Raw genomic sequence first — 115,343 nt, 5'->3', positions numbered from 1 at the left:
TAAATATTCTTTACAGATAGCGATATTTTCTTCTAATGGCTCTTCAGATAAATCAATCATATGAGAAGAGAATAATGGTGATCCAGTTTCAGCAAAGTGCTTTTCTGAAGCATCCAATAAACCATCAATCCAAGGCAATAATTTTTTTGCAGCGTGATCTGTATGTAAAATTACAGGCACTCCATAAGCAACAGCTAATTCATGTACGTGTTTTGCTCCAGCAACAGCTCCAGCAATAGCAGCTTTTTGATCAGTGTTATCTAATCCTTTACCAGCATTAAATACAGCTCCTCCATTAGAAAATTGAATAATAACAGGTGCATTCAATTCTTTAGCTGTTTCTAAAACAGTATTGATTGTGTTGTTACCTGTTACGTTTACAGCTGGAATTGCAAAGTTTTTTGCTTTTGCCAACTTGAAAATTTCTTGAACTGCATCTCCTGTAGCAATTCCTGGTTTAATATTGTGACTCATGGTATATATTTTTTTATAAAAATTTGACACAAAAGTAACAATTTTAAATGATAATATGTTGTCTTTAAGTTAAGATGCACTCAGAAAAAAACGAAATCGATGTAGGAAAATGTGATTTTTGATGGGGTGTTTTTGAGAATATGCTCTTTAAAAAGGGTAGTTTATCCCGATATTTATAACCGATCTGCTAAAGTTGTAATTTCTAAACCATCTATTCCCTTCTAGATAAGGTTCGTAAGTTTTAAACCCTAAGTCTGTTCTAAATACGAAAAAACTAAAGTCATAACGAATACCAAATCCGGTTCCAATGGCACTATTCTTTATAGATTCTAAACTAGTAAACTTATCACCAGGGGCTGATACTTCTGAATTTGTGATATCCCAAATATTTCCTGCATCAATAAAAAGTGCGCCTTTAAATGTTTTTGTAATACCAAATCGGTACTCTAAGTTTGTGATCAACTTCAAACTACCCACGTTATATTCTAAATTATTACTGTTAGAACCAGGTCCAAGTTCATATGTTCTGTAGGCTCTAATGTCACTAGACCCACCAATGAAATAACTACTTGTAAAAGGTATATCCTTAGAGTTGCCATATGGAACTGCTATACCCACAAAAGTTCTAGACACAAGTACTGTTGATTTGGAAGGAGTCCAATATTTAATAAATTCAAAATCAGTTTTCGCATATTGCGCGATTGGAGTATCTGCTATAGTTTTGACACCATCTGCATTGGTTGTTTTTACTAAAGCTGTGGAAAGATTTCCGGCAGCAACAAATTTAGCTTTGAAAAACATATAATTGTTATCCTTGAAATCGCTTTTAGTAGTATAGGTAAAAGAATATGTAATTGCCGGTATTACAAAATCGGTAGTAATAATTTCATTTCTTTTTTCAATATTTTTTGCAGTTTGATAAGCTTCGGGATCCACTTGTTGAAAGTCGTCGTCAATTTTTTCATCGATAAATTGTAATGCATTATCTTCTGTAAGAGGGTAGTCTGGAAAATACTCTTGCTGGATGGCTACCAAATCATTATACTGAGAGGAATAAATGTAAAAGTACTGGTCCTTGTTTAAGTTTTTTACATATTGTGCATTTATTGGCTCAAAGGTGTGTTTTACTCTTTTATTTGGAGTCCAAGAATAATCTACAAAAGAAGTTATTTTTTGTTTATCTAATCCTATGTTTTTCTGAAAACCTGTACCTATTGAAAATAAGGTTTTAGGAGCCATCCTTTTATCGATAAAGGAGTCCCAACCAAATGGCATTACTATTTTTGGAACCTCTAAAGAGGCATCAGCACTAATTTCCCATGAACTAAAAGGTCTGTCGTCATTGCTTCCTAAGTTTTTGGCTACATCAAATATGGATCCTTTAAATGATAATTTGAAAATTTCGGCATTCCTAAAAGTATTTCTATTGATAAATGAGAATCCCCCTGCAAATCCTAATTGTTTTACATTGGAATGGATTACTTCAGTATTCATACCTACAGAATACTTTTTTAAGGGACTCAATACAATAGTTGCTGATAGTTCATCTTCATTAACTTCTTGGTATTTTATTTTCACCATCTTAAAGTTCTTTAATAACTTTAGATGCTTTCGAGTCAGTGATCGAGCGCTGTCTTTATAGATATCTCCAGGTTCTATAAAAACTGCGTTTAGTAACGATTTTGGGTTGTATTTTAACTTGTCATGTGAATAAAAATGAAAACCGTTATAGATGGTAGTATCTTTAAAACTTTCGTTTTTTCGTTCATAGCTATAGTCTGTAAAAATTCCAATTTTGGTTATTTTTTGGACTTTTAATGGTTTTGTTTCAATAACCCCTTCGTTCTCTATCAACCTGTCAGTAATTTTTAAAATTACATCTGTTTTATTATCGGCCGCCAACGTGTCTATTTCATGGAAACCTATCTGGTTTTCTGCGAAATGATAAATTCCTGAATTTCTAAAGGTTCTGGTAATTCTATCTGCCTCCTTTCGGAAATTTAGATCCCTATATATTTCTCCTGATTTAATAAAGGAATTGCTTTTTGTGATTCGATAAATAGAGTCTAAAGTTTTAGAATCAATAATGGTTTTAATGGAGTCTAAACGGAAAGGTTTATTTTTTGTGATATTATATCGTACATCTGCTTTTTCAACTTTTAATCGAATATCATAGTCAACTTCCGCGTTGAAATACCCATTGTTAAAATAATAGTTTCTTAGCTTTTCTGTAGTTTTTTCGGCTTTTATCTCATCTAAAATAACGGGGGCTTGTCCTCCTTCTAAAAACCATTTGTTTCTGGAAGCATGGGATTGTTTCAAACGTTCGGTTTGTTTTTCTGAAAATATTTTCCTGAGAGCCTTAAAGGTTTTTGGGTTTCTTTCTACACGTTTTGCATAATTTTCTTCATAATCTTTATCTCCAAGATTATAAAAATATAGAGGAAACATAATTCCAAGAAAAGTGGTGTTCGGACGCTGAATTACAAAATCCTTAGCCTCATTATCAAGTTTATTTTTATCGTCTATGTAGATTTTGTTTTTAGATAGCATAAACTCTCCATCAGGAACATATTTTGTAGAGTTACAGGCATTGAAAATCAGTACGATTCCAATATAGAATATAAATGATATCTTATAATTTTTAAGCAACAATAACCTGGTTTTATGAGTTTCAAAAATAGTACTTTTGAATGGTTAATTCATATATCTTCTTGTTGTTTGGTTTAGAATTAATTTTTCCTGAGTAAAAAGTGTACTTTTGCCGTGTTAACTAGCAGATTTTGTTAAAATCAAAAATCTTGCCTTTTATCTTTACAAGATTGTTTTTTATATGGAATTATCAAAAAATAAAATAAAACTCATAAAGAGTTTGGAGCAAAAGAAACAACGCGTAAAACATCAGTTGTTTGTTGCTGAGGGTAAAAAAGTAGTAAGAGAACTTTTAGACTCTTCATTAGAATTAGAATCTTTATTTGTTACAAAAGAGGCAGCAATATTATTTGAGAATGAAGTTTATGTAGAGATATCAGAAATGGAATTAAAAAAAATTAGTTCCTTAAAGTCACCGAACGGAGTTCTTGCCTTGTTTAAAATTCCTACAGAGGATAAAGTTAAAACAGAAGGACTAATTGTTGCATTAGATGCTATTAATGACCCTGGTAATTTAGGTACAATTATTCGACTTTGTGATTGGTTTGGCGTAGATCAATTAATATGTTCTGAGAATACTGTAGATTGTTATAATACGAAAGTAGTTCAGTCTACCATGGGTTCTTTGTCTAGAGTTTCTATCGTTTATAGTTCATTAGAAGGGTATTTAGAAAAAACAAAGCTTCCTGTCTTTTGTGCTGATATGGAAGGTAAAAATGTTTATAAATCTAAGTTGCCTTCAAAGGGTGTTTTGGTGATGGGAAACGAAGCAAACGGAGTTTCCGAAACTATAGAAAACCTGTGTTCAGATAAAATTATGATTCCTAGGTTTGGGAAACTACAAGAAACAGAAAGTTTGAATGTAGCGACAGCAACGGCAATTCTTCTAAGCGAATTTCAGAGAAACACTTTGTAGTCTATTCAAATGCTAGTTTGATAAAAAGACTTCTAGATCCCATGAATTCTATTGGGTCTGTCCATGGACTTGGACCGTTTTGAGCGTTGTCATAATAAATTTCATTTGTCATTGCAAACTGTCCGCGAATGGATGGTGAAAATTTGAAATAATGGAAATAAAAATCAAAACCGAAACCTATTTCATACATGAAATTATGGGTACGTGTTCTAAATTGACCACTAAAATTGTCATCAGTACTTTTTTGATTACTTGAAAAATTATAATCGTATGAAAAACCACCTATTAGATAAGGTTTTACGTTGTTTAACCTAAAGGCGCTATACTTAATTAAAATAGGTACATGTAAATATGTTGATTCTATTTTTGCCTGAGAAAACTGGTCGTAAACACCAAGATTATTGTTGTCAATAAAATATAGGGTACTCTCGTTACTTATCAATCCTGGTTCTAATCTTAGATTAAAATGCTTGTCTATTTTCATGTCAGCAATTAAACCAACATTAAAACCTGTCTTGCTGTCAAGCTCAACACTTGTATTTGGGAAGTCATTCTCTTTGTAACTGATTTTGTAGTCACTATTGTTCCATCCTAAATAAAATCCCCAGTGCAATTCATGTTTATCAAAACTTGGTAATTGATTCACTTTTCTGTGTTGAGAAAAAACACAAGTTGACAAAGCAAATAAGGGTAAAATAACAAGTAATTTAATTTTTTTCATTGTCCAATAATTTCAAAATCAGCAACTATATTAGTTTTTAGTTGCTGAGTAAATAGAGGCTACTCCAAATGTAACAGGAATATCTATACAATTACTAAACCCATTTTTTTCTAAAATATTGTTGAAGGCCTTTCCAAAAGGAAATGCATTGGCAGATTCTGAAAGATATGAATATGCAGTTTTGTCCTTTGAAAACAATTTTCCTACAAGAGGTAAAATAAATTTTGAATGTATTTGATAGCCTTGTTTGTATGGGGTTTTAGTGGGTACAGCTGTTTCTAAAACTACAAAAGTTCCACCAGGTTTCAGTACCCTTAGAATTTCTTTTAAACCTTTGTCTAAATTTTCAAAATTTCTAACACCAAAAGAAACAGTAATGGCATCAAAATAATTATCTTCAAACGGAATGTTTTCAGAATCTCCGAGGACCATTTTTACAAGGTTGGATAATTTTTTCTCAGCAATCTTCTCTTTTCCTACTTCTAACATTCCTGCAGAAATATCCAATCCAACTACCTCATCGGGATTTAAATCAGCCATCATGATGGCTAAATCTCCTGTTCCGGTGGCAATATCTAGAATTTTCTTAGGTTGGTTTTTACCAATAATTTGAATAACTTTTTTTCTCCACTTTACATCTATTCCAAATGAAATTACTCTATTCAGGCCATCATAATTTTCTGAAATAGCGTCAAACATTTTTGCTACTTGCTCCTTTTTACCCAGTTCAGAGTCTTTGTAAGGTGTTATTTTTTTTGACATATTTATTAAAGATTAACCGTTTACGGCCATAACAGCGCTTACTTTATTAGGTAGCATTTCTTTCAACATAGTTTCAATACCATTTTTCAGTGTTACTGTAGAAGATGGACATCCACTACAAGCTCCTTGTAAAATAACATTTACTACTTGAGTTTCCTCATCATATGATTGGAAAACAATATTTCCACCATCTGCCGCAACAGCAGGTTTTACATATTCTTCAAGAATTCCAGCAATGTCAAGAGAAGTACCTTCTAGTTCTTGAATATCAACTGTTGGTATTTCAACTTTCGGCATCTGCATTGTTTCATCAATAATAAGCTTATTTTCTTCTATGTAAGTTTTTATAAACTGTCTTAAGTCATTAATGATGTCTGAATTCCATTCAACGCTATCGTTTTTTGTAATGGAAACATAATTCTCAGCAATATATACCTCTTTAACAAAAACATATTTAAAAAGTTCAGCAGCCAGAGGGGAGTTCGTTGTTTCTGATTCGTTTTTATATTCGAAGTCTTTTTCTGTCAATAAACGATTGCTTCCGAATTTCATTACTTCAGGGTTCGGAGTACTTTCTGCGTAAATTTCAATAGAGATTTTCTTAGGTTCTGCAGCGCTCGTTACAACTTCATTCCCCTGATTTAAATACATTTCAATAAGTTCTCTGATTTCATGTTCTATATCAGACCATTCAACAATGTCGAATTTTTCTATTGCAATAAAATTTGCACTGATAAAAACTTTACTTACAAATGGTAAATGAAATAATTGCTTTGATAAAGGAGATTCCTTTGTCTCATCTACATTGTTGTATTGATAGCTACCACCTTGTGTTAATAATTGGTTGCTGTTGAATTTAACAATACTCGGATTGTTGGTTGCTTCTATAGTAATTTGATGTTTGCTCATCTTGCTGAAAATATTTTATGCAAAAATAAGCTAATTACTCCAAAAATTGAGAGAGTTGTATCGAAACTTCAAATCCAAGAATAAAATGTATCTATCTGCCTAAAGGTTGACTTAAAAAGTAAAAGATAGCGTTGTTGTAATTCTGTTACTTGCATTTAAAAGAGAAATATCATTTACAGGTTCTGAACTGTGATAAATAGAATAAGTGTCATCTATTTCTGTATATTGATATGCGAAATCTAACTTCGCATGTTTGAATTTCAGACCTAGACCAGCCGAAACACCTTTTTTATAAATTGTATTTTCTTCAGATTTATAAGGGCTTTCTTCTAAAAATGAACCTCCTCGTAGGCTAATTTGGTTGAATCTAAGTTCGCCACCAGCACGAACACCTCTTGCTGTGGTCAATGTATTGCTTATTTCTTCTGATTCCGGTCCAAAATTATAGCCATCTTTTAGTCTTATCAAACCATAGTTTTTTTGATGATAATCTACACTAATCAAACCATGCTGACCAAGGGTTAATGCTGCACTTGCAGTCCATTTTTCTGGGGTGTTTAAGTTGTATCTATAAGTTAATAATTCAGGGTAACTTGAGTTGGTGTTAGAGTAGTTTTCAGTAATGTTACTACTGCTAATATCAAGATAACCTTGTTCTTTAAAATGAGTATAAGAATTGTTTGGGTCATAATCTATTGCATTTGACTCTTCAATAATTTCTGGGTGCCAAACTGGACTTTGATATGCAATACCTAAACGTAGGTTTCTAAAGGGTTTTAGAATAACTCCTATTCCTAGAGAAACCCCTGTACTTTCCTCAGAAAGGAATTGGTCATATAACGCATCTAATGTATTTCCGTTTTTATCTGAATTGAATTCAGTTAAATACGTTTCTTGGGAGAACTCTATTGTATGAAAGTTTAACGCAGCACCTACGTAAAAGAAATTTTTATAGGCAGAGGATAAGGAAAAATTATAAACTTCATGTTTTCCATGAGTAGTGTTCGTGAAAATTTGTTCGTCCGCGATGTTATAAGGCGTAAAAGTGTTGCCATATGGGTGTAAATCATATCGAACATAATTGGCATTATTGCCCCTGATAGTATAGTCTCCTCGAAAATCATTAATCATACTATAGTTGAAACCTAATGTGAATTTAGACCAATCTGAACTTTGGTATGGTGCGTCAAAAACAAGGGCCATTCCAAACTGAGGAAATCTTGCACTTGAGTTCGCGTTGTAAGAAGTTTTATCGTAATAAGTCGCATCGGTATTTAAGTTGGTGTGAGAGTATGTTAAAGATATTTCAGTTCTTGCGAATACAGCACCACCAGCTGGGTTTTGATACATAGAACTTAATTCCCCTCCAAGAGCTCCAAAGGCGCCACTCATGGCATTGTATCTAGCGGAACCGTTGTAGTTTTCTTGACTGAATAGTACACCCAGATCTGTGTAACTTATACTTTGAGACACTAAGGTACTGCTCACAACGAATAAAATTGAAAATAAATATATTTTTTTCATTATTGTGGTTTTAGGCGGTTGATAAATATAAAAGGAGATGTATTAACGTCTCCTACTGCTACTTCTTGAAGAACTAGAAGATCTTGACGAACTAGATCGGCTCGATGTGGCACTTCTACTTCTACTTGAGGAACTTGATCTTGAAGGTGAATAGCTTCTAGAAGAGTTGCTTCTTGAGGAACTGCTGCTAGAGTATCCGGAGCTTCTTGAAGAGCTACTTCTACTACTGTTTGGAATATAACTTCTGCTGTTTCTACTACTTCGATTGGAAGAGGTAGAAGTACTTCGAGAAGGACTTGTATGTCTTTTGTATGTGCTAGAAGTGGCGTAATTAGAGCTACGTCTTGAGGAAGTAGGTTTGTAGTTGCTAGAGTTTCTGTATACTGAACTTCGTCTACTTTGTGTAGTTCTACTTCTGTTGTAGTTAGAATTTTTACTATATGCGTTAGAACGCGAGGTATTGGTTGCCAAATACCTTTGGTTATAGTTGCTTCTTTTTCCGTAATAAATATTACTTGGGTATCTGTGGTAATGGTAGCTATAATACGGCGGGTAATACATCGGACTATAGAAATTTACACCATAATAGGCAGTACCGTAGAAAAAGGGATCATAAAATCCAGCCGTCCAATAAGGTTCAACCGTGTTGTTTATATAAACATTGGTAACGTTATTTTCAACGATGTCAGGTTCTAGGTAATAATCTCCTTCAGGATTTTCAAGTTGCTCATAATATAAATCTTCTTCTATATCTGCCACGCCGTTAGAAAAAGTTCTGTAAGGGTCGTTAATTTCTTGTTGCTGAGTTTTCTTTTTCTTTGGTGTAGGGTAAATTCCATCGGGGTTTTCCGCGTAATATTGCGAAGAACCACAAGATGAAAGTCCAATTAGTAAAAGTAGGATAGGAGTAAAGCCAATAATTTTATCGAAATAAGTAGTTGTTAGTTTCATAATCCTTGATTTTTTATTGTTGAACAATCTAAATTTAATTAGTTTTGCCAAACGATTTCAGCTGATATTATGTTGAAATTACAATATTTATGCCAAACTTTTATAGATGAGCGGGAAATTAACAAAACGTAGTGAGGATTACTCAAAGTGGTACAATGAATTAGTTGTCAAAGCTGACTTAGCAGAAAACTCTGCAGTTAGAGGTTGTATGGTTGTCAAGCCTTATGGTTATGCCATATGGGAGAACATGCAAAAAGTGTTAGATGAAATGTTTAAAGAAACAGGACACGAGAATGCATACTTTCCTTTATTAGTCCCGAAAAGCTTGTTTGAGGCAGAAGAGAAAAACGCTGAGGGCTTTGCAAAGGAGTGTGCTGTGGTAACACATTATAGATTAAAAAATGATCCTGATAAAGAAGGGAAATTGATTGTTGATCCTAATGCAAAATTAGAAGAAGAGTTGGTAGTAAGACCTACCAGTGAGGCGATCATTTGGAATACATATAAAGGATGGATTGAGTCCTATAGAGACCTTCCCTTGTTGGTAAATCAGTGGGCAAATGTGATGCGCTGGGAAATGAGAACACGTTTGTTCCTAAGAACTGCGGAGTTTCTTTGGCAAGAAGGTCATACAGCACATGCTACAAAAGCCGAAGCACTAGAGGAAACAACTAGAATGCAAGATGTTTATGCTGAATTTGCTGAAGAATATATGGCAATGCCGGTAATAAAAGGTGTAAAAACTGAAAGTGAACGTTTTGCCGGAGCACTAGACACCTATACTATTGAGGCATTGATGCAAGATGGAAAAGCATTACAAGCTGGAACTTCTCATTTTTTAGGTCAAAATTTTGCAGAAGCTTTTGATGTGAAGTTTACAACTAAAGAAGGGAAAAAAGAACATGTATGGGCAACTTCTTGGGGAGTGTCTACTCGTTTGATAGGTGGACTAATCATGACGCATTCTGATGATTTAGGATTGGTGTTGCCACCTAAATTAGCTCCAATACAAGTTGTGATTGTACCTATTTTTAGAAAAGATGAACAATTAGAGGCGATTTCAGAAAAAGTTTCTGGAATTGTAAAGTCTTTAAAGAAAAGAGGGGTGTCTGTTAAATTTGATAATAGAACAACGCACAAACCTGGATGGAAATTCGCTGAATACGAATTAAAAGGGGTTCCGTTAAGAATTGCGATGGGGCCGAGAGATCTTGAAAATGGAACGCTAGAATTGGCAAGACGAGATACTTTAACTAAAGAGATTGTTGAGCAAGAGGGGATTGAGGATAAAATTGTGTCTTTGTTAGAAGAGATCCAAGATAGCTTATTGGAGAAAGCAAAAACATTTAGAAATGACCATATAACAAAGGTTGATGATTTTGAAGAATTCAAAAAAGTTATTGATACTAAAGGAGGTTTTGTTCTAGCTCACTGGGACGGAACAGAAGAAACTGAGGATAAAATTAAGGAACTTACAAAAGCCACGATTCGTTGTATTGCTTTAGAGCAAGTAGAAGAGGAGGGAGTATGTGTGTTTTCAGGAAAGCCTTCCTCAAAAAGAGTACTTTTTGCAAAGGCATATTAAAAAAATATAATTTTTGTTTGCAGAAGTTGAAATCTAGTGTATCTTTGCAACCGCAAATCGAAAGAGATGCATTCGTTTTTTTACTTATTGATCGCAAAGAAAATAACTTGAAATAAAATTTAAAATTTATTTGTAGGTTTTATAAAAAGTTGTATTTTTGCATCGCTTTAAAAAAGCAAACAATTGGTCCGTTCGTCTAGGGGTTAGGACGCATGGTTTTCATCCATGTAACAGGGGTTCGATTCCCCTACGGACTACGAAAATTAAGTTTTAAGAAATTAAGTTATGGCAAATCATAAGTCAGCATTAAAGAGAATTAGAAGCGATCGCGAGAAGCAGTTGAGAAACAAGTATCAGCACAAGACTACTCGTAATGCAGTGAGAAACCTAAAAGCTCTTACTGAGAAGAAAGAAGCTGAAGAGAAGCTTCCTGCTGTTGTTGCGATGTTGCACAAACTTGCGAAGAACAATGTGATTCACAAGAACAAAGCAAGTAACTTACAAGCTAAATTAACAAAGCACGTTGCAGCGTTATAATTAGATAAAACTTACAATATAAAGCTCTAGGAGAAATCTTAGAGCTTTTTTATTTTATGTAAAAAATAAATTATTTTTTTGGTAAAAAACTTTGCAGAAACTAGAAAAAGTTATATTTTTGCCTCGCTTTAGAAAAAGCAAACAATTGGTCCGTTCGTCTAGGGGTTAGGACGCATGGTTTTCATCCATGTAACAGGGGTTCGATTCCCCTACGGACTACAAAAATTAAGTTTTAAGAAATTAAGTTATGGCAAATCATAAGTCAGCATTAAAGAGAATTAGAAGCGATCGCGAGAAGCAGTTGAGAAACAAGTATCAGCACAAGACTACTCGTAATGCAGTGAGAAACCTAAAAGCTCTTACTGAGAAGAAAGAAGCTGAAGAGAAGCTTCCTGCTGTTGTTGCGATGTTGCACAAACTTGCGAAGAACAATGTGATTCACAAGAACAAAGCAAGTAACTTACAAGCTAAATTAACAAAGCACGTTGCAGCGTTATAATTGAAATAAAGCTTAAAAAGATAAAAGTCCTAACAGAAATGTTAGGACTTTTTTTTGTCTTGTATTGATTAGGTTGTCTTAACCGAATTATTCAATGACCAATTTCTGTACATGATTTAAAGATGGAGATATTATTCTAATAAGATATAAACCTTTTAACTGAGTTGTGTTCAGGTTAAAATTATTTTCAATAGAGTCAAAATTTAATATCACGGCTCCTTTATCGTCATATATCGTTATTGTGTATTTTTCCTTTATAGAATCACTTATATTAATGTTAACATGATCTTGTGCTGGATTTGGATACACAGAAACTATTTGATTACTGCTGTTGTTTTGCTCACTAATAGTTAAGCTTTTTGAACCGGTATTTATAATATTCCAAGTGTAAGCACTGTTCGAATTTGTTGAATTTGCTGTTGCTTGTAAGTCGGCTGTATTTGAACTATTCGTCTCAATAAATAAGTCATTTATTTTGGTTTTGATCGAGGTCAGTTGATTGCCTTTATCTACCCAAGTGAATTTTTGTCGGTTAAATACTCCATTAGAACCTGCACGGATTGCCGCATTGCTCGAGTTTGAAACAGTAACGTATTTGTTGTTAAATAAATTTTGAAGCGCAAAGTATCCGTCACCAGCATCAATAACTCTATATTGTTCTTTTGTGCTTACAGTATTTGCTGTCGCCTGAAGTGCATTGCTTGATTTTGTGTTTGTGCTAATGTATTTTCCATTGTTGGCTTTGAGGCTTATTACTTGGTTAAATGGGGCACCACTGTTCTGAGTGTTGTTTTCTACTGTTACAGCAATACTTTTTGAAAAACCACCATCATTTGTTTTTACGGTAATAGTTGTTTGACCTGTTGAAAGCCCTGTAATGATACCTTGTGAATTGACTGATGCAATATTTGAATTGCTAGAGCTCCATAGAACTGTTTTGTTTGTTGCATTTTGCGGTGTTATAGTAGGAGTAATATCAATACTTTCAGATGTATTTATTGTTGCAGAATTGATTGGGAGGGAGATTCCTGTAACACTAACAGAAGCATTGGTCGCTTCGGTGAGTGAAAAATTATCTCCATATGCTTGATGTGTAGCATCACCATTCCAGAACCATAGTTTAACTGAGGTGTTTGTATTACCTGTTGTAAAGGTTACCTCCTTCTTTGTGTAATTGGTGCTTGTAAAAGAAGTGCTCACTGGATCTGAGCCATAATCTGCGACTCCTAGAAAGATGTTTTGTCCCTGTGCTTTTACTTTAGCATATGCTGCATATGTATAGGTTGTATTTGGTTTTACAGTTACAACTTGTTGGATAGAAGAGTTTCCATTGATGAATACAGCTTTGCTACCACTTTGATAGTTGTTAGAAACAATTGAAGCGGTTTGACCTATGTTTTCCCATGGTGCTAAAGAACCAGATTCAAAACCAGTGTTTGTAAATTCTATGGTTTCAGTAACGTCATTGCTTTTTTTTTCCCAAACTCTTACATAGTCTATTTCCATTGTAGTAGGAAAACCTGTTTTCGTAGTAGCTGCGGCATTTGGATAAAATTGATTACACTTGAACTCTGTAAACTGACGTCTTAAACCCATTGAAAATGTAACATTCATTTGTCTATGCCAGTAAAGATTTTGTTTTCTTCCAACTTCAACTCCATCAACAAACCAGATAATCTCGTTTTTGTTTACTTCGCATCCGTAAATATGGAAATCATCTCTCGGGTCAAATGGTGCGTTGTATAAATTTAGGTTTTCTTCTGGATAAGCTTTGGGTCTATGCCATTTTGGAGTTCCGTCTGGTTCTACAACAATTGTGTGAAGGTTGTGCTCCATTCCTTTAGGGTCGTTTCCAAATCCATGATTAGTGTCACCTTGCTGCATTTCAATAATGTCGATTTCACTATATTGAACATCGCCTGGATTGTTCTGAGTTCTATCAATTGAGCTGTATAACCAAAATGCTGGACATACTCCAGGGAATAAAGCAGCTCCTTTTATTTTAGCTTCATAATAACCGTAATTTCCAGTAGCGAAAGTTTTTAAGATTCCAGACTTGTAATACAATGGGAAATTTGCCACCTGTTTTTGGTTGCATCCATCCCAGAAAGTTCTAGTATGGTTTTCTTGTGTTACGGTTATTTTAGCTGTTCCGTTTGAAACATTGACATTTTTGTTGTCCCATGACCAAACTCCTACATTGGAGACATTTGGATTCCATTTGTTTCGGTTTACTTCGGTGCCATTAAAATCATCTGATCGATTCCATTTAATTTCCCAAGTTTCGCCAGTCTTGGCGGTTAAAGGTTGATTCTGACTTTTGCTATTCACTGAAAAGAGAAATAAACAGAGTAGTAACCAATTTAATTTTTTGTTTCTTGTAATCATTATTTTAGTTTAATGTTAGTTATTCTGTAAAATTAATTACTGTTAGATGCTACAAGTTGCTCTATATTATCTTTTTATGTGGTTAGATTACCTTTGAATTTTTCCCTTTTAATATGGATTAAATCCTAATATACTAATGTAAGAAATTGTTTTTTTGTTAATTTACTTTGAGGATTTATTTTTGATTATAGATGTATTTGGATTTAAATCTAAAGGCATTGTGTCGAATATTGAATATTTTTGTAGGGATTTAAAATTTACAAATGTTTGATGAAAATCATTAGCATTTCGAGATGTTAGTGTTTTAAGAATTGTAGCTTTTGAGTTAATATTTTGATGATAAATGAAGGCATTGAATTTCTGGAAGTTTAAGAATAAATAAATATGTGATGATAAAAGATATTTCGATATTAGGTTTAGGGTGGTTAGGGTTGCCTCTTGCAATAGAATTAGAAAAAAAAGGATATCAAGTACATGGTAGTACTAGTAGACTGAGTAATGTAAAAACATTTGATCCCTATAATCTTAAGGCATTTCACATAAAATTAGAAGCAGATGCGCTTATTGGCGATTGGGAAAGCTTTATTGAGGACGCATCGGTATTGATCCTAAATTTTCCTCCGAAACGGGTAGAGGATATTGAAAAAATTTATCCGGCACAAATTCAACAGGTTATTAATAAAACTGCTAGAACAACTAAAGTGATTTTTGTGAGTTCGACTTCGGTTTATCAAAATACAAATGGTGTTGTTGATGAATCAATAGCTTGCGTTCCAGAGAAGGCCTCTGGTATGGCCCTTGTTGCGGCAGAAAAAATGTTAAAAGAACATTTTGGAAGTAACTTAACTGTTTTACGCTTAGCTGGTTTGATTGGACCAAAACGTCATCCGGGTAGATTTCTGGCTAATAAAAGACAATTAAAAAATCCTAATGCTCCGGTCAACTTAATTCACCAAAAAGATGTAATTGGATTGATTTCTTGCATTTTGGAATTAGACTGTTTTGGGACTACTATCAATGGTTGTGCTGATGCACATCCTAATAGAAAAGAATTTTATGAAAAAGCTGCTGCAGCCGCAAAATTGCCTGCTCCTTCTTTTGAGATGACTTCTAATGAGCATTATAAAATTGTAGATAATAAAAAATCTAAAACGCTGCTAAAGTATGCTTATGAGTTTTCTAATCCTGAGTGGATTTTATAGGTAGGTTCCTCTTTGTAGAGGAAGTGCTTAAAACAAAAAACACTGTTAGTAGAAAACTAACAGTGTTTTTTTAAAAACCTATAGGGGTCTTGCGGCGTAAAAACGCGATTTTTTTTAGAAATATCCAAACCATAGCAATAAGCCATGAGTTTATGTTTTATTCAGTTCACTTATATATGATTACGAATTTCAATACGGTATAGTATTTCAATGTCTTTGTTTATACTATGTGGATTTGTTGCACGGTCGGGGTGGGCTGCCGACTCTGGCTTCTCCGCATATTTGGAAATCCTAAAATATTGAAAGTACCAAAATATTATTCCTGTTTTGGCACTTTCATATTACTGAATCTATTGTTCTAGTTCTTTTTTTCTTTCTTTCGCAAATTTCCAATTCGGTCCTTTGTAAAGCTCTTCTAAAGTTATTTTCCCGTCTTTATCCTTATCTGTTCCTAGAAACGCTAATTCATAGGGTACGGGTTCTCCTTTTTTATTTTTCTTATCTTTATAATAAGCAGTCCACTCTTCTTTGGAGAGATGATCATTTTTGTCTTTGTTTATCCATTTGAAACGCTTTTCTATGATCTCTTTATCTTGTCCGTATGATTGTACAGTAATCAACAAAACAGCTACCAACATCATTCCTTTTAGTACTTTCATAATTTATTAATTTAGAGTGCTACCTTTACTGTGGCAAATTTATTTTCTTTGGATATTCTAACAATATACACACCACTCGGTAAGTTTGTAGAATCAACTTTTTGACCAGTCATAGAATACACAGCTTCTAATTGAGCTCCTTTTACCGTAATCTCTCCATTTTTTCCTATGACATATGCTCCTTCAATTTGATTAGATTTAAGAGACAAAGTAGGGTCAGGTCCAATAGAAAACTCGTACATTCTAAAAACATCTAAAGCCGTAGATCCGTTAGCTTGAGTAAAAGAAAAGGATAGATCTCCAAGCGAAGCCCCATCTGTAAACCCTGGCGTTAACCTAAGTTCTTGCGGCGTTTCTGTTACTGCAGGCAAAGTAAAAGTTTGAGTTTCTATGCTGCCTGAGTTTTGCGTATATGAAACATGCATCTCATCAATAGCAGGATCTTTAACTTGCGGTCTTCTGATTTTCACATAAATAACATCTGTTGAAGATAAGGTCCCAGAATACGATCCTGTATAAGTGGCAACACCTACAGTGTTATCATAAGTTTGAAGTTTACCGTTATCTGCGTCACTTGTCAGCAACCATTGTCTAAACGAGCCTCCATCCGACCATTCCGCTGGGGCTTCATTAGCAGTTGAACCAAAAATGGTAGAAACGACCTGAGCCTGTAACATGTTTATAGTAAAACAAAAAGTAAATAATAAAGTAATTTTTTTCATGATTATAAATTTTAATTAATGCTGTAAATCTATAATTTGCGCTTTATTACTTGGTACTTGGCAATAAATAAACGGTATATCTTAGTAATTCCCTGAAGAAAAATAAAACAAAAAAAACTGACACAAGGAGCTGATATATAGCACCTTGGATTGATATGTGAAGATCGTATTATGATACTAGGGGAAGACTACTCGGTAATAGTAAATATTTGATAACTCAAATTATTCATCAATAATACATGTTCTTAATTAGAATACTCATCAAGTTTGCTCTTTGCATAACTACCTGGAGCAACATTATATTTGTCTTTAAAGAGTTTACTGAAATGAGGTCTACTTTTAAAGCCTGTCATCACCGAAGCTTCTTTAACGGATACTTTTTCATTAACTAAAAAATCGGCAGCTTTCTTAAGTCTATAATCTTTTAAAACTTCTAATGGTGTTAAATTTGTAAGTGCTTTTACTTTTTGGAAGAAATGAGTTCTGTTTAAATAGAGTTCTTTTGCAAAACTGTTTAAATCTAGATTCTGATTATCTAAATTTTCTTCAATCAAGTTGTATAGTTTTTCAAGGAAAGCATTGTCATTTCTGTTGTTTAAATTATTCTCTTTGGTTAAAGGAATCCCAATTTGGAAACGTTCTCTTAGTTGTTTTCTGTTTCGAAGTAATGCTTCTGTTCTTGAAATTAAATGCTGCACATTAAAAGGTTTGGTAATATACGCATCAGCACCATCTTTAATTCCCTGAATTTTATCATCTATATTTGTTAATGCCGTTAAGAGGATTACGGGAATATGACTTGTTTTAATATCAGATTTCACTGTTCTACATAAATCTATTCCATTTAGCTCTGGCATTTGGATATCACTAATAATTATATCAGGCCACTCATCTTCCATAGCATCCAAACACTCCTTACCGTTGTTAAAGGTTTTCAGCTTGAAGTATTTTGTAAGTGCATTGGATACGTAGGCTCGCATATCTGAGTTATCTTCTGCATAAAAAATAACAGCTTCAGAAAACACCGTATCAACTTCTAGGTTTTCAGGATTGTTTACAGGTGACAATTGTGATTTAAACTCAAAATCTTTTTCGGCTATCAATATTTTTTCTTCTGCCAAAGTTTGTTCGCTTTCTGTTTCCTTTTTAACAACAGGAATTCTAATGTTTATAGTTGTACCCGTCCCTAATTCACTATCTACATCTATATATCCATAATGCATCTCAACCAACAACTTAGCGAAGGAGAGCCCAATTCCAGAACCAGATGTGTGAATATTTTGAAAATTATGAGATTGATAAAATCGTTCAAAAATATGTGATAAATCTTCTGGATCAATTCCTTTTCCAGTGTCTGATACGGAAATTATTAAATTTTTATCCTCACTTTTATAATTAATAGTAATGGTGTCTTTTTCCTGTGTATATTTAAAAGCGTTGCTAAGTACATTATTAAAAATTTTCTCAAGTTTATCTTTGTCAGCAGAAATTATAATGTTCTCATGAGGGTTGTTAACAATAAAATCTTTCAGGTCGTTTTGAGCCATGAACTCAAAATCTTGTGAAAACCCTAGAATAAATTCGTTAAATGAAAATCGGGAATAATTCATTTTTAAGGCCTGAGCTTCTGCTTTTTGAAAATCATGAGCCTGACTAATTAATTGCGATATTCTTTTTGATTGTCTCTCAATAATTTGGAGTTTTTCTTTAACATCTACCCTATGGACGAACTCACCTAGCAAATTACTTACAGGACCCTTAATCAATGTTAATGGAGTTTTTAACTCATGAGAGATATTAGAGAAGAATTTCAGTTTTGCAGAATTAATTTGTTTTACTTGATCTTTTTCTAAATGCTCTATTTCTAAATTGTGATTTAATGCCTGAATTCTTAAAAACATTCTGGTAATTCCATAAATGAATAAGATTGTTAGAATAACATATAAGATATACGCATATGTTGTTTTCCAATAAGGTGGAGTAATGGTTATTTTCAATTGTTTTGGTCGCGTCCATTCATTCAAGGAGTTTGATGCCATTACATCTAAAGTGTATTTACCAGGCTGTAAACCACTATAGAAAATATCCTGTTTAGTTGATGATACTTCTACCCACTCGTTACTTAATGGTTTTAAACGATACTTTAAGTAATGACTTTCAGGATTAGAAAAATGCAGAGAAGTTGCTTTAATTGAAAAAACATTTTCGTTATATTTTAATACTAATTGATCATTGTCCTGTAGATTCTTATGATATAAAATCCTATTATTTATGGTATCACCGGGTGTAACAGATTTATTGAAAACCCTGAAATCATCAAACTCTAACCTTGGTAAAGGTTCCTCTTTGGAAATCTCATCAGGTTTAAAGTAACACAGACCGTCTAAGCCTGAAAATACTAGATTCCCATTTTTTAATTTACCGGAGGAATACCGAAAATCCTCAAAAGGTAAACCGTCATATAAACCAAATTTTCTAAACCGTAACTCTTTTGTGTCAAACTTGTTTAAACCTACATTGGTGCTTATCCACAAATTATAATCATTATCGTACAGAATTGTTTTAACCGCATTATTTGAAAGTCCTTGATTTTCTGAATATGTTATGAATTCAGGAGTAGAATCACTGTTCAGGACTTTACATATTCCACTGCCCTCTGTACCTATCCAAAGTTCTTCATTAGGTAACCTAATAATAGTAGAAACAAAATTACTTGATATAGATAACTCATCTGTAATGTCTTTGACATAAGTGTCTACTTTTAATTCAGAAATTGTCTTTTCTCTTTCTATACTAACCCTAATTAATCCTGCATATTCAGTGCCCAGCCATATAAAGTTATGAAGAGGATCTTTATAAACGTACCGAACCATGGTTAGTTTATTGTTCTTAAAAGTAGGATTACTATTTAATGATTCAATATTGAATCTGTCATCACTCAATATGGTCACCCTGTAGGTGTCTTTCATAGCTCCAATCCAAATATTACCAAAATGGTCTTCATTAAAAGATCTTATGCCTCTCAACGTTTTTATATTTTGATTGGACACAGGAATCATATGTTGCGTATTACTTTTTACAAAAAACAATCCTTTGCCTGAAATATATAACCATATGTTACTGTTAGTATCAACATGTACCGCTTCAACATATCGCTTGTCAGTTTCAGATATATGAAAGGGTAGGGGTTCGAATAATTCTTTTTTCGTATTCAACAACCCTATGCCTCCTCTAAATGTTGCTACAAATGTCCTGTTTTCATCAAGAACTGAAATCGAGGTTATGTTATTGGTTGAAATGGCAAAGTCATAGTTCATTTTTGTGTTGTACTTCTTGAACGGATTTGAATTCATATCAAATCTATAGAGCCCCTCATCAAAAGTTCCATACCAAAGCACATCATTTGAGCCTCCCAAAATACAACTTGACCGTAAGCCTCCTGATTCTATTTGAAACTTATGTTTTTTGAGATTTTTGTTTTCTAAGAGTGAGGATGTTTTGCAGATTTTTTCGAGCCCATGATTCAATGTCCCTAACCATAAGTTACCCTTTTTGTCAACGAACGAGCTACTGTATTTTTGATTCATCAACCCCTTCCCAATAAATTTAAAACTAAAATCCTTTGAACCCTCGGTGTACTTTATCAATGCTATCCCATTATGGGCAGTAATTACGAGGGAGGATTCCTCGGTTTTAACAACCGAGTCACAATAGCCTATATCGTTAGGAAGAATTTGCTTGAATTTTTTTGTATTTATGTTAAATAAAAATGCTCCGGCTGAAGAGGTGAAAAAATAGTTATCACTATCAAGTTCAATTCCATTAAAAAAGGTAATGTTAGAACCAAAAGCACCTTGAATTGGTGTCACGTTATCTACATATTCAAAATTTTTGTTGTAAATTAAAATACCTTGATTTTCAGTACAGCATAAAACAAAATCGTTATCAGAGCTTATGATTATTTTTCTAATAATTAGTTCATTAGAATTTGGGTGGTTATAGTTGTTAGATTTTAGATTCTGAAATTTTTCCTCAGATGGGTTGTAAATTGTAATTCCCTCATCTGTTCCTATCCAAAGTGTATTATTTTGATCTTCGGCTAAAGTTCTAATACGGTTACTGACTAAAATGGTCTTTCCTACTGTGTTTTTATAATTTACCAATTGATATCCATCATACCTACTTAACCCATCATAGGTTCCAATCCAAAGGTAACCTCTAGAATCTTCGAGAACAGAAGTAACGCCATTATGTTCTAGTCCATCCGAAATGGTCAAGTTTTGTTTCGGCTCTAGGCTCTGACTTTGTACACTTGATACGAATAAGCCAAATAACAAAACAATTAATATAAAACTTTTTCTATGAATCATTCAAAACTTGTTGTGTTATAAAAATACAATGAAATTTTGTATTATTATTTAAATTAAAAAATGTTTTAATAATAGATAACCTGATGAAGTAGCTTGAAAATGGTATACCTCATATAATGTAAAGACGTTTTGATAAAAAGAATGGTCGACAGAAACGATTATATTTCAATGTGTCAGTTTTTTAGGAGGTTTTTTGTAGGGTTTTGATGGTAAATATCTGTATCTATGTTGTTTCTGTTTTAAAATTCAATTGCTTTGCAGTTTTGTAAAGTTAGATATACAAGCAAATATTAAGACCTCTTGAAATGGTAGTTTTTAATGGTTGTAATTAGAGAAGTCAAATATCTTTGTAAATGGAAGTAAAATTGTATTTGTACGTAAATATGCAGTATTTTTAGGTCAATTATCTTAGTGTTCAAGTAATTTCCTCTTACATTAGAAGGCAGAAAACTTAATCTCCAAAATAATGATTGTCAACACGAAATGGCATCATTGCTTAAAGGATTTAGTATAAATAGATGTTGCCTATTTTTATTTTGCCTATTCATGGTTATTAAAAAAATGTCACTCATTGCTTCCTGTATTTTTATTGGCTCATTTTTGAGGATCATTCCAGATTGTTTTATGAATTTAATTTCAGGTTTTTAGGATAAGAATAACTCGAATCAAGGGACATGATGTAATTGGTTTAAATAAATCTGGAATTACTAAAAAAAATATCTTTGAGTTTAGCCGATGTAGTATGCAGATCTTTTTTGAAAAATGTCAGTTCATGAATTAAACTTAACCAGAAAAAAATTAATGAGGATTTCAAGGTCTGTTAAAATTGTGAAAAAATCCTCTTAATAAATAAATCTGCATAAAACCCTTCTTAGGTAATTTCATAAGCTATTTTGAAAAAAATCTAGTATAATCACAGGTGTGAAGCAAAAGATCTCTTTAAAATACAAAGGCAAAAGATAAATCATAAAATACGCTTAGATACCACTTATTTACTTGGGTATACCGAAACAACTAACTTTTATAAGAATTTTACCGCAGTATTGTTAAGGTGTTAAAAACCAGTATGAAAAGATGCGTTAGACGCAGTGACAAAGACTTTGTTTTCGATAAAAACAAAGTGAGGTTTTTTTAATATGCTTCTATTAATAAGAGCTTAGGAAGCGTATTAATTACTAAAACTCTGTTGTAGATCCATTGTGACCGGTGGAAGAGATTATTGAAGAAGGGGTGTTAGATAGCAATTAAATTATAATTAATCAATTTTCAAATGTTTTTTAGAATTAACCAAATCTAATAAATAGTATTTATGAATAAAAAGAGGATTATAAATGGAATATTATTAGTAGGAGTATTGTTACAATCTTGCTCAAGTAAAATAGAAAATGAAAATGAATTTGAGCAAGAAAAACCTACTGAAAAATACATAGAAGAACCCATAGAAGAACCAAAAGAAGAAATAGAAGCATTAACTCTTAAGGAAGAGGATTTCTATAAAATACCCACTAGTTATACTATTGAAAAGAACTTTGTAACGGACTATAACTCGGATAAGGTTTTTGATACCAACGATACGGAAATACTCCAATCTGCAATTAATGAAATATCAGCAAGTGGTGGAGGTAAATTGTTCATTCCAGAAGGGAACTATACTTTCGCGGATATTAGAATGAAATCGAATGTTCATATTGTTATTGATGAAAAAGCTGTTATTAGACCCTCTTTAAGAGAAGATGAAAAGAATTATGCTATGTTTTCTTTTGGTTTTAAAACTGATGTTGTGGAAAATGTGAGTATTACGAGTAATACTGAGAATAAGTTTAAAATTGATTTAACACAAGTCAATAATCTGAATGCAACTGTTTTTAATATGAAAAATGTAGATGGATTTTTACTTTCTGGGTTTGAGATTGATGATGCTTTTACAGATTTTTCTGCCGTAACTTTAGCAATTACAGAGTTTGATGATACATATTTTTGGCCAAGAAATGGAGTTTTAAAAAATGCAACAGTAAATAATGCTGACTATGGTTATGGACTTGTTCAAACCTGGTCTGCAACAAATGTATATTTTAAAGATTTGTCGGGGATTGGAGGTGTCACATTACGTTTTGAAACAGGTTTAGTTTCGGAGAATAACTTGCAAATAGGGGGTGTAGATAAACTTTATGGGGAAAATATTTCCTGTAAAAATGGAAATGCAGCAGTTATGGTTTCTCCACATGCAATGCATAACGGAAAAATATATGTAAACGGAATTACATCTGAATCTTGTGGTTTTGGGATACGGATAGATGGTGGGTATGTTTCAACTAAATACGATCAGAATATAGGTTTAACCGATGGAACTTTCGACGAGGTTACACTGTTAAATGTTAAGGTGACTTATGGGTATTCAATGGCACAGTTAAAAGAAAAACATTATAAGTATATGCCGTGTAATCTAAGAGAGTTAATAGGGACAACACCAACCAATCCTTTACAAGAAGAAACCAAAAGTTTTTGGGGTCCATCAATAGCTGGGGTAATAGATGTTTCAAATTATCCTCTAAAATTCAATCCTGAAGACGTAGAGGCAATTGGATTTCAACCAGGTTTTGAAATTGTAGATGATTCTGAGGCCATTCAAAATTGTGACTAATATTAATTTTTTAGAAGTTCAAAACATAGGTTCTGACTTATAATTTGTACAAAAATGTGCAATTCTATTCTACAGTTAGAGTTTAATAACCAGTCTTTTGATTATCGGCTTTGCAATAAAACATATTAGGTTTAACGCTAAATCATTTTTAAGGTAAAAACGTTAAAAACAATAGTTTTTAAAAACAACAACTAAATAGTTGTCACATTTTATTTGTAACCATTAAAAATGTGATTTATACAAATTAACCATAAATTAAATTTAACCATTATGAAACGATGTTACACACATTACATTTTAACCTGTTTAATAATTCTCAGTGTTGCAACTTTGCATGCTCAATCAATTAGTATTCCAAAAGACAATACTTTTTTCACGGGTACTGTACCAAATTACGAATTGAGGGTTGGAACCCCAGTGACCGCAAATAAGATCAATACTGCAATCAATACTGTCAGCAATAAAACAACCAATGGCAGAAAAGGTGGAACGGTTGTAATTCCAAAAGGAACTCACAACATTGATAAAAAAGTTATAGTGAAGTCCAATGTACATATTAGAATACATCAAGATGCTATTATTAAGCCTATAGAAGCATTTGGACCCATTTTTTCTGTAGGTATGCAAGGAAAGGCAGATCAGATTAAAATCAAAAATGTTCGAATCTACAGTAGCGGTGGAAAGGATAATAAATATACAATAGATTATTCAGGCTCAAACATTACAAAAAATGATAGAGTTGCTGGGTTTGAGATTGGGTTTGTAGATAATTTTAAAATTGAGCATGCACTTATACGCGACAAAAAAACATTTTTTGCAGGCATTAGATTGGGAGCACCGGTAGAAGGAAACTTTAATCGAGGACCAAGAAATGGTATTGTTGCAGATTGCGAAATAACCAATGCTGATTATGGGTATGGATTATTGCAAGTGAGGGTAGGAACTAATATTTTATTCAGAAAACTTAAAGGTAGTGGAGGTGTTACTGTTAGAATGGAAAGTGGGTCTACGGCACTTACACTGGCAGGTTCAACGGTTGGTACGAGTACTAAATTATATGCCCATAATATTTCTTGTAAAAATGGAAATGCTGCTGTTATGGTATCACCTCATACCAAAAAGCAAGGAACTGCTGTGATAAAAGGTGTATTTGCAACAAACTGTGGTTTTGGGGTCCGAATTGGTGGTGGCTTTGCAGAACTAGGACAACCAGCAGGTACATATAAGAGTGTTATAATAGGAGGAATGCTGGATATTAAAAGAACTGGAGGAAACGACAGTCGCCAGTCTCAAATCAAGGAAAAACACTATCCATATTATCCTGAATTTTTTAGAAATAGCAATCCATTTAATTCTTTACCCAAAGTAAATGGAGCGGATCCTATTGCACGTAGAGGACCAGGTATTGCTCCTTTGTTATTTTCAGCTCAAAAATCAGCAACCAACATAGGAAACGCTGCACAAGGTGATTATAAAGTTACTTACAGAACAACAGGGAGCGGAAATTCGCAATCTTTCAGCGGATACCCAAATTGTGTGCCTGATGTTTTATATGACAACCAAAAAGAAAAAGTTTGTTTATCTAACAATACAGCGAGTTCAAAGGAATTGTCGAAGAATCTCTCAAAGGATGAAGAGTCATTAGTGCAGGAAATTACGGGTCCTAATATTTATCCAATACCGGCGAATGACGCAATTCATATTGATGGTATAAGGAAAGGTAGTGTTATAAATATCTATAGTATGTCTAATAGTTTGATGAAATCTGCTATCAGTAGTGCCGAAACTACATCTATAGATATATCAGAATTGATTTCTGGACCTTACATCCTCAAAATACAATCTAACGATGATGTGATCATGAAAAGAATCCTAATAAACTAAAAGATACATTTAAAGATTATTCAACGAAAGAGGCTGCTGTTGTTTTGGCCTCTTTTTGTTTCCTTTTTTCAAATCTTAATTGATACATTAAATTATGTCCTGCCAATTGATCATCAAGTATTGCAAAAATTTATATCTGGCATAACATTATCAATACAAAATAGACACTTGAAAAATGTTGAAAATTAACAATTACCTAAATTTTATGATTAAAAAACTATGTTACGTGTTTCCCTTCTTAACTTGTATAATAATTCTCAGCACGGCAACTTTTCATGCACAGACCATTAGTATCCCAAATGACAACACCTTTTTCACAGGTGCTGTACCAAATTACGAAGAGAGTGTCGGAACACCAGTGACAGCCAATAAGATTAATGATGTGATCAATTCTGTTAGTAACCAAATAACAAATGGCCAAAAAGGAGGGACAGTTATTATTCCTTCAGGAACTCATACAATTGATAAAAAGGTTATTTTGAAGTCCGATGTCCATATTAGAATACATCAAGATGCCATTATAAAACCTGCAATGGCGTTTGGACCAATCTTTTCGATAGGGAGACAAGGAAAAGAAAATCAGGTTAAAATTACTAATGTTAGATTTTACAGTAGCGGTGGGAAGGAGAACAAGTATACAATAGATTATTCAGAGTCAAATATTTTGGTAACTGATAGAGTTGCTGGTTTTGAGATTGGCTTTGTTGAAAACTTCAAAATTGAACATGCACTTATGTTAGACAAAAAAACATTTTTTGCAGGCATTCGGCTTGGGCCTCCGGTAGTAGGGGACTTCAATAGAGGTCCTAGAAATGGTATTGTTTCAGATTGTGAAATAGTTAATGCTGATTATGGGTATGGTTTATTACAAGTAAGAGTAGGAACGAACCTTTTGTTCAGAGATCTAAAAGGCTCTGGCGGCGTTACTGTTAGAATGGAAAGTGGTTCTACGGCACTAACAAATGCAGGTTCAACAGTAGGTACAAGTACCCAATTATATGCCCATAATATTACATGTGAAAATGGGAATGCTGCGGTTATGGTGTCACCTCATACCAAAGTACAAGGAAGTGCTGTGATAAAAGATGTAACAGCCATTAACTGTGGATTGGGAGTTAGAATAGATGGTGGGTTTGCAGAATTAGGTCAACCTGCAGGAACATACAACAGTGTCATCATAGGAGGAATACTTGATATTAAAAGAACTGGTGGAGACGATAGCCGTCAGTCTCAAATCAAGGAAAAGCACTATCCATATTACTCTGAATCTTTTAGAAATAGCACTCCATTTAATTCTTTGCCGAAAGTAAATGGAGCTGATCTGATTGCGAGTCAAGGACCAGGTATCGCTCCATTATTATTTGAAGCCCAAAAATCGGCTACCAATGTTGGAAGCGCAGCAGAAGGACATTATAGTGTTACTTATAGAACAACAGGGAGTGGCAATTCGAAAACTTTTAGCGGATATCTCAATTGTGTGCCTGATGTCATATATGACGACCAGAAAGAACAAATTTGCACATCTCTCTCAAACAATCTAGAGTCGGTGTGGAAAGAAGTTGCTGGCCCTGATGTTTATCCAATACCTTCTAACGGTTTAATCAATATTGACGGCATAAGCAAAGGTAGTCTTATCAATGTTTATTGTATGTCCAGCAATTTGGTAAGATCTGCTGTTAGTGATTCTGAAACTGCAACCATTGACTTATCAGGATTGAATTCAGGTGTTTACATCCTCAAAATTCAATCTAATGTTGATGTAATTACCAAAAGAATCATGGTAAACTAAATGATACATTTAAAGAATATTTAAACATAGAGGCTACCGTATGGTAGCCTCTATGTTTTTAAGTTATTATGTTTTTTTCTAGATATAATTTCTAAAATCTTAATTGAATCCATTGTGTGTAATACAAACACTCCTTTGGTTCTTATCATATATATTAGCTAAGTTTAATCACCCCCAAACAATACAATCAATTGGGGCATAGCAATGCTGTTCATAGTTTCGTAGATTTTATGCTTGTGATAGCCTAAGAAGCCAAATAAGTATTTAGGAATATCTATTTACGAATTCCGCTATAGTTCGGTTTTTTCTTACTTCTTATTCTGTTTTTTAAAGAGTTCTTCAACTTCTAATAATTTTGAAGGTTGATTTATCAATTTTTTGAGTCTCTTTAGCTTTAAATAATAAGTAGAACTTATTTCATTCTTTAAAGCGTTTCTTTTAGTTCAATATCTAAAAATACAAACAAACCACAAGGAACTTTTATAGAGGCTTTGGTTTCAGAAAAATTAACTTCTTCTTTAGTTAACAAATTGGTTATTTTTTTCACTTTAGCGGTGTGAAAAAACAGAGTTACTTCTCTATCACCAGGATTTACATACCCACCATCTACCAAAGTTAAACGTAAATGTTTTGGAGCTGTTTGCGCTGTTACCCAGGCTACGCGTCCTTCTACTGTTAAAGGCAGTTTCTTTGCGCCCTCTTCAATCGCAGTTTTTACTGTAGTATAATATTCATCGGCGCGAAAAGATTTACTTTTATCGGAATTATCATAGTATTTTCTACCGTCTGTAAAAAACTCTTTTGTTTTATTTTTATAGATAGGATGTAAGTTACTTTCTAACCTTCCTCTTGCTGAGGTTTTGTCATTTGGGGGCGTTGTTAATACAATTCCGTTTGAGTAATTTGGTAAAAACTCTAATCTTCGTTCTTTAGTTTCCGAAGCATACATAGAGAAATCCCATTTAGGAACAGGAGCAGCAGAATACACCCCAGATGTACGACCAACAACCATTGGGTTTTCCTTTTCAAAGCTTTCATCATAAACGGTTATATCTTTTACATGATTGCCTTCTAAGAATAAAGGATCTGGATCTAGCATACTTAAATGTACAGGATTGAAACTTACAATTTCACGTTTTGTTGGCACATATAAAATTCCTGAAGCAATCATATCATACAAAATCTTTTGATAATCATGATTTACAGTTGTGTTATGAACTACTGATGCACCACTTGCGATATGATAAACAAACATTCTTAAAGCGTGATTTGGTACTTTTTGATAAGACAATTGTCTTAAGCGATCATAACAGGGGTTATCTCTTGTAAATCGAGTTCCCCATTGATTCATAGAACCTGCAGCCCATAACCCCATTCTTCCAGAAATACTCATATCCATTACCTTGCTGTTTGATTCTTCCATAGAAGAGACAAAAACATCGGCAAACTCTCCTGAGACTAAACGTTTCCAAGCAGGTGTATACACAACAGATTGCCAAAAGGTATGCTTGTTTCTCATAGAAATGAAACTATTGGTTCCTTGTAAATAATTTGCCAACGGATACATAAAATCTTCTACCATCCACTCAATATCTTTGTCGTGTTGTTCTAACTCAGCAAAAACGGGGATCACTATTTTATCATTCGCGGCATCTATTATTTTTTTTATGGTAGGTAAAGAATAAAAATAAACATCTCTTCCATGTCCTTGCCAATATTGAATACCATTGGGTGCATACTCTAAAGCACTCTCAAATTTAGATACTACTTGATTGCTTGATAAGTCATATTTTTTACGTTTATCACGTATTTCTCTAGATACCTTATTACTAAGGGTTGAACGGTCCCAGTTTTCTACATGTGGGTACAATCTTCTAACATTACTAATGTTTACAAAATTCTGAAAATTTCCTTTTGGTAAAGCATATAACTCTTTATTACTTAAACCAGATGACATTACTTTTACCTTTACTTTATGATCTTCCCATTTTGGGATTTTAAATGATTTTAATCTTTTTCGAAAATCGTCAGTATTGCTTAAAATCTTCGCCATTTTTCCTTTAGGTTCCAGATTTTGAAAATCTTTTTTCCAAGATTTGTTTGTATAATCAACGATATGAATACAGCTTCCTCCACTTTGCACACTTGCTAAAATTAATTTTTCTGTATTGGCGTCTTTACACATATCATTAAATGCATATCTACTTTCATAAGTCTCTGTAGCGTCTCCTTCTGTTTCTGGAGAAACTAAATGTATTCTATTCCCAAAAAGGACATAATATTTAAAACTGTTTTTATAGGGAATTGCTTCAACTGATGCCAATCGATATCCTACTTTTCCAATATCTTTTCTTGCATTTTTAAATTTAAATTGAATTTTTTCAGCAGTACATTTCTCAACATTACCTACCGATACCTGCAAAGCATTCAATCCATTTCCTCCCAACAAAACTTCTGTATTTCCAGGAATAATATCATTTATAGCAATGGTTCCAGGGCAAGAACCTCCCCCTCCTTTACCTTTCATTTTTGAAGATTGATATGGTTCATCCTCCAAAGGCCTAAAATAATACAAAACTCCCTGATCGTAATTGGTGTTAAATGCACTTAATACTACCAAAACATCTTTTCCGTTTTGTTCAATTTTTCTCAAATAGTTTATTGCATGGTTTTTATGCTTTTTTTCAATACTATAAGATGCTGAGGGAATTGATTTTAACAACTTACCTTTTGCAGACAAATAGTGTATGTTTTTATCATAACCTCCGCAAACAATATAATTGATATGGTTTTTGGAAACCATGGTTGCCGTCAATATTGGAGCTGAATTTTTTTTGAACTTCCATAGTAACTCACCATTATCATCTAAACAATATAGAGATCCATCCGCATTTGGAGCAAGTACTTCATCTTTCCCGTCATTATCAATATCTGCGCAATAAATATCATTATTCATAAAACCAGATAACTTATTTTCCCATTGCAGCTTTCCTGAATAGTCATAGCATACAACTGTACCTTCATAACTCGTTCCAATAATTTTCGTTTTACCGTGATACTTCATCACGCGAACTTTCATGATTGTATAATCTGTTTCAATACTTTTAACTCCAGCCCCAGCAATTGCAATTTGTATATAGAATAGAATTGCGAACAAACTCAGTATTTTCTTCATCTTTTTAATAATTATATATTTTAAGTGTTAATAACACCTTATGTAGTATCCTATATTTTATTTTCTATGGTTTCTTGCTATAGGTCTGGACCTAAGTCTATTAAACAATTGTTCTTTTGAACGTATTTTTTTAATGCTATTAATAGAAATCTGATAAAATATTTTTAGAGCCTTTTTCATAATCCCATAAATATTCTCCTGTTTCTTTGATGCATTTTTTACCATAGTGATGTGGTAAAACAGAAACCAATGGATATCCTACTTTTGTTTTGTAACTATTTAAATGATCTAGGAAGTTCTTTTCTGTGAGAACATCGGTATCATTTCCTCCAATATGATCTAAATTAATACCTCTACCTGGAGCGGATTTGTAGCAAATTTCGTAATGTGTTTTTACGCGTCCTTTCCAATTGTATTTGTCATTTAACCAAACATCATTAGTTCTAATAATATCTGAATATTTAGCGAGAAAAATATCAGGAACATGAAACTCCATTTCAATGTTTTTATCAATGTCTTTTGCTGCTTTATATAGTGCTCTATGAATTGGTAACATATCAGATTTTGAATTGTATGACATGTCGATTTTAAACTTCATTACTCCCATATTGTGAAAACGAGATATTACTTCAGAAGCGTAGTCATAAATATCCGATTGAGCATTTAACCATTGTACGTCATCTTTTCTGTCAGCTTTGGTACCTTGCATAAAATTCCCTAATAATTCTGGGTATTTTTTTGCCGCTAAACTAGTTTTGTGAATTTTTGGAAACCCAATCCATAATCCTGGTGTAAACCCTCTCTCATTTATTGAATCCATTGTTTTTCTGAAATTTGGAAATTTTTTTGTGTCAGGAATCCAAGAACCATAACCCGAATTTATTTTACCATTAGGAAATATTCCCCATCCATGATCTAAGGTCAATTTTCCTTTTGGATATCCAAATTCAATAATTTTATCCATGTAATACTTAACAAAATCATCATTCAATAAATGAAAATGCTCTTGTCTTTTTGTAGCTAGTTTTTTCTGTTCAGACCAAGTGCAGTACTCTACATCTTCCCAAAATTTAGGTGTTTGCGTAAAAGGTGAAATATTCAACCTTTTCATCATGATTCTATTGTATTCTTTCCAGGCTTCATCTTCATTTCCTTTTTCATTCAAGAAAAGTTCTTGCCCTTCTGGTATTGTAACGGTCAATGTTTCCTCACCATCAAAACTAAACGTGGAGTTTTCATAGCCTAATGTTGTCATAAACCCAATAAATTTCCCTTTAGCGTCAATAATAACTGGAGATCCAGATGTTCTGTCGGCTTTACATGTAAAAGGGTTTTGTGTAAATTTATGTGATTGGTAGTAATAAGCATTTCCACCTTTTTGTTCTGCTGTTCCTACACTTTGATATGGGCAAAATAAAGGAGTAGCAACTTTAATTTTAAGTTCTTTACCTTCTCCAGTTATAGTTTCACTTTGAGGCAATAATGCAGCACCTTTTATATCAACTAATTGATTCATACCTAAAGCAGGGATTCCTGTCATTGCAATGCTTCCAAGTCCTGCTTTTTTTAAAAATTCTCTTCTATTGCTCATTGTGTTTTTTATTTTTCAACTATGTTTAATAATTTATGTAAAGATTGTAGTACTTGGGGTTAATAGTATGTGTATAAATAATAACACAACTAGTTTTACCTCTCTTGAATATTTCTTTCCACGAACAGTAGAAAACGCATTCGAAATATATTCCCTGGTGATTGGCGGTCTTATGGGGTGGTATTCAGAATGTTGGGTTTTCCAAGAATAACTTAATTATGAGTTTTATTTTTTCTTTTGAACTCTCGTCTTCTTATTATCTTTTCAGCTTATTTTTTGTTTACTGTAACCGATACAAAGATTTTCAGCAATACGGTAGAACTTATTTATTACCAATTCGCCTTTGGAAGCACGTAATTTTACGCATCTTTCGATATTTAATACTCAATCCAATATCAATGGTAACCAGACGCTCATTTCAGATTCACCCCTGTTTGACCATGCAAAATACGGTACAAACTGTGCCTTATGATTTTCCCATTTTAAATCTAAAATTTCCCTGTACATTCCTTTCTTTTTATTCTTTCTAAGTTTAATGTTCCCCGAAATAGCAGTTACACCACCTAATAATTCAGGTTTGTAAGTAGCTGTTAAATTAGATTCTACTGGTAAATAAGCATCTAATATACTTGTGTTTTTTGGTAAGTCTGGAGATTCCAAACAATATACTACTGGACCTCTTTTGATCGCTGCTTGATTTCTAACCTCTTCAATTAAAGGGTTTCCTTCCAGTAACTTAATGTCCATTGGTAAGCTAAGGGATATCACATCTCCCGTTTTCCATATACGATTAACTACCGCAAAACTTCCAGGTTTTGCATTTGTTTTGATGGTTTTTCCATTTACCTCTATTGCAAAATTACTAGCCCAATCAGGAATTCTTAAGAGAACATCAAAAGCTTCATTTTTGCATTCATTAATGGTGATTTTTATATCACCATTCCATGGATAATTTGTTTCTTGTTTTAATTTAATATTAGTCCCATCAACCAATTTTGTGTCTAATTTATTACCTCCATAAAGGTTTACTGCAATCCCGTTTTCTGATAGGCTATAAGCCCAAGCAGATGATTTTGCTATTGTTCTTACTAAATTTGGAGGACAGCAAAAACATGGAATGTATGAAGTTCTGTCTGGGTAATCAGTAATTCCCATTTTATGTCCGGCAGTTCTTCTTAAAGGGTTTGTGTAGAAATAGGTATTTCCTTCTAAACTGATTCCGGAAAGAGCACTATTATATAAGACCAATTCCATGATGTCAGCATGTTTTGAATCTCCTTTTACACCTAGCATTCTATAATTGAACATGGCATTACATAGGTTGGCACAAGTCTCATTATAGGCATTCGCATTATGCATTTCATAATCAATGGTAAAAGCCTCATGGACAAAATCTCTATTAGAGGAACCTCCATCATGTTTTTGGCCACAGGCTCCGGTAACGAACATTTTTTTATCAACTATATTTCCCCAAATTTTATCTAAAGCATCAATCAAGGCTTTTTCCCCAGTTTCGGCATAAACGTCAGCAGCACCCGCATAATAATAAAGTGCTAAAACGGCATGTCCTACGGCTTCTTCAGATTCTCTTAAAGGGGTTCTTTCTTGGGTCATGTCCCCAACGAATTGATACCTAACGGTAGGATGAGGTTCAACTTTGGATTTACCTCTCATATTGATGAATATTTCAGCTAACTCTAAGTATCTTTTATCTTTTGTAGTCCTATATAATTCAACTAACCCCATAATTTGCACTTGGTTAAAACCGAATCGTGCTAATTCTTTAGGTTGTGGTTGGAATGTGTCATATAAGTTATTGGCATGTTTGATGGCAATATCTAAAAAATTAGTTTTACCAGTAACCCTAAAATAAATTGAAGCTGCAATGTAAAGATGGCCACTATTATACATTTCATGATACTTCCTTTCACTAAAAGGGCTAACATCTTTTAATTGTATTTGAGTTTGTAAATAACCATTGTCTTCCTGTGCCTTAGCGATGATTTCAATGAGGCTATCCAGTTCGTTTAAAATCTTTTCATCTTTATTTATAGCGTATATATAAGTTGCTGCTTCCATCCACTTATAAAAGTCCCCATCATGCCAGTTCATTCCTTTGTGCTCACCTTCTTTCAATCCAGCAGCTATTTTAAAATTGTTCAAAGCATGTCCGGTATCTCCTTTAAGAACTTCTCCCATATAGGGCACCATAACTTCTTCTGCCACTTTGAATTTATCAGCCCAGAAACCATTAGTCCATTGACAATCTCCAATATTTAAGCTTTTTAATTTTACATGTGGACTATTTGCTGTGTTAATTGCACCCTTATTATTATCTAAATCAAGATTTTTGCTAGGGTTATGTTTAAGAGAAGCGCTATTTTTATTTGGGGCTTCAGATTTCTGCTTGCAGGAAATAATTAATGTTAAGCAAAATAAGAGGATAATCGCTTTTTTCATGTCTGTATGTAATATAGTTTTCATTCGATCGGTGAATTTTTTTTTTCTGTTTTTTATATGCCAGGTAAATGATGAAAAATCTCAATCTATATTTTGTGTTCCAAATGAATTAGTATTTTACCTAGGGAATACAAAAGTGTTTGAACGCAATATGAAACTGTTTAGAAGTGTACTTTTTTCATGATTACAAGCTAGTAAGGCAAATATCCCTTTAAACGAAAGTAATTTGGTACCTGTGAGTAAATTCACGGTATTTATAGGTCAATTACCTTAAGTTTTCAGGGAATTCGTTTGTATTCATAGAATACCAAAAACGTAATCATAATATGAATTTTTGATACAATGAGTACCTTTTTAGAAATAGATTATTGTTACAGAATTTTATTTTAAATGTGTATTGTCTCTTTCTTCTTTTGTGTATGCTGCTTATTGTAAGGGATAGCTACAAACAAAGAGCATTATAAAATTATAGATAATAAAAAATCGAAAACCCTGCTAAAGTATGCTTATGAGTTTTCTAATCCTGAGTGGATTTTATAGGTAGGTTCCTCTTTGTAGAGGAAGTGCTTAAAACAAAAAACACTGTTAGTAGAAAACTAACAGTGTTTTGTTAAAACCTATAAAGGTTTGTCGGGGTGGCAGGATTCGAACCTGCGACCTCCTCGTCCCAAACGAGGCGCGATGACCGGGCTACGCTACACCCCGAGAGTGTTGATGAAATCAGTGCCCGATTTCGAATTGCAAATATAGTTAAAACAACTATTTTGACAATTAAAAAAATGAAAAAATATAAAGTTTTTTTTCGAGGGCTAGAATGAAGATTTTATTTTGAAGCAGAGATTGTTTTTCCTTATAATCGGATTATAAAAAATTATAAACATTGCGGTATTTGGCTGACTAAAAAGTTTATTTTTGTTTCACAAATTTAAATACAATATTATGTCAGATACAATAGAGAGAATCAAATGTCTTATTATCGGTTCTGGACCTGCAGGATACACTGCTGCAATATATGCTGCTAGAGCAGATTTGAAACCTGTTATGTATACTGGTTTGCAAATGGGGGGACAATTAACAACAACAACAGAAGTTGATAACTTTCCTGGATATCCAAATGGAACGGATGGAACTGCAATGATGGAAGATTTGAAAAACCAAGCAGAGCGTTTTGGAACAGAAGTACGTTTTGGGTTGGCAACAGAAGTTAATTTTTCAAAAGAAGTTGGTGGTGTACACTCAATAATTATTGATGGGGCTACTAAAATTGAGGCTGAAACTGTGATTATTTCTACAGGGGCAACAGCGAAGTATTTGGGACTAGAAAGTGAAGAGAAATTAAAAGGTGGTGGAGTTTCTGCTTGTGCTACTTGTGATGGTTTCTTTTATAAAGGACAAGATGTAGTAGTTGTAGGTGCAGGTGATACTGCTGCTGAAGAGGCTACTTATTTAGCTAATATTTGTAATAAAGTTACTTTATTAGTTCGTAAAGATTATATGCGAGCATCTAAAGCAATGCAGCATAGAGTTGAGAGAACTGAAAACTTAGAGGTTATGTTTAATACGGAAATCGAAGAAGTATTAGGTGACTCGGTGGTAGAAGGTGTAAGAGCTTTTAACAATCAAACAAACGAGAAGCAAGATATTCCTGTAACAGGTGTTTTTATTGCTATTGGTCATAAACCAAATACGGATATTTTTAAAGATATTTTAGATATGGATGATGCTGGTTATTTGATTACTGAAGGAAAATCTACAAAAACAAATTTACCTGGGGTTTTTGCAGCAGGTGATGTACAGGATAAAGAATACAGACAAGCTGTTACGGCTGCGGGTACTGGTTGTATGGCAGCGTTAGATGCAGAACGTTATTTAGGGTCTTTAGAGTAAGATTTACGATAATTTATTAAGAGCTGCATGAAATTCATGCGGCTTTTTTTATGTCTTGATTTGAAGGTTTCACTCCTGGTTGATTTTGTATATTCGTAAAAAAATCTGTGAAAAAAAATAATTTCTTAAAGGTGATTGTTGTAATGCTCTTCGTGGCAGTTGGTGTAAAAGCTCAAGAGTCTAATTTTACTACCGCTTATAAAGTGTCGGAAAAAGATTTGGTAAATAACTTGTATCCTCAAGACTCTCTTGCAAATGCTTTGGTGATTTTTGAATCTGGAAATAGTTTTATTGAACGATCTGAATATACGATAGTAACTCATTATAAAAAGAAAATCAAAATACTAAACACTGATGGGTTTGAGCATGCAACGGTAAAATTGTACTTATATGAGGGCAAAAATGGTTTTGAAAAAGTAAAAGATATCAAAGCAACTTCTTATGTCAAAGAGGACGGGAAAGTTACTGTAATAGACATGGATAAGTCTCAAGTTTTTGAAGAAGAGTTAAATGAGAATTATAGCACGGTTACCTTTACTTTACCAAATATAAAGGTAGGTTCGGTAATTACCTATAGTTACACCATTAGGTCACCTTATATTTATAATTTTCATAATTGGAATTTTCAATCTGATATTCCAAAATTATTTAGTGAGTATACTACTAAAATTCCAGCCAATTATAATTATAATATAAAATTGGTGGGTATTCAAAAGTTAGATAAAAATCAGAATGAAATAGAAAGAGATTGTTTCACATTCGGTACGGCTAGTGCAGATTGTACAAAATCTTATTATTTAATGAAAAACATTCCTGCTTTTATTGAGGAAGATTTCATGACAGCCAAGGATAATTATCTTTCAAAAATTGAATATGAATTGATGCAGCTTAAGTATTTTGATGGAAGAGTTGATAATATTACGAAAGAATGGCGAGATGCAGATCGAGAAATAAAATCGAAGTCCTTAGGAAAAGAATTACGAAAATCTAGCTCAGTAAAGGGAGTGTTGCCACTAAATATTGTGTCGGAACCTGATCCTTTGAGAAAGGCAAAGGCTATTTTTGAATATGTTCAAAACAATTATGTTTGGAATGAGGATTACTATCTGTATACGAATATTTCTGTAAAAAAAATGGTTGAGGAGAAATCTGGGAATATTGGTTCTATGAATACCTTGCTTCATAATTTATTAAAGGCGAATGGAATCGAAGTATATCCAGTGATTTCTTCTACTCGAGCAAACGGACTACCAACTAAGTTGTTTCCAGTTCCTTCAGAGTTTAATTATTTATTGGTAAAGGCTACAATCAATGGGAAAAGTTATTTGTTAGACGCATCTGATCCATATACTTCTTTTGGCCAATTACCTTTTAGATGTTTAAATACCTATGGTAGACAATTGGATTTTAAAAAAGGTAGTGACTGGGTTTCGCTTGAAAACAAAAAAGGTTCAATGAGTTTTATGAGTTTGGATTTGAAGTTTGTGGACCCAAATTCATTAAAAGGTAAAATGAAAACCGGGTATTCTGGATATCATGCTCTAGAAAAAAAGAAAAAATACTACCCAAATCCTGCGAATTATCAAAATAAATTACAGGAAGAATTTGAAGGGTTTGAACTAAAAAATTATGCATTGAAAAGTTCTGGGCCCGATGATGAAAAATTTAAAGAGGAGCTAGAATTGGAAAGAGACTTTGAAATTGATGTTGCCTCAGGAATTTATTTAGATCCTTTTTTTTATAAGTTTTTTACAAAAAATCCTTTCAAACTTCAACACAGAACCTATCCTGTGGATTTTGGTTATGAGGATAGTTACTTATATAGAGTTAATTTGGATGTTGGGGAGTTTTATGAAATAGGAGAATTGCCGGAGTCTGTGAATATAAGTTTACCTGAGCGGAAAGGTGATTTTATTTGTAATACTACCAAAACGGGAAGTGTTTTGACGGTTAACTTTAGACTTAATTTTAGAGAAAGTCAATATCAGCCAGCGTTGTATGAGGGATTGAAAAAAATAATGGAAAAGGCGGTTTCTGCTCAGTTAAATTCAATTGTTGTATTAAAGAAAAAATAATATGAAAGAACAAGAATTATATAGGTTGAGATTTCCGATAGGAGAGTTTGAAAAACCTGAGTCTATATCAGCTAAACAGATTGAAGATTGGATTTTGGAGATAGAATTATTTCCAGAAAGAATGCAGAAAGTGGTTGCAAACTTAATAAGAGAAGAACTAAATTATAAATATAGACCAGAGGGATGGACTCTAAAACAGGTGGTTCATCATTGCGTGGATAGTCATATGAATTGCTTGATAAGAATTAAACTTGCATTAACAGAGGACGTGCCAGCTATTCGCCCTTATTATGAAGATCGTTTTGCTGAATTACCAGATTCTTTCGAGGATAATCTTGAGGTTTCACTGTTGTTATTAAAAGGCTTGCATGCAAAACTAGTACAAGTGATGAAAGGATTGAAAAAAGAGGATTTAAAAAGAGAGTATATGCATCCAGAACATGGTACAAAATTTAAGTTAGAGGATGTCATTGGGTCATACGCTTGGCATTCAAACCATCATCTTGCACATGTAAAACAAGCATTGGAATTGAAATATTAGATTTAATGGAACTCGATAAAAAATTTGAAAATATTGATTATACAAAGAAGCGTTTGCCGAAAATGGAGTACGATTCCTGCGTATTTATGAATTGTGACTTTTCAGGTTCTCAAATTTCGAATATTGAGTTTATAGATTGTCAATTTATTAATTGCAATCTTAGTAATGTTGAGGTTATTAATACGGCTTTTAAAGAGGTTTTATTTGAAGATTGTAAGATAGTTGGAGTGGATTATAGTCACTGTAATACTTTTTTATTGAATTTTTCCTTTATCAAAAGTCAGCTAAGCTATTCCGTATTTTATCAACTAGAAATAAAAGAAACTATTTTTAGAAATTGTAACTTAGAGGAAGTTGATTTTACACAAGCTGATCTTACGAAGGCTATATTTGATAATTGTGATTGTAAAAAATCGATTTTTGCAAATACGAATTTAGAAAAGGCAGATTTCTATTCGTCCTATCATTATCATATTGACCCGGAAAGAAATAAAATTAAAAATGCCACTTTTTCTAAAGAAGGTGTTTTAGGATTGTTGGTAAAATATAATTTAAACATTCTAGATTAATTTATTAAAACATACAATATGCTTATTTTAAAAAGAATCCTTTGGAGTTTAGTGGGGTTGATACTGCTTTTAATTGTTTTTGTTTATTCTTATTCAGTTTATCAACAACCTCAATATAAAGGAAATCTCGAATTACAAGGGATAGAAGCTAATGTAAATGTCTATTATGATAATGTTGGTGTTCCTCATATAGAGGCTCTTTCGGAGAAAGATGCTTATACAGCTTTGGGGTATGTCCATGCACAGGATAGGTTATGGCAAATGGAAGTTCTAAGGCGTGTAGCAGCTGGACGATTGTCGGAACTATTTGGTGATAAAACCATTGAGGTAGATCGTTTTTTTAAGAGTTTAGGTATAGAAGAAGCTGCTAAAGAAACCATCCAGACGTTAGATACCACGACTTCTAGTTATTTACTGACAAAAGCTTATTTAGCTGGGATAAATGAATATATAAAAAATGGAAGAACGCCTTTTGAATTTCATGTGTTAGGATTGGAAAAGGAATTGTATCAGTTGAATGATGTTTATAATGTTTTTGGGTATATGGCATTTAGTTTTGCCATGGCTCATAAAACGGACCCTTTGTTGACTGCATTAAAATCAAAATTGGGAGATGCATATTTGAGAGATTTACCTATTGAAATAGATTCTTCTAGAACCAGTATTTTAGGAACTCCAGTTTCGCAGGGGCAAGAGGACTACACGGCTGTAATTTCATCTCTGATAAAGAATTTACCTGTACCTACATTTGTAGGGTCAAATTCGTGGGTAGTAGGTCCTGAAAAAACAAAAGAGGGAAAAGTAATTTTCTCAAATGATCCTCATATTGGTTTTTCACAACCAGCTGTTTGGTATCAAGCCCATTTGAAAACTCCTGATTTTGAAAGTTATGGTTTTCATCTTGGTTTAACACCCTTTGCGTTGCTAGCACATAACAGAGATTATGCATATGGTATTACTATGTTTGAAAATGATGATATAGATTTTTATGTTGAGACACCATCTGTGAAACAAGAAAATAGGTATTTGTATAAAGGTATGGAGATACCATATCAGGTTTCTGAAAAGAGTATTGAGGTAAAAGGAGGTGATCCTGTAACGTTTAAATTAAGGAATACAATACATGGTCCGATTGTCAATGATTTGATAGAACAGATTGATAGTGATTTTCCGGTTTCTATGGATTGGATCTATACAAAACATGAAAATAAATTATTAGAAGCTTCCTACCAAATGTCACATTCTAAGTCTGTATTAGAATTTCAAAATGCAGTTCGTCTAATACATGCGCCCGGTTTGAATATGATGTATGGAGATGCTAAAGGAAATATAGCTTGGTGGGCTGCAGCAAAACTAATGGAGCATACGAATGGTGTTAATCCAAAATTTGTTTTAAGCGGAGCCGAAGGAGAGGATGATGAATTGTTACCGGTAGATTTTTCTAAGAACCCCCAATCATTAAATCCGAGTGCTAATTTTGTGTATTCTGCAAATAATCAGTCTTTTGCAGTTGTAGAACAAAATGGTATACAGGAACAAAAAGGTTATCATGGTTATTACCTTCCGGAAGATAGAGGAAGAAGGATTGTTGAGTTGTTAACTGATAAAACAAATATTACTCAAGAGGAAATGATGAAGATGACTTTAGATGTGACCTCGAGTACGGCAAAAGAATTTATTTCCTTGTTTCCTCTGAAAGAATTATTACGTTCAGGTTCTGAAAATGTAGTTAGAGCATGTCAGTTGTTAGAAAGTTGGGATGCTGATTTTACAATTGAATCTATCCCTGCAACAATTTACATGAAATTGGTTTATGTATATTTAGAAGAGACTCTTAAAGATGAAATGGGAGGAGAGCTATTTGAACAGTTTTTAAATACGCATGTTCAAAAAAGAACGATCAACTTCCTAATAGAAAATTCTAATTCAATATGGTGGGATAAAGTTGGTACAGCTCAAAGGATGGAGACTAGAAAAGAAATTTTAACAATGACCTTTAATAGAGCTATTTCAGATTTGGAAAATCAATTAGGAAAAGATATTGAAACTTGGAAATGGGGGAGCGTACATACAGTTGAACATGAACACCCGTTAGGGGCTGTAGCTGTGTTTAGGCCTTTTTTAAATATAGGTCCCTTCGCAACTCATGGTGCAAATGAAGTTTTGAATAATTTACAATATCAAATCAATGCTTCCGGTTTGTATAAAGTAAAATCAGGTCCATCCACACGTAGGGTAATTGATTTTTCAAATATAGAAAATAGTAAGGCCATCATTCCTACCGGTCAGTCTGGTAATCCATTTAGTGAGTTTTACAAAAATCAATCTCAAAAATATTTGAATGGAGAATTTGTTCCAATGTTATTAAATGAAACTGAAATTCGAAAATCAAAAAACTATTTGGTACTAGAACCAAAATAAAAAAGGAAACAGATGTAAGCTGTTTCCTTTATGTTTTTTGTTATGATTCGAATAAATCAGAGGATAAATAACGATCTCCACGATCACAAATAATGGCGACTATTACGCCAGATTCAAGTTCATTTGCGATTTTAACAGCGGTTGCAACAGATCCTCCGCTACTCATACCTGCAAAGATACCTTCTTCATTAGCCAAACGTTTGGTCATGGCTCGAGCTTCTGTTTCGCTAACCTCAAGAACGCGATCTACTCTTTTGGCGTCATATATTTTAGGCAAATATTCTTCGGGCCATTTTCTAATTCCTGGAATTTTTGAGCCATCACTTGGATGAGCACCAATGATTTGAATATCTTGATTTTGTTCTTTTAAATACCTTGAGGTTCCCATAATGGTACCGGTGGTTCCCATAGCAGAAACAAAATGGGTAACGCTTCCTTGGGTATCTCTCCATATTTCAGGACCGGTAGTTTTATAATGTGCTCTCCAATTGTCTTTGTTCGCAAATTGATTCAACATTATATAACCTCCTTCAGCAACCTTTTTATCTGCATAATCTCTTGATCCAATAATTCCTTCAGAAGCCGGTGTAAGCACAACTTTTGCGCCATAAGCTCGCATGGTTTGAGTTCTCTCTTTGGTTGAGTTTTCAGGTAGAACTAATTCGATTTTGATGCCTAAAATTTGAGCAATCATCGCTAGAGCAATCCCCGTGTTACCACTTGTAGCCTCAATTAAAATATCATTTTTTTTAATCACTCCTTTCTCCAAGGCAGATGCAATCATATTATATGCTGCTCTGTCCTTTACGCTCCCACCAGGATTATTTCCTTCTAATTTTAAAAGAAGTTGAACGTTTTTGTTTTTTACTAAATTTTGACTTATTACTAAAGGAGTATTTCCAATTAAATCAACAAGTTTTTTAGGCTTCATAGAATGGTATTAAGGAATTAACGATCTTCTTTTTCTTTTATTTTTACCTCGGTAGTTGTAGTATTTAAAACGATTGAGTTTTCCGGTGTTGAGCGCGTAACCCAAGAGTTACCACCCACGATACTGTTTTTACCGATTATAGTTTCACCACCAAGAATTGTTGCATTTGCATAGATGCATACATGTTCTTCTACAGTAGGATGTCTTTTGGCATTCTTCATGTCTTTACTAACACTCAATGCGCCCAACGTAACACCTTGATATACCTTTACATATTTATGAATATGAGCAGTTTCTCCAATAACAATACCTGTTGCATGATCAATAAAAAATGGGGAATCAATTTCTGCTCCAGCATGAATATCTGTTCCAGTTATTCTATGAGCGTATTCACTCATTAGTCGAGAGAAAAGAGGCATTTTTAAGAGGTATAACTCATGACTTAGTCTGTAGATTGCAATAGCATAAAACCCTGGATAAGCAAGGTATACTTCTTGTAGATCATTGGATGCAGGATCGTTTTCTAAAATGAAATTTGCATCTTGATTTAATTTTTCTAAAACATTCGGTAAGCTTGCTAAAAATTTATCCCAAATGGAATCGCATAGATCTTCCGGTTTTTTGCAAGCGACCACAGAAATTTGTTTGAACAGAGATTCAAGTTCATCGATGCTTTTATGTAAGTCAGCGTTTGTATCAAAAAGAGTATAGAATAATTTTTCTGTAAATGCTTCTGTTTTTGTTTTGATACCGTAATTTATAGCGGTGTGATTCTTTAAAGAATCAATATTTTTGATAATCAGATCTTTTGTCATGATTACTGATGTTAAATGTTAATTTAATAATTTAAATGCAAGTTAATTTAGAACCAGCAACAACAAAGACACGCATAAATTTTTGTGCGAAAAATAATTAGATTATGTGCTTGTTGTAGTAACATCTTTGTAGTCTAAAGTAGACTTCAAAAGTACTAAAGTAAAACTTAGCATTCAAGTCGTTGTTTCACAAGTTTTCTTACAATAAAAAAGCCTTACTTGGTAGGTAAGGCTGAAGACGTTTTTTATTCTTGTTTGATGCCGTATTCTGTTTCTGGTTCGGCTAATTTTTTTAAATAGCTGTTTGTTAATCCTGCTTTTCCCGAAGAACAATAAATGCCGATATAGCCACCTTGAAATAAGGAATCTACTAAGGTGAGTCTTACAGTTCCATTAATTGATAATTCAATATAAGTACCATAGGCAATCAATGAGAACTTAATTTTTTTGTTTTCGCTGTGTTCAAATTGATTTATTTGTAAGTTTTTAAAAATAAAATTGTTCGCAATATCCTGATCGTTGTGACCCCATTGTCTAATTTGGACAAAACCATTTAAGTAATCAAAAGAGATATAGTATCCATTTCCGTTAGAGTCTGAGTTAAATACCAGACCGCATTTTCCTAGGTTGTAGAGTTGGAGTTCTCCTTCCCAAATAAAGTTTTTAAAAGGGTTTTTACATCCGAATAATTCATAACCACTTTTGGTACTTACAATTCTTTCTTCTAGGGTTTCAATAATAACACTGGTTGGATTATTTAATAGTGTTTCAGTTTTATTAAAACCTGTTTGAGGGATTGTTTTTGTTACTTTTTCTTCCCAACGATAAAAAGATTTTAGTTTCAGTCGCCCTTTTTTATCTGCCACAATTTCTTTAGGAGGGGTGATTATTCGGTAGGTGTTTACGCTTTTTCCGGAAAAATAAAAGCTATAGACTAAAAGGTGTTTTCCGTCTTTTACAACTCTACCAGCGTAATTTCCTTTAGGCAAAAGTACATTGCTATTGTAAGAAGCATATGTTCCTGTAAATTTATCAGAAAACCAATATCGGATTTTTAAATCTTCTCTAATAGAGCCAATTAAATAATACCTTCCGTCTATCTTGAAGGCACAAGGGCACTCTACATCATCATACACCATTGGGGAAAATAGTTGCTTTTTTAGTTTGAAGGTTTGATCTTCAAGTGTGGCAAGTCCAACGCAGCCCCTTCTTGATACAAACCCTTCTGGCCCTCTAGCGCAAATGAGCAAATGTGTTTGGTTATTATCTTTAAAGAGAAAAGGATCTCTAAAACTAAGCCATTGTCTTGGGTTATTCGTTTCAGAGCATTCATAAAAAGGAGCTTCAGATCCTATAGGTTCAAAGGAGGTGTCTTTCTCCCAGTGAATCAAGTCTTTAGATTTTGCTTTTCCTATTTTTTGAATATCACCTTGGTCCTCTCTTTTAAGTCCCGTATAGTACATTACAAAATAATCTTGCTCTTGTGAGACATGCATAGTCCAAAGCATGTCGTCATCCCATTCTCCAGGGTGGCCTACAAAAAGTGCGTTTTTATTTCTTTTCCAGTTGATACCGTCCTCAGATGTGGCATGGGCAATATAGTCATGGTTAGGAATTATTAGATGAAAGAGATGGTATTTTCCATTGTGGATAAATACATCAATATCACCAATTTCCCATTTACTAAATCCTCCTCCTGAATACATAATTATAGAACTTTATAATGTTTTAATCCTTCTAAAACACCTTCAGCAGCTATTCCCTCAGAAACATAATTGTTTTGTAAATGTAATAGTGGGATAAGTTCTTTGGTGTGGTTTTTTACAATAATCGATTTAACTAAGGGCATAAACATATCGCTATCATTCCCTGAATCTCCTGCCGTATATGTTGATTTCTTAGAGATGTTCCATTTCCGGCATATGTATTTTACAGAATTTCCTTTGGATGCTCTTCTAGGGATAATGTCTAAAAATTGATCTTGTGATGCTATGATGTTTACAAGGTGATAAATATTTCCTAAAGCCTCTTTTATTTCGTCAAGATTGAAATCTTCTTTTTTGTAATCATAAGAAATTTTATAAATGTTTTGCGACCCTAAATCTGCTTGTAATTTAAGCCATTTGATTCCACTTAAAGCTTTGTAGATGTCGTTTCGTTTCCATCGTCCTCCTATAAACTTATGCCATTTTTTGTCTAAGTGAAAACTATCTTGGTTTGGGTAGTAAATTTCTGTACCCACTGAAGAAATAACAATATCTGGTGTAGGGACATCAAATTCTTTTAAAAATTCCATTATTTTGGGTAGACTTCTTCCTGAAGCAAGAGCAAAGGCAACATTTTTAGGTCTTTGTGTTAATTGTAGTAACAGTTTTTCTAATCCTGGATTGTTAGTTTCAGGGTGTAGTAAAGTACCATCAATGTCGCAAACAATTAGTTTTTCAATGTTTTCTTTAAGTCTCAGTTGAACGGGAATTCCGGATGCATCGTAATTTTTGCTAGACGATGCTTTTAGATTTTCACAAATTCTTTTCAGGTATGTTTCAACATGACTTTCCCAGTTATATATCTTTCTGACATTAGAAATACCACTTTCAGAATGGTTTCTCCAAAGGTCATTATTTGTTAGAGTTTTTATCAATGCAGTACTTATTTCATCAGCGTTTAATGGATTTACAAGAATTCCGTTGTTACAGTTGGGAATGATCTCAGAGGGTCCACCAAACTTGGTCGCTACAACAGGTAAACCAGAGCTAGCCGCCTCGATAATGGTAAGTCCAAAATTTTCATAAAGGGTTAAACTAGCAAATACTCCTTTTTTTTCTGCGCAATATGAGTAGATCGTGGCGATTTCGTTTTCAACATCGTGTTTTTTTGGAATGGCTAGTTTTCCATAAAGATCATATTTGTCCATGAGCAAAAGAATCTCGGTTAAAACAGATTTTTCCTTTTCAGGCATGTCATTAATATCTTGTCTAATTCCTGCGAATATCACCAGGTTTGCGAGACTTTGTAATTCTTTATTTTTTCCATAGACTTCTATTAGTGTTCGTAAATTTTTATGACGGTCGGGTCTAGAAATTGCAACAATTACTGGTTTATGGGGATTTGATAAAAACTTTTCTATTTTTTCTCCAACCCAATGATGTCGTTTGCTGTTTTCATTTTCATTTTTATGACAATAATAAGGTTCAAATTTTTCAATATTTATTCCCGGTGGTATTATTTGAAATTTTGCTTGTTGATGTTTAGTATAATCTTCATAAGAATGGATTTCTTGGTGCGTGGAAGTGATAATGAATTCCGAATTTTCTAAAACAGATTCTTCAGCTTGAATCCTTTTATTGAAATTAAATTTTTTCTCAAGTTCTTCTTCGGAGTATCCTTTTTCTAAAAGTTTTATTTTTTTATGCAAGCCTAGGGAGTGGCCTGTATGACAAAAAGGGATGTTTAATATTTTCGATAATTCAACCGCTGCATAACCAGCATCGCCATAATGACTATGAATCCAATCTGGTAGGATTTCAAATTTTTTCATGTGGGCTATAGTGCCTGAGACAAAATCATCTAAATAATCCCATAAATATTCTTTGGGTTGGTATTTTTTACCGGCAAACGGTATTCTGTGTATTTCTAATTTTGAATTTATCGTTTCTTTAGATTTAGAATAACATTTTGATACTTCCGGGTCATCAATAAGTCTGGTGAAAATATGAACAGATTTTACTTTGGGGTGTTTTGATAAATGCATGGCTAGGTCATAAACATATCGAGTTTGACCTCCATTATCAGCATCTCTACCAATCTCTAGATGTTCACCTCGAATAAGTCCATGTACATTCATCAACGCAATACGTAATTTCATAGCAATATGGTTTTAGTATTATAGGTTTCAAAAAATATGTAGGGTGTAACGATTAATTACTTCATTATATTACGTTTTTTTTGGGATGTGACCAAATTTATTGCTTGTAATGAGGAGTTTACTAAACCTATGGTTGAGTTTTGAACAAAAAAAAGCCTTACTAAATTAGTAAGGCTTTTTATATCGTTTTAATCAAATTATGCTTTGATTTGACATTTTTCCATTAGGATATGCAAATCTTCATCGTTGATTTCTTTCTTTGTGTCTGCGAATTTCAAGAACTCAGGGTAAGTTGCATCTAATTGAAGTTTAGTCAACTCGTATCCGTTGTTTTTTAATCTGTATGCTAAAGCAGCTCTACCACTTCTTGCAGTTAAAACAATTGAAGATTCTGTTACTCCAACATCTGCTGGATCCATAATTTCATATGTTTCTCTGTTTTTGATAACACCATCTTGATGGATCCCAGAACTATGAGCAAAGGCATTATCACCAACAACAGCTTTGTTAGGTTGTACTACCATTCCCATGCTTTCTTGAACCAACTGACTGATACCAAAAAGCATTTGAGTGTTTACATTCGTATCTAATTCTAAATAAGGATGTTGTTTCATGATCATAACAACTTCTTCCAAAGCAGTATTACCAGCTCTTTCTCCAATACCATTAATAGTACATTCAATCTGTCTAGCACCATTAACGATACCTGCAATAGAATTGGCAGTTGCTAATCCTAAATCATTATGACAATGGCATGATAATATTACATTTTCAATACCTTTTACATTCTCTTTAAGGTATTTTATTTTTGCTCCGTATTCTTCAGGTAAACAGTAACCTGTTGTGTCAGGAATGTTTAAAACTGTAGCTCCAGATTTGATTACAGCTTCACATACACGTGCTAAATACTCGTTGTCCGTTCTACCCGCATCTTCTGCATAAAATTCAATGTCTTCAACAAAACCTTTTGCATATTTTACAGCTGCTTGAGCTCTTTCAATAATTTTTTCAGGAGTTGTATTGAATTTATATTTGATGTGAGACTCAGAAGTACCGATTCCGGTATGAATTCTTGGTCTCTTTGCTAGCTTAAGTGCTTCAGCAGCAACCTTAATGTCATTTTCATGAGCTCTAGTAAGTCCACAAACTGTTGCGTTTTTTACAATTTTAGAAATTTCTTCAACTGATTTAAAATCACCAGGACTCGAAACAGGGAAACCAGCTTCAATGATATCAACACCTAATAAATCTAATTGCTCTGCAATAACTAATTTCTGCGAAGTATTTAGTTTACATCCAGGTACTTGCTCACCATCTCTTAGGGTTGTGTCAAAAATTTGAACATGATTATCACTCATCTTTCCTTGTATTTGTGTTTTAACTATACTTCAAAAATAGCGTAAATATTAGCTTTTTTATTATCAAATATACAATGATTACTGTATTCAAATGTTTCAGGATATCATTTAAAAAACTGAAAATCAGCTATTAAGGTGTTTTCTTTTTACAATGGCTAATTGAAATATACATAAATCAAAAAGCCATTAAATAGAGTTGTTTTGTTTGTTGTTGAATTTCTTAATGTAAAATAAATTGGAATGGTTTTTAGTTTGTTTACATTATTACTGGGTGTTTTGATAGAATTTGATAAGAGGATTTCTAATTGGATGAGATTTTAAGAAAAATGTAAAAAATGTAGTAAGTTTGTTTTTCTAGTTCGTGAAACAATAAATTCTTCATTATGCCTCAGGATCAAAAAGATTCTCTTTTTTTATTGATAAAATCCTTGTCAAAATCGGAAAAACGACAATTTAAACTGTACGCAGGAAGGTTAGGAGGTAATGCCGAGGCTAATTTTATGGCACTTTTTAGTGTTATGGATAAAATGGAAGTTTATGATGAGCAGTTGATATTAAAAAAAACAAATATCAAAAAGCAACAAATCTCTAATTCTAAAGCGCATTTGTACAAGCAAATTTTAATTAGTTTACGTTTGAGTCCGATTCATCAGAATGCGAGAACTCAAATTAGAGAGCAATTGGATTTTGCAACAATTTTATACAATAAAGGATTGTACAAGCAGAGTCTAAAGATTTTAGATAAAACTAAAAATGTTGCTATTAGTAAAGAAGAATATACCTTGGCATACGAGTTAGTGGAATTAGAGAAAGTTATCGAGTCGCAGTATATCACAAGGTCTATGAGTGATCGCGCCGATATTTTATCTGTAGAGGCGAAAAATATCAGCGCAAAAAATGTAGTAGTGTCAAAATTATCTAACTTATCTCTGCAGTTGTATAGCTGGTTTTTAAAGTATGGTTATGTAAGAAACGATAATGATTTTAAGATAGTTAATGATTATTATGAAGCTCGTTTACCCAATTTTGTTTTTTCAGAACAGGGCTTTACCGGAAAAATGTTTTTGTTTCAGGCCAAATTATGGTACGCCTTTATAATTCAAGATTTTCTGTCTTGTTATAGATACTCACAAAAGTTAGTAGCCCTTTTTGATGAATATCCGGATATGAAGCAATTACATCCAGTATTTTATTTGAAAGCGGTAAATTATTCTTTGGAGTCGTTGTTTTATTTACAGCAGACTTATAAATTTAATGAAACCTTAATTTCTTTGGAGGATTCTATTGAGTATAGAAGGTTTTTTGTTAATGAGAATACCTTGTTGTTGGCAAATTTATATTTGTTTCAACATAAAATAAATCTTTATTATTTAGAAGGAGAATTTAATAAAGGAACTCAGTTTGTACCAGAAGTTTTAAGTCAGATTAAAGCTTTTGGAAAAAAAATAGATGCGCATCATGTTATGCTGTTTTATTATAAAATTGGCTGTATGTACTTCGGAGCTGGCGATTATGATAATTGTATTATTTATTTAAATAAGATTATTCAGAATAAGGATTTAAAAATGCGTGAAGATTTATTATGTTATACCAGAGTTTTAGATTTGGTTGCCCATTATGAATCTGGACAAGATCAGAATATTGATGAACTCATCAAATCCACCTATAAGTTTTTACTAAAGATGGATAATTTGTACGAGGTTCAGAAAAAAATGATAAAATTCCTTAGGAATCTGACTTCGTTATATCCAAATGAACTGAAAGATGCTTTCAAAAAATTACATAAAGAATTAAAGGAATTTGAAGATCACCCCTACGAAAAAAGAGCCTTTTTGTATTTAGATATTATTTCTTGGTTAGAATCTAATATTGAAGGGATTCCAGTTGAAGAGGTTGTAAAAAGAAAAATGCGTTCTAGAGAATAAAATTTTATGTCTCAACAGCAAAAATATTTTTATTTAGTAAAGTTTCAGTATTTAGGGTTTCGTTATCATGGTTGGCAAGTACAACCCAATGTGAAAACGGTTCAAAAAATGGTGGAAAGAACGTTGTCGTTTGTTTTTAAGCATTCGAATTTCAAGGTCTTAGGAGCTAGTAGAACCGATATGATGGTCTCTGCAAGTCAATCTGCATTTGAGCTTTTTGTTTATGAAGAAATTGATACGGTTTTGTTAAAGGAAAAGCTGAATAAAAGTCTTCCAAATGATATTAAAATTCTTGAAATTGTTGAGGTATTGGCTTCGTTTAATATCATACAAAATTCAAAACTGAAAAAATATACTTACCTATTTTCTTGCGGTGAAAAAATTCATCCTTTTTGTGCACCATTTATGTTGGGAGTGATTGAGGAGTTGGATGTGGCTTTGATGCAAGTTGGTGCAAAGATTTTTGAGGGAAAACATAATTTTCAGCGATATGCTTACAAACCTTCTGAGCATACCGTTTTTGATCGGGAAATAGCCTCTTGTGAGATTGTTGAGAATACAGAGCTTGTTGCAAATTTTTTTCCCAAAAAAACATACATGCTAAAAGTGGAAGGTGCAGGTTTTATGCGTTATCAAATTAGATTGATGATGGGGGTTTTGTTTCAGCTAGGAAAAGGGCTTGTGGATTTAGATTTTATCAGAGACACTCTTGAAAATCCTTCCTCTGAAACATTAAAGGAATTAGCTCCAGCTTCAGGGTTGACTTTAGATTCTATCACTTTTGATTGATCGTTTTTTGCAAAATATTATTTTTTTGGCATGTGATTTGTAGTATTGCCCCCAAAAAAAATAAATATGAAAAAAAAGATTATGATTAGTGCGGTTGTTTTGTTAGCAACGTTTAGTGTAAATGCTCAAAAGCTTGTTAGACATGGGGTTAAAATAGGGTATAATTTATCAAGTATGTCGGGGTTTGAAAATAATGTAACGGATGGAGAGGGAATAAAATACAAATCTTTGTCTGGTTATTCTCTTGGAGGCTTTGCTGAGTTTTCATTTCTGGAAGAATTATCGATTCAAACTGAGTTGTTATATTCAACAAAAGGTAATAGGAGTGTGTATAGTTTTCCAAGTGATGTAGAAGGTGATTTAGATGGGGATATAAGGCTATCTTATATTGACGTTTCGTTAGCTGGAAGGTATTACGTAACAAATGATTTGTCATTTGAATTTGGACCGCAATTAAGTTTTTTAACTTCAGCAAATTATGAAGTTAAGGGTGAAATTGATGGTAATGAGGAAAATAATTCTATGAATATAATGGAGCAAACAAAATCAGTTGATTTTGGTTTGAATATTGGTGTTGGTTATAAATTTGATTTTGGTTTGGCTTTTGGACTGAGATATGGTGTTGGTTTGTCAAATGTTTTGGAATTAGATGATGATATTAAATATACGAATAGGGTTTTTAATCTGAGTACGGGGTATTCTTTTTGATAATGTTCGTATGTATTACTGTAAAAGGGTAATCCAAAGGGATTGCCCTTTTTTATTTGTGCCTAGAATAAATATAATTCTGTTGTGTGAATTTTTAGCTTTTGAATTATGAACTTATGTTTCTAATATAGATATTTGCAAATCGTTATTGAAAAGTGAATATTCCTTGAATATTCTCCTTTTTTTTAGGTTTATCGTTGTAGATTTTTGAATGTAACTTGTTGTTATACAGTTTTTAAGAGTTTTAAATGATGGCTTGAATAACGTAGTGTATTATATAAAAAAACAAAAAAATAATTAGGCAGTATTATATTTGCTTAGGAAATCAAATTTGGATTGAAACATATTCCTTTTGGGAGGATATAAAAAATTATAAAATGGCATTAAATAAACACAGTAGTAGATTAACACAAGATGAGTCTCAACCAGCTTCTCAAGCGATGTTATATGCGGTAGGTTTAACAGATGAAGACATGAAAAAACCTCAAATCGGTATTGCAAGTACTGGTTATGATGGAAATCCATGTAACATGCATTTGAATACGTTGGCTGCAGAAATCAAAAAGGAAGCAAATAAAAATGAGCAGGTCGGATTGGTTTTTAATACTATCGGTGTGAGTGATGGAATTTCAATGGGAACTTCTGGGATGAATTATTCATTAGCATCTAGAGATATCATTGCTGATTCTATGGAGACAGTTGTAAACGCTCAGAGTTATGACGGTCTTATTGGTGTTGTTGGTTGTGATAAAAATATGCCAGGAGCAATTATTGCAATGTTACGTTTGAATCGTCCATCTATCATGGTATATGGTGGTACCATTCGTTCTGGGAATTACAAAGGAAAAAAATTAAACATCGTATCTGCTTTTGAGGCGTTAGGTCAAAAAGTTGCAGGTGAAATTGATGAAAAAGAATACAGAGAGATTATCAAAGCATCTATTCCTGGTGCAGGAGCTTGTGGAGGTATGTATACTGCAAACACAATGGCTTCTTCTATAGAATGTATGGGAATGGCATTGCCTTATAACTCTTCAATTCCTGCAGAAAATCCAAATAAATTATCTGAGGCTGAGCGTACGGCTCAAGCAATGAAAAATTTGTTGGAATTAGATTTGAAACCAAAGGATATTGTAACTAAAAAATCTATCGAAAATGCAATTGCAATTGTAAATGCATTGGGTGGATCTACAAATGCAGTATTACACTATTTAGCAATTGCATATGCGGCGGATATTGAATTTACGTTAGAAGATTTTCAGAGAGTTTCAGATAGAACTCCGTTAATTGCAGATTTAAAACCTTCTGGAAAATATTTAATGGAAGATGTTCATGGTGTTGGAGGAACTCCGGCAATTATGAAATATTTATTGGAAAAAGGATTTTTACATGGTGACTGTATGACAATTACAGGAAAAACATTAGCTGAAAATTTAGCGGATGTTGAAGCTATGGAATTTGAAGATCAAGATGTAGTATTCCCAACGGATAAAGCATTGAAGTCTTCAGGGAATTTACAGATTTTATACGGAAACCTTGCTGAAGAAGGAGCCGTGGCTAAAATTTCTGGAAATGAAGGATTGGTATTTGAAGGTAAAGCTGTTGTTTATGATGGTGAACAAGCTGCAAACACTGGGATTTCAAATGGAGAAGTAGAAAGAGGAGACGTCGTCGTTATCCGTTATGTAGGACCTAAAGGAGGACCTGGTATGCCGGAAATGTTAAAGCCGACTTCTTTAATTATGGGAGCTGGTTTAGGAAAGTCAGTTGCTTTGATTACTGATGGAAGATTCTCTGGTGGTACGCATGGTTTTGTTGTTGGGCACATAACGCCAGAAGCACAACAAGGAGGATTGATTGGATTGGTTGAGACAGGAGACAAGATCTTAATTAGTGCAGAAGACAATTCTATAACGTTGAAAGTTTCTGAAGAGGAGATTGCAAAACGTAAAGAAAACTGGCAAACACCAGCTTTAAAACATAATAAAGGAATTTTATTTAAGTACGCAAAATCAGTTGCTTCTGCTTCTGAAGGTTGTGTAACAGATAAATACTAATTCCTTAAAACATTTTCAATTGCTCGCAATTGATATATTAAATTTTCGAATATGGGAAATTCAACAAATAACAAATCAACTGAAAGAATTATAGGTGCAGAAGCAGTTGTAAGAGCTCTTTTAGAAGAAGGTGCGGATTTAGCTTATGGTTATCCTGGAGGGGCAATTATGCCTATCTATGATGAATTATACAAGTACCAAGATAAATTACATCATGTATTAACCCGTCATGAGCAAGGTGCAATTCATGCAGCTCAAGGTTTTGCTAGAGTTTCAGGGAAAGTAGGAGTCTGTTTGGCTACTTCTGGTCCAGGAGCAACTAACTTAATTACAGGGATTGCAGATGCGCAGATTGATTCTACGCCTTTAGTATGTATTACTGGGCAGGTAGCATCGCATTTGTTAGGTACTGATGCGTTCCAAGAGACAGATGTGATTAGCATTTCTGCTCCTGTAACAAAATGGAATATTCAAGTTACAAAATCTCAAGATATCCCTGCGGCTATTGCAAAGGCATTTTTTATTGCAAGATCAGGAAGACCAGGTCCTGTGTTAATTGATATCACTAAAGATGCTCAATTAGGAGAGTTGGATTATTCTTATGAAAAATGTACAGCTGTAAGAAGTTATAAGCCGGTACCTGAAACTGATATTGAAAAAGTTAAGGAGGCAGCTGAGTTGATCAATGCAGCTAAAAAACCTTTTATCGTATTCGGACAAGGAGTAATTCTTGGAGAAGCGGAAGCGGAACTGAAAGCTTTGATTGAAAAGTCTGGTATTCCATCGGCATGGACGGTTTTAGGATTATCAGCTTTACCAACCGAACATCCATTAAATGTTGGGATGGTTGGTATGCACGGACATTATGGACCTAATAAATTGACAAACGAATGTGATTTGTTGATTGCTATTGGAATGCGTTTTGATGATCGTGTTACGGGAGATTTATCTAAATATGCGAAACAGGCAAAAGTAGTGCATTTTGATATTGATCCTGCAGAGATTGATAAGAATGTAAAAACGGATGTTGCTGTAATTGGTAATTCTAAAGATACTTTAGCGAAAATTTTACCTTTTATCAATGAAACGAAGCATGAAGCTTGGCACAACGAATTTAAGGAATATAGAAAAATAGAAGACGAGGCGGTTATTATTCCACAGTTAGAACCAACGAAAGAAGGTTTAACAATGGGAGAGGTAATCAACCAAGTGAATAAAGAAACAAATGGAGATGCAGTAATTGTTTCTGATGTTGGACAGCATCAAATGTTTACAGTACGTTATGCTGATTTTACTACAACGAGAAGTAATGTTACTTCTGGTGGGTTAGGAACAATGGGATTTGCATTACCAGCAGCAATTGGTGCTAAAATGGGTGCTCCAGAAAGAGAAGTAGTCGCTTATATCGGTGATGGTGGTTATCAAATGACCTGTCAAGAATTGGGTACTATTTTACAAACAGGTGCTGCGGTTAAAATTGTAGTATTGAATAATGAGTTCTTAGGAATGGTACGTCAATGGCAGCAGTTGTTTTTCGATAAGCGTTATGCTTCTACAGTGATGACAAATCCTGACTTTATTAAACTAGCGGAGGCTTATGATATCAAGGCTACAAAAGTTGTAAAGCGTGAGGAATTAGCAGGTGCAGTAAAAGAGATGATTGCTTCTAAAGAATCTTATTTCTTAGAAGTAATGATTGAGAAGGAAGACAATGTTTTCCCAATGGTACCTACAGGGGCTAGTGTTTCAGATGTAAGATTAAAATAAAAGAAAATGGAAAAACAATTATTTACGATTTCTGTTTATACAGAAAATAATCCAGGGTTATTAAATAGAATTGCAACTATTTTCTTGAAAAGACATATCAATATTGAGAGTTTGAATGTTTCTAGATCTGAAATTGAAAATGTACATCGTTTTACGATTGTGGCAAATATGACAGAAGTTGCTGTAAAGAAACTAGTAGGTCAAATAGAAAAGCAAATTGAAGTAATTAAAGCTTATTACCATACAGATGATGAGATTATTTTTCATGAAACAGCGTTGTATAAAATAGCTTCAAACTTATTATTTGATAAAAGAGAAATTCAAAACATTATAAAAAATAGTCATGCAAGTATTGTAACGGTAAATCCTGACTTTTTTGTAATTGAGAAAACTGGATTCAGAAAGGAAACTGAAGCTTTGTATGATCAATTAGCTCCTTATGGAATTATGCAATTCGTAAGAACAGGTAGAATTTCTGTTTCAAAAACGGAAATGAAAATCTCTGAGCAATTAAAAAATCTATAGTTTCTTAAAAAAGCCATCTATTTAAATAAAAATGAATAGGTTTTTTTAGAGATAATGATAAGATTATTAAGATTTAAGCAAAGGTTTTTATATTTTTGCAATCGCAATAAAAAATAATATAAGAGCTAATTGGTAATAGCGGTACTAAAACGGTTAATCAATTAGTTTTAAATAAATTAACAAACAAAAGAAAAATGGCAAATTATTTTAACACACTTTCTTTACGTGAGCAATTGGAACAATTGGGACAATGTGAGTTCATGGATAGATCAGAATTTGACGGAGGTGTAGAAGCATTGAAAGGTAAAAAGATCGTTATTATTGGATGTGGAGCTCAAGGACTGAACCAAGGGTTGAACATGAAAGATTCAGGATTGGATATTTCTTACACTTTAAGACCAGCTGCAATTGCTGAAAAAAGACAATCTTACATCAATGCAACTGAAAATGGATTTGCAGTTGGGACTTACGAAGAAATGATCCCTTCAGCTGATTTGTTAATCAACTTAACTCCAGATAAACAACATACTGCTGTTGTAAATGCTGTGATGCCATTGATGAAAAAAGGAGCTACTTTATCTTATTCTCATGGATTCAACATTGTTGAAGAAGGAATGGAAGTAAGAAAAGATATTACAGTAATTATGGTTGCTCCTAAGTCACCAGGTTCTGAGGTAAGAGAAGAATTCAAAAGAGGATTTGGAGTACCTACATTAATCGCTGTTCACCCTGAGAATGATCCAGAAGGAAAAGGATGGGATTACGCTAAGGCATATGCTGTTGCTACTGGTGGTCATACTGCTGGTGTTTTAAGATCTTCTTTCGTTGCAGAGGTAAAGTCTGATTTAATGGGAGAGCAAACAATTCTTTGTGGATTGTTACAAACAGGATCTATCTTATGTTTTGATAAGATGGTTGCTGAAGGAATCGATGCAGGTTATGCTTCAAAATTAATCCAGTACGGATGGGAAACTATTACGGAAGGAATGAAGTATGGTGGAGTAACGAATATGATGGATAGATTATCTAATCCAGCTAAAATTGCTGCATTTAAAGCATCTGAAGATTTAAAAGACTTAATGCGTCCATTATTCCAAAAGCATATGGATGATATTATTTCAGGTCATTTCTCTAAAACAATGATGGAGGACTGGGCTAATGATGATAAAAACTTATTGACTTGGAGAGCTGCTACAGGTGAAACTAACTTTGAGAAAACTCCTGCAGGTGATGTAGAGATTTCTGAGCAAGAGTACTATGATAATGGTACGTTAATGGTTGCAATGGTAAAAGCTGGTGTTGAGTTAGCTTTTGAGGCAATGGTTGAGTCAGGAATTATTGATGAGTCTGCTTACTACGAATCATTACATGAAACTCCATTAATTGCAAACACAATTGCAAGAAAGAAATTATATGAAATGAATAGCGTAATTTCTGATACTGCTGAGTACGGATGTTACTTATTTGATCATGCTGCAAAACCATTAATCGCTGATTACGTGAAAAATGCTCCAATTAACATGATTGGTAAGCCTTTTAATACTGGTGATAACGGTGTAGATAACAAAGAACTTATTGAGGTTAACGCTGCTATTAGAGAGCACGGTGTTGAGGAAATTGGTGAGTACTTGAGAGAGTCTATGACTGCAATGAAAAAAATCGTATAATTAGATACAATTTTATATTGAAAGCCTGATAGACGAAAGTTTATCAGGCTTTTTAATTTTTTATACTTTTATATAAAATCTAGGGATGCTTTATTTTACTTTATTAATATATGTAGAAAAAGGGAAAGAGCTTGTTTTTCAAGAGTTTGAGGAGCTTACTTTGCCTTTGCTGTCTGAGTATAATGCAAAACTTATTATGCGGTTGCGTCCAGATGAAAATTCTGTTGTTGCTATGGAGGGAGAGATGCCTTATGAGGTTCATTTTTTGTCCTTTAATACGGAATCAGATTATGAAAGGTACAAGAACGATCCTAGTAGACAAGAGTTTTTAAAATTGAAAGAAGAATCAATCACAGCCACATTAATGGTAAAAGGAGAACAAATATGATAACGATCGAAAAAGTGTTGAAAGCACAAAAAAATATTAAATCTATTGTGAATGTTACTCCTTTGGATGTAATGGAGAATTTCTCGAAAAAATATGGTGCTTCCATCTTGTTTAAAAGAGAAGATCTTCAAGTAGTACGTTCTTATAAGATTAGAGGTGCTTATAATAGGATAGTAAATCTTTCTTCTAAGGAATTGGTGAACGGTGTTGTGTGTGCAAGTGCCGGAAATCATGCCCAAGGGGTAGCTCTGGCTTGTCAGAAGTTGAAGGTAAAAGGAGTTATTTTTATGCCTACAACAACTCCTAATCAAAAAATAGGTCAGGTGAGGATGTTTGGTCAGTCTTTTGTAGAAATCGTTTTAGAAGGAGATACCTATGATGCAAGTTATGCTGCAGCAGCGACATATTGCGAGGAGTATGGAGCTACTTTTGTGCACCCTTTTAATGATGAAGATGTAATGGCGGGGCAAGGTTCTGTCGGGTTAGAAATAATCGATCAATCTCAGGAGCCAATTGATTATTTGTTTTTACCTGTCGGTGGTGGAGGTTTGGCTGCGGGTGTTTCTAGTGTTTTTAAAGTATTAAGTCCAAATACAAAAATTATTGGGATAGAACCTGAAGGGGCTCCTTCTTTTAATGTTTCTTTAGAAAAAGGAGTGAATACAACTCTAGATCACGTTGAGAAGTTTATTGATGGTGCTGCTGTCAAAAGGATGGGAGATGCGACTTTTGAAATATGTAAAGAACTTGTTCATGATGCTAACGTTGTTTCAGAAGGAGCTGTATGTTCTACGATTTTAAAAGTTTACAATGAAAATGCTCTAGTGGTGGAGCCTGCAGGGGCTCTTTCTATTGCTGCTTTAGATCTGTATAAAGAAGAAATAAAAGGAAAGAATGTAGTCTGTGTTGTAAGTGGTGGGAATAATGATATTACCCGAATGGAAGAAATGAAAGAGCGTTCTCTTTTGTATGAGGGGTTAAAACATTATTTTATTATTCGTTTTCCTCAAAGAGCAGGTGCATTAAAAGAATTTGTGGTAGAGGTGTTAGGGCCGAATGATGATATTGCTTATTTTGAGTATACTAAAAAGAATAACAGAGATAAAGGACCTGCTGTAGTTGGGATTGAACTTAAAAGTAAAGATGATTTTTCGCCCTTGGTAAAAAGGATGAAGGAGAAAGGGTTTTTAGGAGAGTATCTAAATGAGAGTCCGGAATTATTTCAGTTTCTAGTTTGATGCTAGTGAAACTGATTCTTTAGTTTTATATACGGATTGATGCTGTATTGGAGGGGTTTGTGTTTATTCTAATTACAAGCATCCCAAATAGGGTCCTTGGGAGTAGGAGCAATAATTTCAATAGGTTCTTTTTTAACAGGATGCATAAAGTTTATTTTTCTAGCATGTAGGTGGATTCCTGCATCTTTATTACTTCTGTTAAAGCCGTATTTTAAATCTCCTTTTATGGGGCAATTAATGTTTGCGAGTTGACTTCTTATTTGATGATGTCTCCCTGTTTCTAGATCAATTTCAAGTAGATGATAGTTGTCCAGGTTTTTAATTGTTTTATAGTGGAGGATTGCTTTTTTTCTATCTTTTCCATCCTCGTTAAAAACACTGGCTTTATTGTTCTTTGGGTTTTTTCTGAGGTAATTAATTAGCGTGTCTGAAGCTTTTGAAGGTTTGTTTTTTACTACTGCCCAATAAGTTTTGTCAATGGTTTTGTCTCGAAGCATTTTATTGAGACGTTCCAGTGCTTTTGAAGTTTTTGCAAAAATAACAATACCAGTGGTGGGCCTGTCCAAGCGATGCACGACACCTAAATACACATTACCTGGTTTGTTGTATTTTTCTTTAATATATTCTTTGAGGATATCGCTTAAAGGAGCATCTCCAGTTTTGTCTCCTTGTACTAAATCTCCCGTTTTTTTATTGACAACGATGATGTGGTTGTCTTCAAAAAGAATTTCTATGTTTTTGGAATTGGATCTCAAAAGAATATTTTTTTACAAGTTTTAAGATTCTTTTAATTGGATGTTTACTTTATCGATAAAGTTTAAAACTGAATCTCTACCTTCTTTAGAAGTGGAAGATGTGACAAAATAATCCGGAAAAATATCCCAAGAATCATCCAGTAACTTTGTTTTGTAGTTTTCAATATTGCGCTTTAACACAGTTGGTGTTAGTTTGTCGGCTTTGGTGAAAATAATACAAAACGGGATTTGACTTTCTCCAAGAAATTGCATGAAATCCATGTCTATTCTTTGAGGTTCATGTCTTGAATCAATCAAAACAAAAGAACATATTAATTGTTCTCTTTGAAGAAAATAATTTTTGATAAACGATTGAAAGGTTCTTTTGGTTTTTTTTGAAACTCTAGCATATCCATATCCGGGTAAATCAACTAGAAACCAACTATCATTAATCTTAAAATGGTTAATTAATTGTGTTTTTCCAGGAGTACCAGATGTTTTGGCAAGTTTTCTTTGTCCGGTAAGCATATTGATCAAAGAGGATTTTCCTACATTAGATCTACCGATAAACGCATATTCAGGAATTCGTTCTTTAGGACATTTACTTACGTCAGAATTACTGATTTCAAAAGAAGCCGTTTTGATTTTCATGAGATGTGTATAAAAAACAAACACAAATTTTTTTAAAAATTTGTGTTTGTTTATGAGTTGTTATAGATTGTGCTTTATCAGCCAATCGTGAACAATTTTATTAAATTGATCAGGGTGTTCTGTCATAGGAGCATGACCACATTTGTCAATCCAGAATAACTCTGAATTTGGCATTAATTTATCAAAATCATGCGCAACTTCTGGTGGTGTTACTGTGTCTTGTTTACCCCAAACTAGACATGTTTCTAGTTTCATGTCAGGTAGGTCTTTTGCCATGTTATGGCGGATGGCACTTTTAGCAAGTGAAAGAATTCTTAAGACACTTCCTCTATCGTTTACAACCTCAAATAAATCATCAACCATTTCTTCGGTAGCTGTTGCTGGGTCGTAGAATACCATCTCTACTTTTTTTCTCACATAAACTCGATCTCCACGTTTTGGATAGCTATCACCCATAGCGCTTTCGTATAGACCAGAACTTCCAGTAAGTACTAAGTTACTTACTAATTCAGGGTAGTGTTTTGTAAGGTATAAGGCAATATGGCCACCTAAAGAGTTTCCTACCAAAATAGGTCGTTCTAGGTTTTTGTGTTCTATAAATCTTTTTATAAAAAGTGAAAAATGTTTCACATTTGTTTTAATCAACGGTAAGCTGTAAATAGGTAATTCAGGTACAAGAACCTTGTATCCTTTGTCTGCGAAATATTCGAGAATATTATCAAACATGCTTGCTGTTCCCATTAAACCGTGTAGGAGAATGATGGCTTTTCCTTCACCAGCTTCTTTGTATGTAAACTCTCCTTCTGTAATAATAGTATCGATCATTTATAATCTTTTTTACGATTGACAAATGTACTCTTTTTTTTACAAAAAAACATTTAATCAATATTTCAACTTTTTTTTGCGAATTCCATTTTTAAGACGCACGATATGAGTAAAGTAAGTAAAGTGGGAGAAAATGACAGAACTTATTAACAAAGTGGGGTAATGTGGGAAAATGTGGTAAATAATTCTTACTTTTGAATTCTATAATCTGAGATTACAAAGCGTGGAAAGTATAGTTGGTACATATGAATGTAAGGCGGACTCTAAGGGGAGGATGCTTTTGCCATCTGCATTAAAAAAGCAGTTGGAGCCGGTTATGCATGAAGGTTTTGTGTTGAAAAGATCAGTGTTTCAGCCTTGTCTAGAGTTGTATCCGATTAAAGAATGGAATGCAGTGATGGCTCAAATGAATGGGTTGAATCGTTTTGTGAAAAAGAATAATGATTTTATTCGTCGTTTTACGGCTGGGGTAAAAAAAATAGAATTAGATACGACTGGGAGGTTGTTGATTCCTAAAGATTTATTAGCCTTTTCTGGAGTAACGAAAGAAGTAGTGATGTCTTCTGCAATTTCAATTATTGAGATTTGGGATAAAGATAAGTATGAGCAAGCTATTGATGAGACTGCACTTGATTTTGCGGAGTTGGCTGAAGAGGTAATGGGAACAGTAAATAATGAAGGAGATGGAAGGATATCATAATCCAGTATTGCTAAAAGAAAGTGTTGATGCATTGGCTATAAAGCCAGATGGTATCTATGTTGATGTGACTTTTGGCGGTGGAGGGCATTCAAGAGAGATATTAAGTCGTCTTGGTGCTGGTGGTAGGTTGTTTGCGTTTGATCAGGATCCTGATGCTCAAAGAAATAGTATTGATGACGAACGTTTTGTTTTGATTCAAGAGAATTTTAGATATATCTCTAGGTTTCTTCGTTTTTATGGAGTTACTAAGGTAGATGGGATTCTTGGTGATTTAGGAGTTTCTTCTCATCAGTTTAATGAAGCTGAGCGTGGTTTTTCTACTCGTTTTGATGCGGAGTTGGATATGAGGATGAATAAATCAGATGAGTTGTCTGCTTATACAATTGTGAATACATATTCTGAGGAGCAGTTGAGTGATGTTTTGTTTCAGTATGGAGAATTGCGAAATGCACGTGCGTTGGCAGCAAAAATTGTTGTGGAGAGACAAGAAGAAAAGATTGTTACAAGTTTTAGGTTGAAAGAAGTTTTGCAACAGTTTTTACCTAAGGCAAAAGAGCATAAAATATTAGCACAAATTTTTCAAGCTTTTAGAATTGAAGTAAATCAGGAGCTAGAGGTTTTGAAAGAATTTTTGCTACAGACCCCTAAGTTGTTGGAGGTGGATGGTAGGTTGAGTGTTATTTCTTACCATTCGCTAGAAGACAGATTGGTGAAGCGATTCATAAAAAACGGATTGTTTGAAGGGGAGCCAGAAAAAGATTTTTACGGAAATATTGATGTTCCGTTAAAGAATGTTGGGAAAATGATTGTTCCTACTCGTGAGGAGATCAAAGAGAATAACCGGGCTAGAAGTGCAAAGCTTCGTATTGCTACCTTGAAGAAAATGAAGTAAGATGAGAATTTACGATGTTTTAAAAGGAGGGTTTTTAGTTGATGAAGGTGCTTTTAAGAACTGGAGAATTATTGTCTTTGTGGTTTTTCTCTTGTTGTTTATGATTACAAGTTCTCATAATGCAGATCGGAAAGTGATGGAAATTGCAAGTATGAATAAGGAGGTGAAAAAGCTGAAATCCTTGTATATAGATTCAGGAACTTATTTAACGAGGATGAAAATGGAGTCCTCGGTTAGGGAGAAATTAAAAGAGAGAGGGTTGGCGTCTCCTAAAACACCGCCAATAAAAATCAAAGTAACAACAAAATCAAACTAAAGTGAGCACGGAGCAAAAAGGCATATTAAGTAGACTATCTATAGTAGTTGTCTTGATGACTCTTTTTTTGTTGGTGATTTTTATTAAAATAGCTCGTATTCAGTATCTTGAAGGTGATAAGTATCGAGATATGTCTGCGCATAGGACTATTAGAAAAGATACTATTTTTTATAATAGAGGGAATGTTGTTTCTGCAAGAGGTAGCTTGTTGGCGACATCAATGTCAAAATATGATATCCGTATGGATGTTGTGACTGTTAAAGATGAGGTTTTTGAAAAAAACATTCATGGATTGGCCGAGGCAATGTCAGAGATGTTCGGGAAGTCTACTTCGTATTATCAATCTTATTTTAGAAAAGCCAGAAGATCCAGAAACAGGTATTTGTTTGTGGCGAGAAATCTTGGTTATATGGATTATTTAAAAGTGAAGAGTTTTCCGATCTTTAGATTAGGACTATATAAAGGAGGTTTTATTACGGAGCAAAGAACAGTCCGCGAGCATCCTATCGGGAAAATCGCCGAGCGTACTATTGGTTATGATGATTATCGCGGGGAAGTAGGTATTGAAGGTGCTTATACGGATTATTTAGAAGGTAGTTTGGGTTGGCGTATGAAACAAAAAATCGCTAAAAATCAATGGAAGCCTATTAATGATAATAATGAGGTAGAGCCTAAGGATGGAAGCGATGTAATTACCACGATTGATATCAATGTTCAAGATATTGCCCATCATGCTTTGTTGGAGCAGTTGGAGAAGTTTGAGGCGGATCATGGTTGTGTGATTGTGATGGAAACTAAAACAGGTTCTGTAAAGGCGATTGCGAATTTAGGTAGGACCTCGAAGGGTAAATATTACGAAAAAAGAAATTATGCGGTATGGGAATCTCATGAGCCGGGATCAACTTTTAAGGTAGCGAGCTTGCTTATAGCTTTAGAAGATAAGGTTATCGATACGAGTACTGTTGTTGATACTGAAAAAGGAAGAATTTATATTCATAGAAAAAAAGTAGAAGATTCTCATAGAGGTGGATATGGTGAGATTTCTGCGGGTCGAGTTATAGAGGTTTCTTCGAATGTTGGGATTGTTAAACTAATTCAAAAGCATTACAAAAAAGATCCACAAAAGTTTGTGGATGCTGTGCATGAAATAGGTCTTGGTTCAAAAATTGGTTTAGAAATTAAAGGCGAAGGAGCACCTTATATACCTTCTCCAAAAGATAAGAAACGATGGAATGGTATTTCTCTTGAGTGGATGGCATGGGGGTATGGTATCTCTTTAACTCCTTTACAGACTTTAACGTTTTACAATGCTATTGCAAATGATGGTGTGATGGTGAAGCCAAGATTTGTGAGTGCGCTTAGAACTGAAGGGAAGGTAGATAAAGTGTTTGAACCTAAAGTTATCAATCCAAGTATTGCCTCTATGGAGACAGTGAAAAAATTAAGAAGGGTTCTAGAAAAAGTTGTAGAACAAGGTACGGCAACTAATATCTATACTCCTAATTTTTCTATGGCAGGTAAAACGGGAACTGCTAAAAAATACATTCCGGTTACGAGAGGTGCGGATGGGGAGTTGCATGGCGGTTATTATTCTAGTAAAGAATATACAGCGTCTTTTGCTGGTTTTTTTCCGGCTGATGCCCCTAAGTATTCTTGTATAGTAGTGGTTCATAATCCTGATAAAAAGAAAGGATATTATGGTGCTACGGTTGCTGCGCCAGTGTTTAAAAAAATCGCTCAAAAAATGTATGCTTCAGCACCTATAAAAAAAGAGGTTGAGAACAAATTACCAGTGATAGAGCAGTTAGATGTTGATTCTGAGTCTTATTATGCTCTTTTGCAACAAGATTTGAAAGTTATTCCAGATGTAAGAGGGATGGCAGGAATGGATGCAATTTCGGTTCTTGAGAATTTAGGTTTGAAAGTGGTTTTTGAAGGGGTTGGAAAGGTGAAAAGTCAATCCATAAGAAAAGGAAAGAAGCTTGTGAAGGGTGCAACGATAATTTTGAAATTGAGTTAGATGAAAAAGTTGAGTGAATTACTTGAGGGAGTTGATGTGTTGGAGTTGATTGGAGTGACTGCAATGAATGTTGATTCAGTTGTTTTTGATTCTCGTAAAATAAAAAAAGGCGCTCTATTTGTCGCTCAAAAAGGAACTGCTTTTGATGGTCATTTGTTCATAGAAAAGGCAATAGAGCTTGGAGCAACCGCCGTTGTCTGTCAGGTGTTTCCTGAGTCTATTGTGTCTGAGGTGACTTACATAAAGGTTGAGAATAGCGACGTGGCATTAGCTCATATTGCTTCTAGTTTTTATGATAATCCTTCTTCGGAGTTAAAACTAGTTGGCGTAACGGGTACAAATGGAAAGACTACTGTTGCTACTTTGTTGTATGAATTGTTTCAAAAAGCAGGTATAGAATCAGGGTTGCTGTCAACAGTAAAAATAAAAATAGGTACAGAGTCTTTTGATGCGACTCATACTACGCCAGATTCTGTTACGATTAACAGTTATCTGAGAAGAATGTTGGATGCGGGCGTAACACATTGTTTCATGGAGGTAAGCTCTCATGGGATTCATCAGTGCAGAACAGAAGGACTTCTGTTTGACGGTGGGGTTTTTACAAATCTATCTCACGATCATTTAGATTACCATAAAACTTTTGCTGAGTATAGGGATGTAAAAAAGAAATTTTTTGATGATTTGTCGAAAGATGCTTTTGCTTTGACGAATGTAGATGATAAAAATGGAACTGTTCTTTTACAAAATACAAAGGCAAGGAAGCTTAGTTATGCGCTAAAATCTATGGCGGATTACAAAGCAAGAATTTTAGAGAAAAGTTTCTCTGGAATGCTTCTGCAGGTTCAAAATAGTGAGGTTTGGGTGCAGTTGATTGGAGAATTTAATGTGTCAAATTTGTTGGCAATATATGGAGTTGCTATAGAGCTGGGTTTAGAGCATGATAATGTATTGTTATTAATGAGTCAGCTGGAAAGTGTAAATGGAAGGTTTCAGTATTCAATTTCAAAAACAGGAATTGTAACGATTGTTGATTATGCCCATACTCCAGATGCATTAAAGAATGTTTTGTCTACCATAGAAGGGATTCGTACTACAAAAGAAAATTTAATTTCTGTTGTGGGTTGCGGTGGTGATCGTGATACTTCTAAAAGAAGTAAGATGGGTAACATTGCAGCAGCGATGAGTGATCAAGTTGTTTTTACATCTGACAACCCAAGGTTTGAAGATCCGCAATCAATTATTGATCAGATAGAGGAAGGTGTTGCAAAAGAAGATGAAAAAAAAGTGCTTTCTATTTTGGATAGAAAACAGGCTATAAAAACCGCTTTGAAATTGGCTAGCCAAGGAGATATTGTTTTAGTAGCTGGAAAAGGACATGAAAATTATCAAGATGTTCAAGGAGTAAAACATCATTTTGATGATAAAGAGATAGTACAAGAAATATTAATAGCATTAGAAAAATAAAAAAAAATAACCGCATGCTGTATTACTTATTTGATTACCTAAAAGCAAACTATGATTTAATTGGAGCCGGAGTGTTTCAGTATATTTCGTTTAGGGCTTCGATGGCGTTTATTTTTTCGATGTTGCTTTCTACGATATACGGAAAGCGCATGATAAACTTTTTAAGAAAAAAACAAATTGGAGAATCTGTTCGTGATCTAGGTTTAGAGGGGCAGGTGCAAAAAGCGGGTACTCCAACTATGGGAGGATTGATAATAATATTTGCGACCTTGATACCTGTGATTTTGTTTGCTAAGGTGGATAATATTTATATCATTATTCTTCTGATTACAACTTTATGGATGGGCTCTATTGGTTTTTTGGATGATTATATAAAAGTGTTCAAAAAGGATAAGGATGGCTTGAAAGGTAAATTTAAGGTTTTGGGTCAGGTTGGATTAGGGGTTATTGTTGGTGGTATGTTGTTTTTTAATCCTAAGGTGACTATGAAAGAAAAGTTACCGGTAGCAGAAATTCAAATGGTTACTGATACTGGTGTTCCGAAAGTGTTTGGTGAAGAGATGAAATCTATTAAAACCACGCTTCCTTTTTTGAAAAATAATGAGCTTGATTATTCTGTAGTGACAGAGTGGTTAGGAGATACGTCAAAAAAATGGGGTTGGATAATTTTTATTCCAATAGTGATATTTATTATCACTGCTGTTTCTAATGGGGCAAATCTTACGGATGGGATTGATGGCTTGGCGGCCGGAACCTCAGTGATTATAGTACTTACACTAGGTGTCTTTGCTTGGGTGTCAGGTAATATAATATTTGCAAATTATTTGGATGTTATGTATATCCCTCATTCAGGTGAGATGGTGGTTTTTATAAGTGCTTTTTCTGGTGGATTGGTAGGGTTTTTATGGTATAATACATATCCAGCTCAGGTTTTTATGGGAGATACCGGGAGTTTAACTATTGGTGCTATTATCGCGGTGATTGCGGTTGCCACTCGTAAAGAATTATTGATTCCCGTCTTGGCAGGAATCTTTTTTATAGAGAATTTTTCTGTGGTCTTACAGGTGGGGTATTTCAAATATACCAGAAAAAAATATGGTGAAGGTAGAAGGATTTTTAAGATGGCTCCGCTACATCATCATTATCAAAAGTCAGGTTATCATGAGTCGAAAATAGTGGCACGTTTTATAATTATTGGCTTGTTGTTGGCGGTAATGACCATCGTAACATTGAAATTAAGATAGAATCAGAGAGCGGTGATATGAAAAGGTTAGTTGTACTTGGTGGAGGAGAAAGTGGTGTAGGAACCGCTGTTTTAGCGAAAGATAAAGGCTATGATGTTTTTGTGTCCGACAGAGGGGGTATAAAAGAAAAGTACATAAAAGTTCTTGAAGAAAATGATATCTCTTTTGAGTCTGGAGAGCATACTAGAGATAAAATAGTAAATGCTGATTTGGTGATGAAAAGCCCTGGTATTCCGGATACTGTTCCTTTGGTTGTAGAGTTGAGGGAAAAAGGTGTTTCAGTGATTTCAGAAATAGAATTTGCGGCTCAATTTACGGATGCTACCTTGATTGGGATAACGGGGTCTAATGGAAAGACAACAACTACCATGATGTTGCATCATATTATGAAAAAAGCGGGTTTCAATTGTGGAATGGCTGGTAATATTGGAGATAGTTTTGCTTTGCAGGTTGCTTCTGAAAACTATGATAGTTATGTTTTGGAGTTGAGTAGCTTTCAGTTAGATGGAATTAAAGATTTTGCTCCGCATATTGCTATCATAACTAATATTTCTCCGGATCATTTGGATAGGTATGAATACAAATACGAGAACTATATCGCATCGAAGTTCTTGATTACAAAAAATCAAACTGAGAAAGATTATTTGATTTATGATGCAGATGATATTGAAATAATTAATTGGCTGGAAAGTCATGAAGTAAGAGCGCAGTTGGTGCCATTTTCATTGAGTGGAAATAAGGGTGTTCCAGGAGCGTATGTTTACGATAATAAAATACAAACAGAACTAAACAAAGAAATTTTAAGAATGGATATTTCTAAACTAGCAACTAAAGGAAAACACAATACAAAAAATGCGATGGCATCTTCATTGGCAGCACAAATGATGAAGGCAAGAAAACAAGTTATAAAAGAGAGCTTGGAGGATTTTGAAGGAGCAGAGCATCGTTTGGAAAAAGTATTGAAAATTAATGGTGTTCAGTATATCAATGATTCTAAGGCAACGAATGTTAATGCAACATTTTATGCTTTGGAATGCATGGAGGCACCTACAGTTTGGATCGTAGGAGGTGTAGATAAGGGAAATGATTATTTAGATTTGATGCCATTGGTTAGAGAAAAGGTGAAAGCAATTATTTGTTTAGGTGTGGATAATGCTAAAATCATGCAGACTTTTGACGGTATGGTAGATTTATTAATCGAAACTACAAGTGCAGAAGAGGCTGTTAAAATGGCTTATAAATTAGGGGCAAAAGGTGATAATGTTCTTTTGTCTCCTGCTTGCGCAAGTTTTGATTTGTTTGAAAGTTATGAAGATAGAGGAAGGCAGTTTAAAAATGCTGTGAGACATTTGTAAATTAATTTAGGAGATGCAAAGTTTGTTCAAACATCTACAGGGAGATAGAGTCATTTGGGCCTTAGTGGCTATGTTGGCTATATTTTCATTTATGCCAGTTTATAGTGCTAGTACAAACTTGGTGTATGTGGTTGGGAATGGATCTACATTTGGTCATTTGATAAAGCATGCAGCACTTCTTTTTATGGGGTTTGCTATTATGTTTGGGGTTCATAAAATTCCATATAGGTATTTCAGTGGGGGTTCTGTGTTGCTGTATCCTGTAGTGATCGTACTTCTTATATACACCTTGTCTCAAGGAAATACAATTGGAGGAGCAAATGCAAGTAGGTGGATTCGTGTTCCAATAGTTGGAGTGGGTTTTCAGACCTCTACCTTAGCGGCTTTGGTGTTGATGGTGTATGTGGCTCGCTATGTTTCTCGTAATAAGGATAAAGAAATCTTGTTTAAGGAGAGTTTATTGCAGTTGTGGTTGCCTGTAGGGTTGGCCTTGGCTTTGATTCTGCCTGCAAACTTTTCTACAACGGCAATCATCTTTTTTGTGATATTGATTCTTGTTTATTTAGGGGGGTATCCAGTAAAGTACATATTATATATATTAGGAATGGGGATTGCTGCATTCAGTATTTTTGTTTTGGTAGCAAAGGCTTTTCCTGATGCAATGCCTAATAGGGTAAACACTTGGCAAAGTAGGATAGAGAGTTTTTCTGATCCAAATGAAACAGAAGGTTATCAAGTAGAGAAAGCTAAAATAGCCATTGCGACTGGCGGAATTGGAGGAAGAGGTCCCGGGAAGAGTGTTCAAAAGAATTTTTTACCACAATCTTCGTCAGATTTTATTTATGCTATTATCATTGAAGAGTATGGTTTGATTGGAGGTTTGGTGATATTGGTTTTTTACTTTTTGTTGTTGATGAGAATATTGATTGCAGCAAAAAAAGCGGGTACAGTGTTCGGAACAATGTTGGTTATATCTATTGGGATTCCAATAATTTTTCAGGCGATGACCAATATGGCAGTAGCAACAAATTTATTACCTGTTACAGGTCAAACATTACCCTTGATCAGTAGTGGGGGGACGTCTATTTGGATGACTTGTTTTGGGTTAGGAATTATTTTGAGTGTTTCCTCTGCGAATGAGGTTACTGAAGAGCAGTTAGAGGAGGAGAGTGAAGATCCTTTGTCAATCCTGCATGAAACGATACATGATTAAAAATATAAAGTTATGAAAGTGTTAATCAGTGGTGGTGGTACTGGAGGTCATATTTATCCTGCGATTGCGATTGCAAATGAAATAAAGAAGCGATATCCATCGGCTGAGTTTTTGTTTGTAGGTGCGAAAGATCGTATGGAGATGGAAAAAGTACCGAATGCTGGTTATAAGATAAAAGGACTTTGGATTTCTGGAATACAAAGAAAATTAACGATAGATAATCTTTCGTTTCCTTTAAAGCTACTTAGTAGTGTTTGGGAGTCGAAAAAAATAGTCAAAGAATTTCAGCCAGATGTTGTTGTTGGAACTGGTGGTTTTGCTAGTGGGCCAGTTTTGTATGTGGCTTCAAATAAAAAGATCCCATCCTTGATACAAGAGCAGAATTCATATCCGGGAATTACGAATAAATTACTGTCTAAAAAAGCCAATTCTATTTGTGTGGCTTATGACGGATTGGAACGATTTTTTCCGAAAAATAAAATTACAAAAACAGGGAATCCTGTGCGTCAAAACTTATTGACGGTAAGTTCAAAACGAGAAACAGCTATTGATTTTTTCAATTTAAACCCTGAGAAAAAAACACTATTGGTTATTGGTGGTAGCTTAGGTGCTCGTGCGGTCAATAAATTAGTTGCTGAATCTTTAGGTTTTTTTGATGAAATCGGAATACAGGTAATTTGGCAAACAGGTAAGTTTTATATTGAAGAATATAAAAAATACGATGGGTCAAAAGGAGTTCAAACACATGCTTTTTTGGCGGAAATGGATTTGGCTTATGCTGCTGCAGATTTTATAATTAGTAGAGCTGGTGCAAGTTCCATTTCAGAATTGTGTATCGTTGGGAAACCTACGGTTTTTATTCCTTCACCTAATGTTTCTGAAGATCATCAAACAAAAAATGCATTGGCTTTAGTACATGAAAATGCTGCTTTGATGGTTAAGGAGTCTGAGATTTCCTCTTTTGAAACGGTCTTTAAGGAGTTGGTTACAGATAAACAGTTACAAGAGAGATTGGTTGAGAATATAACAGCTTTAGCTTTGCCAGATGCAACAGAGTCAATCGTAAATGAGGTAGAGAGAATTATAGCGTTAAAAAAGAATTGAGTTGAATTTAGAAGAAATACATAGAGTTTATTTTATTGGAATTGGAGGTATTGGTATGTCTGCAATTGCAAGATATTTTTGTGCAAATGGTAAACAGGTAGCAGGCTATGATAGGGTTCCTACGGAGATCACAAGTGCTTTGGTTGACTTGGGGGTGGAAATTCATTTCGAAGATGCTTTAGAATTGATACCAGAAGCTTTTAAGGTTGCTGCTGGTACTTTGGTCGTCTATACTCCAGCGGTACCTAAGGATCATAAAGAGTTGAACTTTTTTCTAGATGCTGATTTTAATACTATAAAGCGCGCTCAAGTTTTGGGAGAGATTACGAAAAACACCTTTTGTTTGGGGGTTGCTGGTACTCATGGAAAAACTACGACCTCTTCTATATTGGGTCATATTATGAAAGCTTCTGGTACGGATGCTACTTCTTTTTTAGGTGGGATTACAGAAAATTACGATTCTAATTTGATATTAGGAGGGGATAAAGTTTCTGTAGTAGAGGCAGATGAATTTGATAGGTCTTTTTTACAATTGTCGCCTAATTTGGCTTGCGTTACTTCAATGGATGCAGATCATTTAGATATATATGGAGAAAAGGAAGTATTAGAAAACTCTTTTAGGGAGTTTGCAGAAAAGGTTACAGATAAATTAATTGTCTGTAAAGGTTTGCCTTTAGCTGGGTTGACCTATGCGATAGAAGAGGAGGCAGACTATCAAATTACGAATATAAAAGTTGAAAAAGGAGCCTATAGTTTTACTATAAAAACACCAAAAGCAGTTCTGGATAATATTGAGTTTGGATTGCCTGGTAGGCATAATTTGTCAAATGCTTTAGCAGCAGTTGCTTTAGCAGAGCAATATGGATTGTCTTTGGATGTTATTGCTGGTGCGTTGAAAAGTTTTAGAGGTGTAAAGAGAAGGTTTTCCTATAAAATCAAAACGAATAATTTTGTTTTGATTGATGATTATGCACATCATCCTACTGAAATTAATGCAGTTGCGGATGCTGTTTGTGAGATGTACCCAAATAAAAAAGTAGTTGGAGTTTTTCAACCACATTTATTTAGTAGAACGAGCGATTTTGTTGAGGAATTTGCAGAAAGTTTAGCTAGATTTGACGAACTTTTATTGTTGGATATTTATCCTGCAAGAGAATTGCCAATGGAAGGAGTTACTTCTCGTTGGTTGTTAGATAAAATTGACAATAAAGAGAAAAAAATTGTTGATAAAGTTGAAGTTTTAAATGAATTGAAAAAATCGAATGCGGACGTTGTAGTGATGATGGGTGCTGGGGATATCGGTGTTTTGATAGAGGAGATTGCTGAGCAGTTAAAATTAGAATTGATATAGGTTGTTTTTGTGAAAAAAAACAGATAGTTAACTAAAAATGAAAAGATATATTGTTTACATAAAAAGCGTTGTTTTACTACTTGTAGTAGCTTTTTTGTACGGGTTTGGTTCTCAGAGAAATGGAGCCAAATTAGTGCAAGAACCCATCGTGGAATTTGCAAACGGAGCAAATTTATTTCTTTCTCATGAAATGGTTAATAAATTGTTAATACAAAATATTGGTGATCTTAAAAACCAGCCAAAATCATTAATAAATTTACATGAGTTGGAAAGTGTTGTGTTTCAGAATCCACTTGTCGAAAAGGTGAAGGTCTTTATGACGATAGATGGAATTGTGAAAACAGTGATAACACAACGTACCCCTATTGCAAGAATTCATAGTGGAGATGAAGTTTACTATATTGATAAGCAAGGTGTTAAAATGCCTTTGTCTTTGAATTATTCTGCTAGGGTTTTGCTGGTTTCTGGTAATGTAGTTGAGGAGGATTTGGCGTCTATTTATGGTCTTGTGACTAAAATAAACGGTGATAATTTTTTGTCAAATTTGATCGTTGGTGTGCATAAAAATGCGGCCAACAATTACGTGCTTAGAACAAGGAAATACGATCAAGAGATTCAGATTGGAAAAATAGAAGATTTGAATGTTAAATTTAAAAAATTAGAAGCTTTTTACAATGAGGTAATTCAGAGTAATGAGTTGGAAAAATATAAATCGATTAATTTAAAATTCAACAACCAGGTTGTTTGTACAAAGAATTAAATTATGGAAAAAAAGACTTTCTCAGTTGGATTAGATATTGGAACTACAAAAATTGTAGCCATTATCGGTTGCAAGAATGAATATGGGAAACTTGAGATTTTAGGAATAGGAAAGGCAAAAAGTCTGGGTGTAAAGCGTGGTGTTGTGAACAATATTACACAAACCATAGTTTCTATCCAGCAAGCCGTAGAGGAAGCTGAGAATGTATCTGGGTATGATATTAATGATGTTGTAGTAGGAATTGCAGGTCAACATATCAGAAGCTTACATCATAGTGATTATATTACTAGAGATGATGCTGATAGAGTAATTGATGAATCTGATATTGAGGATTTAATCAATCAAGTACATAAACTGGTAATGTTACCAGGAGAGGAAATTATTCATGTATTACCACAGGATTTTAAAGTAGATAGCCAAGAGCATATCAAAGAAACCATTGGGATGTATGGAGGGAGATTAGAAGCTAACTTTCATGTTGTTGTTGGGCAGGTTTCTTCTATTAAAAATATTGGTCGTTGTGTTAAGAGTGCAGGTTTAGACTTATCTGAGATAACCTTAGAGCCTTTAGCTTCGGCATCAGCTGTATTAAGTCAAGAAGAAAAAGAGGCTGGAGTTGCTTTGATTGATATCGGTGGTGGTACCACAGATTTAGCAATTTTTAAAGATGGTATTATTCGTCATACAGCAGTGATTCCTTTTGGAGGAAATGTGATTACTGAAGACATTAAAGAAGGTTGTGCGATTATTGAAAAGCAAGCTGAGCTTCTGAAAGTGAAGTTTGGTTCAGCATGGCCAGGTGAAAATAAAGAAAATGAAATCGTTTCTATTCCTGGATTAAGAGGGAGAGAGCCGAAAGAAATAACCTTAAAGAATTTATCAAAAATTATTCATGCAAGAGTAACAGAGATAATTGAGCAAGTGTACCTGGAAATTAAAAATTATGGACATGAAACTCAAAAAGGAAAATTAATTGCGGGTATTGTTTTAACGGGCGGGGGCGCTCAGGTAAAACATTTAAAGCAATTGGTAGAATACATTACTGGTATGGATACAAGAATTGGGTATCCAAATGAACACTTGGCAGGAGGTTCTGATGAAACTTTGAGTAGCCCAACTTTTGCAACGGCAGTTGGTTTGCTTATGGAGGGTCTAGAAAAGCAAGAGAAGAAAGAACGAGCAGAAGCACCACAGCGAGAACAATTTAATCTTGGAGGTGATGAAGAGGTAGCGGAAGAAACGGTTTCAGAGCAAAATCAAGAGTCAGAAATTGAACAACCAACAGTGGAAGAACCCGTTGCAAAGCCAGTTCCAAAGAAATCAATATTTGAAAAATTCTCTGAGAGATTTAGAGATTTTTTAGATAACGCAGAATAGCAGAAAAAGAAAAAAATAACCATTTAATCGTCAAAAAGAACCCGTTATTATGAGCAGCACAGAATTCGATAACATTTCATTTGATATGCCTAAGTCACAATCTAACACTATAAAAGTTATTGGTGTTGGTGGTGGTGGAAGCAATGCTGTAAACCACATGTTTCAGCAAAACACTAAAGGGGTGGATTTTGTCATTTGTAACACAGATGCACAAGCCTTAGAGAACAGTCCAATTCCTAATAAAATACAGTTAGGAGTTTCATTAACCTCAGGACTTGGTGCAGGTGCCAATCCGGATGTAGGAGAGGAAGCTGCTAAAGAAAGTTTGGAGGAAATTAGAAGTATTCTAACCACACAAACAAAAATGGTTTTTATCACTGCTGGTATGGGTGGTGGTACAGGTACAGGAGCTGCACCTATCATTGCTAAGATAGCGAAGGATATGGATATTCTTACTGTGGGTATTGTTACGATGCCTTTTCAGTTTGAGGGTAGAATGCGAACACAACAAGCTCAAAAAGGGGTGGATGAGTTACGTCAAAATGTAGATTCATTAATTGTAATCAACAATAATAAGCTTAGAGAAGTTTATGGAAATTTAGGGTTCAAAGCAGGGTTCTCAAAAGCTGACGAGGTGCTGTCAACAGCTTCAAGAGGTATTGCGGAAGTGATTACACATCATTACAAACAAAATATTGATTTACATGATGCAAAAACTGTTTTATCTAACAGTGGAACTGCAATTATGGGATCTGCAAAAGAGGCTGGAACCAATAGAGCGAAAAATGCGATTGTAAAGGCTTTAGATTCTCCATTACTGAATGATAACAAGATTACAGGAGCAAAGAATGTACTTTTATTAATTATTTCAGGGAAAGTAGAAGTTACTTTGGATGAGATAGGTGAGATTAATGATTTTATCCAAACAGAAGCTGGGTATGATGCCAATATCATTATGGGTGTTGGTGAAGATGATAATTTAGAGGATGAAATTTCATTAACCGTTGTTGCTACAGGTTTCGCTGCTGACCAGCAGGGAACAATTTCTGATATTGAAGTGAAAAAAGTAATACACACTTTGGAAGATGAACAGAAAGCTATCTATAGTTTTGAAGAAAAAAATTCTTTAAAATCTCAGATTCTGAACAGACAAAAAGAAGTTCCTGTTGAAGATAGTAAAATCGTTTATGAACTTGGAGAGGAAGAGGAAGAAGTACCAAATCAGATTGTAAAAACAACAAATGTAATTCAGAATTTAGATGTGGAGTTTGAAGAGATAACATCTGATAAAATTTTACACGATCTTTCTGATTTTGCTGACGAGGAGTTTGAAATCAAAGAGGTGAATTCTATAAAGGAACCAGAGGAGTCAAAACCTGTTGAAATTGTTGAAGAAAAGCCAGTTCAGATGGATCTTCTGTTTGATATAGACGTTGTTGGGGCAGAAGAAGTAAAGGCAGAAGTTGCAGAAGCGAAATCAACGGAAGAGCCTGTGTATTTTAGTTTAGATGATAGTGTAGAAGACTTTATCAATGGAATTGAAGTAGTAGATCATGAAGAGGTTACTCCTGTAGTAACAGAAACTCCAAAGGTTGAGGAGGTAAAGAGATATACTTTAGAAGATGTTGCTGAAGAAGAAATAAAACCATTGGATATTAATGAAATTGAAGTTCATGGTCATATTGAAGTAAAAGCTGAACCTGAAGAACCGAAAACGATTCGTTATAGTTTAGAGGATTTTGATATTCAACCGACGATCAAAAATGCATCAACAATTGATATCAATAATATCAAAGTAGTTGATCATGAAGAGGTGAAGCCTGCTGCAATAGAGATTCCAGTTGATGAAGAGTTAGAGATTACCTTAAAAAAGCAAGAGGAAGTTGTAGTGGAGGATATGGATGTGATTGGAGCGAAAGAGGTAAGCCCTTTGGATGCTACAATTTCTGAAATTCAACAAACAGCCAATAGCAGAAGAGAAAAAATGAAAAGGTTCAATTATAAGTTTAACAACAATGTTCCTCAAAATATTGATGACATTGAAAAAGTTCCTGCTTATAAGAGAAATGGTGTAGATTTAGATGATGTAAATTCTTTGGATACCACTCAATCTAGAACAACCTTAAGTATTGATGATAATGACGAAATTCAATTGAGGTCAAATAATTCATTTCTACATGATAATGTAGATTAAGAAATGTACCCCTACAGATTAAAATGCCCGCTATATAGCGGGTTTTTTATTTTGTTGGAATTAGGATTTGTTTATATTTACGTCCGAGTTAAGAAACGGTTTGAATAGAATATTTAAAGAGATATAAAATGAGTTTACAAAAAGAATTGATGGTCAAGTTAAAGGAGGCAATGAAATCAAAAGATACGGTTGCTTTAGAGTCATTGAGAGCTGTTAAATCGGCAATTTTATTAGCGCAAACAGAAAGTGGAGCTAAAGAAGAGTTAACTCAGGATCAAGAATTAAAATTAGTTCAGAAGTTAGTGAAGCAACGTAAGGATAGTGCAACTTTGTTTACAGAGCAAGGTAGAGAAGATTTGGCTGCTCCGGAATTAGCTCAAGCAGAGGTTATAGCTCAGTTTTTGCCAGAACAAATGAGTGAAGATGAAATTAAGGAAGCAATCAAAGCAATTATTTCTCAAACAGGTGCTGCTAGCATGAAAGATATGGGGAAAGTGATGGGCTTGGCTTCAAAACAATTGGCAGGGAAAGCAGATGGAAAAACAATATCTGTGGTTGTAAAAGAGTCTTTGTCATAAATAATTAAGGCCGCGTGGCGCAACTGAATAGCGCATCAGATTTCGGCTCTGAGGGTTGTAGGTTTGAATCCTATCGCGGTCACTTAAAAAATCCTTGCAATATTATTTGTGAGGATTTTTTTTTGATATTATTTACGAATGAGAGCAATTTTAAAATTACCATTTATTCTGTTATATATGATGGTCTATAAAGTGTGTTGATTTTGAATATTCCTATTTGCTTTGTTAGTTATAAGTTGAACAGCTCCTTTGATAAGTTCGATGTCAATGGTTTTAAATTTTCCGATCACTTCACCATCTAGCTGTAATAGACGAGGTTCTTTAAAGTTGAGTGTAGCTTTTTCAGTAACCAGCGTTATACTTTGTTGATTTGTATAAAATTTTTCGTTGAAAGCGGATAATCCCGCTTTTATCAATGAAGTCAAATCTAACTGTTCCATCAAAACAATTTCAAATTTACCGTCCATTGGGTTTCCGATTAAATTCAAAGGAACCCCTGTTCCATACTTTCTTGAATTGCAAATAGCAGCCATAAATACAGATGCGTTTATTTTTTCATCGGGAGTTGTTACTTGAATGTCAAAATTTTCAAGTTGTTGCAATTCTTCAAGAAAATATTTTGCATAGGTCATCATTCCTCGGTTTGGGTCCTTTTCGTAGGAGTTTACAATATTGGCATTCAAACCGATATCACCAATATGCATGCTGTAATGGGTATCATTAACCTGTAAAAGGTCTAACCCATGTATCATTTGCGATAATAATAAATCTTTTAAAGCTTGTATTGGATCTAGATTGACATAAAGTTCTGTTGCCATTCCGTTGGCAGATCCGAGAGGAATGATTCCCATGGGAATATTCGTGTTTAAAAGAGCGATGGCAGTAAATAAAGTTGTTCCGTCACCACCTACAGAGGCCACCTTATCAGGTAAGAATTCAGTTAGGATGGTGTTTAAATTCTGTTTGTCTTGTTTTCCCGTAGTTTTAAATATTCGAAAGTCAATTCCGTATAGAGAACAAAGCTCCATGGCTTCGTTTAAAAAGGGTTCTTTGTCGATGTCACCTGAAATTGGATTTACAACGAATAATAGTTTCATAATACGTTTGGGTTAAAGGTTTCGTTTTTCTTAAAATAGTGCACTTTTACACCTGTATTTTGTAAAGATTTCCAGTTTTTTACTTTCGTTGAATTTAGCGATTTTTTAGTTTGACGAATAAAAATATAGGAAATTTGATTTGTGAATTTTTTCGCTATTTCAGTATAAATGCGAACATCGTTTTGGGAATCATCGCCCACTAAAATAAATTCTTTTTTTGGGGATAGTTGTATTATTTTTTCAATAGTATTTTTTTTAAAATCAACTTCCTTTTGATTTGTAATAAGCTTTTTGAAATTTAGGTAAGGAGTAAGAAAAAGGATTCCCTTAGGGAGTTTGTTAGTTGTTAAAAATTCGGTAATTATTTTAAATAGGTTGCTTTCACTTTTAGAAACATAAAAGAATCTCGGTTGAGCATCTTGATACGCTAAAAATAAATCTTTTGTAAAGTCTATAACTCCTCTTTTATGAGGTGGTTTGAACAAGGTGGTGTAAATTCTTTTTGTGGCAGACTTTGTATAGGAGTGTAATATGGTCTCATCAATGTCTGAAATAATGGAAAGTTTACCACTAGTATCATGAAAAATGCTAGGGTATTTTTGATGGTAAGGTATTTCTTTTTTGGAATCACAATTGAGTATTGTGGGGTGAGTTGTCAGTCTTTTTGTGGTGGTAATAGAAAAGTACCCCGATTTATCTGTGGTTGCGATCAGTTCTGTGGCTCCACAAATTATTTGTATTTGTTTTTTTGAAAATGTCTTTTTTCGATAGGTCGCTATAATATATTTTGCATTTTCTATCGCTTTGGATGCATTTCTTTGTTTTTTTTCTGTGTGAAGTATCGTCCCAGAAATAATTGTTTCTTTAGAAAATTCTATAATAGAAAGTTGCCAGATTTTAGGCATAACATTTTTTTCTACAATTTAGTGTTTCTTATTTAATTGCGGTTCATTAGATAGCGGTTAAAATATATCTATGAATATACATCGTATTTTTTCCACCAATCTTTAGCTTGTTTTCTAGACCAAGGGTATTGTTCTTTTAGTTTTTCTAAATTGTCAATTAAAATTTCAGTGGTTTCGGGTCTTTTATCAACAGAAAAAGAAATACACGTTTCCAAAAGGTTTTTTAATTCTTGCGGAACATCTTTTCTCTCGATGAGCTGTTCTCTTAAATTACCTTCTAAGGTAGTTTGACCAGATAACATTTTTTGAGAAATTAATTCAAGTAAAAACTGACCGCTGAGCATGTAAAGTCCAACGGCTCCAATAGCATAAATATCAACTTTATGATTTGCATTGTATGGATCTCTCAATCTTTCTGGTGCCATAAACATTGGAGTTCCACCGATTCTGTTTATTTGAGTTTGTTGTGTTTGAGAAGTGTCTATATTCTTTACCAAGCCAAAATCTAATAATTTGATCGTGTCATAGAGTCCACCTTGATTACAGATCATTATATTCATTGGCTTTACATCTCTATGAACCAATCCTTTTTGATGTGCTTCTGATAATGAATAGCTTATTTGTAATAAAATATGAATGACTCTACCCACTGGCATTTCAGAGGCTTGCTCTACTATTTTATCCAAGGTTACACCGTTCAGGTATTCCATAACATAATAAAACTGCCCTTCTTGCGAAGTTCCATAGTCAAATACACGTACGGTATTTGGGTTTGATAGCGAAGCGGTTACTTTGACCTCTTTTTGGAACCGGTCTAGCATATCGGTACCAATAAATTCTTTTTTTAGGAGTTTTATCGCTACGGGTGTTTTTAAAAAAGTATGCTCAGCTTTGTAAACCTCTCCAAACCCTCCTTCTCCTAATTTTTGTTGCAAGTGGTATTGTCCTAGTTTTTGAAAGTCTTTTATTTTTTTTCCAAATGAAGCCAATCGAACGTTGCTTTTGTATAAAAGAATTGTTAAGCCAAGTAAAAAAGCTAAGAATAAATAAAAGGCACCATCAAAATAACGCAATGCTAAATGAGCTTCGCTTTCATCAATTTCATTGATCAACCCAAAATTATATTCTGGAAACCATAACCATGCTCCTATTACTTTTATTCCTCTGTAATCATTATAAGGTTCAGAAATAGAGCCTGTGAAAACTTCATCTTTTTTATTGATGTGGTATAAAGCTTGAGAAACAATTTTGGTATACGTTTGATCAATCTGTGGAACTTTTTGTTGTTCTAGTTCATAGATATTAGCTTCAGGGTTTAATAAAACGATGTTAAAGCTTGATTCTTTTGTAGCGTCGTTGTCTAACAGAAAAGTCTTCTGAAGATCTTCTTCAAATCTACTCCTAGAGAGCATTCTTCCATCAGTGTTAAATGCGTAAGTTTCCGCTGTTTCATTGTGATGAGAGAGATTTAAAATTGAAGAAAACTCGCCATTTACATTAGAGTCAAAAGCTATTAATCCAATAAAATTACCATCTTTCCATACAGGTTGTACAAAAGTACAGAGAGTAGAAGGTGTTAGTTCTGAAGGCATTCTTTTGAAACGTTCTGTGTCATGCGTTGGTGGAATAAACAAGAAATCTTTTTTTTCTTGAAAACTTGTGAAATAATCGTATCCTTTGTTACCTAGATGTACGTCGGGAGCTACAGCATTGAAATCTTTTAATTTTTCACCAGTGATAGACATGAATCTAGGGTCTCTTTTGTTTAGGATACTCAAAGATTCTAAATTGTATTTTTTTCGAATTTCGTTTACAATTTGGTACGTTTTTTCAGAAGATATAGGATCTTTAATACTTTCGTAAGTCGGGTCTTTTAATACAATTTGATCTAATTTGGAGGTAATTTCAATTAGTTTAGGGTCGGCTGCGATTTCACGAATCAACTCTTCATTGATATCTATCCATTGTTCTAAGGATTTGGCATGGATTTTTAACATAGCCATTTGCTCTTGGCGTTCTATTTCCATAAGGCGCATGCGGTATTGATGTCTTATGGTGAAAGCACCAATAAAAATGATAAGCAGAAATATAATGAGGCTTGCAAAGCGACCAATTTTATTGCCAAAAATTGCATTGCTGAGGTTGTTGATTAGAGTGGTCGTGTTTTTTTGATGCACTCCGATTCTTGATTTTGAAAAACCTCTGTTAGAAACTATTTCTTCCTCCTTTTTTGATGTTTGTTGTTTGTCGTCTTCTAAGATGTTTTCATAGAGTTCAAAGACAACCTTTTTTAAATCGACATTTTCCCCACATGTTTTTTCAATAAAAATTCGAGCTTTGGAAGGCTCAAGTTCTATTGCTTTTCCAATTATTTCAGTTGCTTTTTCGTGTAAATTATCCTGCATTGCGGTGGTTATGGATGTGTAAAACAAACTTAGTGAAAATGAATAGCATTAAAAAAAACAAATGGACCTTGTTATATCATTTTTTGGATCGCTTTTCGTATTTCCTCCCATTCTTCATCCGTTGTATTTTCTTTGGCTATGGTGAAAAAATTCTGAAAAGAGGTATTTACGTCCATGCGAACCTGATTTTTTGCTGCAATTACTTTTTCTAACATTTCTTTTGTAGCATTTTTATCTCTTAAAATTGCGTTGTTCTTGTAGTTGTAATTTTGATTGTGTTCAAAGTGATCTTTTATTTCTTGAATGAACACGTGAAAAGCCTGCTTTATAATTTCTTTTTTTTCGGAAGAAATTATAATTTCATCCACCTTTACTTTTGTTTTTTGCAAAAGTTCTTCAAATGCTACTTTTTCTTTTTGAACCGATTTTTTATTTTTTTTATCCCTTTTTTCAGAAGGGTATATGGCAGGTTTTAATATCTCATCCCATTCATTTTGAAGCAACTCATCTTGTATTTTTAACCTCAAGGAAATTAATTTTGAAAATAATTCGTCAGAAGAATTCAAATCATTTCTAAATATAGTTTTCACCTCTTCTGAAGTTACATCATCATCGCTCAAAGCTTTTTTTAATAATTTTAAATTTTTAGTATGTATTTTTTGATTTGCTTTGATTTCTTTTTTCCCTTCTTTCATCCAAGCAACCACTTTGTCTTTTCGGTCTTTGTCTTCAACATGTTTTTTTATTTGTTCCATTACTTGCGGAGCCATGAAAATTTCATCTGATGAGGCCCCAAATAGATGAATCAATAAAGTGATTAGTAGATAGGTCATTTAAAATTATTTAATAAATTGCATAGAGTTAAATTAATAAGTTGTACTAAAATATGGATAAAAATAATGTAACTAAAATATTAAACGATAGTTCTTTTGAAAATAGAGATGCACGACTGTATCCATTGGTCTATGATAACCTTCATTTGATAGCAGAAAAATTATATGCTCGGGAAAAAAAAGGACATACCCTGCAACCTACTTTATTAGTGAACGAGGCTTATATGAGTTTGGTAGATCAAGACCATATTGATTGGAAAGGGCGTTCTCATTTTTTTGCAGTAGGCGCTCAGGCCATTCGTAGAATTTTAGTGGACCATGCTCGTAAAAAAAATGCCAATAAAAGGGGAGCGGGTGCACAACGAATTGATTTAGAAGAAGGCATTGCCTTTACGCCGGAAAAAGAAGGGAACGTATTGGCAATTGATGAGGCTCTGGAGCATTTAGAAAATGTACACGAAAGACAGGCGAAAGTGGTGGAGTTGAAGTTTTTTGGTGGGATGAAAATGCAAGAAATTGCAGATGAATTGGGAGTGTCTATTAAAACCATTGAAATTGACTGGAAAGTAGCCAAAGCCTGGTTAAAGAAATTTATGCAAAGTGATATTTAACCCCAATTAGGGTTTCTGTAGTTTTTTTACGCTGTATTAATTAGAACCCAATATTAAAAATAGAATGGAGTTATTGTCTCTTTTGAAGCGTGGTATGCATCACGCCAATTTTAATGAAGATTTTTTATTTAGTCATCAGTTAAATGATGATATAATTGTCTGCGCTGTGATGGATGGTTGTTCTAGTGCCAAAGAGAGTCACTTTACTTCAAATTTGTTTGCAAAGTCTTTGTTTAAAACATGTAGGGTATTGCCTCAGATGAAAGAGATTCTTGAAGAATTTGATCTTGAAAATATGGTAGCCAATGAAATAGGAGAATATATTTTAAGTCAGTTGTTTGAAGATGTGAAAAAAGCTAAAAAAATATTTTTTTTACAGATGGAAGAACTTTTGTCTACCCTGGTTTTGTTAATCTATAATAAAAAGACAAAACAAGCTTCTATTCATGTGAGTGGTGATGGGATTTTTTCTGTAAACGGAAAAATTACCGAAATAGACCAAAATAACATACCCAATTTTTTAGGCTATCATTTGACAGAGCAATTTGAAGAAGTTTATAAAAATGATATTGAATCTACGTTGTTTACAGAGGTAACTGATGTCGCGATTGCTACAGATGGTTTGGGGAAATTAATACATGCAAAACAAAAGTTGGACGTGGCCGATTTGTTTTTAAAAGAAAAGCCAGGAAAAGAGATAAAAGACTATTTTGAAAATCAGTTTACAAAACTCACTGAAAAAGGTTTTATTGCTTTTGATGATATTGCAATTATTCGATTAATACTCTAGTTTAAGACCAATTTCTAATTTAACAGCTTTAAAGGTTGAGATTAGTTGCTCGAGTATGATTTTGTGCATTCTTTCAATTTCCTCAACGTTTATATTTTTGGATTTTGACTTTAGGTAAATTACTACTAAGTAGCCTGAACCTACTTTTGAAATAAAGGTTTCGTAGTCAATTTTTTCAGGCATATTGTTTTTTATACATGTCTCAATTTCGTTTTTTTCTTCCTTGTTTTGAATGGTACCACCACTAAGCTCAATAAATGAATTTTTAATAATTCCAATTGGGCTGCTAATCATGAATAGACACATTGTAAGTACGATCAATGAGTCCCCAATATATATTAGAAAATTGATAGAAGACTCCTTGGGAATAAAGGAGATTAAGAAAAAAATAAAACCAGTTACAATCGTCAAAAGACCATCAATTCTCGCACTTTCGGCTTCTACCAATAACAAACTACTTCTGTTGTTGATTTTTTTGTTCTGTGTTTTGAAATAGTAGAGCAACGAAAAAGTGGTGATTAGAATAAAAATCACATAATAGTAGATAGGAATCATCACAATAGGGCTTGCTCTATGTCCTTGAAAGTAATTGATTACTTTCATTAGGTTTTGAGAAAAAGCCATTACAATAATTCCTAAGATCAATAAACCTTTAGATAATACAAAAGCTGCTTCGTACACATATTGACCAAATGGAAAAGTTGCCGTTTTTTTATGTTTGTTTTTAGAAATAAAAATTGCAATTAAAGTAGCAAAACCCAACGCGAAAGAAAAGTTACCATCTAGTAACATCGCTTGTGAACCTGTATACTTATAGGTTATCCATCCTGCTAAAGCAAAAATTAAATTGGCTACAAGGGTAACCCATAATGTTTTATTTTCTGTTTTCTGAATATCCATTTGTGTAATTCTTAAGATGTAAAAATACTTGTTTTAAATAAGAATAACTCATTTGAATTTACAAATGAGTTATTCTGTTTTTTTGAATATGTTTTACAGGAACATCGTCAATCCAACACTTACTGTATGTGTTTTGTCTTGAAATTTTCCGTTATAGTATCCTGTTAACTGTAGTTTTGGTGTAAGTGAATAGGAAGCAAATACTTCTTGTTCAAATCGATCTTTTCTTTCGTTGTTCAAATCATTCATTTTATAAATGGGTGTAATTTGCGTAAAGAATTTTTTAGAAAATACAATAGGAGTAATTACTTGAAAAGACATCCCATGTAAAGCAATATCAGCCTCTGGTAAAGGGTTGTTATAGGTTGGCTTGCTAGAATACTGATAAGAAAGAATAGGAAAGAATTGAATGGTTTCTGAAGCCATGAGTCCTACCGTAAGTCCCGGAGATACTATAAGCCTACCAGAGCCAATACCATCTTCAAAACTTCCTGTTGGAGCGAATACATCTACAGAAGGTCCGAAGGCACCTACAAATTTGTCGTAGTTTTTATAAGGTAAATAAAAATAACGTGCCCTTAGATCTCCAAAACCGGCTTTGTTTGTTCTATCATTAAACAGAATCGGTACTTCAGCGAGTACTAAATGTGCTTCAGATGGAGCAAACATAAATTTTCCTCGGTAACCCATTACATTTTGGTTTTCTGAAGCGGTAACCTCAAAAGTGTTGTCTAATAGGGTGTAGAAATTTGTTGGTTTAGAGGCGTCTATTTTTTCTTCCGGGGTTTCATTGGTTTGAGCAAAAGAGATACTAGCGATTAACATAATTGTTAGGTAAATAATTTTTTTCATGATTGTCATATTTTATGGTTTAATGTGGCTTATAAAATGCCTTCATACATAGAAGCGCACAAATTGATTAAAAACCCTAATATTTTATTTTTTTTAAATAATAATAGGGTTTTTAATACTAAGTATCGCTGTTGTTAATAGAAGTCACTAATTAAAATTTTATAATATGAAAACAGGATTCACAATAATATTGGCACTTTTAATAGGTTTATCATTAAAAGCTCAAGATGTACAAATCACAAAAAATGATAGTACAAAAATTGGAGTAACGTACAACTATGGAACATTTGGTTCTAGAGATGTCCGATTGGATACTGGAGAAAAAATAGTATACACGGCAATAGTTGAAGTTGCTACTGCAAATTTTGAAGCGTATGAACGGGCGATTAAAAAAATCAGTAAAGAAAAATACAAACATGTGAATGTTAAATTTACTGGAGATGAAAATCTCTATGCTTTAAAGTTAGAGCAACTCCGGTCTAAGCGGTTAGGCATTGAGACTACTCGAGCAGCAGGTGGATTATTAACGTTGATAGGCGTCATATCAGGTGATAGACAGTTGACTTCGGCGGGATTGTTAACATCTTATATTGGAGATACCAACAGCATGGAGAATAATCAGAAATCTATAGAGGTGCAAACCGAAATGTTGAAAGATTTAGATCAAAGAACGCAAGTTAAAAAACAAGAAAAAACTGACAGGGAAATATTTGAAGAAACTTACGGTAAGGAGAATGTTGCGGCAATTGAAGCCTTATTAAATAAAAATTTTAGAAAAGCGGAGGCTTTGGCAACAGTGGGTGAGTTGAGCGAAAATAATGATTATAGATTATCTGCAGTCTGGGTAAAAGCCTTGATAGCAACTGAAGAAGGAGATTTAGATAAAATTTCTGAGGAATACAAAAGACTGCTGGTGTTGGATTCTAGTTTACGTTCAGAAAAAGAATTAGAAAAAGAAATTGAAGCGTTATTAAAAGAAATAAATTCACTACGCACATAGAAAATTTTAGTTATTTTGGTAACGCTATGAAGAAAAATATAAGAATTAAATATAGTTTTTTACTCTGTGTCTTGATGGTCACAGGAGTGTGTGCCCAAAAAAAGGATTCAATAGCTTCAAATTCAATTGATAAAAAAATAAAATCCAAAAAGGCTTTGCTAAAAAGTTCTATAATTCCTGTAAGTTTGATGGGGTTTGGTTTGTTGTTAAATAACAGTGAAGTAGAAAAAAAATGGCAAGAAAATATTAGAAATACAGTTGGTAATGATTATTACAATAGTATTGATGATTTTCTTCCTTACATACCAGTACTACAGATGTACGCAGCAGATGTATTAGGAGTAGAGGCAAAAAATCATTGGTTTGATCAATCAAAAAATTTATTCATTGCCAATGGGGTAACTTCTGTAATAACTCATGTCTTAAAAAGGACAACTTCTAAAACTAGGCCAGAAGGTTCTGAACATTCATTTCCATCGGGACATACTAGTTTTGCATTTACCAATGCTGCTGTACTGAGCAAGGAATTTCAACATACGGCGCCTATATTCGCATATAGCGGATATGCTTTTGCGGCTACCACCGGAGCTTTTAGAGTTGTGAACAACAAACATTGGGTTTCTGATGTTTTGTTTGGAGCTGGTTTAGGTATTTTTGTGACAGAATTGGTGTATTACTTTGAACCTTTTAAAACATTCAATCCTTTTTTAAAAACAGAGGGAGTTACTTTGGTTCCACAATTTAACGCTGATTCTTATGGTGTTTATTTTAGTTATGCCTTTTAAAGTATCATTTTTAGGTTTTAATTTCTTGTGAAGTAATGTTATTCCTTTGATAGTTGAGAAATTATACGATCCTCAAAATTGTAGGTTTTTGATGGGATTAGAAATAAAAAAATAGGTCAGAAACATTATCATAGCATTTATTTGAATAGAAACACAACTGATTTATGGTTTTCTAATTTGTAATCTTCTTAAAACTCTGGTTTTATTCAAAATATAAGATAATATTGACCTATAGTAAATTACAAATTTGGTTTGGTTTTTGTTTCTAAGCTATGAGCTTAAAAATAAAATTAATAAATTATGTCGATTTTGATATCTAGAAATGGGTACGACAAATCAATTACCATATAGAATCGTTTTTTATTTTTAATATTGTAGCTTATAGCATTTAACTTACTTAACCAAGACGCAAGTTTTTATGAAATCAAATTCCATCGTTTTTAAAGGTGTTCTTCCAATAATACTTTTGTTCATTGTTTTCATTGGGTATTCCCAAAAATCTACGCTTGAATATTCTCAGAATTTAACCATTTCTGACGGGTTAGCGCATAATGGTGTTACTTCTATTTTAGAAGATTCTAAAGGTTATATGTGGTTTGGTACTTATGATGGTGTGAATCGCTATAACGGATATGAATTTGAAATATATAAAAACACCTTAGAGAAAGATTATTTAGTAAGTAACCGTGTTCGTTGTGTTAGTGAAGATTTCAACGGGAATATATGGATTGGAACAGATCAGGGAATTAGTCTGTTTGATTATGCAACAGAAAAATTTAGAGTCATTTATGCGAATAAATTTGAGAAGAATGGTGTAAATGGACCGATTGTACGAAAGATATTTTTTAGCAAAGATCAAAATTTTATTATTTGTGCTACAGAGGGAAATGGTGTTTTAGTGTTTAATAAAGATTACAGCCTATATAATAGATATGTTCCTCTAAGAGAGTTTTCTAGTCGGCATATTGAGTTTTACGGAGGTAGCGAGTTTGATAAAGCCAATTATTTGTTTTCTTCAAATATCGGCTTGGTATTGTTGAATATAGAAACAGGGGCCTTTAAGAAAGTTGAGCCAAAGGAAATAAAAAATAGTTTGGTACACAATGTGGTTAATGATAGTATTATTGTTGCTGCAAATGGAGATGGTTTGCGGGTAATGAGTTATAAAGTTATCAACGGTACAGTTTCTTTCAAAATAAAAAAACGCTTGCTAAAAGAAAAAGATATTGTTACCATCTCTGTGGATAAACTACAAAATCTTTGGGTTGGTACAACCAGTGATGGTGTTATCCATGTAGATAACGTAAATACACTTATTAACGGTGGCAAAGTAAAAATCACAAAATTTAGTACTAAAAATGGATTGATCCGTGTCAGTGACACCTACGCCTCAGAGAATTTTGGATGCTGGGTGGCAACTTTTAATAAAGGAGTGTATCGATTTGATTTAAAAGAAAATTCTTTTAAAAAGTTCAATGCAGAGATGAACTATAAGCATGGGTTGTTTACCACGGAAGTATTGCATATGTCAGCATTTGATTCTATTCGTTTCTATGCAAGCGCAAATAAAGGAGGCGTTGGTTTGTTTAATACAGATACGCATACATTTGAACCGTTGACCTTTGATTATAAAGATAAGTCTAAGTTACGAGTGGGAAATATTTTTGTGGATTCAAGAAAAAATTTGTGGATTAAATTCACGGGTGGACTCGGGTTTATGTTCGTGAAATACGGAACTCACAAACTTCAAAAAATTAGTGTTCCCGGGTATGAATTTACTAGATCATTTAAGCCAGTATACATAACTGAAGACAAGGAGAAAAATATTTGGGCAGGATGTGCAAATAATGTTTACAAATTTAATTTATCGGAAAGTGGTGAAGTTGAATCTGTTGAAGAAATTAATAAAAACCCATTTTTTATAGATAACAATATCACCTTGGTGAGAAAAATTTATCAAGATCCAAAATATGATTTCATTTGGGTGGGTTCTGATTCAGGTGGTTTGTATCGTTTAGAGATGTCAGGCGGTAAGTCTTTAGAAAATGCGATCGTTACACAATACAACGTTGATAAATCAAAAGCACATTCGATTTCTAGCAATTTTGTAACCTCAATTATAAGGTTGCCGAATGATGAAATGTGGATTGGTACTGAAGGAGGAGGAATATGTAAAGTGATTCATAGTGATAGGAATCCAGAATTTTTGCCGTTTACGGAAAAAGATGGTCTTACAAATAATGTTGTGAAGAGCATCATTTATGATGAGGAGTATAATTTATGGATTTCTACTAATATTGGGCTAAACAAATTCAATACTAAGGACAATAGGTTTACAAATTACAGAAAAGAAAATGGTTTGCCATTTGAAGATTTTACCTACTCTGCAGTTCGCCTACAAAAAGATAGATTTGTCTTTTCAGGTTTGAGTGGAATCTGTTATTTCAATCCTTCAGAGTTGCCAAGAAACGAACAGTTGCCAAAATTAGAATTTGGGAAGTTTAAATTATTCAATAAAGTGATAGCACCCGGTGATTCTATTGGTAATAGAGTGCTGTTAGAGAAAAGTTTGGATAAAGTAAAACAAGTGAATTTGAATTTCGATGAAAATGTATTTTCTGTTGAGCTAAATTCATTACATTATTCAATACCAAACAATTATCAGTTGAAGTATAAGCTCTCCCCAATAAATGAAGAGTGGATTGTAGTACCTTCTGATCAAAGAATTGTGCAGTACAGCGGTGTGCAACCGGGGGAATATAAGCTTTCAGTAATGGCTTCAAACTCCATGGGAACTTGGTCTAAACCAAAAGAGTTGGAAATAGTTATCTCTCCTCCTTATTGGAAAACTCCCATAGCTTTTGTGGTTTATTTCCTGTTATTATCCCTGGCCGTGTTTGCGATCGTAAAGATTGTATTAAAAATCCAATCGCTGAATCATAAAGTAGAGATAGAACAATTAGAAGTGGATGCAGTGAAAGAGGTAAATGCTGCAAAACTTAGATTTTTTTCGAATATTTCTCATGAAATTAAAACTCCTTTGACTCTAATTTCTGGACCTGTAGATTTGCTTTTAAGTCAGTTTAAAAATAATGTTGACATTAAAGAAAAATTAGGCATTATTGAAAGACAGTCTAAAAAAATGTTGCAATTGGTAGATCAGGTTCACGACTTCCAGAGAGCTGATGCCAATCAATTAAAAATGAACTATACCCATTTTTCTTTCAATACATTTATTGAAGAATTGATTAGTGATTTTGCGTTTAAAGCCAAAATAGAAAAGAAAAATTTAGTATCCGAAAATGAAGGTAAGCATATTTACGTTTCTGCAGATCGCAATAAATTGGAGAAAGTTTTTAATAATTTATTAAATAATGCTTTTAAATATACCAAAGCAGAGGATACAATTTCAGTTGTTTATAAGGTAGAAGATAAAGACCTAATAATTTCCGTTGTTGATACCGGAAAGGGAATTGATGAAGAAGATTTAGGGCATATTTTTGAACGTTTCTATCAATCTCAGAAAAAGCATAGTTTTTATACGGGAGGTTCTGGTATTGGATTGGCATTTTCTAAGCGTTTAGTTGAAATGCATTATGGTTATATTGGAGCGGAGAGTGTTTTTGGAGAAGGAACCACTATTAATGTTCAATTACCAATAGTAAAAGCATTACCATCGGAAGATGAGGTAAAAAGAGAAGAAGTAATACTAACGGCAGAAAAAGAACATGAGTCTAGTGTACAGTTGATCAACAATGAAAATATTTCTAATATAAAATTAGATAGAGAATTTTCAGAGGCTGTGATTTTTTATGCTGAGGATAATCTGGAAATGAGAATGTTCGTTTCAGAGAATTTATCCAAGTTTTTTAAAGTTAAAATATTCAGTAACGGTCAAGAGTTATTCGATGCCTTGGATACGGAGTGGCCGGATATCATTATTACGGATCTCTTAATGCCAGAAATGAATGGTTTGGATTTGTGTAAAAATGTGAAATCTGATGTTAAAACAAGTCATATTCCATTAATATTATTGACAGCTTGTACAACAGGTGATGATCGTATTCAGGGGATTAGAGATGGCGCAGATGCCTATATTAAAAAACCTTTTAATATGGAGCATTTGCTTACAAGAACCGAAAGCTTGTTACAAAATCGCAAAAGTCTAAGAGAGCGTTTTGAGATAGGAATTCCTTTGACGAAGGAAAATAATAGTAATAACCGAAATGATAACGCTTTTTTAGAAAAGTTATATAATTTGATGGCTGAAAATCTCGACAATCAAGAGTTAGATTTGAATTTGTTTGCTAAAGAGTTGTACTTGAATAGAACACACTTTTATCAAAAAGTAAAAGCTTTGACAAATCAAACACCTTTTGAGTTATTAAAAGAGTATCGACTAAAGAAGGCAGGTGAGTTTTTGATTCAGAAAAAATTATCAGTCAATGAAGTGTATGTAATGACAGGTTTTAAAAGTAGAACTCATTTTGCGAAACTTTTTAAAGAAAAATTTGAAATTACTCCTGGTAAGTATGCAGCAGAAATGAAGAAGAAGTTTGAAGAAGAAGGAAAAAATAATGACGCATAGATTTGTTTGAATGGACGGAAACAGACATTTTATAAATTTATGAAAACAAGAATTTTTCTAAAAAGCGTTTGTTTTGCTGAGTGTACCGGTTTGAGGTACTCCAAATCAAACTAATAAAAATGATAATGAAAAAAATGAGAAATCTTCTTTTGCTAAGTTGTGCCACCGTATTGATGTTTGGACTGCATAGTTGTAATGAAAAAAAAGAACCTGTAAACACTTCAAAAAAAGGGCAACCAAATATTATTCTATTTGTAGCTGATGATCATGGAACAGATGCTTTGGGTTGTTATGGAAATCCTGTAATAAAAACTCCAAACTTAGATAAATTGGCAAGCGAAGGGGTTCGTTTTAATAATGCTTATTGTACCAGTGCAAGTTGCGCAGCGAGTAGGTCAGTAATCCTAACGGGGCAATTCGGACATGCAACAGGGTCTTATGGACATGTACATGACTATCATCATTTTAGTACGTACGATCATGTAAAATCATTACCTGTTTTATTAGCTGAAGATGGGTATGAAACTGCAAGAATAGGTAAATATCATGTGGCTCCAGAAAAAGTATATCATTTTAATACGGTATTAAATGCAGATCCAAGAAATACGGTAGAAATGGCAGAGCAATGTGGAGGAGTGTTGAATTCGGAAAAACCATTTTTCTTATATTTCTGTACCGATGATCCTCATAGAGGGGCACCTTTTCAGCCTAAAGTATGGAGTGATCCAAATACTTTTGGAAATAAAACCGAAGGGTATAAGGGGGTAGAAACAGTTGTGTATAATCCAAAAGATGTACTTGTTCCAAGCTTCTTACCAGATACCCAGCAAAGTAGGGAAGAAATAGCACAGTATTATCAGAGTGTATCAAGAATCGATCAAGGATTTGGTAAGTTGATGAAGATGTTAAAAGAATCTGGAAAAGCAGATAATACGATCGTTTTTTATATTTCAGATAATGGAATGGCTTTTCCTGGAGCTAAAACTACTGTATATGAACCTGGCATCAAATTACCGTGTATCGTAAAAGATCCTACAAGTTCAAAAAAGGGAATTACCAATGATGCTATGATTTCTTGGGCAGATTTAACCCCTACTATTTTAGAAATGGCGAACGTAGATGCGGGTAAAAATAAATTTCATGGACGTTCTTTTAATAAAGTACTAGAGAATGAAAAACCGAAAGGTTGGAATGAGGTTTATGCCTCGCATAATTTTCATGAAATTACCATGTATTACCCAATGAGAGTAGTCAGAGATAATAATTATAAACTTATTTGGAATATAGCATGGCGTTTAGATTATCCATTTGCCTCAGATTTATGGGCGGCTTCTACTTGGCAAGGAATTTATCGCGAGCATGGAGAAATGTTTGGAGAGAAAAAAGTGAAAGACTATTTGTTTAGACCTGAATTTGAATTGTTTGATTTAGAGGCGGATCCTAATGAATTAAGAAACTTGGCTTCTGATAAAAAACACAAAGCAACCTTAGAAAGATTACAAGAAAAATTAAGAGCTTTTCAGTTAGAAACTAAAGATCCTTGGTTGATTATGTGGGGACATGATGATTCTTTGCAAGGAACAGGAGTAGATTTGTAGTATCAATCGAAACATATCTGTTACTTTATGATGTGAATAATATCATTAATAATACTTAAATTTCAAACCTGAATCAATATTGTTACATTATTGATTCAGGTTTTTTTATTAGATCATTTAAAACGAAATCTGTTTATGAAATTAGGGAAAAGAATTATGAAAAGCTGGCTACTTATGGTAGTGTTGTTTTTTGTGGATGTTTCTTTCGCCCAAATTCAGGTGAATTCTCTTTATAACTCCACGGAGTTACCTACCACAGAAATTACAAGAATTAAACAAGACAAAAAAGGATTTATCTGGATTGCCTCAAATGAGGGATTGTATAGGTTTGATGGCTACGTGTATGAACAGCATGCCTTTTTAGATGAAAAAAACACCTTGCCATTACGTAGGTTAAAAAAGCTAGAAATAGATGCTTATGGTCGCATATGGTTGATGACGCATGATAATAATTTGTATTACTATGATCTGAAGTCTAAAAAAGTTACAAGTGTACGATTCCATGATGGAATTTATGCAAATAGTATGACCCTTAATGGACGCTATTTGTTTGTGGGTCGTGGCCGAACGGTGGAGTATGTTATAATTGATGAGCCTTTTGGGGAGGTTTTAAAATCATATCCGATAAATTCAGGTTCTAAATCAGGAACGCGTTTAGGACACAGTCGTGGAAGTAAAGTATGGTTTGATAGTAGTAGATCAGTTATAGTTGTTGAGACCAAAAATGGTGTGGAATTGCAAGAAACCATTACAACTCCGATTGCAGCAACGAGTATCTGTGTAGATGCAAATGAAAATATTTGGATTAGTAGTGGTGAAGGATTGTTTAAATATGATGTAGACGAGAAAAAATGGATTGCAATTGAGCAATTTCAAAGGGCAATTCGTTGGATTACTTTTGATGCACATCGAAATGGTATATGGCTATTAACACCAAGTAGAATGTATTTTATCAATACGCAGGATAAAGAACATCGGGCCGAATTGTTATCGGTAGATTTACATGAATTTTCAGATTCCAATGAAGAAATTTTTATAGATAATAATGGTGATATTTGGTTAGATACTTATAATGATTTGCTAAAATTAGATTTTGCGAAAAATAATTTTAAAAACTCTTATCAGAGCAAATGGGTATCTAAAAGAACCGTGAGCGCGCTTTATGAAGATGATAATAAAAATTTATGGGTTGGTACCTTGCATGCAGGTTTGTTTGTGTTTTCTCAAGAGAATCAAAAAGTTCAACGTTTTTTAGAAGAATTAAAAATCACCTCAATTCATACATTATCCCATAAAAGTACTTCAGTTTCGACCGCCCGACTTTTGAATATGTTTGATTCAAAAGTAAATGGTAGTGGGGTGGTTTTAGATAAATCAATTGAAGAACGTTTTTTACGTCCCATAGTTTATGCGGTAAATTCTTCTGAAAATATTTTTTGGACTTCAAATAATAGAGGAATGCATAGAGTTGATATTTCCGGTGAACTTCCTTTATATGAAACAGTCATACCTTGGAATGATATCAACTGTATCTATTATAATAAAGAAACCCATAGTTTGTTAGTGGGAGGGTTTAATAAAGGAATTCTCCATGTCAGACTGAATGAGCAGCATGAAATCACAACTATAAAACCAGTTAATGATTCTAAAAATGTATCAATAAAATCATTACAGATGATCATCAATGAAGGCGGAGTTACTTGGGCGGCTACGTCAGAAGGAATTTCTAAATTGACGTATGATACGGATGCTAAAGAGTTTTTTATCGAGAAAAATTATACTGAAGAACATGGTCTCTCCGATAACTTTACCACTAGTTTAGTCGCTCAAAATGATAGTATTATTTGGGTAGGTACTAGGTACGGATTGAATAAATTTGACGTTAAAAAGGAATCATTTACCAATTATTATAAGGAGCAGGGATTTCATTCTAATAAATTTATTGAACGTGCGGCAGTAAAAACTTCGGATGGAAAATTACATTTTGGGGTACAAAACGGAATGATTTCTTTTAATCCGAGTGACTTGTTTTCTAGTAAAAATAAATATCAAATTCATACAGAATCTATTGCCGTAAACGGAAAAGATGGGTATTCACTAATGGATTTGAAAAATTTGGGATACACCAAAAATAATATTGAAATTTCTATCAGAATTCCGAATTACGTAGCACCTAGAGCCATAAAATATAGGTATAAGCTAAGTGGTTCAAAGGAAGGGTGGACCTTAGAATTTGCTTCCAATAATACCATTACTCTCAATGACTTGTCCTATGGAAGTCAAGAGTTAGTGATGCAATGTGCTAATGAAGATGGTAAATGGTCAGAAGAAAAAGTGATCATTCCAATTCATATCTATCCTCCATTTTGGATGACATGGTGGTTTGTTGCTTTGTGTGCCTTTTTATTTGTGACTGCTGTATATAGCTATATTCGTTTTTCTGTTAGACAAATTACAGGAAAAAAAGAATTTCTATTGCAGCTGGAATTAGAAAAAAAAATTAGGGAAACTGATAAAGAGAAAATTAGGTTTTTTACAAATGTTTCTCACGATTTAAAAACCCCGTTAACAATGGTAAGTGAGCCACTACAGAAATTGTTGAAAAGTGATTTGCCTGAAGACGAACGTACGTTTTTATTAGAAACAGCCTCTAGAAATACCAATAGGTTGGTGAAATTGATGAATCAAGTGTTGAGTTTTAGTACCATTCAAAGTGGCCAGATGGTATTGAATATTCAAAAAATAAAAATGGTAGAATTTTTAAATGATATTTTAACTACTTACCAATATCAAGCAAAGAAAAAAAATATTCAATTGACCATTGAAAGTGATGTTAATGAAATTGAACTTTTTATCGATAAAGAAAAAGTTGAGAGAGTTGTATTTAATTTATTATCTAATTCCTTCAAAAACACCTCGGACGGAGGACGTGTTGTATTGAGAGTATTGGCTAGGAAAGACGATTTTTCTGCTTTTTTAGAGATTGAGGATACGGGTAAAGGGATCAAAAAGGAAAAACTAGGTGATATTTTTTCTAGATTTTTTCAGTCAGATGCTAGAGCTAGTGGTCAAGGAATAGGTTTGTCTATTGTGAAGGAATATATTGAAGCCCATGGAGGTAGGGTTACCATAGAGAGCGAGCCTAATATTGGAACCAAGGTGATCTTAGAATTACCCAAAGAAGAGGTTGTAGCGAAAAGTCCATTTCAAGAAGTTGCAAGTGCTGTTGGCAATGAAGAATTCTCTCAGTCGGTATTATTAGTAGAGGACGATAGTGAACTCAGAAACTATATAACATATGAGCTTTCTAAATTTTATAAAATTTATACGGCAACAAATGGTAAACGAGCTTTTGAGATTTGTTTGAATAAAATGCCTGATGTGATTATTACGGATCTATCTATGCCTGAAATGACCGGTTTGGAGTTGACAGAAAAAGTGAAATCTGATATTAGAGTTTCTCACATTCCAATTATTATGATAACGGCTGCAGGGGATAGTGAGGTGGATGTTTTGGAAAAAGGTGTAAACGATTATCTAAAGAAGCCTTTGCAGGTGGAGACGCTTCTGTTAAAAACAAGAAATCAAATAGCTACGATAGAAAAAACAAAAGATTGGTTTGAAAGAAGTAATCATTTGACACCTCAGTTAGAGGAGGTAGCATCTCCAAATATGTTATTTGTCCAAAAACTGATGCATGTCATAGAGGAAAATTTCATTGATAAGAAATTAGATATAGAATTATTAACCTCCGAAATGGGGATGTCAAAGAGTGCGCTCTATAAAAAAACAAGTCAGTTGACAGGGCAGTCAGTAAACGATTTGATTACTACAGTAAAACTAAAAATTGCTGTAGATTGGGTAGTAAATACCTCCTATGCACTGAGCGAAATAACCTATAAATTGGGGTATAATGATGTGAAATATTTTAGAGAACTTTTTAAGAAAAAATACGGAACCACCCCAAGTGCTTATCGTAAAGCGCACAAAAACAAGGCTTAAAAAACGATACTCCCTCTTGTTAGGGAAGATATTCCCCTGCAGAAAATTATATCTCTAGCTAACTTTGGAATTCACAAATATGATATTTGTCAATTTTAGAAATTGACTTTTCAATAGAATTACCAAAATATGAGATACACTGTTTTTACAGCACTTTTTGTTACAACTGTTTTAGCAAGTCTTTTCTTTATTCCTGTGGTCAGTGAAGAGAATTCATTGATCCCATTTTTTGGAAGTTTACATCCCTTGATTTTACACCTGCCTATTGGAGCGTTGATCGCATTGTTTTTTTTAGAAATACTTCATTTTTTTCAACCTAAATTGAATATAAATAATGCCAGTCAACCTCTGTTGTGGTTTTCTGTGATTAGTTCTTTGTTTGCTGTTATTGCTGGAGTATTTTTAGCAAGTTCCGGAGGGTATAATACTTCTTTACTTGAATATCATAAAACATTGGGATTTGCTACAGTATTTGTAAGTACTTGGTTGTTGGTAATTCGTTTATGGACAGTAAAAAAAGCACCCTCAAAAACATGGTTGTATCAAACATTATTATTCATTAATGTTGTTTTATTATCCTTTGCTGGGCATTACGGAGGGTCTTTAACTCACGGATCTACTTATTTAACCAAGGGGATGCCAAAGGAACTGAAGCAATTTTTGGGTGTGGAAGATGCTAGGTATAAAAAAATTGAAAAACTTTCAAGTATAGATACTTCAAGGGTGGTTTCAGAAAACACCATCTACTTTAAAGAAAAAGTAGTACCGATCTTAGAGAAAAACTGTTACAAATGTCATAATGAATCTAAACAAAAAGGAGATTTTAGGTTAGATAATTTAGATTGGGATATTATTCATGGGGCAGATGGTAATCATTGGGATGATGTGCTTTTTGAAGTCTCTGAAGAAAATATGCCTCCGGAGGAAAAAGAGCCTTTGACAAAAGAAGAGAAACAAGTTTTATTGGGATGGATTCAAGAATCTTTGTCGGAAAAAAATAAATTGAATCCTGCAGCACAGGTTGATGAAAAGAAGGAATCAGAACCAAAATTAATCGCTGCACATTCCGGACATACTAAAAAAGCGTCCACAGCGAAAACGACTAAAAAACTATCTAAAGAAGAGACCTATTATAGAAAAACTATTGTTCCTCTATTAAATCAATATTGCTATGGTTGTCATGGTCCAAAACGCCAAAAGGGAAACATGCGTTTGGATGCCTTGAATTGGGACATGATTCGTGGCCGGGATGGAGAAAAGTGGCATGCAGCATTGGATGAAATAAATTCTGGAGAAATGCCTCCTAAAAAGAAAGCACAACCTTCTCAAGCAGAAAGACGTTTGATAGTGAATTGGATGACAAATTCATTAGCTAAGGCAACAGCAGCAAAAAAAGGAAAGTCTAAAAATGTAATGCGCAGATTAACAAAGGCACAGTATACCAATACATTGAATGAATTGTTAGAGCTTCCGATTGATTTTGGAAAGGTATTGCCGGATGATGGTAAATCAAAAATGGGCTTTTCAAACAACGCTGAGGTATTACAGATTTCTCCATTGCATGTAGATTATTATCAGAAAATTGCACGACAAGCATTAGATAAGGCAATTGTTTACGGTAACAAACCTAAACCCAAAAGATACAAGGTTACTATTGGTAAGGGTATTGGAAAAAACTTGCCTGCTGCGATGTATGGGGGGTTTCAATCGTTCCCTATAAGTAGCAATGATTTTAAGGTAGATCTGTTAGATGCTAAGGGAGAGATTAAAGTTGGTTTGACAAAAGAAGAACAAGTTGAATTAGATGCTGTAAAATCTAATATTGGTTTGGATATGCGTGGTTCTCAGAGTGATCGATTTGATGTGTTGAAAGAAGGAATGTTATTGTATTCGGCAATTCCTCATAGAGATGTTCCACCTAGGTCTTGGCAAGGTCCTTCTCCAAATTTAAAGTTATTAATTAAAAAAGATTTTCCTCAATATGGAAGACTTGTATTTAGAGTAGAGGCCTCAAAAGGGAGGCAGTTGGCACAAACAGAAGGACTGATAAGTTTACGAAGCAATGAGGTGATGCCTGAGACTAAAAATACGATGGTTTTAAACGCATCGGATTTTACAAATTTAAAAAGAGTCGCATTGAAAGATGGAATGTTGGTTTCTCCAAAATTACCTGCCTTTGCACAGGCAGAAAGTGAAATTAAGATCAAGAAAGAAGGATTCTATCAATTAGATTTAGAGCATCCGTATATGGCTGAAGAGAATATGCCTTCTTTTATGATTACGCTGGGTAGGTTTCCAAAAATTCAAGAAAGGTTGCATTTAGCTCCAAACAAAGAGTCGTCTGGAAAAATAGTAACACCAGTAACTTTAGCCTATTTGAAGCAAGGAACTTATAAGGTTAAAGTAGGAGGTAAATTTTTTGTGGGGATGCATAGGATTTTAATTAATCCATTAGCAAAGGACAATCCATTACCACAAGAATTAAGAGCTGAAGCAGAAAAAAATGAAAAGAAATATGAAGGGATTGATCCTAGTATTCGGGTTTTTGCGGGTTCAAGAACAGATGATGGATTGGATTATGCCAATTTTGATACCACTCGAAAGGTTACTTCTCCCATGAATAAATTTGAGAAATTTGAATTTTATGGGCAATTAGAAAACTTGCCGAAACCAGTATTCGATTTAAATGAAACCAATGAAAATTCGAACATATTCATAGTAGGGTTGTGGAATAATTATTTGGTTAAAAACAAAGGAGAAACGGGGCCACCTGTTTTAATTAAATCGATTGAAATAGAGGCACCCTATTTCCCTGTTTGGCCGCCAACAAGTCACACAAAAATATTTTTCGACTCTCCAAATAAAGAGATCAAAGAGATTTACACGGTTGAGGTTTTAGAGCGTTTTATGCAAAATGCTTATCGACGAAAGGTATCTCCAAGTGAAGTAAAGCGCTATGTAGATTTTTGGAATGAGATCAAAGATGATTATGATCGTTATGAAGATAGTGTAAAGGAGGTGATGGTTGCTATTCTGTGTTCTCCTAATTTTTTATACATTTTAGAAGAGGAAAAAAATAAAGATGTCAAAACTTCCAATGATTTTTTTATGGCATCAAAAATGTCTTATTTTTTATGGAACTCTCCACCAGATCAAAGTTTGATTTCCTTGGCAGAGAAAGGAAAATTACAAGAGAACTTATCAAATGAAATTGATAGAATGATTGAGGATCCTAAAATATGGAGGATGATACGCTCCTTTACCTATGAGTGGTTGCGAGTGGACAGGTTAAAAAGTATGGATATCAATAAAAGAATGTATGCTGATTATACTCGTTTTGTGAAAGAAGATATGGCTGAAGAAACCTATCATTTTATGCATTATGTTTTAGAAAAAGACAAAAGTATTTTAAATTTTATTGATTCGGATTTTGCTATGTTAAATCAAAATTTGGCAGAGTTTTATGGAGTAAAAAATGTAGTTGGTGATAATTTTAGACCCGTGGCCGTTAAACCAGAAGAACATCGAGGAGGCTTGCTGTCTCAAGGCGCCTTTTTAACGGGGCATTCTGATGGAGTTGGGGCACATCCTATAAAAAGAGCTGTTTGGTTAAAAGAAAAAATTCTTGGTGATCCACCCCCACCTCCACCTCCAAACGTACCTGAATTAGATCCGGACACGCCTGGTTTTGATAAACTGACTTTAAAAGAAAAGTTAGAGTTGCATAGAAATAAGGCTTCCTGCATAGATTGTCATTTAAAAATAGATCCTTATGGGGTTGCTTTTGAAAATTTCGATGCAGTAGGAAGATATCAATTACAGGCTAAAGGAAAGCCAATTGATGCGACTTCTATTTTACCTGATGGTACAGAGATAGAAGGAATAGATGGAATTAAGTCTTATATTCTAGATTTCAAAAAGGAGCAGTTTACAAAGGCATTGGTAGAGCATTTATTTGCCTATGCAATTGGAAGAAATGTTGGTTTTTCTGATGAAAAGGAGATTGCCGCTATTGTAACTAAGGTGAAAAATGAAGATTATAAATTCCAATCGGTAATTGAAGAAATTATCAAAAGTGAATCGTTCTCTCAAGAGTTAAATTGAATTATAAACTGATATTATGGCTAAAAAATCATGGCATTTAGACCGACGTACTTTTATCAAAGGGGTTGGAGCCGCATGTATGTTACCTTATTTAGAAAGTATGGGAATGGGAAAATTATCAAAATTTACCAGTCCGGATATACCTAAAAGAATGTGCTTTATGTACATTCCAAATGGTGTGGGTATCTATGATAAAAAAGATCCACTTTATAAGGATTGGAATTGGTTTCCAGTCAAAGAAGGAAAGGATTATCAGTTAACAAAAACCTTATCACCGTTAGAACCTTTTAAAAATAAAATGTCGGTACTTGGAGGCTTAAGTCATCCCAAAAGTAGAGCTGTACTTGGCCATATGGCAGGTGATACTTGGCTTACCGGTGGAGATTTAAGGGGAAGTGATTATAAAAACAGTATATCGGTAGATCAAGTTGCTGCACATCATTTAAGTAAATATACTAGGTATCCATCATTGACTTTATCTACAGATGGAGGGGTTGGATATAAATCTAGAGCTTCTACTTTATCATTTGATGGCATTGGAAAAGCCATTCCTTCTGAACATCGTCAAAGAGAAATCTTTGAAAGGTATTTTGCACCAAATGGAGGAGCAACTACAGCTGACAGACGAAAAAGTATTCAGCAAGGAAAAAAAATTGTAGATCTAGTGTTAGAGGATAGTAAAAATTTACAAAAAAAACTAGGAGCAAATGATAAGCAAAAATTGGATGAATATCTTACTTCTTTAAATAGAGTAGAAGAGCAGGTGGTCAGAAATGAGAAGTGGCTCGATATTCCGTTGAAAAAATTTGATGCTGCACATTTAAATTTAGATGTGGATGCAACCATTGACCCAGAGGCTTATTTAAGAGCTACTATTGATTTGATGGTGATTGGTTTCCAGACAGATATGACACGAGTGATGACAAATATGATGGCGCGTGAAGATGGAATGGGCTTTGGAGATAATTTTCCTAAACTCGCACTAGGATTGTCTGGACATCATGGAATGACACATGATAAATCGGAAGGGCACTTATTTCGTCAATCAAAATATGATCAATGGTTAGCTGAGCAAATGGCTTATTTTTTAGAGAGAATGGAAAATACTCATGATGAACACGGTTCTCTGTTGGATAATACGATGATCCTGTATGGTAGTTCTTGTAGCTCTACTCATAATGCTAATAATTGCCCTTTGGTGTTGGCGGGTGGTAGTAAGTTAGGAATCGACCATGGTGCTTACACGGTATTTGATCCAAAAGAAGTTCCAATGTCTAATTTATTTGTAAGTATGCTGAATAAATTAGATATTCCAACGGAAAAATTTTCTGATAGCACGGGTGCCTTACCATCTATATTTGTTTAAATTAAATGAGAGAGGTTGCGGCTTAAATTTTTAACGTTTTTGTTTTTATGTGTTGGTCTATCGGTGGTGTCTCAAGCCTCAAAAAATAGATCAGCCGCTGCATTACGTACTATTATAAAACCTCATTTTGTTCCTTTTCAAACCAAAGAGGAGACAGATTTAGTTCAAAGAAAACAAATTCTTGGAAAGAAATTATTTTATGAAAATAACCTATCTCAATCTAAAGGATATAGTTGTAACAGTTGTCATGATTTAAAAAACTATGCTAGCAATGGAAGCTATTTTTTGTCACAAATTCATGAAGGTACTTTTTTTAGAGACGTTCCGTCGCTTTATAATATTAACGAGATGTTATTATTCAACTCCGAAGGGGCATTTGATAATTTAGAAGAAAAAATATTACATAGCCTTAAGAGTTCTTATGAAATGGGCTGGGGGGATGATGAGAATTTAGAAAAACGATTAGATGAACTTCAGAAATATCAGAAAGAATTTTCCGAATTGTATCCAAGAGCAAAAGAAAAAAGTGCGATCGTTGTGGATGCTTTGAATCAATTTTTAAACGGATTGGTTACTCCTGCTCCTATAGATGCATTTGTTTTAGGAGATACAACGGCTTTAACTTTGGAACAAATTGAAGGCGGACATCTATTTAATGATAAAAGTTGTTATTCCTGTCATACCGGATCAAGTTTTGGAGGGCAAATGATTCAGAAATTAGGAATTACAGAAGCATGGCCAAATCAAACGGATTTAGGGTATTATCACGTGAAACATCAATCTGATTATAAAATGTTTTTTAGAGTTTCTTCATTAAGAAATGTTTCTGAAACAAGTCCTTATTTTCATGATAGATCCTCGAAAAAACTATGGAAAGCTATTCAATTGATGGGTAGGCATGAGCGTGGACTTCAGATTTCTGTGGAAGAAGCTATTAAAATTCAAGAATTTTTAAAATCATTAAAAGGAGAAATTCCAGTAAAATACATAAAGGAGTATTAAAAAAACAATAACTTAAAAATGAAATTTCAAAAAACTATTTTATTCTGTGTGCTGACTGTTTTAGCAGTTTCATGTCAAACATCAAAAACGGAACAAACAATTACAGGTAAAAATAATACTTGGCCTATGTCGGGTGGGCCCAATGGGAATTACAAAGTGATATCTCAAAATAAAGTTCCTGTGCAGTGGTCTGTCCGAAATAATGAGAATGTAAAATGGAAAAAAACATTGCCTGCTGGTGGACAAAGTGGAATTGCTGTTTGGAATGATAAGTTGTTTTTTACAACAAATATTCCCACTGATAATTTGCCGTACAATCAGATACAAACTCAATATAAGGCGACTCAAAAAAAGTATGAATTGTTGTTGAGTCAGACAAAAAATCAATTATTAAAAAGTGATGCTCGGTTTAAAAAAATAGCCACCTCATATACCCAATCAGAGAAAAAGTGGGAAAGCTTATTAGCATCCCATAAAGGGTATCAAAAAGCGACAGGAAACAGAAAAAATAAAATTAAAGGAGAGTTATTGAAAAAAAATGAGATAGGTAAACAGTTTCATCTACATAAAACAAACTATCAAAATTATATTCATAACAAGTCAAAGGAGTTAAAAATAGCTCATGAAAAATATACACAGCTTACCAAAGATGTAAAAGGAAGTCAAAAGGGTAAAGACGTTTTACTTTATTGTTTGGATGCGACTACTGGAAAGGAATTATGGACAAAAACATTAAAAGGTGTCATTGAAACTGAATATAACAATGGATTTAGTGATGCAACAAGTCCGTGTCCTATGACGGATGGTAATTTTGTATGGGCAATCAATGCCTGTGGTGCAATGGCTTGTTATACCATGAATGGGGATGTAGTTTGGGAAAGAACTTGGCACCCTACCGAAGGCAGACCCTTTAATAAACAATTTGATTCTATATTGTTTGGCGATTGGATTTTGAGTTCTGAACCGCCAATGGAGGGGGATGGAACTAGAAATCCATTGTGGAATTACCTACATGCTTTTGACAAAAATACTGGCGAGTTGGTTTGGACAACTCAAGAGGCTTTAACACATTATAATACACCGGTTATTGGGAAAACAGAAGAAGGAATTGTGGCAGTTATGATGGGACGTGGAGGGCCACATGGAGTTCCAGAAAGACCCGTTGGTTTGAGTTTGATTAGTCTAGAGAAAGACAACGCCGGCTATGAAATTTGGAATTGGGAACCAAAAGAGGATAATAGTATATCTGGTTGGGGAGCCTTAAGTACGCAGCATTGGAATAACGAACGTGTTTCTTGGTTTTATAAAGGAGATTATCATGTAACCATTGATTCTAAAAATGGGGAATTAATTGGTAAGAAACAGTTGAAAGAAGGAAAAGTCTATACATTTGATGCGCTTACAGATTCTTATACCTTGGAAAAAAACGCAAAATTACCTCATAGTGAAAATGAAAGACATTGTAATATGCAAGTAGGTGACTTTATTTATTATATGGTGAGATATCAGCCCTATATTGCCAGGCATAATACGGTTACAGGAGAAAATGTGTTTCTTGAAGTTCCAAGAGAAATTGACGATAACGGAAATTTTATTTGGCATACGGCTCAGGCAAATGACGGCCTGAATTCCAAAGGTCAAAGGCATAGTTCAGATGCCAGAGTGAGAGGTCATGGTTTTCAGAAATGTTTTTTGGGTCCTCCTACAATGATAGATGATTATATATACTTTACAAATGCATTAGGAATGGTGTATGTTGTCGATACTACTAGCGAAAGTTTTGATGGTTCAGCATTAAAAGCCGTCAATGATTTAGGTGAACAAGGAAAAACTTGGACGGTAAACATGATGAGTTATGCTAATGGATCTATTTACCATAGAACTTTGAAAGAAATCATTTGCATTGAGTAAACCATAACTGGTTTGACCATTTGTGATAGTTTTTTTCTAGATCCATCTAAAAATTTTATAAAAACTACAATACATATACCCAAGAATACATTTTGTACTTTGTTTTCAATTTAATTTGAAGAGCTGATGAGAGTGAGCACGAATCTTTTTAAATTTAAATAATGGGAAAAAGTAAAAACATTAATTCAAAAATCATTTGGTGTATTGTTGCCATATGTGGTTTAAGTCAAATTGCAACCGCAAATAAAGGAAAATCACCTAAAAGTTTTTCTACGGAAATAACGAATATTAGAAATATTGTATCTGCCAAAGTAGATGGAAAATCATGTGTTTATATATCTTCTTTAAGTGATGCTGTAGGCTGTTATTCTCTTGAAGGGAAAAAGATTTGGGAAAAAACTTTGGATACTTCAGGAGTATTATTTGAAATTTTAGCTGAAGATATTACCAAAGACGGGAGTGATGAATTGTTGGTTGCTAGTGGAAATGGTTCCATCTATTGTTTTAATGGGAAGGGTGATTTGTTATGGGAATTTACGCCAAACCACAAAGTGCGATTTTCGGAAATAGCAGTTGTCAAAAATAACGGGGGAATTCAAATCTTTGCAGGAGGAAATGACTATAAGATATATGAGATAGATGCAAATGGGAAATTCATCGGAACTACTAAAATTTCTGGGACCATCCGTAAAATAGAATCCGGAAATTTTATTGATAAAAACAAAGAATCTCTTTTTGTGATGACCTATTCACATGATAAATTTCGCTGGGAGTTTATGGGGGTTTTAGATGCCGATACAAAAAAGGTTCTAAAGGAATTAAACTATAAAAAAGCAGCGGTAAAGGAATTATCAAAAATGATGGTTACCGAAATTACAATTGCGGATTTAAACAAAGATGGTTTGTCGGATATCACTTTTTTTGGAGATGTGTCTTGGATTCCAGTGGTAGTTGGTTTGAATGGTTCGTTTCAGGAAATTTTGAGTTTCAAAGGTACGCGTAAAGAAATTCAACGTTATGCTAATGCCAAGGGTACGGTGCTTCTGCCTGTAAAGGATGAAATAATGTTTCAATTTGGAGGTTTCCTTTATAAATTAGATTTGAAAGGTAAATTGATTCAGAAAACAGGTACGAGATATGCAATATCTGGAGAGTTGGTGTTTAATGATTTTACAGTAGATGTAAAATCCAAACAATTGATTGGAGCTGGAGAGGTAGATGGAGGAAATACAGTATGCTTTTATGATTTAAAGAAGAATAATTGGAATGTTGCAACCAAACCTAAGTCTATTGGAACCATGGATGAGGTGGCTAGAAACATGGAAACCTTGTATGAGCAATTGTTAGATTTTAAAATGCCAGTTTATCAAAAGTCCTCTGAGAAGGAGTGGGTGATGATAACCGGAAAAAAAGTAGATGCTAAGGTTGCGAAACTTAAAGGAAATAACATAAAATTTGTTATTCAAAGATCGCCTAAAGAAAGTACAGATAGGTCGCACTTAGTGGCTGTCATGGGAGATATTGCTCTAAAAAAAGACAAGAGAGGGAAATATCAAGATTCAAGAACTGCGATTGTAAATCAAGCAAAGGCATATGAGGCAGAAGGACAGTTGTTCACTTTTTGGGCAGGCCACGGAAATGACCCTTTTTATATTCAAATAGAAACTTTGGAAGAGATTTTAAAAGTTGCACCCAATACTTGTCGTGGTTTTGTTTATGCAGAAATGGATAATGTTGATGATCCTAGGGTACAACATTTTGTAAGAGCGTATGTTCCTAGATTAGCAAAAGCGATTAGAGTTAATAACAAGGCAAAACTATATTTTAGGTATAAAAACACATTTTGGTCTTTGACAAATAAATTGCCATTATGGCAAGAGTTGTTTTTTTCTAACAAATACAATGATATATTGGTGCCTGCCTCAGAAGATACAAGTTCAAGAACACAAGATATCAACTTAGCTGGTCGTGTGGGAATGTTATCTGCGGGGTATGTTGATGATTTTGCGATGAGGTTGATAGATGACAATCCAACAAGTTGGAGACCTTTAACGCCAGGTGGACAGCGTTCTGTTTCTCCGTATTTACGTCAAGGAGTTATGATGGCTGCTTACGGTGCAAGTCATGGAGTAGTTGCAGATAATAAGTTTATTGAAGAGCCTGGCTTGAATGTATTGTTTGGACTGATGAAGTCTGGTGTGTTACCTATTGTGGAAAAAGAAGATATTATGTCTATTGGATCTTGGCATTTAATTGACAATGTAGATGCGCATTTAGTGCATTCTATTGATAACCATCACTCGTTAAAGCAATACAAAGCGACTGATGATAAGGCTGTGTTTTCGGTAGCTCAAATGCATTGGGCAGGAACAAATATCCCTGAAAATGATTATTCTCAGATTGCGCTAGGGGTGCACTATAGATGGTTGAATTATATTCCTGAATTACCGAATGGAATGGTGCCTGTAGCTCCAATAGAGTTTGAAAAACAATTGAAAGAAAAGGGGATCCCTTACACGATCAGTGATGGAGTTAAAGGAAAGTTGAACGATAAATTTATTTCTGCAGAAGACTTTGCTCCGTATTTTAAAAACACGGTTGCAGAAGGAGCATCTCAACTGCCTATTTTGGTAAAAGGTGCTGCTTGGAGTGCAATTAGGATAGATAAAAATCATGTCAGGTTAATTCTTATGGATCCCGGTTATATAGAGCCAAGCAAAAGAAATGCAGTTATTTCCTTTACAGGGGTATTACCAGTTTCTGCAAAGGATATTCTTTCAAATGATAAAATTAAAATCAAAAATAATTTAGAACTAAGCGTTCCTGCTGGTTCCTTAAGATTTATTGATTTTAGTTATTAGTTAGGTTAAGGTTAGTTTAAAACGTCCTAAATACTTTAGGACGTTTTTTTATGTGCTACATTTTTTTATTGATGTTCAAATTTCCACTATGAAAAATTTTGAAACTGTTACTCATAGAAATAGCTTAATTTCACGTTTTTAGAATCTGAAAGAAAAAATGAATATAATGAAGAAAAGTATCATAGCCATTGTTTATTGTTTATTTGCTTTGCAATTACAGGCGCAAATAAAAGTATTGATTGTAGATGGGCAGAATAATCATGGTGTTTGGCCTATGTCAACGATTATGATGAAGCAATATTTAGAAGAGACAGGTTTGTTTAAGGTAGATATTGAGAGAAGCAATTTTATGTGGAAATCAGAAGGAAAAAAAGAATTTTTACCGCTTGCTGGAGTGGGTGAACGTAGCACATCTAAATCTCCGAAGACAGATCCTGAATTTTCTCCAAAATTTAAAAAATATGATGTAGTAGTTTCTAATTTTGGGTGGAAAGCTGCTTCTTGGCCAGAAAAAACGCAAAAAGCTTTTGAGAAATATATGAAAAAAGGAGGTGGATTTGTCTCTGTGCATGCTGCGGATAACTCTTTTCCAAAATGGTCTGCATATAACCAAATGATTGGTTTAGGTGGTTGGGGTAACAGAACAGAAAAAGATGGACCATATGTATATTATACAAATGAGGGAGAACTGGTAAGAGATACTAGTCCTGGAGGTTCAGGTGCGCATGGGCCAAAAAATGAATTTCCTGTGACGGTGAGAGCAGAGCATCCAATTACAAATGGAATGCCTAAAGTTTGGTTGACAACAAAAGATGAATGTTATGCAAAATTAAGGGGGCCAGCAGAAAATATGACCATACTAGCTACTGGTAAAGATGCCTCAGGAAAAGCTCCAACGGATCGACATGAGCCTGTGTTAATGGTGCTTGATTATGGGAAAGGAAAAATTTTTCATACCACTTTAGGGCATGATGCTTTGTCATTTGAAAGTGTAGGTTTTCAGGTTTCGTTTTTAAGAGGAGTAGAATGGGCTGCAACCGGTAAGGTAACCCAAGAGATTCCGGGAGATTTTCCAAGTGCTACAAAATCTTCAAGGAGGCCTTTTGAATTGAAAAAATAAAAATTCTTAGTTATTGTAAATTATCCGGTAGGGCTTGTAAGGTCTTTACCGGATTTTTTGTGTCTTAGAGTTTATAAGATTTACTGTTAAACACATAATAAGAACCAACGGATACATGGTTTTGACTTAGTTTTTTTTTATTTGTTATTGCAAGTTGCATCGTATTGTAACCAACCTAAATGACAAATAATAAAATGAAAAAAGTATTAACCCTTGGGGTTTCCATCATCGCTTTTAGTTTCTTCACAACGCAAGCTCAATATAAAAAATCAGTTTCTAATACAGAGGCTACTTATGATTTTGAAGAGAATGGGAAAGGTTGGAGCACGGATCATTCTGAAAATTTCTCTCCTACAGATGAAAAGTCTGTTTCAGGTTCCTACAGTATGAAATTCAGTAATTATTCAGCATATAAAAATACTGCTTATTACAGTATCAATACTGGGCATACTATTATGAAAGTAAGAGTTGCGGTTAACAATGGACAAAAGTATTTGATTGCTAGTTCTTATGACGGTATTGTAATGGGTGTTTCTTATGGTGGTAATATTTTGTGGAAAAATAACCTATCAGGATACATGATCCATGATATTTGGTGCGATGATATTGACGGAGATGGTAAAGATGAAGTATTGATAGCAAATGCTGATGGTAATGCTTATTGTTTAGATGGAACTTCAGGAGATACCAAATGGGAGTATAAAAGAAATGATACTCCAATGTATTCTATCTGTACAGTCACAAGTAATGGATCAAAATATATAGTATGCGGAGGGATGGATCTCAGTATTTCTTACTTGTCGAATTCCGGGATAATGTTGAAAAACATTCACTCTTCAACCTATAGTAATGAAAAGCCCTGGGGAGGAGTAGATTCAAAATATAATTATTTACACTATGCAAATTTTTTACGACCTGTTAAAACCAGTGATGGAAATGAAGTTTTAGCGGTTCATGGGAGTAACAATCATATGCAAGGTAAAGGAAGTATTTATTTATTTAATGCATTTGAAGATTTGCCATATAAATCGATCAAATTATCTGCAAATACGGTTTTAGGAGATTTAAAGGTTAGTGATATAGATAATGATGGAACTGAAGAAATTGTGATGGGAACTTCTGCGCATTATAAAAGTGCTGAGATTGTTCGTGTTGATATTGATGCTACCGCGGATGATTTAGTAAGATACACACATTCTGGAATGGGGTTTGGATATTTTGTTACACAAACAGAGATGATTCAAGAGGATGCTGTCGATAAATATGTTTCAATTTCAGGGAATCATATGTTTTTACTAGATACTTCTTTAGATGGTTCAGGAAGAGAAGAGTTGGAATGCTTTTATTCTTTCAATGATATGTGGAAAGATGATAACAAACTTGTGTTGGCAAGTGCACAAAGTGGAGGAAGCTGTATCCATATTCTGAATACGGATGTTTCAGGTTGGAAAACGGCTTATGAGACGATTTCGCCTGAAGGAAAAATCCAAGAAATAATAGATAATACCGCTGCAGCTAGGGCTAATTTAGCAGGGTACATTAGACCTGATTTTGAAAGAGAACCAGTTCCTGTTTATATGATGACAGAAAGTACAGATTCAGGGTTGGCAAAACAAGTTGCTGATGAGATCAAGGCCAATTATAATAGTCCAATCTTTTTAGGCGGTGAACATACGAATAAGGCTGAAGATTGGGATCGTTCTGAAATGGAAAACGAAAAGTATAAAGAAAAAAGAGATGGTAGAAGGCAATATACATACACGCAACAAGAGTGCTTGGATTTGATAACACCTTGGTATGAAGGAGAAGATGGAATTGCTTATTGGGGAGGTCATGGAAATGATCCGTATATGTTTCATTTAGAAACTACCAAAAAAGTAATAGACCATGCAGAAGGAAAAAAAACGGTATTAATATATCCTGAATTAGAAGATGATTCGGATGATTTTGCTTGGGTAATGGAAGATTTGTTTTATCCTTTAGCAGATTATTCGAAGGCTAAAAACACCAATATTTTTGTTAGAACAAAACATAACTTTTGGCAAGGAAATATTTATTTGCCGATGTGGGAGAAGACGTTGAATGGGGATTATGCTGAAATTTTTGTCCCTTCTATGGAAGAAACTACAGACAAGGCAATGGATATTAGTATTGCAGGACGTTCAGGAGTTTGGGCTAGCGGTGCTGTTGATAGTTGGGGATCACGTTCTGTTCCAGATAATCCAAGTTTTGACAGATCACGTCAACATTCACATCAGCGATTGCCAAATCATTTTTTGCGTCATATGATGTATCATATGGCAAGTGGAGCTCAATATATCAACAACTTTGCAGTATATCCTGATTACATGAGCTTTCTTTGGGAGTTAGTAGCGAAAGGTGCACTTTATGTTCCAAAAGCCAATGAGATTGTTAGTTATTCTCCAGTGCATTTGAGCATGCAAAATCCTGATGCACATTATATGGAAGAGGGAAGTAGTTTAAAGTGGTCTGTTTTTTATGACGAAGAATTTGAAGAAAGTAATCCTTTTGTTTTTAGTAGGCAAAACTCTACTTGGATGGCAGCAAAGGTGAATCCATGGGATTTTTCTAGTTATGCTGGACATGTAAAGGATAGAAGACAGAACTATTTGCCGAATTACCCAAACGGATTGGTACTGATTACACCACCTCAAGAAGGAGTATATTCAAACCAAACTGCTACTAGAGGGAAATTAAAAGATAATTTACATCCAATTTATAAAGATATTCTAACGGAATACATCACAGATGGTAGGCATTATTACTCTTCTGATGGTACACAAACGTATGCCGCGGATACTTATTATACTACCGTAGAATCTGAAATAGAATCTAAGTCAAATTTAATACCGATTACGGTAGAAGGGGATGTTGCATGGGTAGTTGCACAAACTTCTCCAACGCATTTAAGGTTGACAATTATTGACGGAGGTTATTTGAATCCAGATGACCGAATCGCAAAAGTTACTTTTAATACCATCAATCCAATAAAAGTAACAGATATACTTGACGGAAAATCTTTTGACGCGAATTCAACAACAATTGAGGTTGATATTCCATGTGGAACTTTTCGTTTTATTGATGTGGAGCTTTCAAGTGCTCTATGATGTTGAAGGTAAACAGTATGTAAATGAAATTACAATTAAAACAAACAAAGTGTTTTCTTAGTGAGAAACTTTTTTCTTATAAATACAACCAACCCTGTCTAGATTCTTCTTGGCATTATCACAAAGAATATGAGTTGCTGTATGTCTCTAAGGGAAGTGGTATTCGTTTTGTAGGAGACAGTGTTCAAGAGTTTAATGAAGGTGAGTTAGTTTTGGTAGGTGCCTATTTGCCGCACTTATGGCGTAATGATTTATCATCAAAGTTAGACTCAGATTCTAATGTTGAAATCGTAGTCATAAAATTTCTGAAAGATTTTATCGGGCAAGGAGTTTTTGAAAACCCTGAATTTTATGCTATTAAAGATATGTTGAAAGCGTCTGATTTAGGAGTGTTATTCTCGAGTGAAACTTCTGAAGAATTTAAAGATCGCTTGTTGCACTTTCATGATTTGAATGCCCCAGAAAAGTCAATAGAATTACTTTCTTTATTGCATGATTTGTCTCAGGAAAAGATAGATAAGCAAATTTCTACTCTGGATATGAGACAATATTCTTCTGAAAATGGCTCTAAGTTAGATGAGGTGATGAAGTTTATATCTATCAATTATGCCTCTAGTATCTCCTTAAAGGATGTTGCGGAAATTGCTTGTATGACTGAAAATTCTTTTTGTAGGTATTTTAAAAATTTGACAAATAAATCTTTCGTGAAGTTTTTAAATGAGGTGCGTATTAGAAATGCTGCCAAACTTTTAGTTTCAACGAATAAATCT

Annotated in this window: 79 protein-coding genes and 4 tRNA genes (2 of these 83 running past the window's edge); 54 read left to right on the top strand and 29 right to left on the bottom strand. The window is 33.8% G+C overall.

The features are described 5' to 3' along the window. Both fbaA and tamL read right to left on the bottom strand, forming a co-directional pair. Nucleotides 1-474, bottom strand: the 5' end (the start) of a protein-coding gene (gene fbaA / locus AC2DZ0_RS08780) for a class II fructose-bisphosphate aldolase (RefSeq protein WP_484641328.1). It extends 594 nt beyond the left edge of the window; the window shows 474 of its 1,068 coding nt (coding positions 1-474); it begins with the start codon at nucleotides 472-474; the stop codon falls past the left edge of the window. Nucleotides 475-621: 147 nt separating this feature from the next. Further along, on the bottom strand, nucleotides 622-3,126 hold the full coding sequence (tamL, locus tag AC2DZ0_RS08775; RefSeq protein WP_484641326.1) for a translocation and assembly module lipoprotein TamL: 2,505 nt from the start codon (nucleotides 3,124-3,126) through the stop codon (nucleotides 622-624). A 181-nt stretch (nucleotides 3,127-3,307) separates the two neighbouring features. Between tamL and AC2DZ0_RS08770 the strand changes: the two genes are divergently transcribed. After that, on the top strand, nucleotides 3,308-4,042 hold the full coding sequence (locus AC2DZ0_RS08770; protein WP_484641325.1) for a TrmH family RNA methyltransferase: 735 nt from the start codon (nucleotides 3,308-3,310) through the stop codon (nucleotides 4,040-4,042). Between the two features lies 1 nt (nucleotide 4,043). Here the strand turns inward: AC2DZ0_RS08770 and porT are convergent, their stop codons facing one another. From porT to AC2DZ0_RS08745, 5 genes are all read right to left on the bottom strand, one after another. Then, nucleotides 4,044-4,763, bottom strand: coding sequence for a type IX secretion/gliding motility protein PorT/SprT (porT, locus tag AC2DZ0_RS08765; RefSeq protein WP_484641324.1), 720 nt, complete (start codon nucleotides 4,761-4,763; stop codon nucleotides 4,044-4,046). A gap of 30 nt (nucleotides 4,764-4,793) precedes the next feature. Beyond that, complete coding sequence (gene ubiE / locus AC2DZ0_RS08760; RefSeq protein WP_484489694.1) at nucleotides 4,794-5,525, bottom strand: bifunctional demethylmenaquinone methyltransferase/2-methoxy-6-polyprenyl-1,4-benzoquinol methylase UbiE; 732 nt, start codon at nucleotides 5,523-5,525, stop codon at nucleotides 4,794-4,796. Between the two features lie 12 nt (nucleotides 5,526-5,537). Then, complete coding sequence (locus AC2DZ0_RS08755; protein WP_484641322.1) at nucleotides 5,538-6,434, bottom strand: NifU family protein; 897 nt, start codon at nucleotides 6,432-6,434, stop codon at nucleotides 5,538-5,540. A 111-nt stretch (nucleotides 6,435-6,545) separates the two neighbouring features. Further along, nucleotides 6,546-7,958: an OmpP1/FadL family transporter gene (locus AC2DZ0_RS08750; protein WP_484641321.1), complete on the bottom strand. Its 1,413-nt coding sequence runs from the start codon at nucleotides 7,956-7,958 to the stop codon at nucleotides 6,546-6,548. Nucleotides 7,959-8,000: 42 nt separating this feature from the next. Beyond that, complete coding sequence (locus AC2DZ0_RS08745; protein WP_484641319.1) at nucleotides 8,001-8,909, bottom strand: hypothetical protein; 909 nt, start codon at nucleotides 8,907-8,909, stop codon at nucleotides 8,001-8,003. A gap of 106 nt (nucleotides 8,910-9,015) precedes the next feature. Here AC2DZ0_RS08745 and proS point away from each other — a divergent pair, with 106 nt between their 5' ends. The 5 genes from proS (at nucleotide 9,016) to rpsT (AC2DZ0_RS08720) (ending at nucleotide 11,530) form a co-directional block, all read left to right on the top strand. Then, on the top strand, nucleotides 9,016-10,494 hold the full coding sequence (proS, locus tag AC2DZ0_RS08740) for a proline--tRNA ligase (protein ID WP_484641318.1): 1,479 nt from the start codon (nucleotides 9,016-9,018) through the stop codon (nucleotides 10,492-10,494). Between the two features lie 185 nt (nucleotides 10,495-10,679). After that, nucleotides 10,680-10,751, top strand: a tRNA-Glu gene (locus AC2DZ0_RS08735). Nucleotides 10,752-10,779: 28 nt separating this feature from the next. Next, entirely contained in the window at nucleotides 10,780-11,031 is a 252-nt protein-coding gene (gene rpsT, locus AC2DZ0_RS08730; protein ID WP_484489689.1) for a 30S ribosomal protein S20, read from the top strand. Between the two features lie 147 nt (nucleotides 11,032-11,178). Next, a tRNA-Glu gene (locus tag AC2DZ0_RS08725) sits at nucleotides 11,179-11,250 on the top strand. A gap of 28 nt (nucleotides 11,251-11,278) precedes the next feature. Continuing rightward, entirely contained in the window at nucleotides 11,279-11,530 is a 252-nt protein-coding gene (rpsT, locus tag AC2DZ0_RS08720) for a 30S ribosomal protein S20 (RefSeq protein ID WP_484489689.1), read from the top strand. Between the two features lie 87 nt (nucleotides 11,531-11,617). Here the strand turns inward: rpsT (AC2DZ0_RS08720) and AC2DZ0_RS08715 are convergent, their stop codons facing one another. Next, complete coding sequence (locus AC2DZ0_RS08715) at nucleotides 11,618-13,918, bottom strand: Ig-like domain-containing protein (protein ID WP_484641316.1); 2,301 nt, start codon at nucleotides 13,916-13,918, stop codon at nucleotides 11,618-11,620. Nucleotides 13,919-14,307: 389 nt separating this feature from the next. Between AC2DZ0_RS08715 and AC2DZ0_RS08710 the strand changes: the two genes are divergently transcribed. Further along, on the top strand, nucleotides 14,308-15,120 hold the full coding sequence (locus AC2DZ0_RS08710) for an NAD-dependent epimerase/dehydratase family protein (RefSeq protein WP_484641315.1): 813 nt from the start codon (nucleotides 14,308-14,310) through the stop codon (nucleotides 15,118-15,120). A gap of 350 nt (nucleotides 15,121-15,470) precedes the next feature. On the opposite strand, the gene AC2DZ0_RS08705 is transcribed toward AC2DZ0_RS08710, so the two are convergent. The 3 genes from AC2DZ0_RS08705 to AC2DZ0_RS08695 all read right to left on the bottom strand — a co-directional run bounded on the left by AC2DZ0_RS08705 (nucleotide 15,471) and on the right by AC2DZ0_RS08695 (nucleotide 20,871). Then, nucleotides 15,471-15,779 carry a hypothetical protein gene (locus AC2DZ0_RS08705; RefSeq protein WP_484641313.1) on the bottom strand — a complete coding sequence of 103 codons (309 nt, stop codon included), beginning with the start codon at nucleotides 15,777-15,779 and terminating at the stop codon, nucleotides 15,471-15,473. A gap of 11 nt (nucleotides 15,780-15,790) precedes the next feature. Continuing rightward, the gene (locus AC2DZ0_RS08700) at nucleotides 15,791-16,501 is read right to left on the bottom strand and encodes a T9SS type A sorting domain-containing protein (protein ID WP_484641312.1); all 711 of its coding nucleotides are present in this window, start codon (nucleotides 16,499-16,501) and stop codon (nucleotides 15,791-15,793) included. 245 nt (nucleotides 16,502-16,746) lie between these two features. Then, complete coding sequence (locus AC2DZ0_RS08695; RefSeq protein WP_484641310.1) at nucleotides 16,747-20,871, bottom strand: hybrid sensor histidine kinase/response regulator transcription factor; 4,125 nt, start codon at nucleotides 20,869-20,871, stop codon at nucleotides 16,747-16,749. Between the two features lie 1,309 nt (nucleotides 20,872-22,180). On the opposite strand from AC2DZ0_RS08695, the gene AC2DZ0_RS08690 reads away from it, so the two are divergent. The 3 genes from AC2DZ0_RS08690 (at nucleotide 22,181) to AC2DZ0_RS08680 (ending at nucleotide 27,185) form a co-directional block, all read left to right on the top strand. Then, the gene (locus tag AC2DZ0_RS08690; protein WP_484641308.1) at nucleotides 22,181-23,512 is read left to right on the top strand and encodes a hypothetical protein; all 1,332 of its coding nucleotides are present in this window, start codon (nucleotides 22,181-22,183) and stop codon (nucleotides 23,510-23,512) included. Between the two features lie 270 nt (nucleotides 23,513-23,782). Then, entirely contained in the window at nucleotides 23,783-25,396 is a 1,614-nt protein-coding gene (locus AC2DZ0_RS08685) for a T9SS type A sorting domain-containing protein (RefSeq protein WP_484641307.1), read from the top strand. A gap of 226 nt (nucleotides 25,397-25,622) precedes the next feature. Beyond that, nucleotides 25,623-27,185, top strand: a complete 1,563-nt coding sequence (locus tag AC2DZ0_RS08680) for a T9SS type A sorting domain-containing protein (RefSeq protein WP_484641306.1) — start codon at nucleotides 25,623-25,625, stop codon at nucleotides 27,183-27,185. 424 nt (nucleotides 27,186-27,609) lie between these two features. Here the strand turns inward: AC2DZ0_RS08680 and AC2DZ0_RS08675 are convergent, their stop codons facing one another. From AC2DZ0_RS08675 to AC2DZ0_RS08660, 4 genes are all read right to left on the bottom strand, one after another. Continuing rightward, a complete protein-coding gene (locus tag AC2DZ0_RS08675) occupies nucleotides 27,610-30,360 on the bottom strand; it encodes an outer membrane protein assembly factor BamB family protein (RefSeq protein ID WP_484641304.1) in 2,751 nt (916 codons plus the stop codon). Between the two features lie 139 nt (nucleotides 30,361-30,499). Continuing rightward, entirely contained in the window at nucleotides 30,500-31,951 is a 1,452-nt protein-coding gene (locus AC2DZ0_RS08670) for an alpha-galactosidase (RefSeq protein WP_484641303.1), read from the bottom strand. 384 nt (nucleotides 31,952-32,335) lie between these two features. Continuing rightward, a complete protein-coding gene (locus AC2DZ0_RS08665; RefSeq protein WP_484641302.1) occupies nucleotides 32,336-34,435 on the bottom strand; it encodes a glycoside hydrolase family 127 protein in 2,100 nt (699 codons plus the stop codon). A gap of 606 nt (nucleotides 34,436-35,041) precedes the next feature. Continuing rightward, nucleotides 35,042-35,116: transfer RNA gene (locus AC2DZ0_RS08660), tRNA-Pro, on the bottom strand. 234 nt (nucleotides 35,117-35,350) lie between these two features. Between AC2DZ0_RS08660 and trxB the strand changes: the two genes are divergently transcribed. The 5 genes from trxB to AC2DZ0_RS08635 all read left to right on the top strand — a co-directional run bounded on the left by trxB (nucleotide 35,351) and on the right by AC2DZ0_RS08635 (nucleotide 41,904). Further along, nucleotides 35,351-36,298 (top strand): thioredoxin-disulfide reductase, encoded by a 948-nt coding sequence (gene trxB / locus AC2DZ0_RS08655; RefSeq protein ID WP_484489686.1) that lies wholly within the window; start codon nucleotides 35,351-35,353, stop codon nucleotides 36,296-36,298. A 107-nt stretch (nucleotides 36,299-36,405) separates the two neighbouring features. Then, nucleotides 36,406-38,373: a transglutaminase family protein gene (locus AC2DZ0_RS08650; RefSeq protein ID WP_484641300.1), complete on the top strand. Its 1,968-nt coding sequence runs from the start codon at nucleotides 36,406-36,408 to the stop codon at nucleotides 38,371-38,373. 1 nt (nucleotide 38,374) lies between these two features. Beyond that, nucleotides 38,375-38,914 carry a YfiT family bacillithiol transferase gene (locus AC2DZ0_RS08645; RefSeq protein ID WP_484641298.1) on the top strand — a complete coding sequence of 180 codons (540 nt, stop codon included), beginning with the start codon at nucleotides 38,375-38,377 and terminating at the stop codon, nucleotides 38,912-38,914. Nucleotides 38,915-38,919: 5 nt separating this feature from the next. Next, on the top strand, nucleotides 38,920-39,483 hold the full coding sequence (locus tag AC2DZ0_RS08640) for a pentapeptide repeat-containing protein (RefSeq protein WP_484641296.1): 564 nt from the start codon (nucleotides 38,920-38,922) through the stop codon (nucleotides 39,481-39,483). Between the two features lie 18 nt (nucleotides 39,484-39,501). Next, entirely contained in the window at nucleotides 39,502-41,904 is a 2,403-nt protein-coding gene (locus tag AC2DZ0_RS08635) for a penicillin acylase family protein (RefSeq protein ID WP_484641294.1), read from the top strand. 40 nt (nucleotides 41,905-41,944) lie between these two features. On the opposite strand, the gene cysM is transcribed toward AC2DZ0_RS08635, so the two are convergent. From cysM to AC2DZ0_RS08610, 5 genes are all read right to left on the bottom strand, one after another. Continuing rightward, on the bottom strand, nucleotides 41,945-42,835 hold the full coding sequence (gene cysM, locus AC2DZ0_RS08630) for a cysteine synthase CysM (RefSeq protein ID WP_484641292.1): 891 nt from the start codon (nucleotides 42,833-42,835) through the stop codon (nucleotides 41,945-41,947). Nucleotides 42,836-42,852: 17 nt separating this feature from the next. Further along, nucleotides 42,853-43,650 (bottom strand): serine O-acetyltransferase EpsC, encoded by a 798-nt coding sequence (gene epsC, locus AC2DZ0_RS08625; protein ID WP_484641290.1) that lies wholly within the window; start codon nucleotides 43,648-43,650, stop codon nucleotides 42,853-42,855. Between the two features lie 245 nt (nucleotides 43,651-43,895). Next, nucleotides 43,896-45,356 (bottom strand): family 43 glycosylhydrolase, encoded by a 1,461-nt coding sequence (locus tag AC2DZ0_RS08620; protein WP_484641288.1) that lies wholly within the window; start codon nucleotides 45,354-45,356, stop codon nucleotides 43,896-43,898. Between the two features lie 2 nt (nucleotides 45,357-45,358). Continuing rightward, nucleotides 45,359-47,515, bottom strand: coding sequence for an HAD-IIB family hydrolase (locus tag AC2DZ0_RS08615; RefSeq protein WP_484641287.1), 2,157 nt, complete (start codon nucleotides 47,513-47,515; stop codon nucleotides 45,359-45,361). Nucleotides 47,516-47,712: 197 nt separating this feature from the next. Continuing rightward, nucleotides 47,713-48,873: a 2-isopropylmalate synthase gene (locus AC2DZ0_RS08610; protein WP_484641285.1), complete on the bottom strand. Its 1,161-nt coding sequence runs from the start codon at nucleotides 48,871-48,873 to the stop codon at nucleotides 47,713-47,715. Nucleotides 48,874-49,256: 383 nt separating this feature from the next. Here AC2DZ0_RS08610 and AC2DZ0_RS08605 point away from each other — a divergent pair, with 383 nt between their 5' ends. The 9 genes from AC2DZ0_RS08605 (at nucleotide 49,257) to ilvA (ending at nucleotide 59,937) form a co-directional block, all read left to right on the top strand. Continuing rightward, nucleotides 49,257-50,798, top strand: coding sequence for a hypothetical protein (locus AC2DZ0_RS08605; RefSeq protein ID WP_484641284.1), 1,542 nt, complete (start codon nucleotides 49,257-49,259; stop codon nucleotides 50,796-50,798). 6 nt (nucleotides 50,799-50,804) lie between these two features. Next, the gene (locus tag AC2DZ0_RS08600) at nucleotides 50,805-51,587 is read left to right on the top strand and encodes a tRNA pseudouridine synthase A (RefSeq protein WP_484641283.1); all 783 of its coding nucleotides are present in this window, start codon (nucleotides 50,805-50,807) and stop codon (nucleotides 51,585-51,587) included. A 66-nt stretch (nucleotides 51,588-51,653) separates the two neighbouring features. Beyond that, complete coding sequence (locus AC2DZ0_RS08595; protein ID WP_484641281.1) at nucleotides 51,654-52,295, top strand: porin family protein; 642 nt, start codon at nucleotides 51,654-51,656, stop codon at nucleotides 52,293-52,295. A gap of 377 nt (nucleotides 52,296-52,672) precedes the next feature. After that, a complete protein-coding gene (ilvD, locus tag AC2DZ0_RS08590) occupies nucleotides 52,673-54,352 on the top strand; it encodes a dihydroxy-acid dehydratase (RefSeq protein ID WP_484641280.1) in 1,680 nt (559 codons plus the stop codon). Between the two features lie 51 nt (nucleotides 54,353-54,403). Next, nucleotides 54,404-56,119 carry a biosynthetic-type acetolactate synthase large subunit gene (ilvB, locus tag AC2DZ0_RS08585; RefSeq protein ID WP_484641279.1) on the top strand — a complete coding sequence of 572 codons (1,716 nt, stop codon included), beginning with the start codon at nucleotides 54,404-54,406 and terminating at the stop codon, nucleotides 56,117-56,119. Between the two features lie 6 nt (nucleotides 56,120-56,125). Then, nucleotides 56,126-56,644, top strand: a complete 519-nt coding sequence (gene ilvN, locus AC2DZ0_RS08580) for an acetolactate synthase small subunit (protein ID WP_484641277.1) — start codon at nucleotides 56,126-56,128, stop codon at nucleotides 56,642-56,644. 194 nt (nucleotides 56,645-56,838) lie between these two features. Then, nucleotides 56,839-58,311: a ketol-acid reductoisomerase gene (gene ilvC, locus AC2DZ0_RS08575; protein ID WP_484641276.1), complete on the top strand. Its 1,473-nt coding sequence runs from the start codon at nucleotides 56,839-56,841 to the stop codon at nucleotides 58,309-58,311. 85 nt (nucleotides 58,312-58,396) lie between these two features. After that, nucleotides 58,397-58,699, top strand: a complete 303-nt coding sequence (locus tag AC2DZ0_RS08570) for a hypothetical protein (RefSeq protein WP_484641274.1) — start codon at nucleotides 58,397-58,399, stop codon at nucleotides 58,697-58,699. After that, complete coding sequence (gene ilvA / locus AC2DZ0_RS08565; protein ID WP_484641272.1) at nucleotides 58,696-59,937, top strand: threonine ammonia-lyase IlvA; 1,242 nt, start codon at nucleotides 58,696-58,698, stop codon at nucleotides 59,935-59,937. The genes AC2DZ0_RS08570 and ilvA overlap by 4 nt, the downstream gene beginning before the upstream one ends. A 68-nt stretch (nucleotides 59,938-60,005) precedes the next feature. Here ilvA and AC2DZ0_RS08560 read toward each other — a convergent pair whose 3' ends face one another. The 3 genes from AC2DZ0_RS08560 to AC2DZ0_RS08550 are packed head-to-tail and all read right to left on the bottom strand — an operon-like array spanning nucleotide 60,006 to nucleotide 62,147. Then, entirely contained in the window at nucleotides 60,006-60,692 is a 687-nt protein-coding gene (locus AC2DZ0_RS08560; protein ID WP_484489668.1) for an RluA family pseudouridine synthase, read from the bottom strand. A 21-nt stretch (nucleotides 60,693-60,713) separates the two neighbouring features. Further along, complete coding sequence (gene yihA, locus AC2DZ0_RS08555) at nucleotides 60,714-61,322, bottom strand: ribosome biogenesis GTP-binding protein YihA/YsxC (protein WP_484641270.1); 609 nt, start codon at nucleotides 61,320-61,322, stop codon at nucleotides 60,714-60,716. 60 nt (nucleotides 61,323-61,382) lie between these two features. Then, complete coding sequence (locus tag AC2DZ0_RS08550) at nucleotides 61,383-62,147, bottom strand: alpha/beta fold hydrolase (protein WP_484489666.1); 765 nt, start codon at nucleotides 62,145-62,147, stop codon at nucleotides 61,383-61,385. A gap of 223 nt (nucleotides 62,148-62,370) precedes the next feature. Between AC2DZ0_RS08550 and AC2DZ0_RS08545 the strand changes: the two genes are divergently transcribed. The 15 genes from AC2DZ0_RS08545 to AC2DZ0_RS08475 all read left to right on the top strand — a co-directional run bounded on the left by AC2DZ0_RS08545 (nucleotide 62,371) and on the right by AC2DZ0_RS08475 (nucleotide 78,797). Next, nucleotides 62,371-62,847: a division/cell wall cluster transcriptional repressor MraZ gene (locus AC2DZ0_RS08545; protein ID WP_484489665.1), complete on the top strand. Its 477-nt coding sequence runs from the start codon at nucleotides 62,371-62,373 to the stop codon at nucleotides 62,845-62,847. Further along, nucleotides 62,822-63,739 (top strand): 16S rRNA (cytosine(1402)-N(4))-methyltransferase RsmH, encoded by a 918-nt coding sequence (gene rsmH, locus AC2DZ0_RS08540; RefSeq protein ID WP_484641268.1) that lies wholly within the window; start codon nucleotides 62,822-62,824, stop codon nucleotides 63,737-63,739. Before AC2DZ0_RS08545 ends, rsmH begins: the two co-directional genes overlap by 26 nt. A gap of 1 nt (nucleotide 63,740) precedes the next feature. Continuing rightward, a complete protein-coding gene (locus tag AC2DZ0_RS08535; RefSeq protein WP_484641266.1) occupies nucleotides 63,741-64,055 on the top strand; it encodes an FtsL-like putative cell division protein in 315 nt (104 codons plus the stop codon). Nucleotide 64,056: 1 nt separating this feature from the next. After that, nucleotides 64,057-66,075, top strand: a complete 2,019-nt coding sequence (locus tag AC2DZ0_RS08530) for a penicillin-binding protein (RefSeq protein ID WP_484641265.1) — start codon at nucleotides 64,057-64,059, stop codon at nucleotides 66,073-66,075. Further along, nucleotides 66,076-67,539: a UDP-N-acetylmuramoyl-L-alanyl-D-glutamate--2,6-diaminopimelate ligase gene (locus tag AC2DZ0_RS08525; protein ID WP_484641263.1), complete on the top strand. Its 1,464-nt coding sequence runs from the start codon at nucleotides 66,076-66,078 to the stop codon at nucleotides 67,537-67,539. Between the two features lie 14 nt (nucleotides 67,540-67,553). Further along, nucleotides 67,554-68,783 (top strand): phospho-N-acetylmuramoyl-pentapeptide-transferase, encoded by a 1,230-nt coding sequence (gene mraY / locus AC2DZ0_RS08520; protein ID WP_484641262.1) that lies wholly within the window; start codon nucleotides 67,554-67,556, stop codon nucleotides 68,781-68,783. Nucleotides 68,784-68,800: 17 nt separating this feature from the next. After that, nucleotides 68,801-70,138 carry a UDP-N-acetylmuramoyl-L-alanine--D-glutamate ligase gene (gene murD, locus AC2DZ0_RS08515; protein WP_484641260.1) on the top strand — a complete coding sequence of 446 codons (1,338 nt, stop codon included), beginning with the start codon at nucleotides 68,801-68,803 and terminating at the stop codon, nucleotides 70,136-70,138. A 13-nt stretch (nucleotides 70,139-70,151) separates the two neighbouring features. Then, entirely contained in the window at nucleotides 70,152-71,351 is a 1,200-nt protein-coding gene (locus AC2DZ0_RS08510; protein ID WP_484641258.1) for an FtsW/RodA/SpoVE family cell cycle protein, read from the top strand. Nucleotides 71,352-71,363: 12 nt separating this feature from the next. Continuing rightward, nucleotides 71,364-72,455: an undecaprenyldiphospho-muramoylpentapeptide beta-N-acetylglucosaminyltransferase gene (gene murG / locus AC2DZ0_RS08505; RefSeq protein ID WP_484641256.1), complete on the top strand. Its 1,092-nt coding sequence runs from the start codon at nucleotides 71,364-71,366 to the stop codon at nucleotides 72,453-72,455. Nucleotide 72,456: 1 nt separating this feature from the next. Next, a complete protein-coding gene (gene murC / locus AC2DZ0_RS08500) occupies nucleotides 72,457-73,806 on the top strand; it encodes a UDP-N-acetylmuramate--L-alanine ligase (RefSeq protein ID WP_484641255.1) in 1,350 nt (449 codons plus the stop codon). Between the two features lie 37 nt (nucleotides 73,807-73,843). Then, complete coding sequence (locus AC2DZ0_RS08495; protein WP_484641254.1) at nucleotides 73,844-74,566, top strand: cell division protein FtsQ/DivIB; 723 nt, start codon at nucleotides 73,844-73,846, stop codon at nucleotides 74,564-74,566. A gap of 3 nt (nucleotides 74,567-74,569) precedes the next feature. Continuing rightward, nucleotides 74,570-75,943, top strand: coding sequence for a cell division protein FtsA (ftsA, locus tag AC2DZ0_RS08490; protein ID WP_484489655.1), 1,374 nt, complete (start codon nucleotides 74,570-74,572; stop codon nucleotides 75,941-75,943). Nucleotides 75,944-75,992: 49 nt separating this feature from the next. Then, a complete protein-coding gene (gene ftsZ / locus AC2DZ0_RS08485) occupies nucleotides 75,993-78,137 on the top strand; it encodes a cell division protein FtsZ (RefSeq protein WP_484641252.1) in 2,145 nt (714 codons plus the stop codon). A 128-nt stretch (nucleotides 78,138-78,265) separates the two neighbouring features. Next, complete coding sequence (locus AC2DZ0_RS08480) at nucleotides 78,266-78,715, top strand: GatB/YqeY domain-containing protein (protein WP_484489653.1); 450 nt, start codon at nucleotides 78,266-78,268, stop codon at nucleotides 78,713-78,715. An 8-nt stretch (nucleotides 78,716-78,723) separates the two neighbouring features. Beyond that, nucleotides 78,724-78,797, top strand: a tRNA-Arg gene (locus tag AC2DZ0_RS08475). Between the two features lie 103 nt (nucleotides 78,798-78,900). On the opposite strand, the gene AC2DZ0_RS08470 is transcribed toward AC2DZ0_RS08475, so the two are convergent. From AC2DZ0_RS08470 to AC2DZ0_RS08455, 4 genes are all read right to left on the bottom strand, one after another. Continuing rightward, a complete protein-coding gene (locus tag AC2DZ0_RS08470) occupies nucleotides 78,901-79,812 on the bottom strand; it encodes a diacylglycerol/lipid kinase family protein (RefSeq protein ID WP_484641251.1) in 912 nt (303 codons plus the stop codon). Continuing rightward, nucleotides 79,809-80,717 carry a phosphatidate phosphatase App1 family protein gene (locus AC2DZ0_RS08465; RefSeq protein ID WP_484641250.1) on the bottom strand — a complete coding sequence of 303 codons (909 nt, stop codon included), beginning with the start codon at nucleotides 80,715-80,717 and terminating at the stop codon, nucleotides 79,809-79,811. Before AC2DZ0_RS08465 ends, AC2DZ0_RS08470 begins: the two co-directional genes overlap by 4 nt. A 68-nt stretch (nucleotides 80,718-80,785) precedes the next feature. After that, a complete protein-coding gene (locus tag AC2DZ0_RS08460; RefSeq protein WP_484641248.1) occupies nucleotides 80,786-83,122 on the bottom strand; it encodes a serine/threonine-protein kinase in 2,337 nt (778 codons plus the stop codon). A gap of 71 nt (nucleotides 83,123-83,193) precedes the next feature. After that, a complete protein-coding gene (locus AC2DZ0_RS08455) occupies nucleotides 83,194-83,955 on the bottom strand; it encodes a hypothetical protein (RefSeq protein WP_484641247.1) in 762 nt (253 codons plus the stop codon). Nucleotides 83,956-84,008: 53 nt separating this feature from the next. Here AC2DZ0_RS08455 and AC2DZ0_RS08450 point away from each other — a divergent pair, with 53 nt between their 5' ends. Beyond that, nucleotides 84,009-84,566 (top strand): sigma-70 family RNA polymerase sigma factor, encoded by a 558-nt coding sequence (locus AC2DZ0_RS08450; protein WP_484641246.1) that lies wholly within the window; start codon nucleotides 84,009-84,011, stop codon nucleotides 84,564-84,566. A gap of 64 nt (nucleotides 84,567-84,630) precedes the next feature. Then, nucleotides 84,631-85,356 carry a protein phosphatase 2C domain-containing protein gene (locus tag AC2DZ0_RS08445; RefSeq protein WP_484641245.1) on the top strand — a complete coding sequence of 242 codons (726 nt, stop codon included), beginning with the start codon at nucleotides 84,631-84,633 and terminating at the stop codon, nucleotides 85,354-85,356. Here the strand turns inward: AC2DZ0_RS08445 and AC2DZ0_RS08440 are convergent. Continuing rightward, nucleotides 85,345-86,256, bottom strand: a complete 912-nt coding sequence (locus tag AC2DZ0_RS08440; RefSeq protein ID WP_484641244.1) for a cation efflux transmembrane domain-containing protein — start codon at nucleotides 86,254-86,256, stop codon at nucleotides 85,345-85,347. The two genes, AC2DZ0_RS08445 and AC2DZ0_RS08440, sit on opposite strands and share 12 nt — an antisense overlap. A 93-nt stretch (nucleotides 86,257-86,349) precedes the next feature. Beyond that, entirely contained in the window at nucleotides 86,350-87,108 is a 759-nt protein-coding gene (locus AC2DZ0_RS08435) for a hypothetical protein (protein ID WP_484641242.1), read from the bottom strand. A 166-nt stretch (nucleotides 87,109-87,274) separates the two neighbouring features. Between AC2DZ0_RS08435 and AC2DZ0_RS08430 the strand changes: the two genes are divergently transcribed. The 13 genes from AC2DZ0_RS08430 to AC2DZ0_RS08370 form a co-directional block, all read left to right on the top strand. Continuing rightward, nucleotides 87,275-88,108 (top strand): hypothetical protein, encoded by an 834-nt coding sequence (locus AC2DZ0_RS08430; protein ID WP_484641240.1) that lies wholly within the window; start codon nucleotides 87,275-87,277, stop codon nucleotides 88,106-88,108. A gap of 26 nt (nucleotides 88,109-88,134) precedes the next feature. After that, nucleotides 88,135-88,893, top strand: a complete 759-nt coding sequence (locus AC2DZ0_RS08425) for a phosphatase PAP2 family protein (RefSeq protein ID WP_484641239.1) — start codon at nucleotides 88,135-88,137, stop codon at nucleotides 88,891-88,893. 418 nt (nucleotides 88,894-89,311) lie between these two features. Then, nucleotides 89,312-93,481 carry a hybrid sensor histidine kinase/response regulator transcription factor gene (locus AC2DZ0_RS08420; RefSeq protein WP_484641237.1) on the top strand — a complete coding sequence of 1,390 codons (4,170 nt, stop codon included), beginning with the start codon at nucleotides 89,312-89,314 and terminating at the stop codon, nucleotides 93,479-93,481. 134 nt (nucleotides 93,482-93,615) lie between these two features. Continuing rightward, complete coding sequence (locus AC2DZ0_RS08415; RefSeq protein ID WP_484641236.1) at nucleotides 93,616-95,079, top strand: sulfatase family protein; 1,464 nt, start codon at nucleotides 93,616-93,618, stop codon at nucleotides 95,077-95,079. A gap of 135 nt (nucleotides 95,080-95,214) precedes the next feature. After that, a complete protein-coding gene (locus AC2DZ0_RS08410) occupies nucleotides 95,215-99,081 on the top strand; it encodes a hybrid sensor histidine kinase/response regulator transcription factor (RefSeq protein WP_484641235.1) in 3,867 nt (1,288 codons plus the stop codon). A gap of 129 nt (nucleotides 99,082-99,210) precedes the next feature. Then, nucleotides 99,211-103,185, top strand: coding sequence for a DUF1592 domain-containing protein (locus tag AC2DZ0_RS08405; protein WP_484641233.1), 3,975 nt, complete (start codon nucleotides 99,211-99,213; stop codon nucleotides 103,183-103,185). A gap of 16 nt (nucleotides 103,186-103,201) precedes the next feature. Further along, the gene (locus tag AC2DZ0_RS08400; protein ID WP_484641231.1) at nucleotides 103,202-104,551 is read left to right on the top strand and encodes a DUF1552 domain-containing protein; all 1,350 of its coding nucleotides are present in this window, start codon (nucleotides 103,202-103,204) and stop codon (nucleotides 104,549-104,551) included. Between the two features lie 15 nt (nucleotides 104,552-104,566). Next, nucleotides 104,567-105,553, top strand: a complete 987-nt coding sequence (locus tag AC2DZ0_RS08395; RefSeq protein WP_484641230.1) for a cytochrome-c peroxidase — start codon at nucleotides 104,567-104,569, stop codon at nucleotides 105,551-105,553. Nucleotides 105,554-105,571: 18 nt separating this feature from the next. After that, a complete protein-coding gene (locus AC2DZ0_RS08390; RefSeq protein WP_484641229.1) occupies nucleotides 105,572-107,464 on the top strand; it encodes a PQQ-binding-like beta-propeller repeat protein in 1,893 nt (630 codons plus the stop codon). A 161-nt stretch (nucleotides 107,465-107,625) separates the two neighbouring features. Further along, nucleotides 107,626-110,325 (top strand): hypothetical protein, encoded by a 2,700-nt coding sequence (locus AC2DZ0_RS08385; RefSeq protein ID WP_484641228.1) that lies wholly within the window; start codon nucleotides 107,626-107,628, stop codon nucleotides 110,323-110,325. 166 nt (nucleotides 110,326-110,491) lie between these two features. After that, a complete protein-coding gene (locus tag AC2DZ0_RS08380) occupies nucleotides 110,492-111,445 on the top strand; it encodes a ThuA domain-containing protein (protein WP_484641227.1) in 954 nt (317 codons plus the stop codon). A gap of 194 nt (nucleotides 111,446-111,639) precedes the next feature. Then, nucleotides 111,640-114,573: a hypothetical protein gene (locus AC2DZ0_RS08375; RefSeq protein WP_484641226.1), complete on the top strand. Its 2,934-nt coding sequence runs from the start codon at nucleotides 111,640-111,642 to the stop codon at nucleotides 114,571-114,573. 23 nt (nucleotides 114,574-114,596) lie between these two features. Further along, nucleotides 114,597-115,343 carry the 5' portion of an AraC family transcriptional regulator gene (locus tag AC2DZ0_RS08370; RefSeq protein ID WP_484489632.1) on the top strand. 126 nt of this gene lie beyond the right edge of the window, so only the first 747 of its 873 coding nucleotides appear in the window; the start codon lies at nucleotides 114,597-114,599; its stop codon lies off the right edge, out of view.

Source organism: Flavicella sp. IMCC45668, from assembly GCF_057219105.1.
Note: the sequence above shows the minus strand (reverse complement) of the source record. Positions and strands in the feature narration are given on the sequence as shown.

What these genes read in the sequence shown, in the direction of transcription:
- yihA (WP_484641270.1), bottom strand. Translation starts at nt 61,322, where the DNA reads ATGAAAATCAAAACGGCTTCTTTTGAAATCAGTAATTCTGACGTAAGT.
- AC2DZ0_RS08430 (WP_484641240.1), top strand. Translation starts at nt 87,275, where the DNA reads ATGAAAACAGGATTCACAATAATATTGGCACTTTTAATAGGTTTATCA.
- AC2DZ0_RS08380 (WP_484641227.1), top strand. Translation starts at nt 110,492, where the DNA reads ATGAAGAAAAGTATCATAGCCATTGTTTATTGTTTATTTGCTTTGCAA.
- AC2DZ0_RS08700 (WP_484641312.1), bottom strand. Translation starts at nt 16,501, where the DNA reads ATGAAAAAAATTACTTTATTATTTACTTTTTGTTTTACTATAAACATG.
- AC2DZ0_RS08495 (WP_484641254.1), top strand. Translation starts at nt 73,844, where the DNA reads ATGAAAAGATATATTGTTTACATAAAAAGCGTTGTTTTACTACTTGTA.
- AC2DZ0_RS08440 (WP_484641244.1), bottom strand. Translation starts at nt 86,256, where the DNA reads ATGGATATTCAGAAAACAGAAAATAAAACATTATGGGTTACCCTTGTA.
- AC2DZ0_RS08415 (WP_484641236.1), top strand. Translation starts at nt 93,616, where the DNA reads ATGAGAAATCTTCTTTTGCTAAGTTGTGCCACCGTATTGATGTTTGGA.
- AC2DZ0_RS08425 (WP_484641239.1), top strand. Translation starts at nt 88,135, where the DNA reads ATGAAGAAAAATATAAGAATTAAATATAGTTTTTTACTCTGTGTCTTG.
- ilvD (WP_484641280.1), top strand. Translation starts at nt 52,673, where the DNA reads ATGGCATTAAATAAACACAGTAGTAGATTAACACAAGATGAGTCTCAA.
- porT (WP_484641324.1), bottom strand. Translation starts at nt 4,763, where the DNA reads ATGAAAAAAATTAAATTACTTGTTATTTTACCCTTATTTGCTTTGTCA.
- proS (WP_484641318.1), top strand. Translation starts at nt 9,016, where the DNA reads ATGAGCGGGAAATTAACAAAACGTAGTGAGGATTACTCAAAGTGGTAC.
- rpsT (WP_484489689.1), top strand. Translation starts at nt 11,279, where the DNA reads ATGGCAAATCATAAGTCAGCATTAAAGAGAATTAGAAGCGATCGCGAG.
- AC2DZ0_RS08510 (WP_484641258.1), top strand. Translation starts at nt 70,152, where the DNA reads ATGCAAAGTTTGTTCAAACATCTACAGGGAGATAGAGTCATTTGGGCC.
- rsmH (WP_484641268.1), top strand. Translation starts at nt 62,822, where the DNA reads ATGAAGGAGATGGAAGGATATCATAATCCAGTATTGCTAAAAGAAAGT.
- AC2DZ0_RS08435 (WP_484641242.1), bottom strand. Translation starts at nt 87,108, where the DNA reads ATGAAAAAAATTATTTACCTAACAATTATGTTAATCGCTAGTATCTCT.
- AC2DZ0_RS08690 (WP_484641308.1), top strand. Translation starts at nt 22,181, where the DNA reads ATGAATAAAAAGAGGATTATAAATGGAATATTATTAGTAGGAGTATTG.
- AC2DZ0_RS08460 (WP_484641248.1), bottom strand. Translation starts at nt 83,122, where the DNA reads ATGCAGGATAATTTACACGAAAAAGCAACTGAAATAATTGGAAAAGCA.
- ubiE (WP_484489694.1), bottom strand. Translation starts at nt 5,525, where the DNA reads ATGTCAAAAAAAATAACACCTTACAAAGACTCTGAACTGGGTAAAAAG.
- AC2DZ0_RS08450 (WP_484641246.1), top strand. Translation starts at nt 84,009, where the DNA reads ATGGATAAAAATAATGTAACTAAAATATTAAACGATAGTTCTTTTGAA.
- AC2DZ0_RS08705 (WP_484641313.1), bottom strand. Translation starts at nt 15,779, where the DNA reads ATGAAAGTACTAAAAGGAATGATGTTGGTAGCTGTTTTGTTGATTACT.
- ilvN (WP_484641277.1), top strand. Translation starts at nt 56,126, where the DNA reads ATGGAAAAACAATTATTTACGATTTCTGTTTATACAGAAAATAATCCA.
- murG (WP_484641256.1), top strand. Translation starts at nt 71,364, where the DNA reads ATGAAAGTGTTAATCAGTGGTGGTGGTACTGGAGGTCATATTTATCCT.
- AC2DZ0_RS08535 (WP_484641266.1), top strand. Translation starts at nt 63,741, where the DNA reads ATGAGAATTTACGATGTTTTAAAAGGAGGGTTTTTAGTTGATGAAGGT.
- ilvA (WP_484641272.1), top strand. Translation starts at nt 58,696, where the DNA reads ATGATAACGATCGAAAAAGTGTTGAAAGCACAAAAAAATATTAAATCT.
- AC2DZ0_RS08400 (WP_484641231.1), top strand. Translation starts at nt 103,202, where the DNA reads ATGGCTAAAAAATCATGGCATTTAGACCGACGTACTTTTATCAAAGGG.
- AC2DZ0_RS08715 (WP_484641316.1), bottom strand. Translation starts at nt 13,918, where the DNA reads ATGATTACAAGAAACAAAAAATTAAATTGGTTACTACTCTGTTTATTT.
- AC2DZ0_RS08570 (WP_484641274.1), top strand. Translation starts at nt 58,397, where the DNA reads ATGCTTTATTTTACTTTATTAATATATGTAGAAAAAGGGAAAGAGCTT.
- AC2DZ0_RS08770 (WP_484641325.1), top strand. Translation starts at nt 3,308, where the DNA reads ATGGAATTATCAAAAAATAAAATAAAACTCATAAAGAGTTTGGAGCAA.
- AC2DZ0_RS08595 (WP_484641281.1), top strand. Translation starts at nt 51,654, where the DNA reads ATGAAAAAAAAGATTATGATTAGTGCGGTTGTTTTGTTAGCAACGTTT.
- cysM (WP_484641292.1), bottom strand. Translation starts at nt 42,835, where the DNA reads ATGAAGCCTAAAAAACTTGTTGATTTAATTGGAAATACTCCTTTAGTA.
- AC2DZ0_RS08675 (WP_484641304.1), bottom strand. Translation starts at nt 30,360, where the DNA reads ATGAAGAAAATACTGAGTTTGTTCGCAATTCTATTCTATATACAAATT.
- AC2DZ0_RS08470 (WP_484641251.1), bottom strand. Translation starts at nt 79,812, where the DNA reads ATGAAACTATTATTCGTTGTAAATCCAATTTCAGGTGACATCGACAAA.
- AC2DZ0_RS08390 (WP_484641229.1), top strand. Translation starts at nt 105,572, where the DNA reads ATGAAATTTCAAAAAACTATTTTATTCTGTGTGCTGACTGTTTTAGCA.
- AC2DZ0_RS08410 (WP_484641235.1), top strand. Translation starts at nt 95,215, where the DNA reads ATGAAATTAGGGAAAAGAATTATGAAAAGCTGGCTACTTATGGTAGTG.
- ftsZ (WP_484641252.1), top strand. Translation starts at nt 75,993, where the DNA reads ATGAGCAGCACAGAATTCGATAACATTTCATTTGATATGCCTAAGTCA.
- AC2DZ0_RS08640 (WP_484641296.1), top strand. Translation starts at nt 38,920, where the DNA reads ATGGAACTCGATAAAAAATTTGAAAATATTGATTATACAAAGAAGCGT.
- AC2DZ0_RS08745 (WP_484641319.1), bottom strand. Translation starts at nt 8,909, where the DNA reads ATGAAACTAACAACTACTTATTTCGATAAAATTATTGGCTTTACTCCT.
- AC2DZ0_RS08695 (WP_484641310.1), bottom strand. Translation starts at nt 20,871, where the DNA reads ATGATTCATAGAAAAAGTTTTATATTAATTGTTTTGTTATTTGGCTTA.
- AC2DZ0_RS08480 (WP_484489653.1), top strand. Translation starts at nt 78,266, where the DNA reads ATGAGTTTACAAAAAGAATTGATGGTCAAGTTAAAGGAGGCAATGAAA.
- AC2DZ0_RS08445 (WP_484641245.1), top strand. Translation starts at nt 84,631, where the DNA reads ATGGAGTTATTGTCTCTTTTGAAGCGTGGTATGCATCACGCCAATTTT.
- AC2DZ0_RS08605 (WP_484641284.1), top strand. Translation starts at nt 49,257, where the DNA reads ATGCCTCAGGATCAAAAAGATTCTCTTTTTTTATTGATAAAATCCTTG.
- trxB (WP_484489686.1), top strand. Translation starts at nt 35,351, where the DNA reads ATGTCAGATACAATAGAGAGAATCAAATGTCTTATTATCGGTTCTGGA.
- ftsA (WP_484489655.1), top strand. Translation starts at nt 74,570, where the DNA reads ATGGAAAAAAAGACTTTCTCAGTTGGATTAGATATTGGAACTACAAAA.
- AC2DZ0_RS08615 (WP_484641287.1), bottom strand. Translation starts at nt 47,515, where the DNA reads ATGAAATTACGTATTGCGTTGATGAATGTACATGGACTTATTCGAGGT.
- AC2DZ0_RS08610 (WP_484641285.1), bottom strand. Translation starts at nt 48,873, where the DNA reads ATGAGTGATAATCATGTTCAAATTTTTGACACAACCCTAAGAGATGGT.
- AC2DZ0_RS08525 (WP_484641263.1), top strand. Translation starts at nt 66,076, where the DNA reads ATGAAAAAGTTGAGTGAATTACTTGAGGGAGTTGATGTGTTGGAGTTG.
- AC2DZ0_RS08670 (WP_484641303.1), bottom strand. Translation starts at nt 31,951, where the DNA reads ATGAGCAATAGAAGAGAATTTTTAAAAAAAGCAGGACTTGGAAGCATT.
- ilvB (WP_484641279.1), top strand. Translation starts at nt 54,404, where the DNA reads ATGGGAAATTCAACAAATAACAAATCAACTGAAAGAATTATAGGTGCA.
- epsC (WP_484641290.1), bottom strand. Translation starts at nt 43,650, where the DNA reads ATGACAAAAGATCTGATTATCAAAAATATTGATTCTTTAAAGAATCAC.
- rpsT (WP_484489689.1), top strand. Translation starts at nt 10,780, where the DNA reads ATGGCAAATCATAAGTCAGCATTAAAGAGAATTAGAAGCGATCGCGAG.
- mraY (WP_484641262.1), top strand. Translation starts at nt 67,554, where the DNA reads ATGCTGTATTACTTATTTGATTACCTAAAAGCAAACTATGATTTAATT.
- AC2DZ0_RS08750 (WP_484641321.1), bottom strand. Translation starts at nt 7,958, where the DNA reads ATGAAAAAAATATATTTATTTTCAATTTTATTCGTTGTGAGCAGTACC.
- AC2DZ0_RS08550 (WP_484489666.1), bottom strand. Translation starts at nt 62,147, where the DNA reads ATGATCGATACTATTATTACAGAAGGAGAGTTTACATACAAAGAAGCT.
- AC2DZ0_RS08635 (WP_484641294.1), top strand. Translation starts at nt 39,502, where the DNA reads ATGCTTATTTTAAAAAGAATCCTTTGGAGTTTAGTGGGGTTGATACTG.
- AC2DZ0_RS08455 (WP_484641247.1), bottom strand. Translation starts at nt 83,955, where the DNA reads ATGACCTATCTACTAATCACTTTATTGATTCATCTATTTGGGGCCTCA.
- AC2DZ0_RS08405 (WP_484641233.1), top strand. Translation starts at nt 99,211, where the DNA reads ATGAGATACACTGTTTTTACAGCACTTTTTGTTACAACTGTTTTAGCA.
- AC2DZ0_RS08645 (WP_484641298.1), top strand. Translation starts at nt 38,375, where the DNA reads ATGAAAGAACAAGAATTATATAGGTTGAGATTTCCGATAGGAGAGTTT.
- AC2DZ0_RS08465 (WP_484641250.1), bottom strand. Translation starts at nt 80,717, where the DNA reads ATGCCTAAAATCTGGCAACTTTCTATTATAGAATTTTCTAAAGAAACA.
- murD (WP_484641260.1), top strand. Translation starts at nt 68,801, where the DNA reads ATGAAAAGGTTAGTTGTACTTGGTGGAGGAGAAAGTGGTGTAGGAACC.
- AC2DZ0_RS08600 (WP_484641283.1), top strand. Translation starts at nt 50,805, where the DNA reads ATGTCTCAACAGCAAAAATATTTTTATTTAGTAAAGTTTCAGTATTTA.
- AC2DZ0_RS08755 (WP_484641322.1), bottom strand. Translation starts at nt 6,434, where the DNA reads ATGAGCAAACATCAAATTACTATAGAAGCAACCAACAATCCGAGTATT.
- ilvC (WP_484641276.1), top strand. Translation starts at nt 56,839, where the DNA reads ATGGCAAATTATTTTAACACACTTTCTTTACGTGAGCAATTGGAACAA.
- AC2DZ0_RS08385 (WP_484641228.1), top strand. Translation starts at nt 107,626, where the DNA reads ATGGGAAAAAGTAAAAACATTAATTCAAAAATCATTTGGTGTATTGTT.
- AC2DZ0_RS08620 (WP_484641288.1), bottom strand. Translation starts at nt 45,356, where the DNA reads ATGTATTCAGGAGGAGGATTTAGTAAATGGGAAATTGGTGATATTGAT.
- AC2DZ0_RS08685 (WP_484641307.1), top strand. Translation starts at nt 23,783, where the DNA reads ATGAAACGATGTTACACACATTACATTTTAACCTGTTTAATAATTCTC.
- AC2DZ0_RS08375 (WP_484641226.1), top strand. Translation starts at nt 111,640, where the DNA reads ATGAAAAAAGTATTAACCCTTGGGGTTTCCATCATCGCTTTTAGTTTC.
- AC2DZ0_RS08420 (WP_484641237.1), top strand. Translation starts at nt 89,312, where the DNA reads ATGAAATCAAATTCCATCGTTTTTAAAGGTGTTCTTCCAATAATACTT.
- AC2DZ0_RS08665 (WP_484641302.1), bottom strand. Translation starts at nt 34,435, where the DNA reads ATGAAAACTATATTACATACAGACATGAAAAAAGCGATTATCCTCTTA.
- AC2DZ0_RS08710 (WP_484641315.1), top strand. Translation starts at nt 14,308, where the DNA reads ATGATAAAAGATATTTCGATATTAGGTTTAGGGTGGTTAGGGTTGCCT.